Genomic DNA, 115,343 nt, shown 5'->3' with positions numbered 1-115,343 from the left:
GGAAGATCAACTGGAAGCTGCCCACCGCCTGGTCGGACATCGACCCGAGCGTCTGCACATCGCCGAACGTCAGATCGTCGAATCTGGCTTCGCTGCCGACGTAACCGTCCTGCCGATACTCGGAGACGCGGATCTTGTTCGCGAGAGTGGACGGCGGCGTGAGCGTCGGTCCGGTGTCGGTGTCCGAGGTGGGAATCGTCGCGGCGATTATCTGTCCGGACACTCGGTCGTCGGCCGACACACCCATCGAGACCTGGGCGCGCAGGCACCCGGTCAACAGGGGAGCGAGGAGCAACGCCAGGGTGAGCGCGGACAGAAGTCGGCGATGGTTGCGGGACCTGCTTTCACGGGTTGTCGACTGCACAGCGACATCGTGCCAGACAGTGCGCGTAGAGCTGTCGGTGGCGCTCAGACAGAGGCGGAGCCGGCGCGTCGGCGAAAGACGATCAGCGAACGAAGGACAGGTATCCCGATCACTCCCATCACGACAAACCCGTATATGGCCGAGTAGTGCATCTCTCCGCCGGAGAGGAGGACGGCGTGTGCGAAGGCGGACCCGAGCCAGGTCCACATGAACAACACGATGGGGACGGTATCGGATCCGGTCCCAGCGTGCGCGGCAGTTTCCGTAGCGGTGGATTCGATCGTGGTTCGCGACAGCAGGCGGGTGGCTGCCTCGATGATCGACGCCATGAGGAGCGAAACCAGAAACCAGCCGAGGTAGTTGCTCATCGGTATCGACGGGATGCCGGGCAAACCGGGGATGGGTGTCGTCCATGTCCAGTGGCCGTCGGTGACCATCTGCGTGTCGAGATACAGGTCCCAGCCCACCATCGACACCGCGGTGAGGGCAATGCGCCGCACGGACATGTTCATCGGCGACCTCTGTCTGCGTTGCAGAAGGAAAGTCACCGTGCACCAGATCGGATAGAAGCCCGCGGTCCAGGCAAACGGAATGACGGCGGGAATGCCGAAGACCTCGGGTCCGAGGCGTCCGGTGGAATAAAAGTAGCTGCCGAACGGGAAGCCGGTCGCTGTACCGATTATCTCGGAGGCGAGGCCGAGGCCGGCAGTGCCGCAGGCCATCACCGCAGCCCACCAAGGTCCCCGGGTCAGCACGGCGTGGGTGACGGCAGTTGCCGCCAAGAATCCGACGACGGCCACGGTGACCATATCTCGGGTACTTCCGCTCACGAGCGGATACACGATCTGTGCTCCGATCGCCCCCGCAGCGAGTGCTATCACTAGTTTGTTCATCGGCGTCGGGCACCGATCCATCGACGGAATCGCCCTGCGCCGGCGTCGGCGAGAGCCAACCTCGCGGCGTTGCGGCCACTCGCGGCCATCACGCCACCGCCGGGATGTGTCGAAGCGCCGGTGAGATACAAGCCGGGCGCGCCGGGAACGCGGTGCTGCGACAACTGCGGGATGGGGCGCCACATCATCATCTGGTCCAAGGACATCTCCACGTGCATGATGTTGCCTCCGACCATTCCCAGTTCCCGTTCGATATCGGCCGGTGACTGTACGTGGCGGTGCAGAATCGAACGTTGGAAACCCGGGGCAGCGGCTTCCACCTGGTCGACGATGCGGTCGGCCTCGATTTCGGCCAGATCGGTCGGGTCCACCCTGTCGGAGCTGTTTCGCCATTGCCGGCCGCCGGTCAGAGTGTGTGGCTGCCACTGCGACCACAGTGAGATCTGATGCTCACCCTCCGGGGCCACGCTGGGATCGATCGAAGTGAAGGACATGGCTAGGACAGCCGGCGTGGTGGGTAGCTCGCCGGTGAGCGCACACGCATGCGCCATCCGCAGGTGGGCTCGATCTCGGACAAGCAGTTGCAGCCCGGCCGTCGCGGACAGCGTCGACGGTGCATTCGGGTACTGGGGGAGGGCATCGGTGGCGAGGCGGACAGCCATTCCGATGCCGGGCCCGACCCGAATGCCGCGCCGCCATGTGTCGATCTGGCGTGGGTTGTGCCCACCTGCCTCCAGAAGTTTCAGTGTGGTCAGGATGTGGCAGCCAGCGACGACCATCCTGCTGCGCACGGTTCGACCGGATGCGGTACGTGTCGTCCACGCCTGTTCCGATGGGGTCAGCGCTTCGACCGCGTCGCCCGCGGTGACGCGTCCACCGCGGGATCGAAGTCTGGAGGCGAGAGCATCGGTCAGCACGCCGCTGCCACCGATGGCCCGCCCCGGCGGCAGCGTATGCATGAGAGCGGCGAATCCGACCATCGGTGCGGTCCCTGGTTCGGACATCGGGGGACCGGACTGCGCCCCGAACCATGCCAGAGCAGCCTTCAGGCGCTCGGAGGAGAACGTCTCGTCCAGCAGTGCATCACCGCTGGTGATGAATTCTCGCGACAGTGCGCTACCACCGCTCGGGGCATCCAATCCCCAGAACGACCGGAGCAGATTGGGGCCGGTGGGCGCCCCGGAGAAGGCCCGCATTGTTCGGACGCTTCTCGGTCCCCACTTGTCGACGAATTTTCGGTACGCGCGTGCGTCCTGCGACCCGCACGCCTGCGCTATGGACGAGCACGTCGCGTCCAGATCGCGTCGAAACACCAGCGGCGGTTCGTCGGTTCCCGGCGTACCCGGTGCGAACGCCCACGGATCGCACTCGACGTAGCGCAATCCGTGTTCGGCCAGTTCCAATTCCTCGATCACTCCGGTGTGCCGGATCATGATGTGGGCCGAAGAACCTCGATCCACCTGGTGACCCGGAAAGCGTTCGATCGAGGACACCCCGCCGCCGATGATCGTGTCCCTTTCCAGTACTTCCACCGATAACCCTGCGTCAGCGAGATAGCAGGCCGAGGTAAGGGCGTTGTGGCCAGATCCCACAACTACGGCGTCGATCACCACTCCAGGCTATAGGTCTTCCGCGACCGGTCGGTTGTGGTGTTGGAAGGGCGCCGGAGTTGGAACGGCAGGCGCTATTCGAACGGCAGGACGCGGCCGAGCACTGCGAAGGGGCGACGGTCACCGGCGAACGTGAAGTCGCGGAGGACATCCTCGAAACCGAGCCGACGGTAGAGTCGCCAAGCTCGGTTGTCCTCACCGGCGACCTCGGGAGTGGACAGCAGCACGTTTTTTTCCGTGCGTCCGGCCAGCAGTCGGCGCGTCAGGGCGCTGCCGAGGCCATGCCCCTGAGCGTCCGGTCGGACGTGCAACTCGGTGAGCTCGAAGTAGTCGGACAGAACTGCGTCGATGTACTCGTTGCTCTTTCCCGAACGACGCAGGCCGTCGCGGACCTGCTGATTCCACCATTGGTGGGGCGCTCCACGATATCCGTAGGCGATCGCCACGAGAGGGCTCTCGGGTGTGGGCAGGACTGCGCCGACACCGCGCCAGCCTGGCCGAAGGACGTGCTCGGACCACATCGGCGCGCGGTGGTACTCGGTGCCCTGCGGGTAGCCCATCGCCTCGACGTAGATCGACAGTGCTTCAGGCAGTCTTCGGCGGATTTCCTGGGCTGACAGGTCGACCAGGTGGGGGGTCGGTTCCGCTTCGGTGGCGACTGTTCTCAACCTTTCCTTGACTACTTGTCGGTGGGCGCAGCTATATTGAATATGTCGAACGGATGTTCGATGTCGGCGATCCGGCGAAGTCTCGAGGGAAGCGAGGGTTCGCCGGGTTCCGACCTTAGAGCGTCGTCGAGGGCCGGGCGTGGCGAAAACGCGGTCGACAACGGCGAATCGATCGGGAGGGGTTCGAGTATGGCAACACAAGGTCTCCGCGCCGGAGTTCGTCCGCCGGTGTCGCCGCGCGCCAGGCTGCTTCTCGGTCGAGCGGATGCGTTCTTGTCCGGTTCGATAGGCGCAGCTACGGCATCGGACCAGTTTCTCGACTGCTACACCGCTGCGTTGCGTGGGGCCGCTGCAGTGATCGAGGCCGCGCCGATCTCGACGGCACGGGCGCGTTCTCGGAATGCGTGGGTGTTGTTGACCAAGGCAGCGCCCGAACTGGAAGCGTGGGCGGAGTACTTCTCCGGCTACTCGGCAACACGGGCAGCGGTTCTCGCAGGATTGTCGAGGTCGATCGACCTCGACATGGCTGACGATTTCTATCGCCAGGTGGGGCGGTTCCTGCACGTGGTCGAGGAATATATCGGGGCGGATTCCCGCCTCGACCCTGTCGGCGCCCATCCGCGCTCGATGACCGCGTGAGAGGGCGCATTACACCGAAAACGGAGCGGTAACGTGGTCGAAGCGTCGCCCTCGGGCCGGATCGCGGACCGAATCCGGTGGCGGTCCGGACCTCAGCGCAGGGACTCTTCGAACATTCTCAGGAACACATCGACCGAGTAGGTGGTAAGCGGGCGATTCTGCTCGTATTATCAACGGTAGGTAGCCGCCAAGGTCAGCTTCCCGTCGTTTCGCACCCGAAATGACTTTCAATATCTGTGCAGGGGGAGGTACCGTGCCACTCTCCGAGCACGAGCAGCGCATGCTCGATCAGATCGAGAGCGCTCTCTACGCCGAGGATCCCAAGTTCGCCTCTCACGTGAGAAGCGGCCGTATGCGTACGGCGACGAGCAAGCGGCGCTTTCAAGCGATCGCGCTGTTCGTATTGGGGCTTGTTCTTCTCGTTTCCGGTGTGGCTATTCCATTCCAGCCCGGCGGGTTCCCGGTGATCAGTCTTGTCGGATTCGCGTTCATGTTCGGCGCCGGGGTTCTGTATCTGCTCGGTGGCCCCCGCGGCGGTTCGTCTGCCTCGGAGGAGGACGCGGCGTCGGGCGAAAGCTCGGGCACTGCGGCCGCAGGTCCTGGGAAACGCAGCAGTTCGGGACAAAAGTCGAAGCCGGGCCGCAAGGGCGGCAGTTTCACTTCGCGAATGGAAGATCGGTTCCGGCGGCGGTTCGAACAGGAGTGAACTCGATGAGCGGTGACGGGGTCCGAAGGACTACGGCACCACTCGTCATCACATGAAACGTGCGCTCGTCCCCCAAAGGTCGAGCGTCACTACAAGTTTGATCGTCACTATTCTGATTGTCGAAGCGGCGTCTACCACACGGTAGGCGCCGCTTTTGCATGCGCTGGCCGAATTCCCGCAAGTCACTGATCGGGCTCGTGCCGGCTGAGGTTCCCCACTCTCACCCACTCGATCGGCGGTGGCCACGCCGATCCCCACTTCCCCCCACCGATTTTGCATACCGACTTGCAGCGAGCGGCATCCTGGCTTTTACCTGGGGTTTTGCACCTCGACTGCGGTCCGATGCCCTTCGCTGGTTCGCGGCGGTGCGCATGTCGCAGAATTCTTCCCCACTGTCTTCCACGCGCTCGAGCTGGAGTTTTGTGATGATTGTTCGGAAAGAGTGCGCTGGCGGGATTGTATGTGGGGGAAAGTGGGGTAAAGTGGTGGAAGCGAAGAGAGTGGGAGGTGTCGAGTGTTCCTCGGTACCTACACGCCCAAGCTCGACGACAAAGGCCGGTTGACGCTGCCGGCGAAGTTCCGCGAAGCGCTGGAGGGTGGGTTGATGGTGAGCAAAGGTCAGGACCACAGCCTCGCCATCTACACCCAGGACGCCTTCGCGGAAAAGGTGCGGAAACTGACCGAGGCCTCGCGCTCCAACCCGGTTGCTCGCTCGTACATACGGCAGCTCGGCGCGGGCACCGACGAGCAGAAGCTCGACGGCCAGGGGCGAATCACCCTGAGGGCGGACCACCGCCAGTACGCAAACCTCGAGCGCAACGTCGTGGTGAACGGATCCATCGAGTTCATCGAGGTCTGGAACGAAGAGGCGTGGGCTCGTTACTCGGCCGAGAGTGAGCAGAGTTTCTCGGATGCGTTCGACGAATCGCTGGAAGGCATCGTGTAGCCGCCCGGATCAACAAGCCGAGTGCCGCGAGGCCTCTGCCCGATCAGAACCCTGACGTTCTTCCCCAACGCCAGGTTTCGCAGATCAGGACCCTGACGTTCTTCCCCAACGCCAGGTTTCGCAGATCAGGACCCTGACGTTCTTCCCCAACGCCAGGTTCCTATCGGACAGGGACCTCGCGGCATTCGCCCCCATCATCGATCTATGTGAGCACCGCACGAGGGTGTTCACAAGCAAGACCGGGAGGAAACATTGTGGAAGGCGACACGAACTCGCCCGACCCGGAGATCGCTCCCGAGCTAGTCGGAACGTCGAAGGCGTTCGAACCCGAACATATTCCAGTTCGACTGGGCCGGGCAGATGAGCTTCTCGGACCTGCACTGACTGCAGTTGCGGCGCGAGGTGAGTCGCCGGTCATGATCGACGCGACACTCGGTCTCGGCGGTCATTCGGAGCATTTCCTTCGTACCTATCCGACACTCCAGTTGATCGGACTCGATCGCGATCCGGATGCACTCCGGCTCGCGAGCAAGCGTCTCGCCGGTTTCTCCGATCGGACGACGTTCGTGCACACCACCTACGACGGAATCGGCGCTGCGTTGGAAGAGTCGGGGTTGCCGGAACGTGACGCGGTGCATGCGATCCTGTTCGATCTCGGCGTTTCCTCCATGCAACTCGACGAAGCCGAACGTGGATTTGCGTACTCGGTGGATGCTCCGCTGGACATGCGCATGAATCCCACCGTGGGTATCACCGCGGCGGACGTTCTCAATACTTATTCGCACGGTGAGATCGCGCGCGTCCTGAGCACTTACGGCGAGGAGCGGTTTGCGGGCCGGATAGCCTCCGCGGTCGTTCGACAGCGCGAAGCGAAGCCATTCACCACCAGTGCCGCGCTTGTCGAACTGCTCTACGCGTCGATCCCTGCTGCCACTCGACGAACGGGTGGCCATCCCGCCAAACGAACGTTTCAGGCGTTGCGGATAGAGGTCAACGGTGAGCTGGACTCGCTGAAGCGGGCAGTCCCGGCAGGTCTCGACGCGCTCGCGGTCGGGGGTCGGGTGGTGTTCATGTCGTACCAATCGCTCGAGGATCGCGTGGTCAAGAGGGAGCTGGCGCCGCGCGTCAAATCGACGAGCCCCGAGGGGCTTCCCGTTGAGCTTCCGGGTATGGGGCCTGAGTTTCGTCTGCTCACCAGAGGTGCCGAGCGCGCCTCTGACCAAGAAATCGAAGAGAACCCGCGTTCGGCGCCAGTACGTCTGCGCGCGGCGGAGCGGATTGCGAGGAAATCGGTATGACTGTCACCGCGGGTACGGCTCCGGCGAAGCGTCGGCGACGGTCGAAGGCATCGGAACCCGAAACTGGGCGTTCCGGAGCGGCTCTCCGCGCATACGAGAGGCGTCAGCAGCGGGCCAGCGCTCGCGGGTTGGGTGCCGGAAATCCGGCGGAGCGTGGATCTCTGACTGCATCCGCGATCACTGCCCGAATTCCTTTCGTGGCGCTGATCATCGGATTGCTTTCGCTGGGACTGGGTCTGACCCTTCTGCTCACGACCCGTTCTGCGGGTGACTCGTACATGCTCAGTGACGCGAAGGCCTACAACCAGAGTCTCGTCCAGGAACGTGCGTCGCTGCAGCGGGACGTCGAGCTTGCGGATTCCGCGCCCGAGCTGGCCCGAAAAGCCGCAGAGCAGGGCATGATTCCTGCCCTCGACACCGCGCGCCTTCTCGTCGCGGAGGACGGCTCGGTCCAGGTGATCGGTACGCCACAGCCTGCGCAGGGCGCGCCCGTGGCCCCGTTGGATCCCCCGTCGGAGGTGGCTGCAGCGAACTCGGATCGATCGACGGGATCGTCCGAATCCGGTTCTGCCGGCAGCTCGAGCAACTCCCTGCCTGCGCGTGCCGCTACCTCGGCAGCCGACTCCGTCCCGCGTGCCAGTTCGGTCCCACCAGTCACACGCGCCACGCCGAACACATCGAATGCCGCTGGAACCGCAGCCCTCGGTGAACAATTGGTTCCCATGAGCATCCCGTCGGCGAGTCCTTCGGGTAGTCGGCAGTGACCAGGCCGTCCACCGGAAGACCTCGCCGTAAGCCGCTGTCGCGGAATGCATCCGACGATCAGGGATACGGCGTCCCGCGTCGTCGAGCCGAATCGTCTCGACGTCCGGGAGCCCCCGCCGGTCGACCGCGCGCGGGATCCGATACACGCTTCGATGCGTCGTCCTTCGCTTTTCGAAGCGGGTTCGGCCGCATCGCCATGTTCGGTGTACTGGCCGTGGTGGCCCTGCAGTTGGTTTGGATCATGGGAGTCGACGGGCACCGACTCTCCGCCGAGGCGGCCTCGCAACGAACCACGACGCTCGTCGATCCGGCGACTCGAGGCTCGATCATGGACCGCAACGGCAATCCCATCGCATTCACGATGGAAGCGAAAGCGCTGACCTTCCAGCCTGTCCGGGTTCGCCGTGAACTGGACGAGGCGCGCGCGAAGGATCCGACGAACCCCTCCACGCAAGACCGACTCGATGCGATCGCGGCCGGGATACACGATGAACTGGGCGATCTCGCACCCGAGGACGTCATTCTCGACAAACTCGAAAGCGACGACACCTTCACCTATCTGGTGCGCGGAGTGGATGCGACCATCGCTACGCGGATCAGCGAAGAATTCGAAGAAGTCGGTCTCGAACGACAGGACATTCGCGAGTACCCCGGTGGGTCCCTCGCTGCCAATCTGGTGGGAGCAACCGGCTGGGACGGTCACGGACTCTTGGGGCTCGAAGACTCTCTGGACTCGACGTTGGCCGGAACCGATGGGTCACAGACCTACGATCGCGGGTCCGACGGCGCTGTCATCCCAGGTAGCTGGCGGGACAAGCAAACGGCCGTCAACGGTTCCGGTGTCGAACTGACCATCGACGCCGACCTGCAGTACTACGTGCAGCAGCAAGTTCAGCTCGCCAAAGATCTGTCGGGAGCAAGGAACGCTTCGGCAGTCGTGCAGGATGCGAGAACCGGTGAGGTTCTTGCGATGTCCAACGACAACACGTTCAACCCCGGTATCGGTGTCGGAAACAACGACCGAAGCAAAGAGATGGGCAACCTCGCTGTCTCCACACCCTTCGAGCCCGGCTCGGTCAACAAGATCATCACTGCAGCGGCGGCGATCGAGTACGGACTGACAACACCCGAAGAGGTACTGCAAGTTCCCGGCAACATCTTCATGTCGGGTGTTTCGGTGAAGGATGCGTGGGAGCACGGCCTCGCGCCCTACACCACGACCGGCGTGTTCGGTAAGTCCTCGAACGTCGGCACCCTGATGCTTGCCGAGCGCGTCGGTGAGGATCGCTTCGCGGACATGCTGGCTCGTTTCGGTCTCGGACAGAGAACGGACGTCGGCCTACCCGGAGAGAGCGCGGGAAGCGTGCCGAATCGCGATCAGTGGTCGGGTGGCACGTTCGCGAACCTCCCCATCGGGCAGGGCCTGTCGATGACCCTGCTGCAGATGACTGCGATGTATCAGGCGATTGCCAACGACGGAGTACGCATCCCGCCGCGCATCGTCGATGCCACGGTCGACCCGGACGGAAACCGGACAGAGACCGAACAGCCTGAGGGTGTCCATGTCGTCAGTCCGGAGACGGCGTCGACCGTCCGGCAGATGTTTCGATCGGTCACCCAGGACGACAACGGCAACCAGCGAGGTACCGGCGTCGCAGCGGGCGTCGAGGGCTACCAGATCAGCGGCAAGACAGGCACCGCCCAGCAGGTGGATCCCAATTGTGGCTGCTACTCGAACTCGGACTACTGGATCACCTTCGCTGGTATTGCACCTGCGGACGATCCGCGCTACGTGATCGGAATCATGCTCGATGCTCCAACGCGGAGCGCCGATGGTTCCGGAGGGCAGTCGGCCGCGCCGTTGTTCCACAACATCGCCAGCTGGATGCTCGAACGCGACAGCGTGCCGTTCTCTGCAGACCCCGGTCCGAAGCTGGTTCTGCAAGCCGATTGAGCGTGATCGACCTCTCGGCCCATGGGTCGGGGGGCTGGGGGACCGGCACCCGCCGGTAACCTGACCCTTCGGTCCTCGTGCTCGGTTTCGAAATGTCGCTTTCCTCGACCTTTCGTTTCGGCCCGAGCGCAACCACCGTCTCAATGTCCCGCGCCAGCAGTTCAGCAGAAAGGAGCACAGTGTCTGTGCCAGCCGAGCCACAGCCTGCTCCGACCCCGTCCCGACCCTCGAACCCCCCGCACACCACTGTCGAGGAGATCGCCGCCGCTGCGGACGCCACCGTCGTGCCGGCCGCAGACGGACAACATCGAATGGTGACCGGTGTAGACTTACGTGCCCAATCCATCCTCGACGGCGATCTTTTCGCTGCCTTGGCCGGATCGACTGCCCACGGGGCATCCTTCGCCGGTGACGCGATCGAGCGCGGAGCTGTCGCGATCTTCACCGATTCGGCGGGCCTCGAGATCCTGCAGCGACAGTTCCCCGTTCTACCGGTACCGGTGCTCGTGCACGACCGCCCGCGTACCGTGCTCGGCGATATGTCGGCACTCGTCTACGGACGACCCTCGGAAAAGATGACCGTGATCGGGATCACCGGTACATCGGGCAAAACGACGACGGCGTACCTGCTCGAAGCGGCCTTGACTGCCGCGGGCCGCCGCACCGGATTGATCGGCACGATCGAAACCAAGATTGCGGGCGCTCGCGTACCCAGCGCCCTGACAACACCGGAAGCGCCGCAGCTACACGCCTTGTTCGCATTGATGCTCGAACGTGGCCTCGACACCGTCGTGATGGAAGTTTCGAGTCACGCACTCTCACTCGGACGAGTGGACGGAACCGTGTTTTCGGTCGCTGCCTTCACCAACCTCTCGCAGGATCATCTCGACTTTCACGGCACCCTCGAGGACTACTTCCTCGCCAAGAGTCGACTGTTCACAGCGGATTCGCGTGTGCGATCCCAGTCGGCGTGCGTCTGTGTCGATGACGACTGGGGCCGCCGCATGGCCGACGTCGCCGCCTCGGGGGGATCCGATGTGATCACCGTGTCGGTGACCGGCAGTGCCGACTGGACTGTCGCCGATTGGGCGCCGGATCCCAGCGGCGCCCAGACCTTCACCCTGCTCGGCCCCGGCGGATGCCGTCACCACGCGTCGATACGGCTGCCGGGACGCTACAACGTCGCCAACGCGGTGCTCGCTGCCGCGATCTGCGCGGTAGCTGGCGCGGACGTTCAACGGGCGGTGGCCGGAATGAAGGAGGTCGACGTACCGGGACGAGTGCAGCGCATCTCCCGGGGTCAGAATTTCCTGGCAGTGGTCGACTACGCCCACAAACCCGCCGCAGTCGAGGCAGTTATCGAAACCTTGCGCAAGCAGACCACCGGCAGAGTCGCCGTCGTGCTCGGAGCCGGGGGAAACCGCGACACCACGAAACGAGCGCCGATGGGCGCAGCCGGTGCCAGAGGCGCTGATCTGCTGGTCATCACCGACGACAACCCGCGCTCGGAGGATCCGACGGCCATCCGGGAGGCTGTACTGCTCGGCGCCATGTCACTCGCTCCCGAGGAGCGCGGAGAAGTGAGGAACGTCGAGGGCCGCGCGAACGCCATTTCCGAGGCCGTGCGGTGGGCGCAGGACGGCGACGTCGTTCTCGTCGCAGGTAAAGGGCACGAGACAGGGCAGGAGATCGGCGGCGTGAAGTATCCGTTCGACGACCGTGTCGTGCTGGCAGACGCCATCGATCGAAAGATCGGCCAACAAGCAGGAGCGACCTCGTGAAAGCCATGACCATCGAGCAGATCGCCGACATCGTCGGCGGGAAGCTCCACGATGTCGACGACCCGTCCCGCGTCGTCGACGGCGCCGTCGAATTCGATTCACGCAGAGTTGCTCCCGGGGGGCTCTTTCTCGCGCTGCCTGGCGCTCGCGTGGACGGACACGACCATGCGGTCGCCGCGGTGAATGCGGGTGCGGTGGCAGTGTTGGCTGCTCGTCCGCTCGGTGTGCCGAGTATCGTGGTCGACCCGATCCCGCACGATGGCCGAGCAATGGCTCTCGAACACGACGCCGACGGGTCGGGCGCAGCGGTGCTGACCGCGCTCAGCGCGTTGGCCCGTGCCTCGGTGACGGAGCTGACAGCCACCTCGGGGCTCACCGTCGTCGGCGTCACCGGATCATCCGGCAAGACCTCGACCAAGGACCTGCTGGCATCGGTCCTTCGCCCGCTGGGCACAGTCGTCGCGCCGCCCGGATCGTTCAACAACGAACTCGGCCATCCGTGGACCGCGCTGCGCGCGGACGAGGAGTCCGATTTTCTCGTTCTCGAGCTGTCGGCGCGCGGTGTCGGTCACGTGGCCTCGCTGGCGCACGCGGCCCCGCCCCGCATCGGTGTCGTTCTCAACGTGGGTACGGCTCACCTCGGTGAGTTCGGATCGAGAGATCGGATCGCTCTGGCGAAGGGTGAGCTGGTCGAGTCGCTCCCCAGCGAGGCAGACGGGGGAGTAGCGGTGCTCAATGCCGACGATCGCCTCGTCCTCGAGATGAAATCTCGGACCTCGGCACGCGTGGTGACTGTCGGGCACTCCGCCGATGCGGACATTCGTGCCGAGAACGTGGTGCTGGACGACCATGCGCGTGCACGTTTCACCCTGGTGACCCCGGTCGGCCGCACCGAGATCGAGCTGGCCGTGCACGGTGAACACCAAGTCGGTAACGCACTGGCCGCGGCAGCAGTGGCGCTCGAATGCGGCGCCGAACTCAGCCAGATAGCTGACGCGCTCGCCGGCTCGGCTGCGGCCTCGGCCCGACGCATGGATGTGCGCACTCGCGCCGATGGGGTCACCATCGTCAACGACTCCTACAATGCCAATCCGGATTCGATGCGGGCTGCGCTCAAGGCGTTGGTGTCGATGTCGAGGTCCGGAGGTGGCCCGCCCAGACGTACCTGGGCGGTGCTGGGCGAGATGGGTGAGCTGGGACCGGATTCGGTGGTCGAGCACGACGCGATCGGACGGCTCGCGGTGCGTCTGGACGTCAGTCGGCTGATCATCGTGGAGTCCGGAAGGCCGACACGGGCAATGCACCAGGGGGCGGTGATGGAGGGGTCCTGGGGTGAGGAGTCGATGCTCGTCCCGGACCACGCAGCAGCAGTCGCGGTGCTCGAGGCCGAGTTGGAGCCCGGTGACATCGTGCTGGTCAAAGCATCTCAGTCGGTCGCACTGTGGTCGGTTGCCGATGCGCTCGTACAGAACACCGCTGCGGATGGGGAGAAGGACATCATGACACCGGAGGAATCGCAGTGAGACAGATCCTCTTCGCTGGAGGTATTGCGCTCGCAGTCGCGATTCTGCTGACGCCGGTGCTGATCAAAGCGTTCTCGAAGCAGGGCTTCGGCCAGGAGATCCGAGTCGAGGGCCCGGCCAGTCACCAGTCGAAACGCGGCACCCCGACCATGGGCGGCGTCGCCATACTCGCCGGCCTGTGGGCCGGCTACTGGGGCTCGCACCTCATCGGCGTCGGCTACGACGCGGACGGTCCATCGGCGTCGGCTCTCCTCGTGCTCGGGTTGACCACGGTGCTGGGGCTCGTCGGGTTTCTCGACGATTTCATCAAGATCCGCAAGCAGCGCAACCTCGGACTGAACAAGACCGCGAAGCTGGTTGGGCAACTCGTCGCAGCCGTTCTGTTCGGAATACTCGCCCTGCAGTTCAAGGGTGAGAACGGACTCACCCCGGCCAGTCAGCAGCTCTCCTACGTCCGCGATATCGCGACCATCAGCCTGGGTCCCATCGTGTTCATCGTCTGGTGCTACTTCCTGGTGACCGCCTGGTCCAATGCGGTCAACCTCACGGACGGCCTCGACGGCCTCGCGGCGGGCTCGATGACATTGGTGCTCGGTGCCTACACCGTCATCACGTTCTGGCAGTACCGGCAGGCATGTTCCACCAACCCCGGACCGGGTTGCTACGACGTACGCGATCCGTTGGACCTCGCACTCATTTGTGCTGCAGCGGCCGGTGCCTGTATCGGCTTCCTTTGGTGGAACGCCGCCCCGGCGAAGATATTCATGGGCGACACCGGTTCGCTCGCACTCGGTGGGTTGATCGCCGGTCTGTCCATCGTGACCCGGACCGAGCTCATCATGGTTGTCATCGCAGCGCTGTTCGTGGCCGAGGCGGCCTCCGTCGTGATCCAGGTTGCGGTATTCCGAACCAGCAGGCGTCGTGTCTTCCGGATGGCTCCGTTCCATCACCACTTCGAACTCGGTGGCTGGGCAGAAACCACGGTGATAATTCGATTCTGGTTGTTGGCCGCAATCGCGTCGGCGGTGGGTCTCGCGCTGTTCTACAGCGAGTATCTCGCCGCGGTCGGCGGCTAGGCCGCTGTGTCCGAAGATGCTGTGTCCGAAGATGCTGTGTCCGAGGGTCTGGACTGGTTGAAGGGTGAGACCGTCCTCGTGGCCGGCGGGCGGATATCGGGCCTCGCGGCAGTGGTGCCGCTGCGCGAGCTCGGCGCCGAGGTCGTGGTCACCGACTCCGACCCGGATGCGATCGAAGCCGCGCGCTCGGTCGGTGCGGCGGGAGTGCGCCAGGATGAGCTCCTCGCCGACGAAGCGATGCTCGACCGGATCGCACTGGTGGTGACCAGTCCCGGATTTCGGCCTGACGCGCCCGTGCTCGCCGCAGCCGCGCAGCGCGGGATACCGATCTGGGGTGATGTCGAGCTGGCCTGGAGGGTCGACCGCGCGGCTATCTACGGGCCACCGGCGAAATGGTTGGTGGTGACCGGAACCAACGGAAAGACAACGACGACATCGATGCTCGCGTCGATCCTGTCGTCCGCAGGTCTGCCCAGTGCCGCGTGCGGCAACATCGGTCTTCCCATCCTGGACGCACTGCGCGCCACGCCGCACCCGACGGTGCTTGCGGTGGAACTCTCCTCCTTCCAACTTTTCTGGGCGCCTTCGGTGAAACCGGATGCGGGGGTCGTTCTCAACATCGCTGAGGATCATCTGGACTGGCACGGCGGAATGGACGGCTACACCTTGTCGAAAGCTCGCGCGCTGACCGGGGCTGTCGCGGTTGTCGGTCTCGACGATGCCCGAGCAGCCGCGTTGGCGAGGACGTCGCCGGCGAATAAGGTCGTCGGTTTTCGCCTGGCGGAGCCGAGCCGCGAAGAACTGGGAATACGCGACGGATACCTGATCGACGACGCGTTCGGTGCTGCGCAGCGACTGCTGCACACAGATGAGATCGTGCCTCAGGGCCCGGCCGGGTTCATGGACGCGCTCGCCGCTGCCGCACTCGCCCGTTCCATCGGGATCTCCGCCGAGCATGTCGCCACCGGACTACAGACGTACAGCGTGGGCCCGCACCGCGCCGCGGTGGTCGCAACGGTTGCCGCGGTGACGTTCGTCGACGACTCCAAGGCCACGAATCCGCATGCGGCGCGGTCGTCGCTGCTCGCCTACGAACGGGTCGTCTGGATAGCAGGAGGACTGTTGAAGGGCGCGTCCGTCGACGAACTCGTCGCCGAGATCGCCCCGCGGCTCGTAGCTGCCGTGGTGATCGGGCGGGACGGGGCGCAGATCGCGGAGGCTTTGGCGCGACACGCGCCGAATGTTCCGGTCGTGACGTTCCCGCCGGGAGACGATACGGGTGTGACTCATGTGGCGGAAGATGCGGATGTAGTGATGCGAGCCGTCGTGCGAGAGGCCGCGTCTCGCGCACAGCCGGGAGATACCGTGCTTCTCGCGCCCGCCGCAGCGTCCCTGGACATGTTCGTCGATTACGGGCACCGAGGCCGAAGCTTCGCCGAGGCGGTCCTCGCGCTCGACGGCGCCGAGATCGGGCGCGCCGGCGGGCACTCCTCGTGAAAGGGACCGGCGAGCGGAAGTCACCTTCGCCGCGCACCAGAATCGGCCTGTGGCTGGAACGGCCGCTGGCATCGTTTCACCTGATCGTGACCGTCGCAGCCTTGCTGACGATCCTCGGGCTGGTCATGGTTCTCTCGTCCTCGGCCCCCGAGGCCTACGCGGCGGACGGCTCCGCGTACTCGCTCTTCACACAGCAGTTGATCGGTGTCGGTCTCGGCGTAGTCGGCTTCTACATCGCGCTGCGGATGTCGGTTCGCATGCTGCGCAAACTGTCTTTCCCGCTGTTCTGCATGTCCGTCGTGATGCTGATGATGGTGCTGATTCCTGGCGTCGGCTCCGAGGGTGCGGACGGCGCTCGTCGCTGGTTCAACGTCGCCGGAGTCTCGTTCCAGCCTTCCGAGCTGGCGAAGGTGACACTCGTCCTGTGGGGCGCACACCTGTTGGCCTCGCGGCGCAGCGAGCACGCCAGTCTGAAATCGCTGCTGATTCCACTCGTCCCGGCCGCGCTGCTCATGGCCGGACTGATCGTCCTGCAGCCCAACCTGAGCACCGCGATCGCCATCGGGATCATTCTGGTTGCGTTGCTTTGGTTCGCTGGCCTCCAAGCTCGGTTGTTCGCAATCCTGGTCGGAGGTGGTCTCGCTGCCGCAACGGTGTTGGCCTTCACGGCCGGGTATCGATCGAACCGAATCAAGGCATGGCTCAACCCCGGAGACGATCCACAGGGACTTGGATACCAGTCCAATCAGGCCAGGTTCTCCCTCGCGGACGGTGGATTGTTCGGCGTCGGACCTGGCCAGAGCCGGGCCAAATGGAGCTATCTACCCAACGCGCACAACGACTTCATCTTCGCGATAATCGGCGAGGAACTCGGCTTCATCGGTTGTATGGCCGTGCTCGGTCTGTTCGCCCTCTTCGTCTACACCGGTCTGCGTATCGCGGCGCGTTCGGTCGATCCATTCCTGCGCCTTCTCGCGGCCGGCGCAACGACATGGATTTTCGCACAGGCAATGATCAACATCGGGTATGTCGTCGGACTACTGCCGGTCACCGGACTGCAGCTCCCGCTGGTGTCCTACGGTGGATCGTCTACGGCGATCACACTGCTCATGTTCGGAGTGATCGCCAATGCTGCGCGGCACGAGCCCGAGGCAATCGCGGCGCTGCATGCGGGCCACCAGTCTCGACTCGACCGGGTGCTACGCCTGCCGATGCCCGCCTCCTACTCACCACTGCGGGCAGCCGCGGCCCGCTCTCGCTCGACGCGCCCCGCTCTCGGGGCCGCCGAACGCCGCCGATCCGAAGCGCGAGAGGCAGCACCGCGACCACGCGGTGGTCGCGATATGGCCGAAGTCGGTGGCAGAGCGGGCAGAGAGCGTCAGCCCGTCCCAGGTCGAAGGCGCGCGGACCCCGGTGTTCGCGGCCGCGGGCAACCCGCCAATGGGCGCAGGCACCCCGATGGGCGAGGATATCGAGGGTGAATGCTCCAACTGAACCGTTGTCGGTCGTCCTGGCAGGTGGCGGCACCGCCGGGCACATCGAACCCGCGATGGCTGTAGCCGACGCTCTCCGTGCGCTCGATGCCGACGTGCGTATCACCGCACTCGGTACCCAGCGTGGCCTCGAAACGACGCTGGTCCCTGCTCGTGGATACCGCCTCGAACTGATACCTCCGGTACCGCTGCCCCGCAAGCCCACGCTGGATCTGCTGCGGTTGCCCGCTCGGGTCGTCCGGTCCGTGCGGCGGACCAGGGCCGTGCTCGACGCTACCGACGCGGATGTGCTGGTCGGCTTCGGTGGTTACGTTGCCCTACCCGCCTATCTGGCTGCACGCGGCGGTCTGGGTCGCCGGCGAGCAGTTCCCATCGTGGTCCACGAGGCGAATGCCAGCGCAGGAATCGCCAACAAAGTCGGCGCGCGGCTGGCTCGGCGCGTCCTGGCAGCAGTCCCGGGTAGCGGGGTCAAGGCCCGCGGTTCCGACGAGGCGGAGATCGTCGGCATTCCGGTGCGCCCCACCATCACCGGACTGGATCGCGCCGCAACCCGCGAACAGGCGCGCGAGCATTTCGGCCTTCCGTCTCACGGACCGGTACTGCTCGTCTTCGGGGGCTCGCAGGGTGCGAGGTCACTCAACGAAGCCGTCGCAGGCGCAGCTACGGAGCTCGCCGAGGCCGGCATCTCCGTTCTGCACGCACACGGCCCGAAGAACACCGTGGACGTCGCGGTGAACGAATCCGCCGTTGTCGATGGCAGGCCCGCCGCGCGGTACGTTGCCGTCCCCTACCTGACTCGTATGGACCTGGCGTACGCCGCCGCAGACTTGGCGATCTGTCGATCGGGTGCGATGACGGTCGCCGAGGTCTCGGCGACCGGTCTGCCCGCGATCTATGTTCCTCTTCCACACGGAAACGGCGAGCAGGAACTCAACGCCCGGCCGATCGTCGAGTCCGGAGGCGGCATACTTCTCGCGGACAGTGCGTTGACCTCACGCTATGTGGCGGAGAAGATCGTCGAGTTGATCACCGACTCGGCGGCGCTGACACGGATGTCCGCTGGAGCATCGAGTGCAGGTCATCGTGACGCAGCCACGACCGTCGCGCGCATCGTGCTCGATGTGGCGTCGAGACACAGAAGCGAGGCCCTGGCGCAGTGACGAGTGAGTCGAAGTGACAAGTGAAGGGACGGACATGTCCGAGCTTCCCGCAGAGCTGACGCGGGTGCACATGGTAGGCATCGGTGGTGCCGGGATGTCCGGCATCGCGCGCATCCTGCTCGCCCGTGGGGGCCAGGTTTCCGGATCCGATGCCAAGGACAGCAGGGCGGTGCTCGCGCTGCGGGCCAGAGGTGCGCAAGTGCGGGTGGGACACGATGCATCTGCGCTCGATCTTCTCCCCGGCGGCCCGACGGTGGTCGTCACGACCCACGCGGCGATACCGAAGACCAACCCCGAGTTGGTCGAGGCGCGTCGGCGCGGCATACCCGTGGTGCTACGGCCAACAGTGCTGTCTTCGCTGATGGAGGGCTACCGCACCCTGCTGGTTTCCGGTACGCACGGCAAGACGTCCACCACGTCCATGCTGATCGTCGCGTTGCAGCACTGCGGTTTCGATCCGTCGTTCGCGGTAGGCGGTGAGCTCAACGAGGCCGGCACCAACGCGCATCACGGCAGCGGCGAGGTTTTCGTCGCCGAGGCCGACGAGAGTGACGGTTCGCTGCTCCAATACACACCGAACGTCGTGATCGTGACGAACATCGAAGCCGACCATCTCGATTACTTCGGCACCACCGAGGCCTATGTTCAGGTTTTCGACGACTTCGTCGCTCTGCTCGGTCCCGGCGGCGTGCTGGTCGCCTGCATGGACGACCCGGGCTCAGCAGCACTGGCGCATCGAGTGCAGGCGCGTGCGCTACCCGGTGTACGAGTTCTCGGTTACGGATCGGCCGACACCGAGACCGGTGACGTCGAGATGGCCGTTCGGTTGCTGCAATGGGAGCCAGAGGACGTCGGCGGGGTAGCGCAGCTGATGATTCAGGGAGAGGACGCGCCGCGAACGTTGCGGCTCGGCGTCCCCGGGCGGCACACCGCGCTCAACGCCCTGGCCGCGTTCACCGCCGGCATCCAGGCCGGTGCCGAGCCGTCGCACATGCTGGCTGGACTGGCCGGATTCGGCGGCGTGCACCGTCGGTTCCAGCTGCGCGGACGCGAGCACGGTGTGCGGGTGTTCGACGATTACGCCCACCACCCGACCGAAGTGCGTGCCGTCCTGAACGCCGCCCAGCAACTCGTCGCCGGCGTTGGAAAGGACGTACCGGATTCCGCGCCCCGCGGCAAAGTAGTCGTGGTGTTTCAGCCGCACTTGTACTCACGAACCGAAACGTTCGCGGACGAGTTCGGCGAGGCGCTGAGCATCGCCGACGAGGTGGTCGTGCTGGACGTGTTCGGCGCGCGCGAGGAACCGCTGCCCGGCGTGACCGGTGCATTGGTGGCATCGGCGGTGACGAAGCCTGTCAACTATCAACCCGATCTCTCGCTCGTAGCCAAGCAAGTCGCAGCCCTGAGCGCACCCGGGGACGTGGTGATCACGATGGGGGCGGGTGACGTCACGATGCTCGCCGGTCCGATTCTCGACGCACTTCGGTCCAAGACCGATTTCGGGAACGGGACCGGCCGGGCCACGACGTGACGTCCAGGCGGGAGCGGTCGGGACGTCCGAGCACGGACGCCTCGACAGTCCCTGGTTCGGAACCCTCGGAGCGCGATGATCGGCGTCGGGCCCGTGATGAGGAACGTCGCCGCGTATCGCGGTCTCGGCGCAAGGCTGTGATGATTGCGGTCGCCGTGCTCGCCCTCGTTTCGGGGGGTGTGGCCGCGGTCTATTTCACCCCACTGCTCTCGGTCCGGGCGATCGAAGTGAACGGCGCCGAGTCGGTAGCCGAGGAGCAGGTGATTGCCGAGCTCGGAGTGACGCTGGGGGAGAGGCTCGTCCGCGTCGACGCCGGTGCGGCGGCGCAGCGGGTCGCAACGATCCCCGCACTGGCATCGGTGCGTGTACAGCGGGTCTACCCCTCGACGGTCAAGGTCACCGTCACCGAACGCGTTCCCGTCGTCTTCGTCGATCAATCGGACGGCACGCACCTGTTGGATTCCAGTGCAGTCGATTTCGCGATTGCTCCGCCGCCGCCGGGCCTGCCGCGGTTGGTGACCGAGAGCCCCGGCGTCGGCGACGGTTCGACCGAGGTCGCGTTGGCGATACTCGACTCGATGTCACCGGCGTTGCGCGCTCTGGTCGTGGAAGTGCGTGCGAGTTCCGTTTCGGACGTGTCTCTTTTGCTGAACGACGGACGCACTGTCATCTGGGGGGATGGGAGCAAGGCGGAACGCAAATCCGCTGTCGCTCTTGCCCTGCTGTCGCAGCCGGGACAGATCATCGACGTGTCGAGTCCGGATCTCCCCACCACCAAGTAGCACTTTTCACCGGATCGGCATCGGCCGGTGATGCAACTTCTGAAATTGTTTCCGTGTCCTCGGCGCGCCTAGTGGCGGATCGAGGTCCCGGTGAATAGCGTTCCGAACGTCGAGTACTTGACATAACTCTGAGCCTGTGGTTTAGGTTGAGGGTTTGGCTCGAGGCTCGGGACATCAGAACACAACCACGGAAGGCGAGAGCCAATGACGCCCCCGCACAACTACCTCGCCGTAATCAAGGTCGTCGGCATCGGCGGCGGCGGCGTTAACGCGGTCAACCGCATGATCGAACAGGGACTCAAGGGAGTCGAGTTCATCGCGGTCAACACCGACGCCCAGGCACTGCTGATGAGTGACGCCGACGTCAAGCTGGACGTCGGTCGAGAACTCACACGTGGGCTCGGCGCCGGCGCCGACCCCGAGGTCGGCAGGAGAGCGGCCGACGACCACAAAGACGAGATCGAAGAGGTGCTCAAAGGTGCCGACATGGTCTTCGTCACCGCAGGTGAAGGTGGCGGCACGGGCACGGGTGGTGCGCCAGTGGTGGCCAACATCGCCCGCAAGCTCGGTGCACTGACCGTCGGCGTCGTCACGCGGCCGTTCTCGTTCGAGGGCAAACGACGTGGCGGACAGGCTGATACCGGCATCCAGCAACTTCGCGAATCCTGCGACACACTCATCGTGATCCCCAACGATCGCCTCCTGCAGCTCGGTGACGCAGCGGTCAGCTTGATGGATGCTTTCCGCAGCGCGGACGAGGTTCTTCTCAACGGCGTGCAGGGCATCACCGATCTCATCACCACCCCGGGTCTGATCAACGTCGACTTCGCAGACGTGAAGGGCGTGATGTCGGGCGCCGGCAGCGCCCTGATGGGCATCGGCTCCTCGCGTGGGGAAGGCCGGGCCATCAAGGCCGCTGAATCGGCGATCAACTCACCACTCCTCGAAGCCTCGATGGAAGGGGCCCGTGGAGTACTCCTGTCCATAGCCGGCGGCTCCGATCTCGGACTGTTCGAGATCAACGAGGCGGCCTCGCTGGTGCAGGAAGCTGCGCACATCGATGCGAACATCATCTTCGGAACCGTCATCGACGATTCGCTCGGCGACGAAGTGCGAGTGACCGTCATTGCCGCCGGATTCGACGGGGGCACACCTACTCGCCGACCCGTCGAAGCGTCCACATCGTCCACTCGCAGTCCGATCGGCTCGGCGCGCTCCGGCGAGGTGGCCTCCTCGCGTTCGTCCGAACCGGTCGAGTCGGGCGCGGTCTTCCGTGACTCCGTCGGAGGTGGAAACGGCAGTACGCTTCCGCCTCTACCGTCCTCCAGTTCCAATGGCGGGTCGAGCAGTCAGTCCGGTTCGGGCCGCCGCGTCCCGGTTGCCGACGACGACGGTGAAGACGACGTGGACGTGCCATCGTTCATGCGTCGGTAGATCCACGGTGCCGCAAGAGTCATTCAGGATTCGTCGGGTCACCACCTCCCGTGCGGGGGGTGTGTCGGCCCCGCCGTTCGACAGTTTCAATCTCGGCGACCACGTCGGAGACGAACCGTCGGCGGTCGCCGCCAACCGTGCCCGACTGGGTCGTGAGCTAGGTCTCGGCGCCGACCGTCTGGTGTGGATGGAACAGGTCCATGGCCGGTCGGTGACCGTGGTGGACGGCCCTCAGTCGGATCCGATCCCCGTCACCGACGCGGTGGTGACCACCACACGGAACTTGGGGTTGGTCGTGCTTACGGCAGATTGCGTACCTCTGCTGCTGTCCGACGAGGATGCGGGAGTCATCGCTGCCGTGCACGCCGGCCGAGTCGGGGCACGTATCGGCATCGTCACCCGGGTTCTCGACGCCATGGTGGAGCAGGGCGCCGAACTGAGCCGTATCGGGGCCTTCATGGGACCGGCGGCGAGTGGGCGTCAGTACGAGGTGCCCGCCGCGATGCAGGCCGATGTCGAACGCCACCTGCCCGGTAGCGCCACCACAACCGTCAGGAAGACCCCTGGCCTCGATATTCGAGCGGGGATCAGGAAGCAACTTCTCGATGCGGGAATCGCTGGTGTCGCCATGGATCCGCGCTGCACCATCGAGGATCGCACGCTGTTCAGTCATCGACGATCCGCCCCGACCGGCCGAATGGCGAGCGTCATCTGGATGGAAAGTGGACCTGCTTGACTGGGCTCATGACTACACCCTCGGACAGGTCGCACCAGATCGAGACCGCGCTGGAGTCCGTCCGCGCGCGACTGCGCGCAGCGTGCACGTCGGCTGGTCGCGGCAGCAACGAAGTCCGACTGCTTCCGGTGACGAAGTTCTTTCCCGCCAGCGATGTCGAGATTCTCTGGGAGCTCGGTTGCCGAGAGTTCGGCGAATCCCGCGAACAGGAAGCGTCGGCGAAAGCGGACGAGCTGGCCGAGGTATTCGCCACCGCACCGGCCCGATGGCACATGATCGGTCACCTGCAACGCAATAAGGCAAGGTCGGTCGCCCGCTGGGCTACGTCGATTCATTCCGTCGACAGTGCGCGACTTGTGGACGCGCTGGCGAAAGCGGTCGGCAAGGCGATCGGCGACGGCGACAGGTCAGCACCTCTGGACGTGCTGGTGCAGGTGAGTCTCGACGGAGATGTTCATCGTGGGGGAGTCGAGCGCGGGGATCTCGACGAGTTGACCGACCGCGTGGCCTCGGCAGCAAACCTGAGATTGTCCGGGTTGATGGCAGTGCCGCCGATCGAGGCCGATCCCGACGCCGCTTTCGCGGATTTGGCCGAGCTGCATCAGCGATTGTTGACGCAGCACCCCGGTGCGAGTGAGTTGTCGGCCGGCATGACCTCCGATCTCGAAGCTGCAGTGCGACACGGATCGACGTGCGTGCGTGTCGGTACCGCAATACTCGGTTCACGGCCGATAACCTCGCCAGTACAGGCCGAAAACCACATCAGTAACAACTGACACAGCGCTCGACGAGTGGCAGTGTTGCTGACACTCAGGCCACGTTGACACCCGCCACGGAAGGCAAGATCGATGAGCACCCTGCACAAGTTCAAGGCGTACTTCGGCATGGTTCCGCTCGCGGACTACGAAGACGACTACCTCGACGAACCGGACTCTCATCGATCCTCGCGTGGCCGCGATCCGTACGGCGATCTCGACGACCGGCGTGATCGTGAATTCGTCAAGCCGTCGTTCTCCTCCCGTCGGCCGACCCGTGACGACCTCGACGACGTCGATGGCGAGTACGACGACTACGAGGCGCCTCGATCTGCGCCGACGCTTGCGCCGATCGGCCGAACCTCGCGCTCGACATCGGGCGGAGGGCGCGGTGCGGCCACCCGTGGGAACCTCGCCGTGGACACGCGCATGGATCCGGAGCGGAGCCTGCGTAGTGATTCGATGGTGCGCGCCGAGTCGCGCCGAAGCCCGGTCACCGACGACGGCAGCGCTCTGTCGAAGATCACCACCCTGCGCCCGCGTGACTACAGCGAGGCGCGGACCATCGGCGAACGTTTCCGTGACGGCACGCCGGTCATCATGGACCTCGTCGAGATGAGCAACGCCGACGCCAAGCGTCTGGTGGATTTCGCAGCGGGTCTCGCGTTTGCGCTCAGGGGATCGTTCGACAAGGTCGCAACCAAGGTTTTCCTGCTCTCTCCCGCGGATATCGACGTCTCGCCCCAGGAACGTCGGCGTATCGCCGAGACGGGCTTCTACAGCCAGTAGAGCGCTCCGCTCCTCTCAGCATGACCGTCTGACCTGCTCGCTTTGATCGAGCCGTTGTTTTCGGGCAGAGTATGACGTGTGGCCTTGTTCGCGGTTGTCTACTTCATACTTTTCATATTCTGGCTGCTTCTCATCGGCCGCATCATCATCGAATTCATCAGGTCGTTTGCGCGTGACTGGCAGCCTTCCGGCTTCGTGGTGATCGTTCTCGAAGCGATTTTCACTGTGACGGATCCGCCGGTGAAACTCCTGCGCCGACTGATTCCGCCGGTCAATCTGGGCGGTGTTCGGCTGGATCTTTCGATCATGGTGCTGCTGTTCGGAGTGTTCATTCTCATGACGATCGTGCGGACATTGGCGTCGTGAATATCGCACTATCGCAGTAAGACTTCGTCGGGCGCGCGCGACCAGCGCGACCGATGTGACAGAATGGACGCCAGTTACAGTTTGATTGTTCCGGCTAGTGCGGAATGGGATAAAACTGAATGCTTGCTCTACCGCCTCAAGACGCGTGAAGGGATCCTTCCATGCCGCTGACTCCAGCCGATGTGCACAATGTCGCGTTCAGCAAGCCGCCTATCGGTAAGCGTGGCTACAACGAAGACGAGGTAGATGCTTTCCTCGACCTCGTCGAGCAAGAGTTGTCGCGACTCATCGAAGAGAACGCCGACCTGCGCCAGCGCGTGGGAGAGCTCGACCAGGAACTGGCTGATGCCAAGAGTTCCAGGGGCAGCGCAGCGCAGTCCGCGCCGGTCCAGTCGAAGGCCCCCGAGCCTGCGCGTCCCGTCGAGCCACCGAAGCCTGCTCCCGTGGTCGCCCCTGCCGCAGCTCCGGTTGCCGCGGCGCAGAGTGGCGACTCCAACATGCAGGCTGCGAAGATCCTCGGCCTCGCCCAGGAAATGGCCGACCGCCTCACCAGCGACGCCAAGACCGAGTCCGAGCAGTTGCTCGGAAATGCGCGCACCAACGCGGAGCGTCTGGTCACGGATGCTCGGACGCGCTCCGAAGCGATGGTCTCCGACGCCCGTCAGAAGTCCGAGTCGCTCGTCACGGACGCGCAGACCCGTTCCGAGACGCAGCTGCGCCAGGCCAAGGAAAAGGCAGATGCCCTGCAGGCCGATGCCGAGCGTAAGCACACCGAAATCATGGCGACGATCAACGAGCAGCGTTCGGTCCTCGAGGGTCGTATCGAGCAGCTCAAGACGTTCGAGCGCGAGTACCGTGTTCGGCTCAAGTCCTACCTGGAGTCGCAGCTCGAGGAGCTCGAGAACCGTTCGTCGGCACTCCCGGTGGACAATGGTTCCGACAGCTTCAACCAGGACAATCAGTCGTCCGGATACAGCCAGTCCTATGCCAAGGGAAACAACTGACTCTCGTCTGTTCCTGGCTCGGCGCGTGACGGCCCGTCCTGGATCCGACGACAGCCGTGAGGCTCGTCCGGAGCGAGGAATGCTGTGCTGGTTCTGACCTTGTGTGCGGCCGGAATCGGCTTTGCGTTGCTGGTGGTCGCGTTGACTACCGGTTCCGTAGTATGGGCGTGGGCATGTATCGCGGTCTGTATCGTCGGCGCTGTGCTGTTACTGGTCGGCGCACTGACCGGGCGTAGCAACCCTCCTGAGCAGTAGAACGGGGGGCGCGTCGTACTATCGACGCAAAGAGCTTTTCAGGCGTTGATCCGGCCATCACCGGGGAGTCTTCGGAAGAACGGCCCCTTTTCTGTGGGGCTCAGTAGAACCGAACGGGTCGGCCCGTCACAGCCTGTGCGAGTGGCGGCAGGTTCATCGATCGATGAACCTGCCGCAAACGGGGTGGTACCGCGGTACTGACGTCCACACGTCGGTCATCGTCCCCGTGCCGAACGACATCGCCGATTCGCATGCGGATCGGACGGCACGGAAGCGAGCATCATGTCCCAACAAGACGCACAGTCCCAGGCCGGCGCTCAGTTCCAGGAGACTGCGGCTTTTCCCGTCGGAGACCGGTACCCACGTGTCGACATCTCGGGCACCAAGGCCGGCAGCGTGTCGTTCCCCGAGTTGGAGCAGAAAGTGCTTCGAGCGTGGGCGGACGACGAGACGTTCCAAGCGAGTATCGACAACCGCGCTGATGCCGAGGAGTTCGTCTTCTACGACGGTCCGCCTTTCGCCAACGGCCTCCCGCACTACGGTCACCTACTGACCGGATACGTCAAGGACCTCATCCCGCGGTTTCAGACCATGCGCGGCAAGAAGGTCGAACGGCGGTTCGGGTGGGACTGCCATGGCTTGCCCGCCGAACTCGAAGCGGAGAAGCAGCTCGGCATCAAGGACAAGTCCGAGATCGACGAGATGGGTCTCGCCAAGTTCAATGCCTACTGCAAGCAGTCCGTGTTGCAGTACACGGACGAATGGCGCGACTACGTCACCCGTCAGGCCCGGTGGGTCGATTTCGACAACGACTACAAGACTCTCGACGTCGACTTCATGGAGTCCGTCATGTGGGCCTTCAAGTCGTTGTACGACAAGGGTCTGATCTACCAGGGCTACCGGGTTCTTCCGTACAGCTGGTACGAGCAAACTCCGCTTTCCAACCAGGAGACACGTCTCGACGACGCGTACAAGATGCGTCAGGATCCTGCCGTCACCGTCACGATGCCGCTGTCTGCGCCGGGATCGCCGCTCGATGGTGCATCGGCGCTCATCTGGACCACCACTCCCTGGACTCTCCCATCGAACCTGGCGATCGCGGTTCACCCCGAGATCCGCTACCTCCAGGTGCGCGGAAGCGACGGCGAACGTTACGTCTTAGCTGCTGAGCGGCTCGCGCACTACGCGCGCGAGCTCGGTGAGGAACCGGAGCTGCTGTCCGAGCACACCGGTGCCGAGCTCGTCGGCCTCACGTACACACCTCCGTTCGACTTCTTCCTCGGTCACGAAAATGCCCACCGGGTCCTCCAAGCCGACTACGTCACCACCGATTCCGGAACCGGGATCGTGCACCTCGCGCCGGCGTTCGGCGAGGAGGACATGGACGTGGCAACGGCGCACGGCATCGAGGTGGTACAGCCGCTCGATCCGGGCGGGAAGTTCACTTCTCTGGTGCCGCCGTACGAGGGCTTGATGGTCTTCGACGCCAATCCCGTCATCATCAAGGACCTGAAGGCGGCGGGTCGACTGCTGCGTCACGAGACCATCGAGCACTCGTATCCGCACAGCTGGCGGAGCGGTGAGCCGCTGATCTACATGGCTGTGCCCTCGTGGTTCGTTGCTGTCACGAAGTTCCGCGACCGGATGGTGGAACTCAACCAGGAGATCACCTGGGTTCCCGAGCACATCAAGGACGGACAGTTCGGCAAGTGGCTCGAAGGTGCGCGTGACTGGAATATCAGTCGAAACCGATACTGGGGCAGCCCGATCCCGGTGTGGGTATCCGATGATCCCGAGTACCCGCGACTCGACGTGTACGGCAGCCTCGACGAACTCGAACGCGACTTCGGTGTGCGCCCGGATGACCTGCATCGTCCGTACATCGACGATCTGACCCGGCCCAACCCGGACGATCCGACCGGCAAGTCGACGATGCGGCGCGTACCCGAGGTTCTCGACTGCTGGTTCGAGTCCGGGTCCATGCCGTATGCCCAGGTGCATTTCCCGTTCGAGAACGAAGAATGGTTCAACGGGGCGAGTGAAGCGACGGGGGATCGACACGGTCACAATCCGGGCGATTTCATCGTCGAGTACAACGGTCAGACGCGCGGTTGGTTCTACACGCTGCATGTGCTGGCGACTGCGCTGTTCGACCGTCCCGCGTTCAAGACGGTTGCCGCGCACGGCATCGTGCTGGGCGAAGACGGCCAGAAGATGAGCAAGTCCAAGGGCAACTACCCGGATGTGAAGGAGGTGTTCGACCGAGACGGCAGTGATGCGATGCGCTGGTTCCTCATGTCCTCGCCGATTCTTCGCGGCGGAAACCTCATCGTGACCGAGCAGGGTATCCGTGAGGGCGTGCGTCAGGCGTTGTTGCCCATCTGGAACGCCTGGAGCTTTCTGCAGCTCTACGCCGGCAAACCGGGGCAGTGGCGAACCGACTCGCCGAACGTGCTCGACCGGTACGTGCTCGCCAAGCTTGCTGCAACTCGCGACGCCATCACCGAGGCGCTCGAGAAGACGGACATCGCCGGCGCGTGCGACGAGCTGCGGACGTTCTGTGACGCGCTCACCAATTGGTATGTCCGACGGTCTCGTTCGCGGTTCTGGGCCGAGGACGCCGACGCCATCGACACTCTGCACACGGTGCTCGAAGTGCTGACCCGCATCTCCGCTCCGATGCTGCCACTGGTCAGCGAAGTCGTTTGGCGCGGCTTGACCGGCGGACGATCGGTGCATCTGACGGATTGGCCGTCGAGCACGGATCTGCCGTCGGATCCCGAACTCGTCAGTGCGATGGACGAGGTGCGGACGGTGTGCTCGACGGTGCTGGGTCTGCGCAAGGCGCAGAACCTTCGAGTGCGACTGCCGTTGCCCGAGGTCACCGTCGCTGCGGAGGATGCGGAACGTCTGCGTCCGTACGCCGACATCATCGCGGACGAGGTCAACGTCAAGAAGGTCGATCTCACCGAGGATGTAGCGGTTCACGGGAAGTTCGAGCTCGTCGTCAACGCTCGTGCTGCCGGTCCTCGAATCGGCAAGGACGTGCAGAAGGTGATCAAGGCAGTCAAGGCGGGTGACTGGAACGAGGATGCTGTGGGCGTCGTCCACGCTGCGGGCATCGAATTGCTGCCCGCCGAGTACACCCGCAAACTTGTTGCGGCCGAGCCTGATTCGACTGCTGCGTTGCCCGGAAATGCAGGACTGGTGGTGCTCGATTCGCGGATCACCGAGGAGCTGGAAGCCGAAGGGTGGGCGAAGGACCGTATCCGCGAGCTTCAGGACGCCCGCCGGAGCATGGGCCTGGACGTGTCCGACCGGATCGACATCGTCATCGAGGTGCCCGAGAACCGGCGGACGTGGCTCGACACCCATCGTGGCCTCATTTCGGGCGAAGTCCTCGCCCTGACTCTGGTCGACGGTGATGTCACCGAGGGCGGCGTTGCCGGCTCCGGTGCGCTGGACCTGGGGGAGGGCGTGCGCGCTCGGATCACGCGGGCGAAGTGACGTTGCGCCGGCCGCTGGAGGAGACCGTCCGCAAGCTTCTCTCGGAGGCTCGTGACGGAGTTGTGCCGATCGTCCCGGTCGGTGAACCCGTGTTGCGGACGCCGGCGGTCGGGCGCGTCGATCAGCTCGAACAGCGCACTCTGGAACGACTCGTCGAGGTGATGCGCGCGACGATGCACGACGCGCCCGGCGTCGGATTGGCCGCCCCTCAGATCGGAATCCCGTTGCGGCTGGCGGTGATCGAGGATACGTACGAGGTGGCCGAGGAAGTAGCACGCGAACGTGAGCGCACTCCGCTGCCGTTTCGGGTCTTGGTCGATCCGCAGTACACCCACATCGGTGCAGGGCGCCGATCCTTCTACGAGGGATGTCTCAGCGTTCCCGGGTACCAGGCCGTGGTCTCGCGCAGCGCAGTCGTCCGGCTGCGCTGCCAGGACCTCGACGGTGGTCGAATCGACGAGACCATCGAGGGTTGGCCGGCGCGCATCGTCGCGCACGAAACCGATCACCTGGACGGCACGCTGTATATCGACAGGGCCGAGGTGAGGTCGCTGGCCGCCAACGACGTGTACGCGGAGATGTGGGCGGACCCGTCGCCGCGCCGGGCCGCCGAAGTGCTCGACTTCCACCTCGACGCGGCCGAGAACGACACCGGCACCGCATGATCGCGGCGAAGAGTATTTTTCGATCGTGACCGAATCCCGCGGTAGGCGATGGGTGCTGCACCTCGACATGGACGCGTTCTTCGCGTCCGTGGAGCAGTTGACCCGTCCCACGCTGAGGGGACGGCCGGTGTTGGTGGGCGGCGCCGGGGGCCGCGGTGTCGTCGCCGGATGCAGCTACGAGGCGCGGGTGTTCGGCGCGCGCTCGGCGATGCCCATGCATCAGGCGCGCAGGCTGGTGGGCGCCTCGGCTGTGGTGCTCCCGCCGCGGGGTGCCCTCTATCAAGCGCTCAGCCGTCGAGTGTTCGAGGGCCTGCGCGGCAGGATGCCTGTACTCGAACAGTTGTCCATGGACGAGGCATTCGGGGAGCCACCGGAACTGGTCGGTGCCACGGCGTCCGAGGTCGCCGAATTCTGCGAGATGCTTCGCAACCTGGTTCAGGAGCAGACCGGGCTCGTCGCTTCCATCGGCGCGGGTTCCGGTAAGCAGATCGCGAAGATTGCCTCCGGTCTCGCGAAACCCGCCGGTGTCACGGTGGTCACGCCCGAGGAACAAACGGAGCTGATGGCAGCCCTGCCAGTCCGCACACTGTGGGGTATCGGACCCGTAGCCGAGGACAAGTTGCGCCGACTCGGAATCGACACGATCGGCAAATTCGTCGCGACACCGGAGTCCGAAGCGGCGTCGATTCTGGGCGCTACCGTGGGGCCGAGTCTGCACAAGCTGGCGCGGGGGATCGACGATCGCGCCGTCGCCGAGCGAGGCGAGGCCAAACAGGTCAGTGCGGAAACGACATTTGCGCACGACATCGTCACACTTGCTCAGTTGCGCACCGCCGTCGACAGAAGCGCCGAGGCTGCGCACGAGCGGTTGCGCAAGGACGGACGCGGTGCGCGAACGATCGTGTTGAAACTTCGGAAATCGGACATGAGCGTCATCACGCGTTCTCTCACCCTTCCCTACGCAACCGTCGACCTGCAGACGATCGTTGCGACGGCTCAGCGTCAAGTGCTCGATCCGGTCGAGCTGGGACCCGTTCGCCTCGTAGGAGTCAGTCTGGCCGGGTTATCGTCGGTGCGGCAGGGATCGTTGTTTCCGGAGCTCGAGTACGACTCCCCGAACTCGGTGGGGGAGGCCGTCGCGGTGGGGGAGGCTACTGCGACGCCGGCGCTCGATGTCGATCGTGAAGGCACCTTGGTCGGTGAGGGCGGTGAGGGCGGATCGAGCTGGCACCCGGGCATGGATGTACGGCATCCTGAATATGGACACGGATGGATTCAGGGGGCAGGTCACTCCGTGGTGACAGTTCGATTCGAAACTCGGTCCTCTGGGCCAGGGCGGGCACGTACCTTTGCGGACGGGGACGACATGCTGGTCGTGGCGGATGCGCTCGGTAGTTTGGAGTAGCCCGTTCTTACCGGCGGGTAGGGTTGGTACTTCACGCCCGAGTTCTCGGGTGGCATAGTGGAGCGGCCCGAGACGAACGAATATCGGACGATCTCCGTTGTCACCGGTGACCGAGTAGAACAGATGAAGGGACAGAGCACTTGAAGCTTCGTAACACCCGAAAGACCATGGTTGCCGGCGTCGCTATTGCCGCAGCGCTGACGATGACCGCTTGCGGATCGGACGAGGGCGACAACGACGCCGACGCCACGACGACGGCGGCGGCACCGACTTCGGAAGCCGCTCCGGTCGAGCCCTCGGGCGATTACCCGCCGGTGCCCAGCGCGGAGGAGCTCAACGGCGAACTGTTGCGCGGGCTCGACCCGGCCGTTCCGGTCGAGGAGAAGGCACTGCTGATCCAGGGTGCCGAAGAGGATCCTGAGCTGATCAACCAGGTTGCTGCCGCGGCGGTCCAGAACGGTGCTCAGATCGAGATCACCAGTGTCGACGATCTTGGTGACGGCACTCTGAACGCCGGTGCGACCTTGACCATCAACGGTCAGGCCAACCCGGGCAGCTTCACTTTCGTTGCCGAGGACGGCGTATGGAAGTTGTCGCGAGAGAACGCTTGTGGTCTGGTTCAGGTCGCAGGGCTGACCTCGCCCGCATGCCCGCCTGCTGCCTAGTCTCCACACACTGATGCCGGTGTGCTCTCCCACTCGAGGCGAGTACACCGGCATTGTGCTGTGACGGGCCTGTGCTGTGACGGTCATTGTGCTGTGACGGGCTGGGTCAGACGCCGGTGTTCGCGCCGCGGATCTTTTCGGCGGCGGTCTTCGCCAGGTCTGTGACGGCCGCGGGATCGGCGCCTTCCTGGCTGGTTACGACCAACTGCATCACCGTGCGGTCCACCACGGCCACCACTGCTTCGGAGACTAGGCTGAATCCCTCGCTCGTCGTGGTGAGCCGAACCGACGCGGACGCGTCGCCGATCGTTTCCTGATCTCGGGGTTCGAGTCGGTAGTCGACGGCGAAACCGTCGGCGTCGGTACCGGTGTAGGTGGCGCACCCGGCGAACGTCTCTTGCACGGCGCCGAACACCTGAGCGGCTTCGTCGTCGAGATAACTGGCGGCGTCCTCGTCGATCGAGGAGAAGTTCGGCCCGGAGTAGCGGACCACGGCATCGGAGGATGCATCCGCACGCTGTTCCGAGATCGGTGCGAGCACGTTCGCGCACTCGTCGGGATCGGTGCCGGATCGGTCCGGTGAGTCGTAATCGGGTGCCGGATCGAGCCCGAGATCGCGGACCGGATCGGGAATCGCTGCGTACCCGGCGGGGAGCTCCTGTGCCGCCAGCATCGACGACTCGAGCACTATCGGATCGGTGATAGTCGATCCCAGCAGTGGGTCCGGCGCGACACTCTGCGGGCCGAATCCACCTCCGGCCGGTACGGACGTGTCGGCGTCCGGAGCTTCGCTTTCGGGAGACCCACAGGCGACCAGACCGGCGACCGCGACCACAGAGGCGAACGCAGAGACAAACGCGGGGGCGACCGCACGTGCGCGCCTCACGGGGTGCTCCACCGGAGTGTGTCGCTGATGTCCTGCCGCAACACCGTCGTCCCCTCGGGGTCGCTGTACTGCTGCTCACCCGCGACGGTGACTTCGCCGGACACAGGTAGCGATCGACCCAGGTCGAACTCGAGCGTGCCGGTACCGGACATCGTGTATGTATCGATCGCCAATTGGCCTGCATCGTCGGGCAGTTCCAGCGTCGCCGACTCGGGCGTCTGATCGATGCGCAGATCGATGGTCAGGCGGTCGCCGTCTCGCTCTCGTAGCGTGGCCGTAGTTGTCTGATTGAGCGTCAACCCGCTGACGACCTGCTGCTCTGTGGTCCAGACAGCGCCCACTCCGACGTCCTCGGACGGGAAAGAGATCGAACGGTACACGGCTTGATTGAGCGCCTGTTCTATCGCGGCCCGGGCAGCATCCTCGGCGTCGGCATTCGGCGAGATACTCAGGGCGGTGACGGCGCCGGTGTCGGTGACCGTCAGCCCCGCTTCGGATCCTTCGGCGACGGCAAGGGCCTCGGTCAGCCGCTGGTCCGCGGACATAGGTGTCCCGATGCGGAGTCTGATCTCACCGCCTGCGTCGGACTCCGGTGCCTGGGCGGTCAACGGCAGGGTGATTTCAGGGGTGGAGAAGTCCTGTGCCGCCTGGTCGTCGATCTGCTGGGAGACAGTCGAGCTCGTCGTCAACACCACCGACTGCTCTCCGGCCGGCTCGTAGGTCAGGGAACTGCGGGGTTCTGCTCCAGGGTCGACCAACTCGATCGTCACCGGGGTGACCGGAAGAGATATCGCCGACGGTGACGTGGACACGTCGGTGTCCGTCGGCGCATCGTCCTCGGCGGTACCGCACCCTGCCAGCAGAAGAGCCGCGGCCGTGGCGGCGGCAAGCGCACGCAGACGCTGTGTCGAAGTTTCGGAAATCGAGATCACGGCCACCAGGCTACGTATGCCGCTCCCGCCGCGAACACACGCGATGCCGGCCGCCGGAGGTCCTGTTGGCGGCGCCATCGCGATGATGCGACATGATAGAGGTGTGAGTGATGACCGCCCGACCGATTCGACCAGCCATGAAACCGATGAACAAAGCCTGGATTCTGCCCTGAACTCCGGTGACGAATCAGCGACGCCCGTCGAAACGCCGCCGGACGGTAGCGAGCCCGCCGCGGCTTCTGTGGCTACCGCGGCGCCGAAGCCGCTCAGAACTTCCATGCTGGTGACGATCGCCCTCGTCGTCCTCGCGTTGGATCTGGTCACCAAGATCGCGGCAGTGCGGTGGATTCAACCGGGCAATCCCGTCGAGATCATCGGCGATGTCGTCACTCTTCGACTGGTACGCAACCCCGGGGCGGCGTTCTCGATGGCAACCGGGATGACGTGGCTTCTCACCATCGTCGCGGTGTGCGTGGTCATCGCTGTCATTCGGATCGGGCGGACACTGCGTTCGCCGCTGTGGGCCCTCGGCCTCGGCCTCGTTCTCGGTGGCGCGCTGGGCAACTTGATCGATCGTTTCTTCCGCGCGCCGGGTCCGCTGCAAGGCCACGTCGTCGACTTCGTTTCGGTGGGGTGGTGGCCGGTGTTCAACGTCGCCGACTCGTCGATCGTGTGTGGTGCCATCATGCTCGTGGTGCTGACGCTCTTCGGGTTCGAACCCAACGGCGAGCGTGTGCGGTCCACCAAGGACGATGCCGATACGAAGTCGGCGGGTCGAGAATGAGGGAATCACGATCGATGCCGGTGCCGGACGGCCTCGACGGCATGAGAGTGGATGCGGGAGTGTCGCGGCTTCTCGGTCTCTCGCGAACCGTCGCGGCGACTCTGGCAGAGGAAGGCTCGGTGCACGTCGACGGCTCGGCTGTAGGCAAGTCCGATCGATTGTCGGCGGCAACCTGGCTCGAGGTGCAACTGCCCGAACCAGCACGCGAACTGAGCATCGAAGCCGAACCCGTCGAGGGCATGGAGATTCTCTACGCGGACGACGACATCGTTGCCGTGGACAAGCCCGTCGGTGTCGCGGCACACGCCAGCGTCGGATGGACCGGCCCAACCGTCATCGGGGGCCTGGCTGCAGCGGGTTTCCGAATCTCGACTTCGGGTGCACACGAGCGTCAGGGGATCGTGCATCGTCTGGATGTGGGTACGTCCGGGGTGATGGTCGTCGCGACCTCCGAGCGTGCGTACACGTTGCTCAAGCGAGCGTTCAAGCAGCGGACGATCGAGAAGCGCTATCACGCTCTCGTGCAGGGGCACCCGGATCCGAGTAGCGGAACCATCGATGCGCCCATCGCTCGGCACGGTAGCAACGACTGGAAGTTCGCGGTGCGCGCAGATGGCAAGGAGAGTGTCACTCACTACGACACCATCGAGGCTTTTCAGGCGGCGAGCCTGCTGGATGTGCACCTCGAGACCGGACGTACGCACCAGATCCGCGTGCACTTTTCGGCGTTGCGGCATCCGTGCTGCGGTGATCTGACGTACGGGGCGGATCCGCGTCTTGCGGAAAGGCTCGGCCTCGAACGACAGTGGTTGCATGCGAAATCGCTGGCATTCGCACACCCGTCCGATGGCCGGTGGGTGGAAATCGAAAGCAAGTACCCCGCGGATCTGGAGCACGCGCTCGAGGTACTCCGGAAGGCGTGATGCGCAGCAGGGGAGCCTCCGGTGCGCTCGGCGGCGTGGTTGCCGCTGCTGCCGTGATCGGGGCACTCGCCGTGATCGGGCACCTGAATCCGGTGCGGCAATTGGGTGTGAGCACCGACCGGCTCGGCCCGGACAGCGGTGAGCCGGTGGCCGACTACCTGGCCCGCGCCGAGGAGAGTCGCGATACCGACAGCACCGAACCTCGATGGGGCTCGGTGTCGTTCGATCGCGAACTCACTGCCGAACAGGCCTATGCCGTCGCCGACGGGATTCGCATCTCGCAGGTGTTGGTGCGTGTTCCGCTCGATCGTGTGCAGACTCCGATACTCACCGTCGGAGTGTCGGGCAGCGCACGGTCGGTACTGAATTCGACCGTGCGTGCAGCGAGCCAGGTGCAGGGATCGTTCGGGGTGGGGGACCGGGAGGCGCAGATCGCCGCGGTGTCGCAGCAACGTCTGCTCGACGGGTGCGCGTGCGTGGTGACGGTGGTGGTGCGCGGGACTGCGGCCGAGTTGACCGAGGTGGCCGACCGGGCTGACGTGCGGGCGGTGCAGGCGCTTCCACCGGATGTAGTGTCCGGAAAGTTTGCGGTGGAGCCGCTCCTCCCGGAGTACGTCGATGTCGTCGCGCCGCTACCCGACGACGGCGACGTTCCCTCGCGCTGAGAATGCTGCACAGTTCCGGTGGCACCGGGGCCCGCCGGAGTGCATAGTTGCTGCAGTTCATCGGCTGCCGGAGGGGCACGTGAAGAGAATCGGTGCGGTAGTGGTTCTGCTGATACTCTCCGCCGCCGGTCTACTGTGGCCCGTGATCGTGGCGTCGATACCCGCGTCGTCGTCGGCAGCGTCCGATCCGGTGTCGATCGTCGACTACTCCGCGCGCTACGACATTCAGGTCGACGGGCATCTGAGCGCCGTGGAGACCATCACCGCGCAGTTTCCTTCGGGTAGGCACGGCATCTTCAGATACTGGGACGTCACGAACCCGACCGACAGTGGTGCTCGGCAGATCCCCACCGTGTCGTCGGTCACGCTGGACGGCCGCGACGTTCCGGTCGAGTACAGCACGGAGTCTGCCGAACGCTATGTCGTGGCGAAGATCGGAGACCCGAATTCCTATGTTTCGCAGGGTGTTCACGTGTACGAGATCTCGTACACCGTCGAAGGTGTCATCGATCCTCCTTCGGCCGGTGCAGGTGATTTTGCCACCGTGGTCGGTGACGCTTCGGCCTCGGCGCAGTCGGTCTTCTACTGGAACGTCGTCGCCCCGGGCTGGGAGATGCCGATTCGGCAGGCGAACGTAGTCGTGACACTTCCCGCTCCGTCCGGTCGGGTCGAATGTTCGGCGGACGACCGGAACGCACAGCCCTGCGCGGTCGGTGGAGAGGGCACCGATGTGGTGACGATTGCGGCGTCGGACCTCGATCCCCGACAGCCGGTCACCGTACGAATCGGGATGAATCTCCCCGCACCTGCGCGCGACATCCTGCCCTGGTCGTCGTCGTTCGACAAGGTTCTGGGGCGCTCGCCCGCGGTCGCCACCCTGGTCGGGCTGCTCGGCCTCATCGGCCTGGCTGCCGGGTGGGTGTGGGCGCGAGCTGCGCACGAGCCGGAACCTGGGTTCCCGGTGATGTACGCGCCGCCGGAGGGGATCGGACCGGTACAGGCGAACTGGATCCACAGCGAGAGCTTCGGGTCGACAACGCTGTCGAGTTCGTTCTTGCACATGGCCCAGCAGGGGGTCGTCACGCTCCGACAGCAGGGCACCGAGGATTGGCGGATAGTCGGCAACGACGACGGCCCTGGCTGGAGCCGCATGGATCGTGTCACCGTGGCACTGGGAGCCTGCCTCGGTGTCACGCGACGCGGCGCTGGGTTCTCGGCCGACGGTTCGGTGTCGGCCGGCAAGACACTGAGTTCCGCCAAGGCACTGACCGAGGCCGAGTGCAAGGCGTGGGGCCGCGACGAACACCTGGTCGTGTCCTCGAAGTTCGAGTACCTCGGGGCCTGCCTCGTCGTGCTGGCCTTCGTACTCGCGATCGTCGGCTTCGTCGGATGGCTGGCACCGACGATGGCGGGAGTGCCGTTCGCGGCGTTCGTCATCGGCGGACGAGCGCTCACGCGTCCGGGAACCGGAACGCGCAGGACGGCACGCGGACGCGAAGTATGGTCCCGTACAGGCGGATTCCGCCGCCTGCTGTCCACCCCGTCCAGCGTCGACAGGTTCGACTTCTCGGCGCGTGCGGACATGTACACCGCGTTCGTCCCCTATGCCGTCGGTTTCGGGGTCGCGGAGCAATGGGCGAAGAAGTTCCGCGACGCGACGGGCACCGAGCCGCCGACGCCGACGTGGTATCCGGTCACCGCGGGAACCTCGCACGGCTTCCTCGGATCGGGGACCTCGTTCGACAGTTTCGACTCGGCGTTGTCGTCGTCGATCAGTTCCTACGAGGCGACGCAGTCCTCGTCCTCGTCCTCGTCGGGTGGTGGCGGTGGTGGTGGTGGCGGTGGTGGTGGTGGCTCCTGGTGACACGGCAACGATCTGCAGCGAAAGGTGGGTAACTCCATGGTTGTGACAGCAGTGGTGATTCTTGTGGTGGCGGTAGTGGCGGTCGGCGCGCTGTTCGTCGTCGGCTTCAACAAGCTCAGATCTGCTGATGTATCCGCTCAGGAAGCGCTCGGCGGCATCGATGTGCAGCTCACGCGTCGGGCAGACCTGATCCCGAATCTGGTGACGACCGTGAAGGGATATGCCGCCCACGAGAAATCTGTTCTCGAGGCGGTGACGGCAGCGCGAACGAGCGTGTCGAAGGCCACGGCATCGGGCACGGTCGGGGAGAAGGCCGCCGCCGATGCGCAGCTGGACAAGGCCGTGATCGACGTCCTCGCGGTGGCCGAGAACTATCCGGACCTGAAGGCGTCCGCCAATTTCCTCGATCTACAGCGGCAACTGGCGGACACCGAGAACCAACTCTCCTTCGCCCGCCAGTACTACAACGATGCGGTCGCAACGCTGAACAAGCTTGTCGTGACGATCCCGTGGCTACTGTTCGCCGGCATCGCGGGGGTGCGCGAGCGGGAGTTTTACCGAGCAGCGTCCGATCAGCAGCAGGGACCGCCGCCGATTTCGTTCTGAAGCAGAGGATCGGTCTCTTCCGTCACACCTGTCACGTCCTCCCAGGACACACCGTCAGCGTGAAAATTCTGTCGGTCGGACCGCTTACAGTGGGTACGTTCGCGGCTCGTATTTCGACAACGCACGACCTTCAGGAGAGAACCTTCGTGGCCGACTCGTTCGTTCATTTGCACAACCACACCGAGTACTCGATGCTCGACGGGGCCGCCAAGATCGCGCCTATGTTCGCAGAGGCCGCGCGCCTCGAGATGACGGCAGTCGGAATGACCGACCACGGCAACATGTACGGCGCGAGCGAGTTCTACAACGAGGCCAAGAAGGCCGGAATCAAACCGATCATCGGTATCGAGGCGTACATCGCTCCCGAGTCGCGATTCAACAAGAAGCGTGTGTTGTGGGGCGATCGCAGCCAGAAGTCGGACGACGTATCCGGTAGTGGCGCGTACACGCACATGACGATGGTCGCCGAGAACGCAACCGGAGTACGGAACCTTTTCAAGCTGTCCTCGCTGGCCTCGATCGAGGGTCAGCTGGGCAAGTGGGCGCGCATGGACGAGGAGATCATCGCGAAGCACGCCGAAGGAATTATCGCGACCACCGGGTGCCCGTCGGGTGAGGTACAGACGCGGCTGCGTCTCGGCCAGGATCGGGAGGCCCTCGAAGCGGCAGCCAAGTGGCAGGAGATCTGGGGCCCGGAGAACTTCTTCCTCGAACTGATGGACCACGGACTGTCGATCGAGCGGCGCGTGCGCGAAGGGCTGATCGACATCGGCAAGAAGCTGTCGATCCCGCCTCTAGCCACGAACGACTGCCACTATGTCACCAAGGATGCAGCGGAAAACCACGAAGCGCTGCTCTGCATTCAGACCGGCAAGACCCTGAGTGACCCGACCCGCTTCAAATTCGACGGCGACGGCTACTACCTCAAGTCCGCAGCAGAGATGCGGGCGCTGTGGGATGACGAGGTGCCCGGCGCGTGCGACAGCACGCTGCTCATCGCCGAGCGTGTCCAGCCGTACGACGAGGTGTGGGCGCACCGCGATCGCATGCCCGTCTTCCCTGTCCCCGAAGGCGACACCCAGGGTTCTTTCCTGACCAAAGAGGTCGACCGTGGCCTCGAATGGCGATTCCCCGACGGTGTTCCACAGGAATACCGTGATCGCGCCAAGTATGAGATCTCCGTCATTCTCGAGATGGGTTTCCCCGCGTACTTCCTCGTCGTCGGCGACCTCATCGCGTACGCACGTTCGGTCGGTATCCGCGTCGGACCGGGTCGTGGATCGGCAGCAGGCTCACTCGTCGCGTACGCGATGGGTATCACCAACATCGACCCGCTTCCGCACGGCCTGCTCTTCGAGCGATTTCTCAACCCCGAGCGTGTGTCTATGCCCGATATCGACATCGACTTCGATGATCGTCGCCGCGGCGAGATGGTGCGGTACGCCACCGAGAAGTGGGGCAGCGATCGCGTCGCACAGGTCATCACGTTCGGCACCATCAAGACCAAGGCTGCGATCAAGGACTCGGCGCGAGTCCAGTTCGGGCAGCCGGGATTCGCGATCGCCGACCAGATCACCAAGGCTCTGCCGCCGCCGATCATGGCCAAGGACATCTCGGTGGCCGGGATCACCGATCCGGCCAACGAGCGGTACAAGGAAGCGACCGAGGTCCGAGCGCTCATCGACTCGAACCCCGACGTCGCCACCATCTACAAGACCGCGCGCGGACTCGAGGGCCTCATCCGCAACGCCGGCGTGCACGCCTGCGCGGTCATCATGTCCTCGGAGCCGCTGACCGACGCCATTCCGGTGTGGAAGCGCGCCCAGGACGGCGCGATCATCACCGGCTGGGACTACCCGTCGTGCGAGGCGATCGGCCTGCTCAAGATGGACTTCCTCGGTCTGCGCAACCTGACGGTCATCGGTGACGCGATCGACAACATCAAGAGCAACCGGGGGATCGAGGTCGATCTCGACACTCTCGGTCTCGACGATCCAGCGACGTACGAATTGTTGGCGCGTGGTGACACGCTCGGTGTGTTCCAGCTCGACGGCAGCGCTATGCGAGACCTGCTGCGCAGGATGCAACCCACAGGCTTCGAGGACATCGTCGCCGTTCTGGCGCTGTACCGCCCGGGGCCGATGGGCATGAACGCGCACAACGACTATGCCGACCGCAAGAATGGTCGTCAAGACGTCAAGCCGATTCACCCCGAGCTCGAGGAACCGCTCGCCGAGATCCTGAAGGACACGTACGGCCTGATCGTGTATCAGGAGCAGATCATGCAGATCGCGCAGAAGGTCGCCGGATACTCGCTCGGTCAGGCCGATATCTTGCGCCGCGCCATGGGTAAGAAGAAGCTCTCGGTGCTGGAGGAGGCATACGCCGGTTTCCGCGAGGGGATGCTCGCCAACAGCTTCTCGGAACCTGCGATCAAGGCGTTGTGGGACACGATTCTCCCGTTCGCCGGTTACGCGTTCAACAAGTCGCACGCAGCTGGATACGGGTTGGTGTCCTACTGGACCGGTTACCTCAAGGCCAACTATCCCGGCGAATACATGGCGGGTCTGCTCACCAGCGTCGGCGACGACAAGGACAAGTCGGCCATCTATCTGGCCGACTGCCGCAAGCTCGGCATCACCGTTCTGCCACCGGACGTCAACGAATCCGAGCTCAACTTCGCCTCGGTCGGCAAGGACATTCGCTTCGGTCTGGGCGCGGTCCGCAACGTGGGCACCAATGTGGTGGCGTCGATCATCAGGGCACGCGAGGAGAAGTCGAAGTACACGGACTTCTCCGACTACCTGAACAAGATCGATGCGACCGCCTGCAGCAAGAAGGTCACCGAGTCGCTGATCAAGTCCGGAGCGTTCGACTCGCTCGAGCATCCTCGCAAGGGCTTGATGCTCATCCACGCCGACGCGATCGACTCGGTGATGGGGACGAAGAAGGCCGAGGCGATCGGTCAGTTCGATCTCTTCGGTGGTGAGGACGCCGACGAGTCGATTTCGGCGGTATTCAATGTCCGCGTCCCCGAAGAGGAATGGGAATCCAAGCATCGGTTGGCGCTCGAGCGCGAGATGCTCGGTCTCTACGTCTCGGGTCACCCGCTGCTCGGCGTCGAGCACATGCTCGCGGCGCAATCCGATACCAACATCCCCGCGATCCTCGAAGGTGATGTCAAGGACGGCACCCAGGTCACTATCGGCGGCATCCTGGCCTCGGTGAATCGCCGCGTCAACAAGAACGGTTTGACGTGGGCGTCGGCGCAGCTCGAGGACCTCGTCGGCGGAATCGAGGTGTTGTTCTTCCCGCAGGCTTATTCGGTGTTCGGGGCGGACGTCACCGAGGACTCCGTGGTGCTGGTGAAGGGGCGCGTGTCGGTCCGCGACGACCGAACATCACTGATCGCGAACGATCTTGCGGTTCCGGACCTGTCGGCAGTGGGCGTCGCGAAACCGCTGGCGGTCAGCCTGCCGACGCGGTTGTGCACAGCGGACAAGGTCGGTGCCCTCAAGAAGGTGCTGATGAGTCATCCGGGAACGTCGGATGTGCACCTACGGTTGGTGAGCGGTGACAAGGTCACAGCCATGAAGCTCGACGACAGCTTGCGGGTCACTCCCACCTCAGCGCTGATGGGTGACCTCAAAGCGTTGCTCGGTCCAGGCTGCCTCGCCGGCTGACGGTCTCGCGTCCGAACGGGCTCGCTTTCGAATGCCGACGCCGGGTCAGTCGCGTGAGCGGCGCTCGAGGAGAAGTAGCGACCACCAGGCGAGAACGGTCGTCGCGGCGCTGGTGAGAACCGCTATCTGTAGCGACGTCGTCAGCGCTAGTGTGCCGACGAAGATCGCAATTCCGAGTACGAGTGCCTCGACCTTGTACACCGGCCACGCGATACCCGCGATGTCGACCGTGTTCGGACGCCGATGCTGACGAGTCGATGTGCTCGGGACTACGTACGTCATCCGATCTCTCCGTTCGGCGATGCTGTCTACCCGCATCAGGGTATACGTAATGCAGGATTCGGTCCACCGAACTTTCTGCTGCCCCCTCTTTTTTCGCACTTTTTTTCGCACTTTTTTCGGCATGAATGGTCCCTTGTAACCGTCTAGCCGTTGTGATGGTCCATTCATGCGGGCGCGGGGCGGACACATGCGGGCGCGGGGCGGACACATGCGGGCGCGGGGCAGGGTTTGTCTGGCGCTGGCGGGGTACAGGAGTGTTGACTGGATGTCATGCCACTTACAGGAGAATATGAACCGAGCACGATGGATTGGGCGCGCAAGCAGGCCGAGCTTCTCGAACGTTCCGGCGGCACCGAGGGAACGACGCTCAACGGTATGCCGGTTGTCTTGATGACGACCAAGGGCAACAAGACCGGCAAGCTTCGTAAGACACCGTTGATGCGGGTCGAACACGACGGGGAGTACGCCGTGGTCGCCTCGCTGGGCGGCGCGCCGAAGCATCCGGTCTGGTACTACAACGTCAAAGCCGAACCTCTGGTGGAGCTCCAGGACGGTCCGGACAAGGCCGATTACCTTGCCCGCGAGGTGAGCGGTGACGAGAAGGCAGTGTGGTGGGACCGCGCCGTGGCGGCGTATCCCGACTACGCGGACTACCAGCGCAAGACCGACCGGGAGATCCCCGTTTTCGTGCTGACCAAAGTGTGAGGAAACAATCGAGTTGAGCCCCAGAACCGTTGCAGAACAGATAGTCGCGCAGCTGATCGAAGCCGGCGTAGAACGCATCTACGGCATAGTCGGCGACAGTCTCAATCCCATCGTCGACGCGGTCCGACGCAGTGGCGGTTCGAAAGACGGGGGGATCGACTGGGTGCACGTTCGGCACGAGGAGGCAGCGGCTTTCGCGGCCTCCGCCGAGGCCCAGCTGACCGGGAAGCTGGCGGTGTGCGCGGGTTCGTGCGGCCCTGGGAATTTGCATCTGATCAACGGTCTCTACGATGCCAACCGCTCGGGAGCTCCGGTGCTGGCCATCGCCTCACACATCCCGAGCGTGCAGATCGGGTCGAGCTTCTTCCAGGAGACGCACCCAGACCGGTTGTTCGTCGAATGTTCGGTGTACACAGAACTGATCAGTACCGCCGAGCAGTCGCCGCGCGTGATCCACTCCGCGGTGCAACACGCGGTCGGCAAGTCCGGAGTTGCAGTGGTGACGCTCCCCGGTGATATTGCGGATCAGGCGGTCGCCCGGGAGGCACCCGCGTTCGTGCGCACGGGTACGCCGTCGCTCGTTCCATCGATGGCAGACGTCGAGTCGCTCGCAGTCGCTGTGAACGAGGCGAGCACGGTGGCCATTTTCGCGGGCGCGGGTGTACGTGATGCGCGGGCCGAACTACTCGAGCTGGCGGAGGTTCTGGGTGCTCCGATCGGACACTCCCTGCGCGGCAAGGAGTTCGTTCAATACGACAATCCATTCGATATCGGCATGACCGGGCTCCTGGGGTACGGCGCCGCGCACGACGGTATTCACGACGCGGATCTGCTCCTGCTCGTCGGAACCGACTTCCCGTACGACCAGTTTCTTCCGGACGAGGTTCGTACTGCACAGATCGACAGTGCAGCCGAAAATCTGGGCCGCAGAACAAGTCTCGATCTGGCCGTGCACGGTGATGCCAAGGCGACGATGGCGGCACTGCTGCACCGGGTGCACCGCAAAAACGATCGCAAATTCCTGCAGAGCACGCTTGATCGTCATAACACCCTGATGACGAAGGTAGTCGGCGCATACACCAAGCCTGTCAAGCAGCGCACCCCGATCCACCCCGAATTTGCGGCCTCGATTCTCGACGACCTTGCCGCGGAGGACGCCGTTTTCACCGCGGACACCGGTATGTGCAACGTGTGGAGCGCCCGCTACCTGAACCCCAACGGACGCCGCAGGTTCCTCTCGTCGGCGCTGCACGGCTCCATGGCCAACGCGCTCCCACACGCGATCGGCGCGCAGGTTGCACTGCCGGCACGGCAGGTCGTGTCCATGTCAGGTGACGGTGGACTGTCCATGCTGATGGGTGAGCTGGTGACCGTTGCCATGTATCGCCTGCCGGTCAAGATCGTCGTGTTCAGCAACTCGACCCTCGGGATGGTGAAACTCGAGATGCTCGTCGAAGGATTGCCCGACTTCGCCTCGACGTTCCCGCCACCGACTATGCCGCCGTGGCGTCGGCGCTGGGCATGTTCTCGGTGCGGATCGAGGATCCGTCGGATCTCGATTCGGGAATTCGTTCGGCACTAGAACACGACGGGCCAGCGCTGGTCGACATCGTGACCGATCCCAACGCACTGTCGTTGCCGCCCAACATCACCGGCGGGCAGATCAAGGGATTCGCGCTGGCGATGTCGCGAACGGTGATGAACGGAGGCGTCGGCGAGGCCGTGCAGATGGCGAAGTCGAACTTGCGGAACGTACCGCTGCCGTCGCAGTTCGAGCCTCGGGGATAGTCCCGAGTCGGTTGTCCATGGTCACTGGTGGCAGCATGGACGCGTGGTCAATACCCCTGATGTCGCACCCTCTGATGTCGTCGACAGCACTCGTTCGTTCGCGGTCACCGCGGACGACATCGACGCGGCTGCCCGTCGAATTTCCGATGTCGTGGCAGCAACACCTCTCCAGTACTGCGAGCGCTTGTCTGCCGTCACCGGCGCGCACGTCTACCTCAAGCGTGAAGATCTGCAGATCGTGCGCTCGTACAAGATCCGGGGCGCATACAACCTGATGTCGCAGCTGACTCCCAAGGAGTTGGCAGTCGGAGTGGTGACCGCCAGTGCAGGCAACCATGCGCAGGGCGTCGCCTTCGCGTGTCGATCCATGAAGGTACGCGGCCGCATCTATGTGCCCGCGAACACGCCCAAGCAGAAACGTGACCGCATACTTGTGCACGGCGGCGATTACGTCGAGCTGATCTTGACGGGGGACACCTTCGACGCGGCTGCGGCTGCTGCCGCGGACGATGCGGAACGAACCGGTGCCACCATGGTTCCGCCGTTCGACGATCGTCGCACTGTGGCCGGTCAAGGGACCATTGCTGCGGAGATAATCGAGCAATTGGGGTCGCCGCCGGACACGGTCGTCATGCCTGTGGGCGGCGGCGGATGCATCGCCGGCATCTCCACCTACCTGCGCGAGAGGTCGCCGTCGACCGCCCTGGTCGGTGTCGAGCCGTCGGGAGCGGCATCGATGACGGCTGCGCTCGTCGCCGGAGGACCGGTGACGCTGACCGATATCGACCCGTTCGTCGACGGCGCCGCTGTTCGCCGCATCGGAGACGTCCCGTTCGAGGCTTTGCGTTCGCTGGGTGCGGAGGTGGTCACGCACGCGTCACTGCCACTGGTGGCGGTGCCGACATTCCCGGGGAGAACAGCAGACTCCGGGCCGTTTCTGATGACACAGGTCGACGAAGGTGCCATCTGCACAGCAATGCTCGAGTTGTATCAGAACGAGGGTGTCATCGCCGAGCCGGCCGGTGCGCTGAGTGTGGCCGCGCTGACGCATATCTCGGTGGCGCCGGGCAGCACCGTGGTGTGTCTGATCTCCGGTGGCAACAACGACGTGTCGCGATACGGGGAAATCCTCGAACGGTCACTGGTCCACCTCGGACTCAAGCACTACTTCCTGGTGGATTTTCCGCAGGAACCGGGTGCGCTCCGTCGGTTCCTCGACGAGGTGCTGGGGCCGGAGGACGACATCACGTTGTTCGAGTACGTCAAGCGCAACAATCGCGAGACCGGCGCCGCGCTGGTGGGAATCCAGTTGGGGGTCGCGACGGGTCTCAGTGCGCTGCTCGAGCGCATGCGGACCTCTCGTCTGCGGGTGGAACAACTCGAACCGGGTTCGCCCGCCTATCGCTATCTGACCTGATCCGGTCCGAGTAGGCGTTCGACGACGCGTCGATGCAGGTCCCGGTCCACGGGCGGTAGGTCGAGCAGGGCCCCGAGATAGATACCGTCGCCCACGAGTCGAACGATCTCGGCTGAGACCGGGTCCGGTATCTCCGACCGGAGTCCCTCGTCCCACAACCGCATTACCTCGGTGACCGCGCGGTGGATCTCGCCGGGGTTTCCGTCGACGCTGCGCAGCACGGCGAGTGTCGAGCGGAAGAGCGCCGTCTCCTTGTCCGAGATGGACCCCGGTGGTTGCAGGTACCACTGGGCGACGGTTGTGCCGCCCTCTGCGGCCTGTGCGCGCTGTTGATCGGATCGCTCGCCGAGCCGTCGGACCATCGCGGCGATCATCGCGTCCTTGGTGCTGAAGTGGTAGAGCAGCCCTCCCTTGGACACCCCGGCGTTTGACGCGACGGATTCCAGCGTCACTTTGCTCAAACCGTGATCGAGGAGCATTTCCTCCAGGGCGTCGAGTATCCGATCGCGTGTGTCCGATGACATGCCGCCCACTGTACCCAATCGACTTTACCGGCTGGACGGTTTACTGCTAGCTTGGCACTGTACCGGCTGGACGGTCAGTCCCCGGATGATTCGAGGAGAAGTCAGTGAGTGAGTTGCGCATGCCCAGCGTGCAACCGGAGGCACCCCAGCAGGCGACGCCCAGGGAGTGGCTCGGCCTTGTCGTCCTGGCGTTCGCGGTGCTCCTCGTCGCGGTCGACGGCACCGTTCTGGATCTGGCGCTGCCTTTCATCAGTGCTGATCTCGCACCCACCAGCAATCAGCTGCTCTGGATCATCGACGTCTACTCGTTCGTGTTGGCCGGACTGCTCATCACGATGGGCACATTGGGCGACCGAGTCGGAAGGCGCAACCTTCTACTCATCGGTGCTGCGGGCTTCGGCATCGCATCGGTGGTCGCGGCGTTCTCGACGAGCCCGGAGATGCTGATCGGAGCCCGCGTCCTGCAGGGCGTATCGGGTGCCACGCTGATGCCGGCAACCCTCGGCCTGATCCGCACCATGTTCTCCGATCCTCGGCAGCGCGTCATGGCCATCGGAATCTGGGGTGCCATGGCCGGCGGCGGCGCGGCCGGCGGCCCCCTCGTCGGAGGTTGGTTGCTCGAACACTTCTGGTGGGGTTCGGTCTTCCTGATCAATATTCCGGTGATGATCGCGCTCATCGGCTTCGGCCCACTGGTCATACCGGAATCGAAGGACCCGTTTCCCGGAAAGTTCGATCTCGTCAGCTCAGCACTGTCGATGCTTGCGCTCGTGCCGCTCGTCTACGCCGTCAAAGAGACCGTGGCGCATGGCATGGAACCAGCAACCGTTCTCGCCGCGGTGGTCGGAATTGTCTCCGGTGTGATGTTCGTACGCAGGCAGCGACGGCTCGCCGACCCGATGATCGATCTGCGCCTGTTCGCCAACCCCGCCTTCTCGACCGCGGTGTTCACGAACTTCCTGTCGGTCTTCGCCTTGGCCGGCGTGCTGTTCTTCGGCGCGCAGTATCTGCAACTCGTACTCGGCAACAGTCCGCTGCAGGCCGGACTGCTGTTGCTGCCAGGCACTGCTGCAAGCATCGTCGCCTCGCTGCTGGCGGCATACATGGTGCGGATCGTGGCGCCGGCGACGTTGCTGGCCGGGGGACTCGCGTTTGCCGCGATCGGTGCCGCCTCGCTCTACGGACTGCGCGTCGACAGCGGTCCGGCACTGTTCATCTTCGGGTTCGTGCTCGTCGGCGCCGGGGCGGGTGTTGCGCTGACACTGACCTCCGACCTCGTCGTCGGGGCGGTCGAACCCGAACGAGCAGGGGCGGCGTCCGCAGTGTCCGAGACTGCCTACGAACTCGGCATCGCACTCGGTGTAGCGATCCTGGGCACCGTCGTCATGTCGTTCTTCCGACGGGGTCTGGACGTCGGCAGTCTCAGCAGCGAACCGGCTGCCGCGGCTCGGGAAACACTAGGCGGCGCAGGCGCTGTCGCCGAGGATCTCCCGGCCGATATCGGTGCAGCGCTGACGGACTCGGCTCACGATGCCTTCGTCACCGGTATGCACGCGGCTGCGATCGCGACAGCAGTCGTGATGGCAGCCACGGCAATCGGCGTTCTGGTGCGTCTGCGGCCCCGTCGCTGACGATCACGCGCGAGGGTCAGCGAGAACCGCGAACGAGTGACCCGGAATCTTGGTCGCCGAACCGGTTTCGTCGGAGATCGGATCGGTCCACGCCAACAGCGACGTGCCGCCGACCGGAACGGTGACCTCGTTCTCCGACAGGTTGCACACCACTCGCAGTGAACCACGGTGCAGAACGATCCACCGCTCGTCCTCGTCGTAGTCGACGGTGAGATTCTCGAGCCAGGGATCGGTGATCTCGGCGAAGCGACGCCGCAACATCAGCAAGCCCCGGTAGGTATCCAGCAGTCGTGCGTGGTCGCCTGCGGAAAGCTCGGACCAGTCGAGCTTGGATCGAGTGAAGGTGTCCGGATCCTGCGGATCGGGGATGTCCGCGCTGTCCCAGCCGTGCTCGGCGAACTCCGCTTTTCTGCCCTCGGCAGTGGCCTTGCCGAGTTCGGGTTCGGGGTGACTGGTGAAGAACTGGAACGGCGTGGACGCCCCCCACTCCTCGCCCATGAACAGCATGGGCGTGTACGGAGAGGCCAGAACCAGTGCAGCTTTGACAGCGAGTTGCCCGGGGGATAGGTAGAAACCCGGCCTGTCGCCGATCGCGCGATTGCCGACCTGATCGTGCGTGGTGGTGTACGTGACGAACGAGCTTGCCGGAATGCGCCGTGTGTCCACCGGCCGACCGTGTGTACGACCCCGGAACGACGAGTAGGTGCCTGCATGGAAGAAACCCTGGCGCAGCGTGTTCGCCAAGGCTTGGAGGGATCCGAAATCGCCGTAGTACCCCTGCCGTTCACCGGAGACCGCGGCGTGAATCGCGTGGTGGATGTCGTCGTCCCATTGGGCGTCGAGCCCGAGACCGCCTCCGGACCGGGCGGTGACGAGGGTCGGATCGTTCAGATCGCTCTCCGCGATCAAGGTCAGTGGCCGCCCCAGATGTGCTGCGAGTCTGCGGGTGTCGATGGCCAGCTCTTCGAGAAGGTGCGTCGCGGTGTGGTCGACGATGGCGTGGACGGCGTCCAGACGCAGGGCATCGATATGGAACTCGGAAAACCAGCGCAGAGCATTCTCGATCGCGTAACGCCGTACCGCGCCGGAATCGGCCTCGCAGTAGTTGATCGCCTGACCCCAGCTGTTCGCTCCCTGGGCCATGTACGGGCCGAAGCGGTCCAGATAGTTGCCGGACGGTCCCAGGTGGTTGTAGACCACGTCCAGTACGACACCGAGTCCGCGGCGGTGGCACGCGTCGACGAGGCGCTGCAACCCGTCGGGGCCGCCGTAGGCCTCGTGGACGGTGTACCAGAGGACGCCGTCGTATCCCCAGTTGTGGGTTCCGTTGAACCCGTTGACCGGCATGATTTCGACGAAGGTGACACCGAGATCGACGAGGTAGTCGAGTTTGTCCACCGCGGCGTCGAAAGTACCTTCAGGAGTGAAGGTTCCGATGTGCAACTCGTAGATGACGCCACCGGGTAGCTGTCGCCCCGTCCACGTGGAATCGGTCCACGCTCCCTCGTCGAGACGATGTACCTGAGACCGCTCGTGCACACCCTCGGGTTGTCGAGGCGACCTGGGGTCCGGCAGGACGGTGTCGTCCTCGTCCAGGACGAAACCGTACCTGCTGTCGGGCGCCGCATCGACGTCGACGTACCACCAGCCGTCGGTGCCCTGGTGCATCGGATGCAGTTCTCCGTCCAGATGCAGACGGACGGTGTTCGGCGTCGGCGCCCATACCTCGAAGCGGTGGGTCATGCGTCGTTCTCTCCTGAACTCTCCGGGTTCTCTACGGTCGGTGTGTGACGCACCAGCAGCGCCACCGGCAACGCAGCGAACAAATCGGCGGCTGCGGCCTCGCCTACGTACGTGGTGCCGGTGAGCCGGTCTGTCCACTGCCCATCGGGTAATACCACTGCCGTCGAACCCCAACCCTCGGACTCGAGCTTCAGGGAATGCCGCGTCGCCAGGGCGATGACATCGGGCGCGCCGAGTACGGGTCCACGAGCGAAGCCGATCAGGTGGGACGAGGCGTCGCCTGTTGCGCACACGGATGCGTAGGTGCCGCCGACAAAACTGTCGGGACGGTCACGCCGAAGGCGAAGTGCTGCTCTGACGACCCAGAACTTGGCGGCGCCGGTGTGATCGAGAGTCGGTGTAGCCGTAGCGGCCAGGAGTTCGCGCCGAACCGAATAGTCGACCGGCCTACGGTTGTCCGGGTCGACCAGAGAGTCCTCCCAGAGCTCGGTGCCCTGATACACATCGGGTACTCCGGGGCCGACGAGGTGCAGGAGCTTCTGCCCCAGAGCGTCGCTACGGCCGTGCGGAGCGAGACGCGAGACCAGTGCTGTCATCGAATCCGCCACCGGACCTGCCATTACCGAATCCAGCCACTCGTGCACCGCGTTCTCGAAAGCCTCGTTCACCTCGATCCAACCGGTACCGAGGCCGGCCTCACGAATTGCCTTCTCCGCGTAAGCATGGACACGCTCGCGCAGCTCGTCGTCGATCCTGCCGTCGGCGGGCCATACGCCGAACAAGTTCTGCCACAGGAACAGAGCCGTGGAGCCGTCAGGTCCGGGGACGATTGCGTGCCAGTCTGCGATGCACCGTGCCCAGAGATCGGGAGTCTGCGACAGCACGCCGATTCGTGCCCTGACGTCCTCGCCTCGCTTGGTGTCGTGCGTGGACAAGGTGGTCATCGCGGCCGGCCAACGCACCGCGCGGTCGGCGTTCGCAAGGTGGAACTGGGCAGGAGTGGAACCGAATTGTGCTGGGTCGCCGCCGACTTCTTGAAGCGAGATCAATCGGGTCGCCCGATAGAACAGGCAGTCTTCGACGCTCTTGGCTGTCACCGCGCCGCAGACCTGCTCGAACCGAACTGCCGACTCGCGGTCCGCGATCAAGGCCGCGGCGAGTGCGTCCAATCCTGGCTCCAGCGCGGGTTCCGCACCCGCAACCGCGCCGAGCACTCGTGCGGTGGTCCCGGCGAGCGGCGAGTAGTCCGCGCGGTAGTACGGCATACGCGCGAGCACAGCAACGATCGCGCGGGTGACGACGTCGGCAGATACGTCGGTGCCGGTTTCGGTTCGAACCGCTCGGGCGAGTCTGCGCACCTCCGGTGCGAGATCCCCGCTTGCGACCGATTCCTTGAGTGCCTGTTCGCTCGCGTGCAACCATTCGCCGTCGCTGCGAGTACCTGTCTGCGCGAGAGACAGGTCCCCGAGTGCGGACGCACCCGAAGGGTCGACGAACACTCCACCGAGATCGGCGAGGGCGTCGTATCCGGTCGTGCCGTCCACCGGAAGCGACTCGTCGAGGGGTTCGCCGCGCGCGAGGATCTTCTCGATCACGAGCCAGCGATCATCGCCGATGAGCTCACGCAGTTCGGTGAGATACGCGCCGGGGTCGGCGAGACCGTCCGGGTGATCCACCCGCAGACCGTCTACCAGCCCCTCGGTCATCCAACTCGCGACCTGCTTGTGCGAGGCGGCGAACACGTCGAAGTCCTCCTGCCGCAGACCGGCGAGACCGTTCACCGAGAAGAACCGGCGATATCCGACGAGTCCTGCCTTCCAGCTCACCAATCGGTAGGCCTGACGGGCGTGAACGGCGCGCGCATCGTCGACGGCTGTGCCGTCGGCGGCCGAGTCGGTTCCCGCTGCGATGGGGAAGCGGTGCTCGTAGTAGGCGAGCAAGGCCTCGTCGCCGCTTCGATCGATGAACAGTTCCGAGGCGTCCTCGTCTGAGCCGAGGACGGGCAGGGCGATCTTGCCGTCGGTGCCGTTCTCCGGCGACCAGTCGATATCGAAGAAGGTGGCGTACTCCGACGCCTGCCCCTTGCCCAGGACATCCCACCACCATACGTTCTGACGCGGATTGTCGACACCGACATGATTGGGAACGATGTCGACGATCACGCCCATGCCGCGCGCATGCAGCTCGGCGACAAGTTCGATCAGAGCCTCACGCCCACCCAGTGCAGCGGAGACCGTCGTCGGGTCCACCACGTCGTACCCGTGTGTCGACCCTTCGGCCGCCGTCAGTATCGGAGACAGATAAGCGTGGGTGACACCGAGGTCGTCGAGGTAGTCGACGATTCCGCGAGCATCGTCGAGCGTGAAGCCGTCCCCACGCAGTTGAAGTCGATATGTGCTGGAGGGGATCGGCATATGTCAGTCCGTCTTTCGTAGAACGAGCAGTGACCGAGCGGCCACCTTCACCGGTGTACCCGCTTCGATGACATTCTCACTCGCTCCCGTTCGCGCGGCTGTGTCGAGCGCAACAGTCCACTCCTTGGCGTATTCACCGTCGGGTGTCTGGAACTCGATGGTCTCGTGATGCGCGTTGAAACACAGCAGGAACGAATCGTCGAGTACTTTCTCGCCACGCTGATTGGGCTCCGGAATGCCCTCGCCGTTGAGGAACACGGTCAAGCCCTTGCCGAATCCACTGTCCCAGTCCTCAGGAGTCATCTCCTCACCCGCAGGCGTCAACCACGCGATGTCTCGTGTCTGTTCGCCGCTTCGAATCGGTAGGCCTTCGAAGAAACGACGGCGACGAAACACCGGATGTTGATTACGCAGGGCGATGGCCGCCCTGGTGAACTCGATCAAGTCCGAGTTGGTCTTGGCGAGCGACCAGTCCATCCAGGCCAGTTCGGAGTCCTGGCAGTAGACATTGTTGTTGCCCTGTTGGGTGCGCCCCATCTCATCCCCGTGCGCGATCATCGGGGTGCCCTGGCTCAGCAGCAACGTGGCCATGATGTTGCGAATCTGGCGGGCGCGCAGGTCCAGAATCTCCGGGTCGTCGGTGGGGCCCTCGACCCCGCAGTTCCACGATCGGTTGTGGCTCTCGCCGTCGTTGTTGTCCTCGCCGTTCGCCTCGTTGTGTTTGTCGTTGTACGAGACCAGATCGTTCAGAGTGAAGCCGTCGTGCGCGATGACGAAGTTGATGCTGGCGCCGGGACGTCTGCCGGTGGCCTCGTAGAGGTCGGAGGACCCGGTGAGTCTGGATGCGAATTCCCCGAGGGTGGCCGGCTCGCCGCGCCAGTAATCGCGGACTGTGTCGCGGTACTTACCGTTCCACTCGGTCCACAGGCCTGGGAAGTTGCCGACCTGGTAGCCACCCTCGCCGATGTCCCACGGCTCGGCGATGAGTTTGACCTGGCTGACGATCGGGTCCTGTTGCACCAGATCGAAGAACGCGCTGAGGCGGTCCACGTCGTGCAGTTCGCGAGCCAGGGTGGACGCGAGATCGAAGCGAAATCCGTCCACGTGCATCTCGGTCACCCAATACCGAAGCGAGTCCATGATCAGTTGCAGCGTGTGCGGGTGTCGGGCGTTGAGGCTGTTACCGGTGCCGGTGTAGTCCATGTAGTGCGCGAGGTCGCCGTCGACGAGGCGGTAGTAGGCAGCGTTGTCGATGCCCCGGAAGCTGATGGTCGGGCCCATGTGATTGCCCTCGGCGGTGTGGTTGTAGACGACGTCGAGGATCACCTCGATCCCGGCTGCGTGGAACTCCCGCACCATCGCCTTGAACTCGGTGACCGCAGCACCTGCCGTGGGATTGGAGGAGTAGTCCGCGTGCGGGGCGAGGAACCCGAACGTGTTGTAGCCCCAGTAGTTGCGGAGTCCTTGGTCGAGCAGGGTCTGATCCTGCATGAACTGATGTACCGGCATCAGTTCGATCGCCGTGATGCCCAGATTTTGCAGGTGATCGATGATCACCGGGTGCGCCAGACCTGCGTACGTGCCCCGCAGCGACTCCGGCACGTCGGGATGCGCGATGGTCATGCCTTTGACGTGCGCCTCGTAGATGACCGTCTCGTGGTACGGACGCCTCGGCGCGCGATCGGCCTGCCAGTCGAAGAACGGGTTGATGACCACCGTGGTCATCGTGTGACCGAGTGAATCGTGCTGCGGAAAATCATCGCTGGAGGTCTCGTCGTGGGCGACGGGATCGGACTCGAGGATCGTCTTGTCCGAATCTGTCAGGTCGGTGGCATCCTCGAATGGCTTGTCTGCGTCAGCTGCCTCACCCTGCGGATCCGGCGCCGAAGGTTCCGGCATGTCGAGCGAATACGAGAACAGCGAGCGGTCTCCGTCGAACGCACCCTCGAACGCTTTGCCGTACGGGTCGAGGAGCAACTTGCTCGGATCGCATCGGTGACCGTGCGACGGGTCCCACGGTCCGTGTACCCGGTAGCCGTACTTCTGGCCGGGGATCACCGATGGCAGGTAGGCGTGCCAGACGTAGCCGTCGGACTCTTCGAAACGGATGCGGGTTTCGGTTCCGTCATCGGCTATCAAGCAGAGGTCGACCGCCTCCGCGACCTCGGAGAACAGCGCGAAGTTGGTACCGGCCCCGTCGTAGGTCGCGCCCAGCGGATATGCGCTTCCCGGCCAGACTTCGACGGCGGGTGATTCGGTGGGTGCGTCCTGTGACATGAGTGCAACTTTACTGTGGCCGCCGGTACCCGGCTTACCACCAGCCGGTCGCGGCAGCTATCTGCCTACCCAGCTCGGGTGCCATCGTGCGCATGTATGTAGCGGTCAGGTGATGTTCGTCGCGGTAGATCAGCACGTTGCCCTCGATGACGCGGCAGACTGCTGTGTCGCAGAGCGCGTTCGTGAGGTCGAGTGGCAGGACGGCCGGCTGACGGAAGGATGCGGCGAGGGTCGGGTTGACCGCATCCAACGCATCGCTTCGGCGCATCCCACAGGATGTCGCGTCACCACCGTCGGCGAGGCAGTCGATAGCCCGATATGCGACGTCCTCACGGGCGAGCCACGCGTTGTCGCGTACCCCGAGGACTTCGATGCCGTAGGACGCCAGTTCGTTCCAGACGTCGATGTACCAATCTGGGGTGTAGTCACCGGGGCCTTGCTCTCTCGGGCGGCTCGACGTGGTGAACACGTAGTCCGGTCGGAGTTCCCCCATGCGATCGAGCGCCGCTCGTGACCACTCGACACACCCCGGGTATTCGTTGTCGCCGAGGAGCACCATGTGTCCTGCGGTGAGGGGGCACCCCATCTTCAGGAACGTGACAACGCGGAACCCTTGTTCGCGCCCGAGCAGGTCCACTGCGGTCAGCCAGTGTTCGGCGTGCGAGCCGCCTGCGAGGGCCACTGTTCGAGAGGCGAGGGTATCGCCGTATTCGCAGCTCAACACGTCGGTCGTCTCGAAGTCGGCGATGCACCCGTCGATCGTGCTCTGCGGGAGATCCTCCGGAGCGGAGAACAGCTCGGGGACCACCTCGGCGTCGTCGGGCACGTTGCCCTTGGTCAGTGCGAGTGCCCCCGGGTAGAGCGCGGGATCCAAGGTGGAGGTGGCCTGGAGGTCGGCCACCGACTGCCGGATGAAGTGATCCCAGCTGATGGCACCGACTACCAGCACAGCGGCGAGTACTGCCGAAACGGCTGCGATGGTTGTGGCGTGGAACGATCGGGGGGAGGCCTGCACCGGCTTTTCCAACAGCCGAACCGTGCCCATGGCGAGAAGGACCGACGCGGCGATGACGAGTGCGCCGGTGGCGAAGTCTGCCGTCGGTGCACCTGTGTAGGCGAGCGTGAAGATCAGTATCGGCCAGTGCCACAGGTACAGCGGAAACGCGATCGACCCGAGCCACAGGCTGAACCGGGTGCTGAGCAGGTGCGCCACCGCCGTGTTCGGCCCGGCGATCACCAGCGCGATCGTCGCCAGGACCGGGAGCAGCGCCCACGGGCCCGGGAACTCCTCGACCCCGCTCACCACGAAGCCGCAGGCGAGGATCGCGATCAGGCCAGCGGAAGCGAGGACTGTTCTGGACGCTCGGTTCGACCAAGACAGGTCGGCCCAGGAGCCGGAGTTGGGCGGCCGCCACGCGAACAGAGCCGCGACTGCTGCGCCCAGCAGGATCTCCCAGAGGCGCGCACCGGTGTCGTAGTAATTCCAGGACTGCAGGCGCGCCGTGCCGTCGGCGGCGTAGACGAACGACACCACTGCAATGCCCATGAAGATCACGAAGAAGATTCGCGGGTGGGGACTGAATCTGTGTCCGCCTCGTGAGCGACGGAGAACCCAGGCCAGACCGAATACGAGGAGGGTCGCCGCCAGATAGAACTGGAACTGAACAGCGACCGACCACAGGTGCTGGAGAGGGCTGACATCGGGATCGGCTGCCAGGTAGTCCTGTGACGTCGACGCCAACTCCCAGTTCACGAAGAAGAAGACACCCGAGATCAATTGGTTGCCGATATCGACCCACCGCGTCTGCGGAAGCAGGACGATAGTGGCGATCGCGACGCCGAGCAACACGATCACCAGCGGCGGTCCGAGGCGGCGCAGCACGCGTCCGAGCCGAGTGAACGGATTCAACGACCCACCGGATGCGGCCGCGCGAATCAGTGACGCCGTGAAGAAGAAACCGGTGAGGGTGAGAAACACATCGACGCCGCCGGAGACCCGACCCATCCAGACGTGAAATACCACCACGAGCGCAATTGCGACGCCGCGGAGACCGTTGAGATCCTCCCGCAACGCCGGACGCGGCTTCGTCGGTGCAACGGCGTGAGCATCTGTCTCCGCGACGCCTGCTGGTGAGTACTGGGCGTGCATAAGGGGGCTGAAGCTCCGGGGGTCGGCGATTATCGGGGTGATGTCCTGTTGGCGCGAACGATACTTTGCGTTCACCTCGGAGAACAATCGCCGACCACCGGTGGCCGGTGTGCGATCGAACACGCCTCGCGCACCGGCCCGAAGAGGCAGCCGACTGGGCTAGCTGCCTGCTACTTCGCGGCGGGGCAACTTCCAGCCCGGGCGAACGAAGTGGCAGGTGTAGCCACTCGGGTAGTTCTGCAAGTAGTCCTGGTGTTCGGGCTCGGCCTCCCAGAACGGGCCTGCTGCGGTCACCTCGGTGACGACTTTTCCGGGCCACAATCCTGACGCGTCGACGTCGGCGATGGTGTCCAGCGCCACTCGCTTCTGTTCGTCGGTGGTGAAGTAGATCGCCGAGCGGTAGCTCACTCCCACGTCGTTCCCCTGACGGTTCTTCGTCGACGGGTCGTGTATCTGGAAGAAGAACTCCAACAGGTCCCGGTACGAGATCACAGATGAGTCGAAGACGATTTCGACTGCTTCCGCGTGCGTGCCGTGGTTGCGGTATGTCGCGTTGGGGACGTCACCCCCGGAGTATCCGACGCGAGTGGACAGCACGCCCGGCTGATGCCTGATCAGCTCCTGGGCGCCCCAGAAGCAACCTCCGGCGAGGATGGCGGTCTCGGTGGTAGTGCTCACTTGATGTACTCCTTCGTCGGAACTCGCTGCGTACTCCATGGACTCGAACAGCGATGGACTCGAACAGCGCTCGATGTCGACCGTAACCCTCGGCCTGGAGGAATGCAGCGGCGCCGTCAGTAGGCTGGTAGAGACGATGCGCGAGCATCGCGGTGGCTTCGCATGTAGGGATTGGTGAATGGCATTCGGTTCTGATCGGTTCTGGAAGGTGCTCGGGCGCTCGGCGCAGAAGCGTCAGGCGCGTTCGCGTACTCAGGTGGACCGGGCGGCTGCGCATTCGGCCTGGGCGAGCGCGTTGTCCGATACGGACATCGCCACCGCGGCCAACGAGCTGCGCGTCCACACCGGCAGCGAACTCGATGTCCCGCGATACCTGGCACTCGTTCGTGAGGCATCGAGCCGTTCGCTTGGCATGACCCCGTTCGATGTGCAGCTCCTTGCCGCGCTTCGCATGCTCGAAGGCGAAGTCGTCGAGATGGCGACCGGCGAGGGCAAGACACTGGCCGGAGCCATGGCCGCCGTCGGATACGTCCTGTCTGGCCGCTCCGTGCACGTGGTGTCGATCAACGATTTTCTTGCTCGTCGAGATGCTGAATGGATGGGCCCGATGTTCGGCCTTCTCGGCATTCGGGTCGGCTCGGTGTCCGAATCCTCGACGCTCGACGAGCGTCGGGCGGCATACGGCAGCGATGTCACGTACGCCTCGGTCAACGAAGTCGGTTTCGATGTGCTTCGCGACCATCTCGTGGACGACGCCGAAGACCTGGTGACGGCGACACCCGACGTGGCATTGATCGATGAAGCAGATTCGGTGCTGGTCGACGAGGCTCTGGTGCCGCTGGTGCTGGCGGGCTCGGTCTCGACCGAGGTGCCGGCGGCGAAGGTCATCGAGACAGTTCGCCTCCTGGAAGCCGGAACGGATTTCGACACCGACACCGACGGCCGGAACGTCTTCCTCACCGACTCTGGTGCAGAGCGAGTGGAGAAGGAGTTCGGCGGAATCGACCTGTACTCCGAGGAGCACGTGGGATCGACGCTCGTGTCCGTCAACGTCGCCCTGCACGCTCAGGTGCTCGTCAGGCGAGACGTGCACTACATCGTCCGTGATGGACGGGTCCAGTTGATCAATGCCTCGCGCGGTCGCGTCGCCGAACTACAACGGTGGCCCGACGGATTGCAGGCGGCAGTGGAGACCAAAGAGGGCCTCAAACCCACCGAGACCGGTGAAATCCTCGACACCATCACTGTCCAGGCACTGATCGGCCGGTACGCAACCGTGTGTGGCATGACCGGCACGGCCCTGGCGGCCGGTGAGCAACTCAAGAAGTTCTACGGGCTCGGTGTGTCCGTCGTTCCGCCGCACCGACCCAACATTCGCCTCGACGAGCCCGATCGCGTCTACGACACCGCGGCCCACCGCAACGCCGCCATGGTGGCTCATGTGAAGGAAATCCACGAGAGCGGGCAGCCGATTCTGATCGGCACCCACGATGTGGCCGAGTCGGAGGAGGTGAATGCGTTGCTCGCGGCGGCAGGTGTGCCCGCGGTGGTTCTCAACGCCAAGAACGACGCCGAGGAAGCGGATGTGATTGCCCGAGCGGGCGTTCGAGGCGCGGTGACGGTCTCCACCCAGATCGCCGGCAGAGGTACCGACATCAAGCTCGGCGGCCCCTCCGGCGACGTCGCGGCACGCGATGAGGTGGCCGAGCTGGGTGGTCTCCTCGTGGTGGGGACGGGTCGTCACACCACCGAACGACTCGACAATCAGTTGCGGGGTCGCGCCGGTCGGCAGGGTGACCCCGGGCGGTCGGTGTTCTTCTCGAGCTGGGAGGACGAGGTCGTGACAGCGAATCTGGGTCCGAAGGACAAGCCTGGGCAACACGATGATTCGGGTCTGATCACGGCGCCGGGGGTGGCGTCGAGAATGGACCATGCCCAACGCATCGCCGAGGGGACGATGCTCGAGGTGCACTCGCGGACGTGGCGTTACAACCAGCTGACGGCGCAACACCGCAGCATCCTCGACGCACGACGGGCGACGTTTCTGGCCTCGAACGAGGCTCTCGATGTGTTGTCCGCCGCTGTCCCTGCCCGCGCGGCGACGTTGCGCGAGTCGATCTCGGAGGATGTGCTCGTGACGGCGGCGCGCCGAATCGTGCTGTTCCATCTCGATAGATCGTGGTCGGAGTACCTTGCTCACCTGGCCGATGTACGGGAGAGCATCCACCTGCGTGCGTTGGGACGCGAGAACCCGCTCGACGAGTATCACCGCATTGCCGTGGAGGCGTTCGGGGAGTTGTCGAACAAGGCGATGGAACAGGCCTGCGCGACGTTCGAATCCGCGGAGATCACCGCCGAGGGAATCGACCTCGACGAGGCAGGTCTGCAGCGTCCGACATCGACGTGGACGTACATGGTGCACGACAATCCATTTGCGGGCAATACTGCCAACAGCGCCGGTCTCGGACCGATTTTCGGCGGCAGTTAGATACGGGCGTTCTCGCCGAGTTTGTGGCGGACACCGTCGATGAACAAACCGAGACCGAAGTTGAATCGTGTTGTCGCATCGGGAGTCTCGAACAGGGGCGAAGCGTGTTCGGAGAGTGCCCCCGCGGAGTCCATCTGCATCCGCGCCTGCTCGTCGACGGTCTGGCCGAGGATGTAGTAGAGCAGGGTGTCGGCGGTCGGCTCGGCGTCGCGACGGGTGAGGCCCGCGCGAATGCACACTGCGGCGAGGCGCTCGCGAATGTTGTTGGTCACCAGCCGTGATGCGTAGGTGGCCGCGACCAGTTCTGCGCCGTCTCGGCGTGAGAGCAGTGCATTTCTGAGGCGGTGCGCGAGATCGCGCAGCCGCTCGTCCCATGTCTCACCCGAGGGTGGCGCGTCGACATCGGCGAGCAGCGCGTCTGCGATCGCGCCCAGCAAGGATTGCTTGTCCTTGAAGTGCCAGTACAGGGCGCCGGGGCCCACGTGCAGCGACGTGGCCAGTCGACGCATCGTGAGATCGCCCAGACCGTACTCGTCGAGTATCGCGATCGCGCCGTCGAGGACGTCGGCTCTGCGCAGTTGCACTCCACACTCCCTGTCGTGATCGGCTTTTGACACCGTCCGATGCCCAGCATAGCCTGAACGCCGTTCAACTTGAACGGTGTTCAATTATGCGGTGTTCAACTATCGATGGCGTATTGCCGAACCAGGAGTGTCCGTGAGCCGAGTAGCAGACCGAAACGACATCCTCGACATCGCGCGCGAGCAGGTGCTGACCGACGGGGTGGGGCTGGACCGGGCGCAGGTCAGGAGCGCGCTCGACGTACCCGACGAGCGACTGGAGGAGCTGCTCGCTCTCGCTCACGAGGTCCGAATGGCGTGGTGTGGGCCCGAAATCGAGGTCGAGGGCATCGTCAGTCTGCAGACCGGCGGTTGCCCTGAGGACTGCCATTTCTGCTCGCAGTCCGGGTTGTTCGAGTCGCCTGTGCGCGCGGTTCGACTGGACATACCGAGCCTCGTCGAAGCCGCGAAGCAGACCGCAAAATCCGGCGCGACGGAGTTCTGCATTGTCGCTGCGGTACGAGCGCCCGACGACCGCTTGCTCGACCGCGTCGCTGCTGGGATCGAGGCGATCCGCAGCGAGGTCGAGATCGACATTGCGTGCTCGCTGGGAATGCTCGACCAAGCGCAGGTCGACCGGCTCGTCGGGATGGGCGTACACCGCTACAACCACAATCTCGAAACCGCACGCTCGTACTTCCCGCAGGTGGTCACCACCCACACGTGGGAGGAGCGGCGGGACACTCTTGCGATGGTGCGCGATGCCGGCATGGAGGTCTGCTGCGGTGGAATCCTCGGCATGGGGGAGTCGCTCGATCAACGGGCCGAGTTCGCCGCCGACCTGGCCGAAGTGCAACCACACGAGGTTCCGCTCAATTTCCTCAACCCGAGGCCCGGCACGCCGTTCGGAGATCTCGACGTGCTCCCGGCTTCCGAGGCGCTCCGCGCCGTTGCTGCGTTCCGCCTTGCTCTCCCGCGCACCATTCTGCGATTCGCGGGTGGCCGCGAGCTCACCCTGGGAGACCTCGGTGCCCGGCAGGGGATGCTCGGCGGCATCAACGCGGTGATCGTCGGCAACTACCTCACCACACTCGGACGTCCAGCGGAGGCTGATCTCGACCTGCTCGACAGCCTGCGGATGCCGATCAAAGCGCTCAATTCCACCATCTAAGGTGGACTGCGTGACGAGCGACGAGCGCTACAACCCCTACACGGGACGTCCCGTGCAGCCCGGGGATGGCGACAGGCTTCCCCGAGCGGTGATGCTCGGGCTGGAACCGCCTCGATTCTGTGCGGACTGCGGACGCCGCAGGGTGGTTCAGGTATTGCCGCACGGGTGGTCGTCGACATGCTCGCGTCATGGGGCGATCGACTCGGCTGCATTCGGAGAGCGGTGACGACCATGCAGCGAAGGCGGATGGCCGGTTTGCCCATAGCGGTGTCAGTGCTCGTCGGCGCGCTGAGCGGTCTGGTGTGGTCCGTCCTGGCGCCGCCGGAGCAGGTCGTCGTAGTCGCTCCCGGTGTGGGGGCCGCTCTGACGGGCGAGAGTTTGCATCGATTCGACGCGCTTGCATTGTTCGCCTGTGGTGCGTTCGTCGCGGGAATTGTGCTGCCGGTGGCATTCTGGGCATGGACGCGAGCCCGTGGACCGATGTTGTACCTGGGCTTGCTCGTCGGTGCTGCTCTCGGTTCCGCGGCGATGCTCGCAATCGGAATTTGGATCGCCGGCCTGATCCACCCCCGCCCCGAGGACTCGGCGGTCGGGTCGGTGGTGTCGGTAGCTCCCGGGATCGGGTCCCTGCTCGTGCTTGTCGTGCAGCCGTTGATCACCTCGCTTGTCGTCGTGCTGCTGGCGGCGATGAATCCGCACGACAATCTTCGGTACACCCCGGACGAAGACGTGCCGTGCGACGAGTTGGAGAGCGCGTCCGCGAACGGCACCGAGTACGTCGAGGCCGAGCGGCCCTAGTCCGGCAGCGTTTGGTTCGGAGGGCGCAGCGCCGCGAACTCGTCGGTCACCCGCAACGACGATTCGGCGAACCGGTACAGCGCCGGCGGGCGACCTCCAGCTTTGCCCGAGGGTGACGTCCTGCCTGTGGTTTCGATCACCTTGCGCCTGCCGAGCACGCGTTGGAGGTTGGTGGCGTCGACGTGATAGCCGAGGGCTGCGGAATATATCTCGCGCAGTGTCGACATCGCGAACTCGACGGGAGCCAGAGCGAATCCGATGTTCGTGTAGGACAGCTTGGCGATCAATCGATTTCGCGCGTGCGAGACAACGGTGCCGTGATCGAACGATGCTTCGGGAAGTGACGCAACCGGGTGCCAGGCCGTGTCCGGCGGCAGCGTCGGATCCGCATAGAAGGGCACGAGACCGAGGAAGTTCGACGCGATGCGCCTGGCACCGGGAACGCGGTGGGGATCGCTGAAAATGGATAGCTGCTCGAGGTGGGCGACCTCGCGGACATCGACCTTCACTGCGAGCTGCCGATGCGCCGACGTCGAGAGGTCCTCGTCGTCCTCGAGCACGCCGCCGGGAAGTGACCAGGTTCCCTTCTCCGGGTCCTTCGCGCGCTGCCAGAGCAGTACCGCTAGTTCAGGTGCCCTACCTGCGCCGAAGCTGCGAACTTGGAAGACCGCGATGAGGACTTCGTGCACAGTGCTACGATTGCGCATGTTTTCGATTGTAAGTCGAAAACCTGCAAGAACGAAATCCGGCATCAGCGGACCGGATGATGGACGAAGGAGAACCGCCATGGCGAGCAGTGCAACCGAGCTCGAACCCCGGGGCTTGCCAGGGGATGCAGCAGCGTCGACCGAGTCGGTGTGGGCCGGGACGGCCGACATCGTCGACGGTCCAGGCGGGTACAGCGGCGTCGAGCCCACCGAGGAGTGGGCGGCAGAGATCAAACGATTGGCGCGCAAGCGCGGCGCGACACTGCTCGCGCACAATTATCAGCTGCCGGCCATTCAGGATGTCGCCGACCACGTCGGCGACTCGCTCGCGCTCTCGCGCATCGCAGCCGAGGTTCCGGAAGACGAGATCATCTTCTGTGGCGTGCACTTCATGGCCGAAACGGCCAAGATCCTCAGTCCGTCGAAGACGGTACTCATCCCCGATCAGCGGGCCGGGTGTTCGCTGGCCGATTCCATCACCGCCGAACAATTGCGCGAGTGGAAAGCCGACTTCCCGCACGCGGTCGTCGTCTCGTACGTCAACACCACTGCCGAGATCAAGGCGCTCACCGACATCTGCTGCACGTCGTCGAACGCTGTCGAGGTGGTCGAGTCGATCGACCCGAACCGAGAGATCCTGTTCCTGCCAGACCAGTTCCTCGGCGCCCACGTCAAACGGGTCACCGGACGGGAAAACCTGCACATCTGGGCCGGCGAATGCCATGTGCACGCCGGCATCAACGGAGACGAACTTGCAGCGAAGTCGCGCTCACACCCCGATGCAGAGCTCTACGTCCACCCCGAATGTGGTTGCGCAACCTCGGCTCTGTACCTCGCCGGCGAAGGGTTCGTCACCGCGGACAAGGTCAAGATCCTCTCGACCGGCGGCATGCTCGACGCGGCCCGCACCACGGGTGCCAAACAGGTGCTCGTCGCCACCGAGATCGGGATGCTGCATCAGCTGCGCCGCGCCGCCCCTGATGTCGACTTCCAAGCCGTCAACGATCGCGCGTCGTGCAGCTACATGAAGATGATCACTCCGGCCGCGCTGCTTCGCTGCCTCGTCGAGGGCAAGGACGAGGTACACGTCGACCTCGACACCGCGCATGTCGCGAGCAAGTCGGTGCAGCGCATGATCGAGATCGGAAATCCGGGCGGCGGGGAGTGAGAACACCTCGCGGGACGACCGTCTCGTGGGAAGCGTCCGCTGACCTAGTCGTGGTCGGGGCCGGCGTCGCCGGGCTCAGCGCGAGGTTGGCTGCCGCACGTCTCGGACTGCGGGTGGTGACGGTCGCCAAGGGCGGCTCGGACGGGACGGCCACCCGCTACGCGCAGGGCGGCATCGCTGTTCCCGGTGATTCTCGGACTGCGGATTCGGTCGACGCGCACGTCGCCGACACGTGCGAGGCCGGCGGTGGTTTGTGCGACGAGTCCGCCGCCCGATCGATCATCGCCGACGGCCGGCGTGCGGTCGCCACGCTCGAAACGCTCGGGGCCTACTTCGACCGCGGACCGGACGGTGCGTGGGCGCGAACACGAGAGGGTGGCCACTCGGCGCACCGAATCGTGCACGCAGGCGGCGACGCGACCGGAGCCGAGGTACAGCGCGCGCTCGACGGCTCTGTTCTGCGCGACACCCCTGTTCTGCGCGACACCCGTGTTCTGCGCGACACCTCGGCCGTTCGAGTTCTCCTCGCCGACGGTGAGGTGGCCGGACTGCTCGTAGCCTCCGCCGACGGCTACGGCGTCGTCCATGCGCCCTCGGTTCTGCTGGCCACGGGCGGATCCGGCCAGCTGTACACCTGCAGTACCAATCCGGAAGGTGCCACGGCAGACGGCATCGCGCTGGCGTTGCATGCCGGCGCAGAAGTGGCCGATCTCGAATTCGTCCAGTTTCATCCCACGGTGCTGTTCGCCGCCGGGGCCACCGGTATTCGCCCCCTCGTGAGCGAAGCCGTTCGAGGTGAAGGTGCCCATCTCGTCGACACGGACGGGGTGAGGTTCATGACGGGCATACACCCTCTCGCCGACCTCGCTCCGCGCGATGTCGTCTCGCGTGCGATCGCGGAGCAGCTGCACCGGACCGGCGCCGAACACGTGTGGCTCGACGCGCGAGCGATCCGCAACTTCCACACGCGGTTTCCCACGGTCACCGCATCGTGTCTCGCAGCCGGGATCGACCCGCTCGACGACCTGGTTCCCGTGGCACCGGCTGCGCACTACGCCTGCGGAGGTGTGGTCACCGACGTTTCGGGCCGCACCAGCGTTCCCGGTCTTCTCGCAGCCGGGGAAGTTGCGCGCACCGGTCTGCACGGCGCGAACCGGTTGGCCTCGAACAGCCTGCTCGAAGGTCTTGTCGTAGGCGAGCGTGCCGGTGTGGCCGCCGCGCAGCGACGCGGTCGCCGTATCCCCGACTTCGACATCCCCGACTTCGATGCGGCCGTGGGCCCCACCCGCAGCGTCCCCAGAGCCGCTCTGCAGCAACTGATGACCAATAGCGCCGGAGTGGTCCGGGATTCGGAGGGCCTGCAGAACGCGGCATCGGCGCTGACCTCACTGGCGTGCGAAACGCCGCCCAGCGATCACGCCCGGGAGGACGCAGCCCTGACGCTCACAGCATCGGCCCTTGTCCTCGCTGCCACACAGCGGCGCGAAAGCCGCGGCGCGCACACCCGGCGTGATTTTCCGAACCTCGACCAGAACTCGGCGCGGAGCATTCGACTGCGTCTGCGCGACGGGGTACTCGAATCCACCGCCGCCCTGACAGGAGTGACATGACCAGCAGTGAGATCACCTCGAACACTTCGGGCGCGCACGACGCTCTCCGGCAGCAGGGGTTGGACGTCGACGAGGTGCGCGCGCTGGTCGCAACAGCCCTCGACGAGGACCTCCGGTACGGATCCGATGTGACGACCACGGCAACGGTCCCCGCCGACGCGTCCTGCACGGCCGCTGTCGTCGCGCGCGAGCCCGGCACCGTCGCCGGCCTCGACATCGCACTACTCGTGCTCGACGAGGTCATCGGGGCAGGCAACTACGACATCGTCGACCGGGCGGTCGACGGCGCCCGAGTGGCTCCGGGTCAGTCGATCCTCACGGTCACCGCACCGACACGGGGACTTCTGACCGCCGAGCGAACCATGCTCAACCTGCTGTGCCACCTATCCGGCATCGCGACCACTACTGCAGCCTGGGTCGCCGAGGTCGCCGATACCGACACCAGGATTCGCGACAGTCGAAAGACGTTGCCGGGGCTGCGTTCGATCCAGAAGTACGCGGTGCGGGCGGGCGGGGGCGTCAACCATCGCATGGGGCTGGGCGACGCCGCCCTGATCAAGGACAACCATGTCGTCGCGGCCGGATCGGTGGTGGCAGCGCTGAAGGCGGTGCGCGCAGCTGCGCCCGATATCGAGTGCGAGGTGGAGGTCGACAGCCTCGAGCAGCTCGACGCTGTGCTCGCGGAGGACGTCGAGCTGGTTCTGCTGGACAACTTCGCTCTCTGGCAGACGCAGATGGCCGTACAACGCCGCGACAAGCTGTCTCCGATGACGCGCCTGGAATCCTCCGGCGGACTGACGCTCGATGTGGCACACGACTACGCGAGGACCGGAGTGGACTTCCTGGCGGTCGGTGGCCTCACACATTCGGTGCGGGCGCTCGATCTCGGGCTGGACATGTGAAGACCGGATTCGCGCGCAGTTCGGCGTGATCTTGTAGGTTGGACGGTCGATGTCCGAAATGCAGAGTGTCCGCCTCGACAGCTGGATCTGGGCGGTCCGATTGTTCAAGACCCGCTCCGCTGCTGCCGCGGCCTGCCGAGCGGGACACGTTCGGGTCAACGGGACACCTGCAAAGGCCGGCCAGCGGATCGGACCCGACGACGAGATCAGGATGCGCGTCGGCGGACTCGAGAAGATCGTCGTGGTGACGCGGATAGTCGGCAAGCGCGTCGGAGCCGGCGTTGCAGCCGAGTGCATGATCGACCGGAGCCCACCACCCCCACCGAAGGAGATCCTCGCCTCTGTGCCGCGCCGCGATCGGGGAGCCGGGCGGCCGACGAAGCGGGAGCGGCGCGAACTCGACAAGCTGCGTGGCCTGGGTACCTGACCTCCGTCAGCGATTCGGGCGTTTTCCGCGGGTAGTCGTGCGGGCCTGTTTTCCCCCGCCTGTCGTCTTTTTCGCGCCGGTGGTCTTCTTCGCGGGCGCGCCCGACTTCGGCTTCTTGGTCGGCGGTGTGCTCGACGCGGTCGGGGAGGTGCCACGCGAACTGCGCACCGATCTACCGCGGACGATTCCGAAGAACTCCTCGACGTGTGCGCTGGCGCGCCCGGTCGGCCACGCGATGGCGATCGGCGAACCAGCTACACCGTCGACCGGCCGGTAGAGGAGATCCTTGCGTGCATGCAGACGCGCGATCGACTGCGGGACGATGGCGATGCCGAGACCTGCAGCGACGTACTCGATCAGCTCCTCGTTCGAACCGGTCGGCGGCAGGGGCGCAGCCGAACCGTCGGCGACCTCGGTGGCGATCGATGCCCACTCCGGCACGATCTCCGGGGCCTGCAGCAGGTGCTCGTCGGCCAGATCGACGACACCGATGCGATCGAAGGCAGCTACCGGATGCTCCTTCGGGACCACCACCACCGGAACCTCCTCGTAGAGACCGACCACGTCGAGCCCGTCGCGTTCGATCGGCAACCGCACGAAGCCGATGTCGACGGATCCGTCGTGAATCAGCTTCAGTTGGGTCTCGACCGTGGTCGGAACGAGGTCGAGAGCGACGTCCGGGAATCGTTCGTTCCAGATTCGTGCCCACTTCGTGGGAGTGACGCCCTCAGTGAAGCCGACGGTCAGAGTGTGGGTCTGCGTCGACGCTTCTGCGGCCTGGATGCGTGCACGTTCGTCGTCTTCCGCTACGAGGATCCGCGCGGAGGAGAGCAACTCGGCGCCGCGCTCGGTCAGTTGCGTCGGCGACGCTCCGGGAACGAACAGCGAGTAGCCGAGCTGCGCCTCCATGTCGATGATGGCGCCACTGAGCTTGGTGCGCGCGATGTTCAGCGACTTGGCAGCGCGTGCGAAGTGCAGTTCCTCGGCGACAGCGACGTACCAGCGGAGGGTCTGCACGTCGAAGTTCACATGGCTCACAGTAGGCGAGGAGATGGCCGTGGCGTACTTCGGCGTCGGAGCCGGATAGGCTGTCGGGGTGAGCCCGGAGAAGAAGCAACAGCACCTCAAACCCCTGACCGCGGCGAACAAGCTCGGCATCTACCTCCCTGCAGCGCCGGAGGAGTTCCAGTCCACCCCGGTCACCCGTGCCGAACTGGACGCCCTACGTAGTGATCCGCCGCAATGGCTGTCCGATCTGCAGCGCAGCGGGCCGTTCCCCAAGGACGCCATCGCCCGCAAGCTCGGAGTGTCCATCGCCGGTCTCGCTCGCGGCGGCGTCACCGAGGCCCTCACCACGGAGCAGATCGACGCTCTGCTGGCGGACATGCCAGAGTGGTTGGTCAAGGAGCGCCGCACCCAACAGCAGGTGCGTGAGGAAGCAGAGCGAGTCAAGGCAAAGGTCGAAGCCAGGCGAACGGCGACGAACCGGCCGCAGAAGCTGCGGTAGTACCGACTCCAATCCTCACGAGCTGCCGGCGGCCGTCCCGTCGAGGTACAGCCAGCGGCCGTTCTCGCGAACGAAGCGAGATGCCTCGCGGAGAACTCCGTTGCCCTCGGGGTGTCGGTAGTACGCGCTGAACTCGACGCCACCGGTGCGATCCAGCAGGCCACCGGCCTGCACACGGTGGATGTCGAGGCGATACCACCTCTGCTCGGGGTCCAGGTCGATCCCCTCCGGCGAGGTGTCGGGATGCCAGGACGCCAGCAAGTACGCCTCGTCGGCAACTGCGAATGCACTGAATCGGGACCGCATCAGCTGTTCGGCTGTGGCGGGATTCACCTCGCCGTGCAAGATCCGCCGACAGCAGTCGTCGAATTGTTCGCCGCTCGAGCACGGGCACCGGGAGCTCATGCGCCGCCCCGCGGATTCTTCCTCACGATGAAACCTCTCGTTCAGGCTGGGCTTGCCCGTCGAACCGTGGCCAGGAACGTCGCGGCAACGAAGAACATACCCGCGAACGCTCTGTTGGTCGCCACCTGTTGACGATGTGAACGCATCAGTGTGAGGACCCGCGCCGCGAGCGATGTGTAGCCGGTCATCACCAGCAAGTCCACCGCCACCATCGTCGCAGCGATGGCCAGATACTGGGGCAGAAGTGCGTCGGCCGGGGTGAGGAACTGCGGCAGTACCGCAAGCATGAAGACGACGGCTTTGGGATTGCTGGCGTTGATGAGAAAGCCCCGCCCCAGCATCGCGATTCCGCGATCGGCAACGGGCAGTCCGTCGGCGATATCGGTGGGTGCCGCGCGCCACTGCCGAATGCCGAGGTAGGCCAGGTACGCGACGCCGAACCATTTGATCGCGGTGAACGCCAGCGCAGAGTTGGCGAGCACCGCACCCAGGCCGACTGCAACGATGGCGATCTGCAGCAACAGGCCGAGCTGCAGCCCGAAGATGTTCCAGTAGCCGCGGCGCAGACCGTAGCGCAGGCCGGTCGACATCGACGCGATCGCGCCGGCGCCGGGGGACAGGCTGATCACGACGCTCGCTCCGAGAAATGCCAGCCAAACATGCCAGTTCATGGATTCATTGAACAACGAGGGGTTGCTGTATGCCCAATGGTTTTCGCTGAATGGATCTGTCCCGATCGGGTACAAAGCAGGCATGGGTTCAATACGCAAAGTAGACATGGGCAGCCGAGTGGTTGCTCGCCAGACCGACGTCAACGCAAGCGCGGATGCACTGTTCGCCATCGTCTCCGATCCGCGCCGACATGGCGAACTCGATGGCTCCGGGACGGTCAAGGACACGGTCAAGGGCCCCGAGCGACTTGAACAGGGCGCGAAGTTCTCGGTGGGCATGAAGCAGTACGGCGTCCCATACCGCATCACGAGCACGGTCACCGATTTCCGCGACGACGACGGCTCGAAAGTCATCGAGTGGCAGCATCCACTGGGACACAGCTGGCGCTGGGAGTTCGAGGAGACGCAGCCAGGTGTGACAACAGTCACCGAAGCCTTCCGCTACGACACCGCGAAGTCGCCGAAGGCGCTCGAGCTCTTCAAAGTGCCGCAACAGAACGCGAAGGGAATCAGCAGCACTCTCGAACAGCTCGCCCTGAAGTACGCCTGAGTCGCCGCGCACGCAACCTCATCCGTCGTCTCTGGGACGTGCGGCGCTAGTCCCTGCCTCGGGCCACTATCCTGAAGGTTCGGCAGAACACCGTTGTCGAGAAGATTTCAGCTCACCGCTTTGTCGAAGGGAAAACTATGCCTGCCCGCATCGAGCTCGCCCGCGTTGATTTGCGTGGTCGAACTCCATCCACCGCCGAACTACGCGGCGCTCTCCCTCGAGGTGGAGTGGATGTCGATGCGGTGCTGCATCAGGTACGTCCGGTGGTCGACGCGGTGCGCGATCGGGGAGTGGACGCTGCCCTCGAATTCTGCGAGCAGTTCGACGGCGTAAGGCCCGATCGTGTCCGCGTTCCCGCAGCCGCCCTCGTCGAGGCGCTCGACAATCTCGATCCCGCTGTGCGTACGGCGCTCGAGGTGGCGATCGAACGAACCAGAAAGGTGCACGCGGATCAGCGTCGCACCGACTCCACCACGCAGGTCGTCCCCGGCGGGACCGTCACCGAGCGCTGGGTCCCCGTCGAGCGAGTCGGGCTTTACGTTCCCGGCGGAAATGCGGTCTATCCCTCGTCGGTGGTGATGAACGTGGTGCCCGCACAGACGGCACGTGTGGGTTCGCTCGTCGTCGCATCGCCGCCGCAGGCAGCTTTCGGGGGACTGCCGCACCCCACCATTCTGGCCGCAGCGCAATTGCTCGGTGTCGAGGAAGTATGGGCGGTCGGCGGGGGCCAGGGGATCGCCCTGCTGACCTACGGCGGCACCGACACCGATGGAACCGAGCTCGAGCCGGTCGATCTCATCACCGGACCGGGGAACATCTACGTCACCGCGGCCAAACGACTGTGCCGTTCGCTCATCGGCATCGACTCCGAGGCCGGACCCACCGAGATCGCGATTCTCGCCGATTCCACGGCCGATCCGATTCACGTCGCCGCCGACATGATCAGCCAGGCCGAGCACGATGTCATGGCCGCGAGTGTGCTGGTCACCACCAGCGAGGAACTCGCCGATGCGGTCGACCGCGCCCTCGAGGCTCAGCTGGAGTTCACCAAACACGCCGAGCGTGTGCGCACGGCCTTGTCGGGGGCGCAGTCCGGCACAGTCCTCGTCGACGACGTCGATCAGGGTCTGGCGGTGGTGGACGCCTACGCGGCCGAGCACCTGGAAATCCAAACCGAGAACGCGTCCGAGGTGGCGGCACGTGTGCGCAGTGCGGGCGCGATCTTCGTGGGGGCCTACTCTCCGGTCAGTCTGGGCGACTACTGCGCCGGTTCCAACCACGTGCTGCCGACCGCGGGGTGCGCGCGGCACTCGTCCGGGCTGAGCGTGCAGACCTTCCTGCGCGGCATCCACGTCGTGGACTACTCGGAGGCAGCGTTGAAGGACGTCGCTCCGCACGTCATTGCACTCGCCGATGCCGAGGATCTCCCCGCCCACGGCGAAGCTGTCCGGTTGCGTTTCGAGAGGCTGTCCTCATGAGCGCCGTCAGTGTTGTCGGGGGTGACACCACGCTCGCAGATCTCCCACTGCGCGAGAGCCTGCGGGGCAAGACTGCCTACGGCGCTCCGCAGCTCACGGTTCCGGTTCAGCTGAACACCAACGAGAACCCGCATCCCCCCACGCAGGCCCTCGTCGACGATGTCGCCGAGTCGGTACGCCAGGCGGCGACACAGCTGCACCGGTATCCCGACCGCGACGCCGTCGAACTGCGCACTGCGTTGGCGAAGTACCTGACCGGCCAAACCGGATTCGACGTCGATGTGTCGAACGTCTGGGCGGCCAACGGATCCAACGAAATTCTGCAGCAGCTGATGCAGGCGTTCGGTGGACCGGGGCGGACATCGCTGGGCTTCGTGCCCTCGTACTCGATGCACCCCATCATCGCCTCCGGCACGCAGACCGACTGGATCGAGGCGAACCGTCGGGCCGACTTCTCCCTGGATGTCGACGTTGCTGTCGCTGCCATCTCCGAACGCAACCCGGACGTCGTGTTCGTCACCAGCCCCAACAACCCGACCGGACACAGCATCGCTACGGGCGACCTGCGACGCATCCTCGACGTAGCACCGGGGATCGTCGTGCTGGACGAGGCGTACGCCGAGTTCTCTGCGCTACCCAGCGCGATCGGACTGATCGGGGAGTACCCGAACAAGCTCGTGGTCAGCAGGACGATGAGCAAGGCCTTCGCTTTCGCCGGTGGACGGCTCGGCTATCTCGTCGCCGCGCCCGCGGTCGTCGACGCGATGTTCCTGGTGCGTCTGCCGTACCACCTGTCCGTCGTCACCCAGGCCGCTGCCCTCGCGGCGCTGCGCCACGCCTCCGACACGCTCGGTAGCGTGGCCCACCTGTCCGCGGAGCGCGATCGAGTGTCGGCGCGCCTGACCGAACTCGGATTCGACGTCGTTCCCAGCGACGCCAACTTCGTCCTCTTCGGCAGGTTCGTGGACGCGCCGGCCACGTGGAAGCGCTACCTCGACGAGGGGGTGCTGATCCGCGACGTCGGTATCGACGGCTACCTGCGAACGACCATCGGCCTCGACTCCGAGAACGACAGGTTCCTCGACGTCAGCGCGCTCCTCGTGCGAAGCGAACTCGACACCACCAGTGCAGCGGAGACAATCTCATGACAACAGCGAACACACCGAGGATCGCGCGGATCGAACGTGCGACCAAGGAATCGGACATCACCGTCGAGTTGAATCTGGACGGCACCGGCGTCGTCGACATCTCCACCGGGGTGCCCTTCTACGACCACATGCTCACCGCGCTCGGAACACACGCTCGGTTCGACCTGACCGTGCACGCGAAGGGCGACATCGAGATCGACGCCCACCACACCGTCGAGGACACCGCGATCGTTCTGGGTCAGGCGCTCGGTCAGGCGCTTGGCGACAAGTCCGGCATCACGCGCTTCGGTGATGCGTTCATTCCGATGGACGAGACGCAGGTGCACGCATCGGTGGACGTGTCGGGTCGGCCGTATTGCGTGCACACCGGAGAACCCGACTACATGGTGCATTCCATCATCGGCGGATACCCGGGTGTCCCGTATGCCACCGTCATCAACCGACATGTCTTCGAGTCGTTGGCGATGAACGCGCGGATCGCGTTGCACGTGCGTGTTCTGTACGGCCGCGATCAGCATCACATCACCGAGGCGGAGTTCAAGGCCGTGGCCCGCGCGCTGCGGCAGGCAGTCGAATTCGACCCCCGCGTCACCGGCGTTCCGTCGACCAAGGGAAGCCTGTGAGCCAGGCTTGACCCCGCTGCTGTCCATCAGGGGACTGCCGGCAGCAATGATGATGGGCGCTGCCGCCTTCGGTGGGTGGGGGCTGCTTCTGCCTGTGGTGCCCCTTGCGATCTCGGTCGGCGGGGGTTCTGACGCGGTCGCGGGCGCGAGCACTGCGATCTTCATGGCGACGACAGTTCTGACGCAGTTGTGGGTGCCGCGATTGCTGGTGCGGCTCGGACATCGGAAGGTGTTGGCCCTCGGCTGCGCGTTTCTGGGGCTCCCGGCCGCGTTGTTCGTGCTGTCGGTGGCGGTCGTGCCTGCGCTGACGGTATCGGCGGTTCGCGGAATCGGTTTCGGCATGCTGACCGTCGCCGGTTCGGCTTTGGTGGCAGAGCTGGCACCAACCGGACAACTCGGTCGGGCCACTGGAGCGCAGGGCATTTCCATCGCGTTGTCCCAGACGGTCACCCTGCCGCTGGGTCTCGCATTGTTCGCCGTATCGCCGGCTTCGGTGTTCGTGCTCGGTGCGATCGTGCCGATGCTCGGTCTGATCGCCATTGCCTTCCTGCCCCCGATTCACCCGACCGCACCCCCGGCACGTGCGTCCGGTGAGAACTCGGCGGCAAAGCAGCTGCTGATTCCATGTCTTGCGATCGCTGCCGCGTCGGCCTCGTTCGGTGGGCTGTCGAGCCTGCTGCCCATCGCCGAAATCGGACGAGAGACGATGATCGGCATCGCGTTGGCTGTGATCAGCGGCGCGATGCTGGTGGGCCGATACGGGGCAGGTGCGATCGCGGACCGCGTCGGAGTGGGCAGGGCGCTCGCCCCAGCCCTGATTCTCGTCTCCGGGGGTGTTGCGCTGTTCGCGTTCGCGGTTGCTGGATCCAATCCCGGCTACGTGTTCTTCGGTGCAGCTGCGGTCTTCGGGCTCGGCTACGGAGCGACCCAGAACGACAGCTTGGTCATGGCTTTCCGAGCGGCGGGACCGCGGCGCTACAGTCAGGCCAGCGCGTCCTGGAACATCGGCTTCGACGCCGGAACCGGGGCAGGTGCGATGGCACTAGGCCTCGTGGTCGGCACGGTCGGTTACTCGGCGGGGTTCGTCATGGCGTCTGCGCTCGCGGTGATGATGGCGGTGGCGGTGGCGATCGCGGCCCGTACCCGGCCCGATAGACTCCGGTCATGAAATCTGTGGCGTTGCTCGATTACGGCTCGGGCAATCTGCACTCGGCGAAACGAGCGCTCGATCGCGTCGGCGCCGACGTGACCCTCACCTCCGATGCCAAGGTTGCACTGGCTGCGGACGGTCTCGTTGTGCCGGGCGTCGGTGCGTTTGCCGCCTGCATGGAGGGTCTGCTGGGAGTCAAAGGCGATCGCATCATCGGCCAACGCCTCGCCGGGGGGCGTCCTGTGCTCGGCATCTGCGTCGGAATGCAGATCATGTTCGAACGCGGCGTCGAGTTCGGTGTGGAGGCCGCCGGCTGCGGCGAGTGGCCGGGCACCGTCGAGCGACTGCAGGCGGACGTGTTGCCGCACATGGGGTGGAACACTGTGCGCGCGCCGAAGGAGAGCGTGCTCTTCGACGGGTTGGATGCCGACACGCGTTTCTACTTCGTGCATACCTACGCAACCCAGAGGTGGGAGATGGAGCCGTCCGACGTGCTCCCACCTCCGCTGCTGACGTGGGCCGATCACGGTGGTGACTTCCTTGCCGCCGTCGAGAACGGCCCGCTCTCGGCCACCCAGTTCCACCCGGAGAAGTCCGGTGACGCCGGAGCTGCTCTGTTGAAGAACTGGGTCGACTCCCTGTGACCGCAACGCTGTGACCGCAACGCTGTGACCGCCGCGCTGTGACCGCAACGCGGTGACCGATCGCGAGTTCTCGTTCGGCCGTCTGGCGGTCTTCGCACTGGGATCTGCGACGACGGTGCTGCTGCTGACGACCGTGATCGTCGCAGTGCTGGCGCCCCCGCCGGGATGGGGGCTTCTCATCGTGGCGGTCGGGATCGCCAGCGCGATCACCGCGATGGGTGTGGTGTCGACTCGAATGACGCGCCGTCTGGGCGAGACAGAGTCGGACGACACATGAGTTCGGCGCCCGCGGGCGCCGAAACACCCTGGCGGTTTCCGCAATCGTCGGTGGCAGTAGCATAAGCGCACGTGAGCCTGGTCCTATTGCCTGCTGTCGATGTCGCAGGCGGCGAAGCTGTACGTCTCGTTCAGGGAGAGGCGGGGAGTGAAACCAAATACGGATCTCCCCGTGATGCTGCACTGACTTGGCAGAACGACGGTGCCGAATGGGTGCACCTGGTCGATCTCGACGCCGCGTTCGGTCGTGGATCCAACCGCGAACTTCTTGCCGAGGTGGTCGGTGAGCTCGATGTGAAAGTCGAACTGTCCGGCGGTATCCGCGACGACGAGTCACTCCGCGCGGCGTTGGCAACCGGCTGCGCCAGGGTGAACCTCGGCACCGCTGCGCTGGAGAATCCGCAGTGGTGCTCGCAGGCCATCGGCGAGTTCGGCGATCGGGTGGCCGTCGGTCTGGACGTGCTCATCGTCGACGGGCAACCCCGCCTACGGGGACGCGGTTGGGTCAGCGACGGCGGCGATCTGTGGGAGGTGCTCGAGCGTCTCGAGCGCGATGGCTGCTCGCGGTACGTCGTCACCGACGTGACCAAGGACGGGACGCTGACCGGTCCGAACCTCGAACTTCTTGCCCAGGTGTGCGAAAAGACGGACCGGCCGGTCATCGCGTCCGGCGGTGTGTCGACCATCGACGATCTGCGGGCGATCGCCGGTCTGGTGGATGTGGGAGTGGAAGGGTCGATCGTGGGCAAGGCGCTGTACGCGGGACGGTTCACGCTGCCCGACGCGCTCGCGGCAGTGTCCGGGTAGCACGCCGAAGATGAGCCTGCCCGAGGATCCACAACGGTTGCTGGAGATCGCCGGTCGTTTGCTCGACGGTATCCACGGCCGTTTCGTCACCGGAGTCGGCGCCCCCAGTGCCGTGCAGAAGGGGCCCGACGATTTCGCGACAGCGGTTGACTTGGAACTCGAGAAGCGGCTCACTGCAGAGTTGTTCGACGAGACCGGTATCGCCGTGCACGGCGAGGAGTTCGGCGGGCCGGATTTGCACGAGGGCCCGGTGTGGGTGCTCGATCCCATCGACGGGACGTTCAACTACTCGGCCGGGTTGCCCTCGGCGGGGACACTGCTGGCACTGCTCGACGACGGGGTGCCGGTGCTGGGTTTGACGTGGCTTCCACTGGTGGGACAGCGATTCACTGCAGCACGCGGTGGGCCCGTGCGACTCAACGGTGAGGCCCTGCCGAAACTGACAGAGCGGCCTCTGTCCGACTCGATGATCGGTTTCGGAGCGTTCAACATCGCAAGCCGCGGACGGATTCCGGGGCTCTTTCGGGTGCGCATCCTCGAAGAGCTCTCGCGCGTCTCCTCCCGCCTGCGCATGCACGGCGCCACCGGTGTCGACCTCGCCTACACCGCCAACGGTGTTCTCGGCGGATGTGTTGTGTTCGGCCACCGAGCCTGGGACAACGCCGCGGGTGCACTCGCCGTGCAAGCTGCGGGCGGAGTCGTCACCGATCTGTTCGGTAATCCGTGGACCATCGACTCCGGGTCGGTTCTTGCGGGTTCACCCGGCGCGCACGAAGAACTCCTTGCGGTGATCGCCGAACTCGGCGATCCCGCCGATTTTCTGGAAGGACGTGTCCGATGACGGTGGCTGTACGTGTGATCCCGTGTCTCGACGTCGATGCCGGGCGTGTGGTCAAGGGCGTGAACTTCGAGAATCTGCGCGACGCCGGTGACCCGGTGGAGCTGGCCGCGGCCTATGACGCGCAGGGCGCCGACGAGCTGACGTTCCTCGACGTCACCGCCTCGACTTCCGACCGCGGCACGATGCTCGATGTGGTGAGCAGGACAGCCGAGCAGGTCTTCATCCCACTCACCGTCGGCGGCGGCATCCGGACTGTTGCCGATGTCGATACGTTGCTTCGCGCGGGTGCCGACAAGGTCAGCGTCAACACGGCCGCCATCGCCCGGCCCGAGTTGCTGCGTGAGCTGTCCGAGCGCTTCGGCTCGCAGTGCATCGTGTTGTCGGTCGACGCCAGAACCGTTCCCGATGGTCAGCAGGACACGCCATCAGGGTGGGAGGTCACCACGCACGGAGGTAGGCGCGGAACGGGCATCGACGCGATCGAGTGGGCGCGCCGCGGAGCTGAACTCGGTGTCGGTGAGATCCTGCTGAACTCCATGGATGCGGACGGGACCAAAGCCGGCTTCGACCTGCCCATGATCGCTGCGGTGCGTGCCGCGGTGCACGTTCCTGTGATCGCCAGCGGGGGAGCGGGAGCAGTCGAGCATTTCGCGCCGGCCGTGGGCGCGGGCGCCGACGCCGTGCTCGCTGCCAGTGTCTTCCACTTCGGAGATTTCACCATCGCCGATGTGAAGGATGCGATGCGCGCCGACGGCATCGTCGTCCGCTGAATTTCTAGGAGTAGAACGGTCTTATGAGTCTCGACCCGACGATCGCCGCACGCCTCAAACGCAACGAGGCGGGCCTGTTCAGCGCGGTCGCCCAGGAGCGCAGCTCCGGCGACGTGCTGATGGTGGCGTGGATGGACGACGAAGCGCTCGCGCGCACCCTCGAGACCCGCAAGGGAACGTACTATTCGCGGTCGCGTCAGGCGTATTGGGTGAAGGGCGAGACGTCGGGCCACACGCAGTACGTGCACGAGGTCCGGTTGGATTGCGACGGCGATACCGTCCTCCTCGTCGTCGACCAGGAGGGCGCGGCCTGTCATACAGGTCGCCACACGTGCTTCGATGCGGACGTGCTGCTGAGCTGACGTTCGGTGTCAGGCTCTGCCGGTGCCGTCCGCGATGCCCCGGTCGAGTTGCGTCAGCATGACCGAGCTGAGCTCGCTCAGGTGTGTCACCTGATCCTCGTTCAGCCCTTCGAAGAGCAGTGCCTGGACAGTGGCCACGTGCCCGGGCGCTGCGTCGATGACCTTGTCCATCCCGGCGTCGGTGAGAACGGCGAAAGACCCGCGGCCACCGGCGATGGATTCCCGGCGAACCCACCCGGCCTTCTCGAGTTTGGTGACCACGTGCGACAGCCGAGACAGCGAGGCGTTGGCGTACGTCGCCAGGTCCCTGAGCTGAATCCGCCGATCCGGATTCTCCGACAGTCCCGAGAGCACGAAGTACTCGAAGTGTGTCAGTCCCGAGTCCCGTTGCAGCTGCGTGTCGAGCGCTGCAGGCAGGCGCGTGACGATGGCAACGACCGAGCGCCACGCGGCCTGCTGGCTGTCGGTCAACCAGAGTGGTTCGGAGCTTTCCGTCGATTCGTCCACGGGGATTAGGCCGTGGAGCGGTTGCGGAGAAATTCGAGCGCGTGATCCGCATGCGCCTCGAAACGGAACTCGCTGGTGAACACTTCCAATACCGTCCGATCCACGTCGATGACGAACGTCGCCCGCTTCACCGGCGACAGCTTGCCCAGCAGTCCACGCTTGACGCCGAACTGCGTTGCCACAGCGCCACTCTCGTCGGAGAGCAATGGGTAGTCGAAGGCTTTCACATCGGCGAACTCTGCTTGCTTGTCGACGGTGTCGGTGCTGATGCCTGCGCGAGATGCGCCGGCTTCGGCGAATTCCGACGCGAGGTCACGGAAGTGGCAGGCTTCGACGGTGCATCCCGGGGTCAGCGCGCCCGGGTAGAAGAACAGCACCAGCGGCCCGTCCTGCAGGAGGCTGTCCAACGAACGGGGATTGCCGTTCTGGTCGGGCAGTTTGAAGTTCTCGACGCGGTCACCTGGTTTCATTCTCGTGAGGCTACCGCGCGCACTCGAGTGCGCACAGCACCTGGGAGGATGGGCGCATGCATGGCGAGACCACCACCAGTCCGGGTGTACCGAGCGACGTCGGCGCCGAGTCGACGACCAGTCGCGAAACGTTCACCTCGTTGGCCGCAGAGCACCGAGTCGTTCCGGTCATCCGCAAGGTCCTCGCGGACTCGGAGACACCGTTGTCCGCCTACCGGAAGCTGGGCGGTGATCGGCCCGGCACGTTCTTGCTCGAGTCGGCGGAGAACGGACGGTCATGGTCTCGGTGGTCGTTCATCGGCGCTGGAACCCCTGCGGCGTTGACCACCTCGGACGGTGAGGCGGTGTGGCGCGGAAACGTCCCCGCAGGTGTCCCGTCGGGTGGCGATCCCCTCGAGGTACTTGGCCGGACGCTCGAGTTGCTGCATTCCGAGCGGCTCCCCGGGCTGCCACCGCTGACCGGTGGCATGGTCGGTTACCTCGGCTACGACGCGGTCCGAAGAATCGAGAAGCTCCCCGAGCACGCCCAGGACGACCTGCACGTCCCCGAGATGGTCATGCTCCTCGCCACCGATCTCGCCGCCGTCGATCACCACGAGGGAGCGATCACGCTCATCGCCAATGCGGTCAACTGGGACGGCACCGACGACCGGGTCGACGAGGCCTACGACGACGCTGTCCGCCGGCTCGACCGGATGTGCGCCGATCTGGCAGCTCCTGCCCACTCCACCGTCTCGACCATGGCACGGCCCAAGCCGGAGTATCGACGACAGCGCACGTCCGAGGGATTCGGCCGAGATGTCGAACGCCTCGTCGGAGAGATCGAGGCCGGTGAGGCGTTCCAGGTGGTGCTGTCACAGCGTTTCGAGATGGACACCGAGGCAACCCCGTTGGATGTGTATCGGATGCTGCGGGCATCGAATCCGAGTCCGTACATGTACCTGATGCACGTTCCGGGTGACGACGGTGAGACCGCGTTCTCGATCGTGGGCTCGAGCCCCGAGGCGTTGGTGACGGTGGTCGACGGCGTAGCGACGACACACCCGATCGCGGGAACACGTTGGCGGGGAACGTCCGAGGAAGAGGACGTACTGCTCGAGAAGGATCTGCTGGCCGACGAGAAAGAGAACGCCGAGCACCTGATGCTGGTCGATCTCGGCCGCAACGATCTCGGCCGCGTCTGCGCTCCCGGAACCGTCCGTGTCGGGGACTATCGGCACATCGAACGCTACAGCCACGTGATGCATCTGGTGTCCACGGTGTCCGGTCGTCTCGCCGACGGCAAACAGGCGCTGGATGCGGTCAAAGCGTGCTTCCCGGCGGGCACGCTGTCGGGCGCTCCGAAGGTGCGGGCTATGGAACTGATCGACGAGCTCGAACCCACGCGGCGTGGAATCTACGGCGGCATCGTCGGGTATCTCGACTTCTCGGGCGACGCCGACACCGCGATCGCCATCCGGACGGCGTTGATGAAGGACGGAACCGCCTACGTTCAGGCGGGCGCCGGCGTCGTCGCCGATTCGGTCGCCGAATACGAGGACGCCGAGGCGCGGAACAAGGCGATGGCCGTCCTGGGAGCGGTCGCGGCAGCGGAATCGCTACGCGCCGTGGACAGTCTGTGACAGCAGAGGGACAGGCGGTGACGGAGGAGGCGCAACCGCCACGTCGGTCGAGGGTTGCCGCGATTCCGGTTGCCCTGTTGCTTGTGGCGGCGGCGTGCCTGTGGGGTAGTTCGCGGATGACGTGGATCCGGGTCGTGTCCTTCGACGGCTTGGGGGAGGCGCGATCGACGGATCTCGACGGTGGTACGTGGGCTGCGGCGACCACTCCGCTGGCGTTGGCTCTGGTGGCTGCAGTCGCGGCGTCGTTCGCAGTTCGGGGATGGGCGTCGCGCATTCTCGCGGCGCTGGTCGGCCTGGTTGCCGTTGCCGCCGCGATTCCCGCCGTCGATGCGCTCTTCGGCGAGGTATCAGCGGGCAAGGCAGCCACTCTCGCCGAGCTCCCCGGCCGGGCGGAAGTGGTTTCCACCAGTGTCTCTGCGACGCCGGCGATCCTCGCTGTGGTCGGTGCGGTGTGCGCGTTCGGTGCGGCGGTGACGTTGGCTCGGAAACCGACCACACGGAAGGTACTGTCTTCCAAGTACGACGCCCCGGCCTCGCGACGGGATGAGGTTGCCAAGCGCGCGAAGACCGCGTCGGAGCGTGCGGCCGAAAATGGAGAGGGGGAAGACTTGACCGAGCGGATGTTGTGGGATGCCCTGGATGCGGGCGAAGACCCCACCGATCGGTCCGGCCCCCGGAGTTCGGAAGACTGAAAGCGCCCACTACGCTAGGGATGGCCTCGATGAGTTTCCTCACATCAGGTCACCGATGGAAAGGACTCGGGTCACCATGACTGTTCTCGATTCGATTCTGGACGGTGTGCGCGCCGACGTTGCTGCACGCGAATCGGTGATCGATTTCACGGCCGTCAAGGCCGCGGCCGCCAAGGCGCCCGCCCCGCTCAATGCGACGGCGGCGCTGCACGAAGACGGCATCGGCGTGATCGCCGAAGTCAAACGCGCGAGCCCGTCGAAGGGTGCGCTTGCCGATATCGGCGACCCGGCAAAGTTGGCTCAGGCCTACGAGCAGGGTGGGGCGCGAATCATCAGCGTTCTCACCGAGGAGCGGCGTTTTCACGGTTCGCTCGCTGACCTCGACGCTGTTCGCAAAGCGGTGAACATACCTGTATTGCGCAAGGACTTCATTGTCGGGCCGTACCAGATCCACGAAGCTCGTGCGCACGGCGCCGACGTCATCCTGCTGATCGTCGCGGCGCTGGAGCAGGATGCGCTCGCGTCGCTGCTGGACCGAACCGAGTCGCTCGGCATGACCGCGCTGGTGGAAGTACACACCGAGGCCGAAGCCGATCGCGCGCTCGAAGCGGGCGCCAGCGTCATCGGTATCAACGCGCGCAATCTCAAGACTCTCGAAATCGACCGTGACAGTTTCGGCCGAATCGCTCCCGGGTTGCCCAGTGAGGTCATCCGAGTCGCCGAGTCGGGTGTGCGCGGTACAGCGGACCTGCTTGCGTATGCGGGCGCCGGAGCCGACGCTGTTCTCGTCGGTGAAGGCCTGGTCACCAGTGGTGATCCGCGTACAGCGGTATCGGACTTGGTGACGGCGGGCACCCATCCGTCCTGCCCCAAACCTGCTCGCTGACATAGTTCCCCAGCCGGGGTCGCCGGTTGCTGCCCCGAACGCCGATGCCGGGGGCTGTTGGGGCAGACTGGATGGGTGAGCAGCGACCTATCGACACCTCTTTCCAAAGGCGGCGATCTTCCTCGGGCGAGCCTGGGGCTGACCGACCGTAGCCCGCACGATCCCGACGTCGGCGGCCATTTCGGAGTCTACGGCGGACGTTTCGTACCGGAGGCGCTGATGGGCGTCATCGAAGAGGTCACCGCCGAGTACGACAAGGTTCGAAGCGACAGCGAGTTTCTCGCCGAGCTCGACCGGTTGCAGCGCGACTACACCGGTCGGCCGTCGCCGGTGTTCGAAGCTACGCGTCTGTCGGAGCACGCGGGTGGAGCCCGCATCCTGCTCAAGCGGGAAGATCTCAATCACACGGGTTCGCACAAGATCAACAATGTTCTCGGGCAGGTGCTGCTCGCGAAGCGAATGGGTAAAACGCGGGTCATCGCCGAAACAGGTGCCGGTCAACACGGTGTTGCCACCGCAACTGCGTGCGCATTGCTCGGACTCGAATGTGTCGTTTACATGGGCGAGGTCGACACCGAGCGTCAGGCGCTCAATGTCGCCCGCATGAGACTGCTCGGATCGTCCGTCGTCGCGGTCAAATCCGGCTCGCGCACCTTGAAGGACGCAATCAACGAAGCGCTCCGTGACTGGGTTGCACACGCCGACGACACCTACTACTGCTTCGGCACAGTGGCAGGTCCGCATCCCTTCCCGGCAATGGTCCGCGACTTTCAGCGCATCATCGGCCTGGAGGCGCGAGCGCAGGTCCTGGCCTCGACCGGTCGTCTACCTGACGCGATCGCGGCGTGCGTCGGTGGCGGATCGAATGCGATCGGAATCTTCCACGCATTCATCGACGATCCGTCCGTACGCCTCGTGGGATTCGAAGCTGCCGGCGACGGCGTCGATACCGGTCGGCACGCGGCCACCATCAGTGGGGGCTCGCCCGGCACGCTGCACGGAACGTATTCCTACCTGTTGCAGGACGAGGACGGGCAAACCGTGGAAAGTCACTCCATCTCTGCCGGTCTCGACTATCCAGGGGTCGGTCCCGAGCACTCTCACCTGCACGACATCGGTCGGGCCGAATACCGGGGTATCACCGATACCGAGGCAATGGAGGCATTCCGGCTGCTGAGCCGGACCGAGGGAATCATTCCTGCGATCGAATCCGCCCACGCCGTGGCCGGAGCATTGAAGCTGGGACAGGAGATGGGTCCGGACGCGATCATCCTCGTGAACCTCTCCGGACGTGGTGACAAAGACGTGGACACCGCCGCCGAGTGGTTCGGGCTGGTGGACGCCCGCGGCGAAGCCAAGGTCGACGACGAAAAGGGTGAGCCAGCATGACCGAACGGCGTTCCAGGCTCGCGGATACATTCGACCAGTGCCGTGCCGAAAACCGCGCTGCACTGGTCGGATATCTCCCTGCGGGGTTCCCGACCGTCCCCAAGTCCATCGAGGTGTTCGAGACTATGGTCGCGAACGGATGCGACATCGTCGAGGTCGGAATTCCCTACTCGGACCCCGTGATGGACGGCCCGACGATCCAAGCCGCAGCCGACACAGCCTTACGTGCAGGGGCGCGGGTGCGCGATGTGTTCACCGTCGTCGAGAAGGTGTCGGCCGCAGGTGGCAAGGCCGTCGTAATGACGTACTGGAATCTGGTGATGCACTACGGGGTCGACGCGTTCGCGCGCGATCTGGCTGCAGCAGGTGGGCTGGGGATCATCACGCCCGACCTCATTCCGGACGAGGCCGGCGCGTGGATCGAGGCGTCGGATGCTCACGATCTCGACCGCATCTTTCTCCTCGCCCCGTCCTCGACGGAGGAGCGAATCGCGAGCACGGTCGCGGCGAGCCGCGGCTTCGTCTACGCCGCATCGACCATGGGTGTCACCGGCGCGCGTGACGCGGTGTCCTCCGCGGCACCGGAACTGACCCAGCGGATACGCCGTCACTCGGACATTCCGGTCGGGGTCGGTCTCGGTGTCCGGTCTGGTGCACAGGCAGCCGAGATAGCACAGTACGCCGACGCGGTCATTGTCGGATCCGCGCTGGTCACCGCCGTGGACAACGGTCTGGACGCGGTCGCCGAGCTCACGAGCGAACTCGCCGAGGGTGTTCGTTCGGCTAGCCTGGCTTCGTGATCACCGGCATGTCGCCTTCGACGGCAATTCTCGCGTACATTCCAAGCCCGCCGCAGGGCGTCTGGTACATAGGGCCGATCGCATTGCGGGCCTACGCACTGTTCATCATCGCCGGTATCGTGGTCGCCGTCGTCTGGGGTGATCGGCGATGGGTCGCCCGTGGGGGAACAAAGGGCACAGTTCTCGACGTCGCGGTGTGGGCAGTGCCGTTCGGTCTGCTCGGTGGCCGTCTCTACCATGTCGCAACAGACTGGAGCACCTACTTCGGTCCTGGCGGTGATCCGGTGCAAGCTCTGGCGATCTGGAACGGCGGTCTCGGGATCTGGGGTGCGGTCGCGCTCGGTGGCGTCGGAGCCTGGATTGCATGTCGCCGACGAGGTATCCCGCTACCGGCCTTCGGTGATGCCGTAGCGCCGCCGGTCTTGCTTGCGCAAGCCATCGGTCGCCTCGGCAATTACTTCAACCAGGAACTGTACGGCCGCGAGACCACCAGGCCGTGGGGTCTCGAGATCTACCAGCGAGTCGACGACTCCGGTCGAGTCGACTCCCTGGCCGGGGTATCGACAGGTTTCGTGGACAAAGTCGTGCACCCGACGTTTCTGTACGAGATGCTGTGGAGCCTCGCTGTCGTTGTGCTGCTGGTGATCGTGGATCGTCGCTACGCCATCGGGCACGGCCGGTTGTTCGCGCTGTACGTGGCGGGCTATTGCGCCGGCCGATTCTGGGTCGAGTTGCTCCGCGACGACTACGCGACCGAGATCGCCGGCATCCGCATCAACACCTTCACTGCGGGCATCGTGTTCGTCCTCGCTGTCGTGTACATCGTGCTGGCGAAGAAGGGACGAGAGGACCCGGAAACTCTGCGGTCGAACGACGACGTCCGCGAAACCGAAGACGGTGTGGACGGCGATTCCGTGGACACCGAGGCCGTCGGGAGCAACGTAGTCAACGGCACTCCGGGAGCAGCCGACCCGGATGAAAAGTCGAAACGCAACGAGGAGCACACATGACCGAGTCAGGTGACAAGTCAGGATCCGACGATACGTCGCGGTTCGAGGACAGCTCTGGTTCCGCCAAGCCGTCGGAATCCGACCCACAAACGCGGCCCGAGTTCGGTTCCGCATTCGACTACGACGCGACCGCAGAGGCGTCGTTGTCGGCGCCGCCGGCGACCTCCGACGTCGGACCGGTCACCGGCGCTACCGGTTCCGGTTCCGGATCCGGCCCGGGTTGGGACGTGCACTCCGGAGTAGGCAACGGTCCCGGATGGGGCGAGACCCCGAGCTATCCGCCGCCCAGCGCTTCCGAGACGGCGCCGTTCTCCGACAAGGGGCAGGGCGCGGACGCCACCGATCAGACGGGACCGCAGCAGGCATCGTCGATCAGCTTCGACAAGCCCGGCCGCGATGACAGCAACCGTGACGACACCCCCGGTGGCTATGGGGGAGGGTGGACCGGTTCGGGCCAGGGCCCGGTGTACGGGCCGCCGGATCCGAATTACTCGCAGAGCGAGCAGCAGCAGCAGGGATACCCGCCTCCGGGAGCTGGCTACAGCGGTCAACAGGGCTACAGCGGTCAGCAGGGCTATGGCGGTCAGCAGGGCTATGGCGGTCAGCAGGGCTATGGCGGTCAGCAGGGCTACAGCGGCCAGCAGGGTTACGGCCCACCACCCGGGTACCCGGTGCCCGGCGGCTACCCGGGTGGGCCGTACGCAGTGGATCCGGCAGCGCCCTACGGCCGTCACCCCATGACCGGCGAACCCTACTCCGACAAGTCCAAACTGACCGGCGGCCTTCTCGGGATTCTGCTGGGTCCCTTCGGTGCAGGACGTTTCTACCTCAATCAGCCCGGAATCGCGGTCGCTCAGATCGCGGTTACCTGGCTCACGTGTGGCATCGGCGGTATCTGGCCGATCATCGACGGAATCATGATGCTCACCGGGAACATTCGCGACGAGCATGGTCGCCCCCTGCGTGACTGATCGCCCGCAACGAGGCTGTTGATTTACTGCTGCATCGGACGCTGCGGTACGCTGCAAATATTCGGCCACGTCGGCCGGATTCCTTCGCGGGCCAGAGCTGTCCCGGTAAGACCCGTTCGTTTCGAAAGTTCACTTGCGACCGTCGATTTTCGCAGGTGATCGTCAGCGGAGTCGCCGAGGACGCGTGGTGGCCCCGAATTGGTGCCGGACGATCCGTGAGCGCCTTCCTGGCCAAGAGGGAGGTGGCTGACTTGCTGTTCTCACAACTGCCTGCGAAGCAAGGCCTGTACGACCCTGCCCAGGAAAAGGACTCCTGTGGCGTCGCCATGATCGCCGACATCGCGGGGCGCCGGTCGCACGGGATCGTCGCCGACGGAGTACTCGCGCTGGAGAATCTGGAACACCGAGGCGCAGCAGGAGCCGAGCCGAACAGCGGAGACGGCGCCGGGATTCTCATCCAGTTGCCCGTCGAGTTGCTGGCCTCACTGGTCGATTTCGCGCTGCCGAGCCCAACCGACGACGGTGAGAACACTTACGCTGCGGGTATCTGTTTCCTTCCGCAAGGAGTCCGTGAGAGGTCTGCCGCCGTCGAGCGAGTAGAGTCCATCGCCGTCGAGGAGGGTCTGGAGCTACTCGGCTGGCGCACTGTGGACGTCGACCCGGACGCCGCCGATGTGGGTGTCACCGCGCTCGGATGCATGCCGCACATGTCGTATCTCTTCGTCGCTGCTCCCGAACGCGATGGGCAGCGCCCCGGCGGTCTCGAACTGGATCGTCATGTGTTCGGTTTACGCAAGCGCGCCGAACGGGTGACGCCCGAGATCGAGGCTGCCGGAACGGGCCTGTTCTTTCCGTCGCTGTCTGCTCGCACCATCGTCTACAAGGGCATGCTCACCACGATGCAGCTGCCCCTGTACTTTCCGGACTTACGAAACCCGTTGTGCAGTAGCGCGATCGCAATCGTGCACAGCCGCTTCTCGACCAATACCTTTCCATCCTGGCCGCTTGCGCATCCGCACCGCTACCTCGCCCACAACGGCGAGATCAACACCGTCAAGGGCAATCGGAATCGGATGCGAGCACGGGAGGCGATGCTGGCCAGCGACCTCATCCCGGGTGATCTGCGGCGTCTGTTCCCGATCTGCAATCCCGAGGGCTCCGACTCGGTCTCGCTCGACGAGGTTCTCGAGCTTCTGCATCTCGGTGGCCGCAGCGTGCCGCACGTGGTGATGATGATGGTGCCCGAGCCCTGGGAGAACCACCGAAGCATGGATCCGAAGGTTCAGGCGTTCTACCAGTTCCATGCCTCGATCATGGAGGCGTGGGACGGTCCTGCGTGTGTGACGTTCACCGACGGCGCCTATGTCGGTGCGGTCCTCGACCGCAACGGGCTTCGGCCGGGGCGTTGGTGGAAGACCGTCGACGGTCGAGTCATTCTCGCCAGCGAAGCGGGCGTGCTCGACGTCCCACAGGCCGAGATCGTCGCCAAGGGGCGGTTGGAGCCGGGCAAGATGTTCCTCATCGACACTGCGGCGGGCCGGATGGTTCCCGACGAAGAAATCAAGATGCAACTGGCGCTCGAACACCCATACCAGGAGTGGCTGCATGCGGGTCTGCTCGATGTCGCGAGCCTGCCCGAGCGTGCACACGTTCAGTACAACCACGATTCGGTGGTCCGCCGGCAGGTTGCGTTCGGATACACCGAGGAAGATCTGCGTGTCGTACTGACCCCGATGGCCGCATCGGGCGGCGAACCGCTCGGTTCGATGGGAAGCGACACACCCACGGCAGTGCTTTCGCAGCGCTCGCGTCAGCTCTACGACTACTTCGTCGAGCTGTTCGCACAGGTGACCAATCCGCCGCTCGATTCCATTCGCGAGGAAGTCGTCACCTCACTTGCTCGCGTGATGGGCCCGGAGCAGAACCTGCTCGAGCCCACCGCCGCTTCGTGCCGCCAGATCGTGCTTTCGCGCCCGGTGCTCGACAACGACGAGCTGAACAAGATCATTCACATCGACGAGGACGGTGAGCACCCAGGACTGTCGGCGACGGTGCTGCGCGGCCTCTACGAGGTCGAGCGCGGCGGTGAGGGTCTGGCCGAGGCCATCGAGGAACTGCGGCGCAGAGCCAGCGACGCGATCGCCTCGGGTTATCGCACCCTTGTCATCTCCGACCGAGACTCCGACCACACCTACGCACCGATTCCGTCGCTGTTGGCGACCGCGGCGGTACACCACCATCTGGTGCGCACCAAGGAACGCACCAAGGTGGCGCTGGTGGTGGAATCGGGCGACGCTCGCGAGGTTCACCATCTCGCGCTTCTCATCGGCTACGGCGCTGCGGCAGTCAACCCCTACCTCGCCATGGAATCGATCGAGGACCTCGTGGCAGAGGGAGAGCTCACCGGCGTCGAATCGACTGTTGCGGTGCGCAATTACCTGTACGGGTTGGGCAAGGGCGTGCTGAAGGTGATGTCGAAGATGGGCATCTCGACGGTGGGTTCGTACACCGGAGCGCAGGTGTTCGAAGCCATCGGTCTCGACAAAGAAGTCGTACGGGAGTACTTCAAGGGCACGGTGAGCACGCTCGGCGGCGTCGGGCTGGACGTGCTGGCCGAAGAGGTCAAGGTTCGGCACCGTCGTGCCTACCCGGAGAACCCGACCGACCGCGTGCATCGTCGACTCGACATCGGGGGCGAATACCAGTTCCGCCGTGAGGGCGAGTTGCATCTGTTCACACCGGAAACGGTGTTCCTGTTGCAGCACGCGACGCGGACCGGCCGCTACGACGTGTTCCAGAAGTACAGCAGCGAGGTCGATCGACTCACCCGCGAAGGCGGAGCGCTGCGTGGACTGTTCGGATTCAAGGACGGTGTGCGCGAGCCCGTGCCGCTGGACGAGGTCGAATCGGCGGAGGCCATCGTCACCCGGTTCAACACGGGTGCGATGAGCTACGGTTCGATCTCGGCCGAAGCCCACGAGACCATGGCTGTGGCGATGAACAGGCTTGGTGGACGCTCGAATTCGGGCGAGGGCGGTGAGGACACGGATCGGCTGTACGACGACGAGCGTCGAAGCGCGGTCAAGCAGGTCGCGAGCGGTCGTTTCGGTGTCACCAGCGACTACCTCGTCAATGCGACCGATATTCAGATCAAGATGGCGCAGGGAGCCAAACCCGGTGAGGGCGGCCAATTGCCGGGCTTCAAGGTCTACCCCTGGGTTGCGAAGACACGCCATTCCACGCCCGGAGTCGGCTTGATCTCGCCGCCACCGCATCACGACATCTATTCGATCGAGGACCTCGCGCAGCTCATTCACGATCTGAAGAACGCCAACGACAAGGCCCGGGTTCACGTCAAGCTCGTCAGCTCGGTCGGTGTCGGAACCGTCGCCACCGGCGTCAGCAAGGCTCACGCCGACGTGGTACTCATCTCCGGTTACGACGGTGGCACCGGCGCAGCGCCACTGACCTCGCTCAAACATGCCGGCGCGCCATGGGAGATCGGTCTCGCCGATGCGCAGCAGACCCTGGTGCTCAACGGTTTGCGCGACAGAATCACCGTCCAGTGCGACGGCGGGCTGCGAACGGGCCGCGACGTCATCATCGCTGCCCTCCTCGGCGCCGAGGAGTTCGGCTTCTCCACAGCACCGCTCATCGTGTCCGGCTGCATCATGATGCGCGTCTGCCACCTCGACACCTGCCCAGTGGGGGTGGCTACCCAGAATCCCGAACTGCGCAAACGATTCACCGGCAAGCCCGAGTTCGTGGAGGACTTCTTCCGATTCGTGGCCGAGGATGTGCGTCGCTATCTCGCTCAGCTGGGCTTTCGCAGTATCGACGAGGCGGTCGGCCACGCGGATGCCCTCGAGACCGCCGAAGGGGTCGCGCACTGGAAGAGCAAGGGACTGGACCTGTCTCCGATCTTCGCGATGCCCAAGGATCCACACGGCGCGCCGATGACTCAGCGTCGTCGCCTACGCGGACAGGACCATGGACTCGACCTGGCGCTGGACCGGACGCTGATTCAGCTCGCCGAGGGCGCGCTCGAAGACGCGCACCCGGTCAAGCTCGAACTGCCGGTGCGCAACGTCAACCGCACCGTCGGAACGTTGTTGGGCTCCGAGGTGACTCGCCGGTACGGGGGAGCGGGATTGCCGGATGACACGGTCCGTATCGAACTCACCGGTTCCGCGGGGCAGTCGCTCGGAGCTTTCCTACGTCCGGGCATCACCATCGATCTTGTCGGCGACGCCAACGACTATGTGGGCAAGGGTCTTTCCGGCGGTCGACTGATCGTGCGACCGTCTCCCGATGCGACGTTCGTCGCCGAGGACAACGTCATCGCCGGCAACACCATCCTCTACGGTGCGACCGCAGGAGAGGTGTTCCTTCGTGGACGTGTGGGAGAGCGCTTCGCGGTGCGCAACTCGGGCGCGACAGCGGTCAACGAAGGCGTCGGTGACCATGCGTTCGAGTACATGACGGGTGGCCGTGTGGTGGTGCTCGGGCCCACCGGGCGAAACATGGCGGCAGGGATGTCGGGCGGCATCGCCTACGTCCTCGGTTTGGACGATAGCCAGGTCAACATGGCCATGGTGTCGCTGCAGAAACCGAATCCCGACGACCTAGCGTGGCTCAAGGACACCGTCGGCGATCACCTTGCCTGGACGGGTTCGGCGGTGGCTGCGTCGCTGCTCGCCGACTGGCCGCGGCGGTCGGCATCGTTCACCAAAATCATGCCCGTCGACTACCAGCGGGTGCTGGAGGCGACATCGATGGCGCGCGCCGAAGGGCGCGACGTCGATTCTGCGATCATGGAGGCAGCACGTGGCTGATCCGCGAGGTTTTCTCGAAGTCGCACGGCAGGAGGCCGCGAAGCGGCCGGTCGCCGAGCGTGTCAAGGACTGGAACGAGGTCTACTCGCAGCAGCCCGCTTCCGAGCGTGCCGAGGATGTGTCGGTTCAGGCGCGTCGGTGCATGGACTGCGGAATCCCGTTCTGTCACTCCGGAACTGCAGGTTGCCCGCTGGGCAATCTGATTCCCGAGTGGAACGATCTCGTTCGGCGTGGCCGGTGGGATGCGGCTAGCGATCGCCTGCACGCGACCAACAACTTTCCCGAATTCACCGGCCGGGTCTGTCCTGCGCCGTGCGAGTCTGCGTGCGTGCTCTCGATTTCCGAGAGTGAGACCGGTGGCAGCGTGACCATCAAGCGCATCGAGCAGACCATCGCCGATCTGGCGTGGGATTCGGGCTCGGTCGTGCCGCAGGCGCCGACGATCAACACGGGCAAGCGCGTGGCCGTCGTCGGCTCCGGGCCGGCGGGCCTGGCTGCCGCGCAACAGCTTACCCGCGCGGGCCACGATGTGACCGTCTACGAGCGCGACGATCGGCTCGGTGGTCTGCTCCGGTACGGGATTCCTCAGTTCAAGCTCGAGAAGTCCGTGCTGGATCAGCGGTTGATGCAGATGCGCGCCGAGGGAACTCATTTCGTCACCGACTGTGAGGTGGGCGTCGATTTCACCGTCGAGCAGCTGCAGCAGACATACGACGCGGTCATCTTGGCGGTAGGGGCTCTGCGGGCGCGGGACAACACCGAGGTCGAGGGACGCGAACTCGACGGTATTCACTTGGCGATGGAGCACCTGGTGCCCTCGAACAAGGAGTGTGAGGGCGACGGTCCGACGTCCATCACAGCAAAGGACAAGCACGTCGTCATCATCGGTGGCGGTGACACCGGGGCCGATTGCCTCGGAACGGCGCATCGCCAAGGTGCGGCGTCGGTGACTCAGCTCGATTACAACCAACCGCTGCCGGACATGCGCGACGATTCGACATCGCCGTGGCCCGCGTGGCCACTGGTGCTGCGAACCTCGCCCGCGCACGCCGAGGGCGGCGTGGTCCGTCATCAGGTTGCGGTGCAACGGTTCTTGGGTGACGGCAACGGCCACGTTCGCGCGATGGTGCTGGCGGAGGTGGAGGTGCAGCGCGACGAGGACGGTCGGCGGATCATCACCCCGATCGGGGAGGAGATCGAACTTCCCTGTGACCTGGCACTGTTCGCGATCGGTTTCGAGGGTGTCGAACACGGACAGCTGCTCGATGATTACGGACTGACGCTGACACGTCGGGGCTCGCTCTCGTGCGGGACCGACTGGCAGACGAGCGCGCCCGGCGTGTTCGTCTGCGGTGACGCGCACCGCGGTGCCTCGCTCGTGGTGTGGGCTATCGCGGAGGGGCGGTCCGCCGCGCACGGCGTCGACGCCTTCCTTACCGGACGGTCGGATCTGCCGTCTCCGGTGCACCCGACGGCACTGCCGCTCGCGGTGGTCTGACTATTCTCCGGAAGCGCCGGAGTCTGAACCGATCCAGGATCGTTGAGCAGTGGCTACTCGAGGCTACTGATCGGTAGTGTGTCGTCGGACCCCTCTGCCATAGAGAAGCAGCGGGGTACCGGCTACGCTCGTGTCCGTGAGCCGACGTACTAAGATCGTTTGCACCCTTGGACCTGCGACCGCCACCAGTGAGCGCATCCGCGAACTCGTCGAGAGTGGCATGGATGTCGCCAGATTGAACTTCAGCCATGGTGACCACCCGGATCACCAGGCGAACTACGAAAGAGTCCGCGAAGCATCGAATGCCACCGGCAAAGCCGTTGGCATTCTTGCCGACCTTCAGGGACCGAAGATTCGCCTCGGACGATTCGCCGAGGGCAAGACCAATTGGGCCACCGGCGAGTCGGTGCGCATCACCGTCGACGAATGCGAGGGCACTCACGACCGTGTCTCCACCACGTACAAGGAGCTTGCTCAGGACGCCAGCGAAGGCGACCGTCTCCTCGTAGACGACGGCAAGGTCGGCCTCGTCGTTACCGGCGTCGAAGGAAACGACGTGGTGTGCCGCGTCACCGAGGGTGGTCCGGTCAGCAACAACAAGGGTCTGTCCCTGCCCGGGATGAATGTCTCCGTCCCGGCGATGTCCGGAAAGGACATCGCCGACCTCGAGTTCGCACTCGCGCTCGGAGTCGACTTCATCGCACTGTCCTTCGTTCGCTCACCGGCCGACATCGAGCTCGTGCACGCCATCATGGACCGTGTGGGGCGCCGGGTTCCGGTCATCGCCAAGCTCGAGAAGCCGGAAGCCGTCGACAACCTCGAGGCGATCGTGCTGGCCTTCGACGCGGTCATGGTTGCCCGCGGTGATCTCGGCGTGGAGCTGCCGCTCGAACAGGTGCCCCTGGTGCAGAAGCGTGCCATTCAGATTGCGCGCGCCAACGCCAAGCCGGTCATCGTCGCGACCCAGATGCTCGAATCGATGATCGAGAACTCCCGTCCCACCAGAGCCGAAGCATCCGACGTCGCGAACGCCGTGCTCGACGGCACCGACGCGGTCATGTTGTCCGGCGAGACCTCCGTGGGCAAGTACGTCATGGAAACGGTTCGAACGATGGCCCGCATCGTCGAGACCGTCGAGACCGAGGGCGACAGGGTCCCTCCTCTCCCTCATGTCCCGCGCACCAAGCGAGGCGTCATCTCCTACGCCGCGCGCGATATCGGCGAGCGTTTGAACGCGAAGGCTCTCGTCGCCTTCACGTCGTCCGGTGACACCGTACGAAGGCTCGCCCGACTGCACACATCGCTGCCACTTCTCGCCTTCACCTCCATCCCCGAGGTGCGTTCGCAGCTCGCGTTGAGCTGGGGAACCGAGACCTTCCTCGTGCCCGAGGTGGCCACCACCGATGCGATGGTGCTCGAGGTGGACAAGGCGCTGTTGCAGCTCGGTCGATACAGCAAGGGCGATCAGGTCGTGATCGTGGCCGGAGCGCCTCCCGGCACAGTAGGCTCGACCAACTTGATCCACGTGCACCGAATAGGGGAAGAGGACCGGTAAGTGAGCGATGCGGGGGGAACAGGGGCTGCCACAGTCCCGAGCGAGACGCCACGGTTGGGCGGTGCCGAGGTGAAAACGGATCTGCAGACACTTCTCGGATTGCTCGAACTCGAGGAGACCGGCGAGGACACGTTCCTGGGGGTACATCCTCGACAGGTCGGCAGTCGCACCTTCGGCGGTCAGTTGGTGGCGCAGGCGCTCATCGCCGCTGGCCGTACCGTCGCCGGGACGACCCGCGACGTACACGCGATCAACGCTCACTTCATCAGAGGTGGCGATGTCAAGAAGCCCATCGAGTATCACGTCGCCAGGCATCGCGACGGTCGTGCGTTCGCGAACCGTCAGGTCACCGCGTACCAGGACGGTCACGAGGTGTTCGTGATGCTGGCCGCGTTCCAGGATTTCGGCAAAGGGCTCGAGCACAGCGTCGAGGTGCCGGACGTGCCGTATCCCGACGCCCTCCCGCCGCTCGGGGATCACTTCGTGGGGTACGAGGATCGGCTGCAGATGTTCGTCGATGCGCTCAAGCCGATCGACATGCGCTACGCCAACGATCCCGCCTGGATCTTGCAGGGAACAGGGGAGAGGCTCAATCACAACCGCGTGTGGATGAAGGCCGATGGTGCTCTTCCCGACGACCCCATCTTTCACGCCGCCACGATGGGCTACGCCTCGGATACGACGGTGCTCGATTCCATCATCACCACCCACGGTCTGTCGTGGGGATTCGACCGCATCGTCGCGGCCACGGTCAATCACTCCATCTGGTTCCACCGACCGTTTCGGTTCGACGATTGGGCGCTGTACGCAACTGAGTCCCCGGTCGCGGCCGGTTCACGCGGGCTGGCGACCGGGCGTTTCTTCTCCATGGACGGCCTGTTGCTGGCGACCGTCGTTCAGGAGGGTCTCATCCGCCATTTCCCGAGGAAGACGGCAGGCAAGCCGGTGGAGCAGTAGCTCAGAACACCTGAGCGGCGAGCCCCTAACGATCAGGTCTCGAAACGGAACGACTGGTTCGTGTCGGCCGGTGATTTCCGCAGCATCGTCGTAGCGTGTCGAAGCATGACGAGCGTCATTGCCCCAGCTCCTGTTGGTGGGGCTAGGAGGCACGGCCGCGGCGCGGCAGCAGCAGCTGTCGCTGCTGCCGCTCTCGCGCTTGTCGCTCATCTGTACTTTCTCGGTTTTCTCACGCACTTCGGGTTGTTCGGCAATGGCGTTGACGCCGTGGTCTACCGGCACGGCGGTAGCACGGTGCTGAGTGGTGAGGACCTCTATACGTTCTCGCTGTTCGATACGAACCTTCCGTTCACGTATCCGCCGTTTGCGGCGCTTGCGTTCGTCGGGTTGGCGCTGCTGCCTGTAGCGGCGACGATCGTCGTGGTCGACGTCGTGAACGTCGTGCTCCTGTACGTTGCGGTCTTGCTCAGCTGGCGGTTGCTCGGCTACCGAGGCGGCAACACCCACGTTGTCAGTATCTGCTTGGCGATTGCGGCGTCCTGGCTCGAACCGGTGCGCATGACTCTGTGGCTCGGTCAGATCAATCTGCTGCTTCTCGTGCTGGTGCTGTGGGATCTCGGTCGTCCAGAGGGAAGCCGATTGAGGGGAGTAGGGGTAGGGCTGGCCGCAGGATTCAAGCTCACCCCGGCGTTCTTCATCGTGTACGTAGTGGCCCTGCGGCAGTGGCGCACCGCCGTCGTCGCTGCCGCGACGTTCGCGGGCACCGTGCTCCTGGGGTTCGTGGTGCTGTTCGAGCAGGCATGGTCGTACTGGACCTCAGCGCTGTTCAACTCCGACCGGATCGGTCTGCTGCAGTCACCGGCGAACCAGTCTGTGCGCGGCATGCTTGCGCGCGCGTGGCCCGACGGGTCCCCGCCGTTGCTGGTGTGGGTGATCGGCTCGCTGGCGGTCGCTTGCCTCGGCATGTGGGCCGCTGTTCTTGCGCACCGCCGCGGCGCGCGCCTGTTGTCGCTGACACTGTGCGGGTTGACAACCCCGATGGTCTCGCCCTTCTCCTGGGGGCATCACTGGGTGTGGTGTGTTCCCCTGACCGTTCTTGCTCTCGATCAGGCATGCCGTGCGTCGTGGCGGTGGCGCTGGGTGCTGCCCGTCGTGGTGATCGCCCCGTTCATTGCCTGGTACTGGACCGCCTCTGAGGGCTTCGCGGTGATCGGTACGTCCATGCTCCCGAAACCGGGAGTGATCGGGCTGCTGTGCAGCAATGCCTACCCCCTGGCATTCGTCATAGTGCTGGCCGGAGTTGTCGCAGCCGCTATTCGTGCGCGATCACTGCGCGGCGACGGCCTGCCACGCCTGCAGCTTCTGTTCGAACGTCATCGACGCGTGCGCCGGGCTCGTCGACGGCAGACGCACGAGAGTGAGGGAAGTCTGTCGAAGCGGCGCCACGTGCCTCGAGAAACTGCTCTCGGCCTTGGCGCCGTTGAAGAAGATGCGGTCGATGGCTGGGTGCGCGTCGAGGAACTCAGGAAAGTCGTTGGGCTCGATGGACGATTCGACGATCGCGGAATCCAGACTTCCGTCCCGGGTGCACAGCTTCAGCACGTCCCACACGGCGATCCCGTGGTGTAGCAGCGTCTCCGTCCGCTTCGCGTAGGGCACGGAGAGGCCGGCGCCGAACAGGACACCCATGATCGGCCAGAAGGCGTTGCGCGGATGGGCGTAGTACTCGTCCGCCTGCAGTGACGCTACTCCCGGCATCGAACCGAGGACGAGGGTGTGCGCCGAGTCGTCGGCGATCGGAGGGAAGCTGTGCACCGTGGTCATCGGTCGAGACTCTCACTGATTTCGTACATGTTGTGCGAGGCGGGGCGGGACAATGAAACCATGTTGAATCCACGCGTACTCGACAATCATGAACTCGAAGCGGAACTCGCGGCGCTACGCCGGGGTAGAGATGCGTCGATGGACGAGGGTGCGAGCGAGGCATCCGTCGCCGAGACCGACCTTCTCATCGAGCGTTTCGAGGCGGAGATTCGTGCTCGACACCAGGAGCCGACGGCAGAGGACTGACATCAGGACGCAATGGTGAACAGCACGCACGCCGCGAATGCCGCGCCCGTTCTGGCGTGGTTCCAGCGTGTCCAGCGGACAAGATAGTTCGACCAAACGTCTGCGTCCGCTTGGTTACTCGGGTCGACGGCGGCGAGCGCATCGTTGAGCGGAACGTTGATCGCGACAGTGACCAGCACACACCCGATCACGTACAACAGTGCACCTGCCACGATCAGTACTGGTGATCCACTGGCCGAGATCAGTGCGCCGACCGCCGCAGTCGACGCGGCGACCGCAGCGCCGAGGAACAGCGTCAGGAACATAGGCGAAACTATCGCGACGTTGATTCTCTGCATCGTCGTGATCGCATCCGGTGCGGAGCGAGAACTCAGCGCAGGCATCACGCTGATCGAGAACGCGAGCAGAACGCCCGCGATCGATCCGCAACCGACCGCCGCGACGGTCGTGGCGACGGAGGTGGCCCTGTCGATCACGACGGTGGGCCGACGGGAAGGAGCAGCGAGGACGCGAACTGCTCGAAGCTGGTCGAGGTGGTGTTCACGGCGGTTCGAGGGACGGGGTCGGTCAGTTCGCGACTGTTGAAGGCCCGCGCCATGTCCACGTAGTGGCGGGCGTATTCCACCGAGAACCCGACCTCGGTAAGCAGCTCGATCATGTTCTCGTACGGCAACTGGACGTAGCTCGAAGTCGCGATCGCCAGGTGCTTAGGTGTAGAGCGCCGATCACTCCCGGCGCATCGGGGCGGTCCGCACCCAGACTGCTCAACGCTACGGAGCGTACTTCACTGTTCTTCAGTGCAGCACAGACGGATTCACCGAGCCGGTCCTGGTCGTCCGAGTACTGCCCGGTGAACGGGTTGCTCGGGACCATCGCGAAAACGGCGTCGCTTCCTTCGGGTGCAGCGGTGAGCCACGTGGTGTCTGCGATGTCGCCGATGCGTACATCTGCGCCGTGTTCGACGAGATGGTCCAGCGCCCCGGCGTCACGCCCGAGGACCCGCACGCGGTGACCCGACTCGACGAGCTCCTGTGCAACCTTGCCACCTACGTGCCCAGAGGCACCGATGATGGTGATCACGATGTTGTCCTTTCGTTGTCCTGCGTCCAGCATTTCAACCATGATCAGGACTATCTATGACTATCGGTCGCAGTTTCATGCTTGTTCGTCCAGATTGTCGTACGCTCGGACCATGCGCGGACAGGACCCGTGGGCGTCCGAGGACCCACTCGGTGAAGCTCTGCATTTTCTCCGAATGACGGGTGCCTTCTACTGCCGCTCGGAGTTGTCGGAGCCTTGGGGACTGGCGATGCCGGAGATGCAGGATTGTCTCTGGTTTCATGTCGTGACCAGCGGACGATGTCGCATCGAGGTGGAGGGCACGGCGACGAGATATCTCGTCCCTGGTGAATTCGCGCTGGTGCCACACGGATTGGGCCATACAGTGTCGAGCGACACCCTGTTGAGCGACAATGAGGCGGGACGCTCGACGCCGATGGTCCACGACCTACCCCATCACTACATTTCCGATCGTTATGCGGTGCTCGAACACGGCGGCGACGGGCCATCGACGACGCTGATGTGCGGAGCAGTGCGGCTCGATCACCCGTCGGCGACGCAACTCATCTCCTCACTGCCCTCGCTGATCGTCGTCGAATCCGCCCCCGCGCCGCATCTGTCTTGGATGCACAGCACCCTTGGCCTCGTCGCCGAGGAGGCCAAGTATCTGCGCCCCGGAGGCGAAGCAGTCATCACGCGGCTGTCGGACATTCTCGTCATTCAAGCGCTCCGGTCGTGGATCGAGCATGATCCCGCTGCAAAGGTCGGATGGTTGGGCGCACTGCAGGATCCGGCCATCGGCCCCGCCTTGGCGCGGATCCACCGCCAGCCGGACAACCCGTGGACCGTGGCTTCGCTGGCCGCGGAGGTTGCGATGTCGCGTTCGGCATTCTCGGCGCGGTTCACCGCGATGGTCGGGCAGACGCCGATGCGGTATCTGGCCCAGTGGCGGATGCGAAGTGCCCAGGAACTCCTCAGATCAGGTGACATGACCGTCGCGGACATCGCAAAGCGGAGTGGCTACCTGTCCGAGGCCGCATTCGCGCGCGCGTTCAAGCGACTACTCGGTGTTTCACCTGGCAGTGTGCGCACGCGCGTCGATGCCTCGGCGATGTCGTGACACTCGGTCGCGGGAGTCAATCGAGCAGGTGGCGCAGATACGATCCGGGATCGTCGAGATAGCGGCGCCAGTGCGCGACGATCTCGAGTCGATCCCACGTGGTTCTGCGTAGTCCGTGGTCGCCGACCTCGATGATGTCTGCGCCGGGGAGCGAGGCGAGGATGGGGGAGTGCGTCGCACACACGACCTGTGAACCGGACTCGGCGAGTTCGTCCATCAGCGCCACCAGGTGCAGGCAGGCGGTGAACGACAATGCGGACTCCGGTTCGTCCAGTACATAGAAGCCGGGGTCTTGGAACATGGCTCGAAAGACCGCGAGGAAGCCTTCGCCGTGGCTCATCGACGCGGTGTCCTCTTCCCAATAACCCGGTACACCTCCGAGATTTTCGGTCATCTCGAACGCCGTTTCGGCGCGGAGGAAGAATCCCTTCTTCTGCAGCCTCGGCCCACGAAGCATTCGAGCCCCACGCGGGGTGGTCTCCAACTCGATCGCCTCGCCTAGCAGTGTCGATATCGTCTCCGACCGCGGCGGGCGTGACGCTCTGCCGCCACGGGAGTCGAGCTGAAAACCCTCGGCGACCGCCTCGACGATCGTCGACTTACCCGAGCCGTTGTCGCCGACGAGAATGGTCACCGGGGTGTCGAACTCTATACCCTCGAGGGCGAGTTGCCGTACCGCCGGCACGGTGAAAGGCCAGTCCGCGGTGAGGTTTTCGGGTCGGACGTAGGCGCGTTCGACGAACACGAATCAATCGGTCACTGGGCGATCGACATATCCCGTCACGTGCTGAGCATCGGCGCTGCACTCATAGAACACCCAGGTGGAGTCCGGGAGATCCGTAGCATCTCCGAACCGGTGGTTGACACGTTGCGCGCACAAAGTGCCTGCGCCCGTGTCGTGGCATCGAAGACTGCTGGGTATGTACATGCCTCCACTGTAGGCGCCCGAGGGGAGTCGGGGTTTTGTGCTGTGTGGCCTTGCGGAGGTTGATTGTCAATGGAGCGCTGTATTGATTAATTGCCAAAATACGCAACTGCTAACATAGCAACATACGCCTGGTGTGCACATCCGGGCTGGGAGGTGCACACCAAGCGTTCCTGCCTTGCACTGTCGGTACCGCATAACGAAAGAGCGATGTTGGGTCCCTCTGAGATGGCGTAGTCGAGCAAAGGGAGACGAGGATTGACGGCGTCCTACCGAGGTGCCTCGCTCACCAAAGGCTCCATGTGCATGGTTTCTTCCAACATCTCGGCCTGACCAGCGACGACTGTGGTCAAGATCGATCGTGCTATCGCCAGGAGTTCCGCGATGTGCGGAGAAGTGAGGGCATACGACACGGACAGGCCCTCGCGGCGAGCGGTGACCAGACCGGCTCGTTTGAGGATCGACAACTGCTGGGAAAGATTGGCCGGCTCGATCCCGACTTCGGGCAGCATCTCCGAGACCGCGTATTCGCGCGCGCTCAGTAGTTCGAGTACACGGATTCGTGCGGGATGACCCAGAGTCTTGAAGAAGTCGGCCTTCATCTGATAAAGCGGTTGACGCGAGTTGAGAGCCACATCGTTCTCCTGCACTTTGTGATCGGTGATGCTGCCGATTCCCTCAACGCTGTATATATTTGCTGCCTTCCCAACTTCGGACGGTGCAGCGATCGGAAAGCAGATACTTTCTTATCTTAGCAAGAATCTGACTCGGCAGAAGTTCATGACGATCGCGCCTGCTGCACCGACCGAGTGACCCAGCGCCGACTTGGGTGCGTAGACGGCCGCGTGATCGCCGAGTGCACTGTCGATTGCGCATGCTTCGGACAGGTCGCCGATGCCGGTCGATGTCGCGTGGGCATTGACGTGCTGCACATCCTGGGGGCTCAACCCTGCGACCTCGATAGCTCGTGTGATGGCCCGTGCCGCTTCCCAACCCTGTTCCGATGGAAACCGCCAGCCGGTTCGGATCGACAGAGGGCGAACCGGCATCGGACCACACCCGGCGGCCCAGGGTGGCTGCGAGTTGTTCACCGAACGACATTCGTCGACGTTCCACCCGTTCGAGAAGTGTTCCGGGGTCTACTTTCAGTCGGCCGCCGATTCGGACGGGGAGGTCGTGCTGTGCCAGGAACTCTGCATCGAGATGGCCGATTCCGCTCTTGCCTGCGAGCAGAGACGTCCATGTGTCGTCGAGAGTGCCGGCAAGAGACGTCGTGGCGGCCATCGCGGTGACCACGACCTCTCTGGCCTCGAGAACTCGACCTGTTCGGGGCATTGGTCGTCGCTGGCCGGGCGGGGTGTTGGCATTCATGTTCGAGGTTGTTCCTTATCGCTGGTGCACTGGCGGGGTGAGTCGTTGTACCGTTCGCGGCCTCGGCCCAACAATGTTGCCGGCGTATCCGAGTCGATTCGGTGGCAATCAATTCCTCATTGCGTCACCGCCGGTCGCGAGAATCGTGAGGGCAATTACGCCTGCTGCCGCAACCCATGTCATGTCGGTGCCGATGCAGACGAAGCTCGCTACCGCCACTGTGAACCCCGTTGCGTAGAACGCCAGAGCGGCAGCACCGTTTCCGGTATCGGCTGGCGTTCGTTCGGCCAGATTCATGACCGTTCGTACAGCGACTTCGAATACATCGAGTGCGGCACAGCCGGCGCCGACAGCAATTGCAGCTGCAAACGCAGTGGCCGACGGCGCCATTGTGAAGGTGGCGAGGCATGCCGCGACGAACAGTGCACCGGATGAGAGGGCGAGCGGCCTCGCAGTGTCCTGCTGGTGGCGTCGGGATCGAGCCTGCAGCAGCGCTGCGACGACGACCCCGCATGCGAAACCGGACGCACAAATCGATGCGAACAGCACGAAGTTCAACGCCGATTCGTACGGTGCTTCAGTGTTCGACGGCGTCGCCCCTCTGTCTCGGCTGTACTGCTCGAGGAGCAGAAAGATCCCGACAGCCTGAACCAGCCCGACTTGCACGGCCGCTGCAGCCGATTGCGTCGATGTCTGTCCGGCTCTCATTCGAGCGATCTCGCCCCTTCCTTGTTGCTCCGGGAAATGCCTCTCGGCGAGCGCTCACGGTGACGAGCCCCGCTACATCGACCAACCTACTTGCAAAATTGCGTAAGTACGTACATTATCGATGTAATGGTCCATTCAGTGACGTCAGCCGGTCGGAGGCAAAGAGCTGTGAACAGTCGCACCGATCGCGGCGACATCCCCACATCGAGTACGTCTCGTCGAGTTGCGGTGGTAGGTGTCACCCACAGCTCACGGCGATCCCCGCGAGGTCGGGTAGCCGGTGAGGTCTGGAATGCCATGGAGGACTACGCCCGGTGTCTGCAGGAGCGCACATCGCTCCGTGTGTCGCGTCTTCCGTTGATCGATTGCACCGAACCCGCGGTGGTCGACCGAATATGCAGTCTCGGCAACGACATAGGGATCGTGTTGGTGGTGGGAATGAGCCCGCAGAACTGTGCCGCGCTGGTTCGTCGTGTAGCAGACCGCGGAGGTCCGGTCGTCGTGACCGAGATCGATCTCACGACGATAGCTTTGGCTGCATCGGTGATGTCGGCCCTGGCCCGGCAGGGTGTCATCGGTCGCCGGGGGCGAGTGGTCATCGCTCACCCGGAACGGGCACCGTCGTTGGGCCCACTATTGGCCGAATGCGGAGTCGGCAGTATCACTAGCTGGAATCAGCATGATGCGCAGGACTTTTCGCTGCAACGACTGATCGCACACAACGACCTGCTCGTCGATCTGTCGTCGTTGGCTCTCGTGGACGGGGAGTCCGAGCGCACCGTGGGGATCGGTTCCGACCCCGTTGTGGACGCGTCCCTGGCCTTGCCAGGTCTGCTCGAGTCCCTCTCTCGGCACGCGAAACATCGCTTCGGTGTGCCGATTATGGCGTCGAGTGTGCAGGCGCTGGTGCTGTTGACTCCCGCCGGCCGCCTCTTGCCCGATTCGGCCGAGTCGCTCCTGACCGCCGCAGTGAGCCGTTACGTCGACAGGGCGCTCGATTCCCACACGCCCTCGTTCGCCGGATGAGGCACCACAGCGTGCGGGAAGAGGCGACCGAGCTGGAACCAACGATCACCACCGTCCATTCGAAGGAGCACCACACCATGCCCGCATCGATCAGCGTCGATCTCGGTGTCGCCCCGACCGCCCACGCCGAGTTGCTGCACTGGGTCGGTGAGATCGCCGAGCTCACCACTCCAGACCGAATCGTGTGGTGCGACGGCTCGACCGGCGAGTGGGAGCACCTGACATCGATCCTGGTGAACAAGGGGACATTCGTCGAATTGAGTGAACCGAAAAACTCGTTCCGATGCATCTCCGATCCCGAGGACGTGGCCCGCGTCGAAGACCGCACCTTCATCTGCTCGGAACGCGAATCCGACGCGGGGCCGACGAACAATTGGATGGATCCCGTCGACATGACGACGGTGTTGACCGAGGAGTTTCGCGGCGCGATGTCGGGCCGGACGATGTACATCGTCGGGTACTGCATGGGTCCTCTCGCATCCACCGATCCGAAGTTCGGCGTCGAGATCACCGATTCCGAATACGTTGCGGTGTCGATGTCAGTGATGACCCGCACCGGTGCACCGGTGTGGGAACGCATGGGTGACGATGCGTCGTTCGTCAAAGGACTACATTCCGTCGGTGCACCGCTTGCTCCGGGTCAGCAGGATGTGCCGTGGCCGTGTGATCACACCAAGTACATCAGCCATTTCCCGCAGACCCGGACCATCTGGAGTTACGGATCCGGATACGGCGGCAACGCACTGCTGGGCAAGAAATCGTTTTCGCTCCGCATCGCCTCCACGATGGCCCGAGACGAAGGCTGGCTGGCCGAGCACATGCTCATCCTCAAACTCACCTCACCGGACAATGACGTCCGATACATCGCCGCAGCGTTCCCCTCATCGTGCGGCAAGACCAACCTCGCGATGCTCGAACCGACGCTCGACGGCTGGACCGCGGAAACGATCGGCGACGACATCGCTTGGATGCGCTTCGGCGACGACGGACGGCTCTACGCCACCAACCCCGAAGCAGGCTTTTTCGGTGTTGCACCAGGTACAGGGTGGCACACGAACCCCAACGCCATGCGCACCATCGAACGTGGAAACACCATCTTCACCAACGTCGCACTCACCGACGACGACGGAGTGTGGTGGGAAGGGATGACCGACACCCCACCGGAACACGTGATCGACTGGCGCGGAAACGATTGGACACCGCGCTCGGAAACTTCGGCGGCGCACCCCAACTCGCGCTATTGCACCCCGATCGCGCAATGCCCCACCGCCGCCGCGGAATGGGACGACCCGCGTGGTGTCCCGATCTCGGCCATCTTCTTCGGTGGCCGTCGAGCGTCGACCATCCCGTTGGTCACCGAGGCGTTCGATTGGCAACACGGTGTCTTTCTCGCCTCGGTACTGTCCTCGGAAACCACTGCAGCATCGACAGGAACGGTGGGGGTGGCCCGGCGTGACCCCATGGCAATGTTGCCGTTCATCGGCTACCACGTCGGAGACTATTTTCAGCACTGGCTCGACATCGGAGCGAACGCACCTTCACCGGGGGCTCTGCCGAAGATCTTCTACGTCAACTGGTTTCGACGCGGGGATGACGGAGCCTTCCTGTGGCCGGGGTTCGGTGAGAACCTACGAGTCATCGACTGGGCGTTACGTCGTATCGACGGAGAAGCCGATGCGACAGTGTCGCCACTGGGATACGTTGCCACCCCCGACTCGCTGAACCTGACGGGGCTCGAATTGGACCGGGCGCACCTCGACACCGCGCTGGATGTACGGACAGAAGAATTGCTCGCCGAAGTAGCCCTCATCGACCATTGGTTCGCGAGGATCGGTGGCAACAAACTCCCCGACGCCCTCCGGAAGGAACTCAACTGGCTCAAGACTCGACTGTCCGGCTACCCTCATGGTCTCGTAAACGCGCCGGAACGATCCAGCCACCAGCGACGCGGCGATTCGATATGAAGCCCGGTCCGGTGAGAACTGCGCCGCAGCCCACCGCCCGAGAGATTGCTGGATACGTTTTCTTCGGCCAGCTTCCCGCGCAGTACGAAGACTGGGTGATTCATGACATCACCGGTCCCGGTGCGACACGCCGTTATGCCACACGGTTCATCGTGCCGCTTCTGCCGTTGTTGGTCGGATGCATCTTCGTGCCCGGACCGCTGGTGATTCGAGTGGGCATGGTGCTGATTCTGCTTCTGCCGTTCATCTATTTCATGATTGCTCTGAAGCCGATCTACCAACGACATCGGCTCGTCAGCCACGGGCTCGACCCTGCACTGCTGACCGCCGACAAGCAACACAAGATCGACGACGAAGCCCGCTACACCGCCCGCTACCGAGCCCCCCGCTAGCGCCGATCTGGCATTCAGGCGTATCGGGGAGATGACGCGTCAGACGGCCGATCGAGCCCCGGCAGCCGAGCACAGGTGCATCCGGTTGGTCGGAGACGATCTGCCCGGTCGAACATCCCCGAATCGGATCCGCGAATCGAACCGATCGAGGCAGAGCGCAGTGTGCCCACAGGACGGGGTGGCGCTGAGATCCGGCTCGATGATCAACGCTTCCTTCACGACCTCGGTCACAGATCGTTTCCTGCGTAGGACAGATCGAAGCTTTTGTTGGTCAACGGAAAATCGGGCACGATCGTCGCCGCGAGAGCCACCGGCAGAGCGGGCCAGGTCATGAACGAGGGATCGACGATTTTCAGGCGCGTCACGATGCCATTGCTGATTTCGACCCGATGGGCGATGGTGCCGCGCCAGCCCTCCACCAGCCCGACACCCGATACGGGATCGCGGGCAGGTGAGTGGGGACCGAAGAACAGGCCGGGTGATGCCTGCGGAATCAGCCGATTCAGCAGGTCGATCGAGTGGCTGATCTCCTCGGTCCGCACCATGAATCGAGCCATCACGTCTCCGGCGGTCTCGGTTGCGGCCGCGACACCGGCCGTATCGAGTAGAAACGGGTGGCTGCGGCGGGCGTCGACGTCGTCCCCGGATGCCCGCGAAACAGGACCCAGTGCGCCGAGGTCATGCGCTGACTGACCGGGCAGGATCGCGGTTCCGATGAATCTGTCACGCACGATACTGTTCCGCAGGGCCATGTCGGTGAACGCGATCACATCTGCTGCGATCGCTGACAGGTGTGCGAGATCAGGAAGTGTGCGTACCTGCGCGCCGCCGGGGAATATGGCACCGCGCATCAGCCGGTGGCCGGTCATGTCGGCGTTCAGCCGGAGAAGCTGTTCCCGCACTCGCATCGCGTGAGAATGCGCGATCGCAAATCCGACATCGTTGCAGAGGCCGCCGAGAGTGCCGACATGGTTGTAGATACGTTCGACCTCGAGCAGAATCGCACGCAGGATCGCTGCAGGTAGCGGAACCTGGTATTGCATCGCATCCTCGACCGCGAGGCAGTACGCGAGGCTGTGCCCGACTGCAGTGTCACCGGAGATGCGCTCCGCGAGGGGGAGCCCCTCGTCGAGAGTTCTGCCCTCGGCGAGCTTCTCGATCCCCTTGTGCGTGAACCACAAACGCACCTTGAGTTTGAGGATGGTTTCACCCACCACGGAGAACCGGAAGTGGCCGGGTTCGATGAGCCCGGCGTGTACGGGGCCCACGGGGATCTCGTACACGCCCGGCCCCGCCACGGTGACGAAAGGATAGGGCTCGCCCACCGAAGCGAAAGCCGGTGGTGGACCGGCATCGCTACGCATCGGGTACCAGCCTTGCGGCCAGTGCTGATGCCGAACGAGCCGACGGGGGAGCGGATGATGCTCTGGCGTGATGCCGTACAGGTCTCGCATTTCGCGTTCGAATCGGCCAGCAGGAAACGATGATGCGGCGAGGGTGGGAATGGCGGGGGATCTCGTACCGGTTCGCAGCACCAGCTCGAATCGCCGGTCCGGGGGTCCTGCGGTGAACAGGTACACGATCCGGAACTCGTCCGCTTCTTCGTGTGCTGCTATGAGGGCAAGCCGGAAACCTTGCTGCAACAGCGTATTCGACACCGGCTCTAGTTCCTCGTGAGTGACCGCGCGGGAGTCTCGATCAGTGAGCATGTCCGTTTCGACCTCCGGTGTGTAGTCGGTCATCGCTCGACCACCAGCTCTCCCGCAGTCATCAGCAGATCGTGCAGGGGAAACGAGAAAATCCCGAGCAGGGCCATTCCCGTCAGACCCAGCACCAACGGCGCGTTCTGCGCCCGACCGAGCATGGCTGGTGGCTGGTCACCCGGTTGGCCGGCGACACCGAAGAACATCGGGATCAGCTTCGCGGCGACGGAGATGAACAAGATCACCACTGTGGTGGCGACAACCACCGTGATCACTGCGAGTCCGGAACTGATGCCGGCGTCGAGCAGTGCGTGGAGACTGGCGAACGGGCTGAAGGGAGGGAAGCCGAGCAGAGCGGCAAGAGCGAGCGCCGATATCCCGGCAGCGGCGGGGTTCCTGCGAAGAACTCCATGCAGATCCTCGAAGGAGGTACTGCCGCCGGGAGCAGCGAGCTGGCCGGCCCCACAGAACAGAACAGCTTTAGCGAGTCCATGACCGAAAAGATGCAGCAGTACCGCGGCCACTGCGAGCGGGGTACCGATGGCGAGCCCGAACACCGCCAACGCCATGTACTGCATGCTCGTATAGGCCAACAGTCGCAGATAGTCTCGCTGCGCGATCACCATCGACACCGCGAACACCAGCGATCCCACCGCGACCACGAGGAGCAGAACACGCAGGAACCCGGTAGTCGAATCCGTTGCGACGACACGGTTCCAGCGGAGCAGCGCGTACATCGCCACCGGCAAGTAGCACCCCGATATCAATGCCGCGACCGGCCCCGGTGCTCGACTCTGAGCATCGGGCAGCCAGCTGTGCAAGGGAACCAGCCCAGCCGCCGCTCCGAAGCCGATCAGCAACAACGGCGTCGCCATTCGCACCACCCCCGGGTCCAACTGGGCGGTACGGGAGGCGAGAAAAACCCACTCCAACGATCGATGCGCTCCCGTCGACACCGCCGCAGCGGCGAGATAGACCATGACTGTCCCCAGCCCGGCCAATGCGAGGCCGATGGAGACGAGAACCAAGTATTTCCATTGCGCTTCCCATGCAGTGCGGGTGCCAGCCGAACCGATCAGAAATGTGGTGGCCACGGTCATCGCGAGCAGTGCCATCCAGAGCAACCCGAGATTGCCGGCAAGTACCGCTGCAGATGCCGACGCCAACAGCAGCGGTACCCCCGCACGGCACATATGCACATGCCGTTGGCGACCCTGGTTCGACTCCTGGTGCGCGGCAGGGTTGTCGATCATCCCCGACCAGGTGGCCACGATGGCCGCGGCACCGATGATGAGGAGCATCACTGCGGTGAGAGCGTCCGCGCGTAGTGGTCCGGTGGTCAGCGTAGAGCCGTCGGAGGTGACCACCGCGGCAACCACGCCGGTCAGCGTGATCATCACGCTCGCCCCGACTGTCGACCAACCGAGGCCTCGATGCCTCCCGACCAGGATGACGCATGCCGCGAGCATCGGAACGAGAATCGGCAGCCACAGCAGTGACGACGCTGTGATTGGGTCCAGCGGCACCCGCTCGTGGGCCGCGAGGCCGTACTCAGCCAGTACTGCCACCTCCTCACTCATCATGTTGGACGGGTCTCCATCAGTCATGTAGCTGCCGCAGCGTGTCCGGATCGGCGTCGCCGTCGAATTCGGCCCGACGATCGATGGTGCGCAGCCAGACCCACACCAGCAGGTCCAGGCTCAGCGTCATCGTCGCGATACCGGCGCTGGCGGTGACCAGCAGAGCCGTGGCAACGGTCCCGTGGACGAGGGCGAGAAACCCCAGGGTTTGAGAAATGGCCGGTCGGCGGGTGATCACAGCGAAAAATCCAATGAACACCACGGCCAGGGCGAGGGGAATCACCGTCGCTGTCTCCGCCGGGGCCGTTCTGATCATCGGACGACTGACCGCATAGGACAAGAGTGTCAACAGCACCACGACGAGCATCGAGGCGGCAACGTTGAACAGCGGCGACACCGCCGATCGTACGAGCACCCGACGCCGCAGCGCCGCGGGAAGCAGGATGGCGTTGATCGCCACGATGACCGCGGCCAACCCGTACAGGGCACCGTTCATGTCGGGTGTCGCGACCAGTACCGCAACTGCGGCCAGCGCGATCGCCTGCGCCGCCGTGAGCCGCACAATTGCCACCAGGTTGTGGCGCCATAACGTCGCAGCTGCGGTGAGCAACAACGCTCCGCATGCCAGGTCGAGCAGTTCGTTGAACATCGGCGAATTCATGGCCGCCGTCACCGAGCCAGAAAAAAGGCGGTCGACACGGCCAGAGCGCCGAACAGGAACGACACGGCAAGTAGTTCGGGAACGCGGAACAGTCGCCATTTCGCGAGGAATACCTCTGCGACGGCGATCGTGCCACCGAGTAGCGCTACTTTGATTACGAATGCGGCCACGGCGACGAGCAGTGCACTCGGCGTCGACGTCGTGGCGATACCCCACGGGATGAACAAGCTCACCCACAATCCGATCAGGGTGGTCAAACGAAGAGCGGACGCGTACTCCACTACAGCGAGCCGAGGGCCGGAGTACTCGAGCACCATCGCCTCGTGGAGCATCGTCAACTCCAGATGGCTCGATGGGTTGTCCACCGGTAATCGACCGGATTCGGCGAGTACGACGATGCCGATCGCCACAGCGGCAAACAGATTTGCCGGTGTCGCGGCGTCTGCGGGGGCAAGCGCTACCCCCTCGACCATGTCGGCCAGGTTGGAGGAATTCACCCGAGTGGACAAGGCGAATCCGGCGACGAGGATGGCAGGCTCCGCGAGTGCGGCGACCATCACTTCGCGGCTGGCACCCATTCCGCCGAATGCCGTTCCGGTATCCAAGGCCCCGAGCGCGAGCGCTACCGTGCCCAACAACAGCAGGCCCACAATCGCAAACAGATCGGCCACGCCGTCCGTGCGGGACCGGGTGGTGAGGAACGGCGAGACGGCAGCGATCACGAACACGGCCGAGAACGCGACCAGCGGAGCAATGCTGAAGACAGCGCTGCTCCCGTCGGGAGTGATCGACTCCTTACCCATCTGTTTGCGCAGATCACGCCAGGGTTGGAGCACCCCGGCACCGGCCCGGCCCTGTAGCCGGGCGGTGACCTGACGCATGAATCCGACCAGAACGGGCGCGCCGATGAGCACTACCCCGATCTGGAGTCCGATCGCAGTGAGATCGACCATCAACTCTCTGCTCACAGTGTCGCCACCACTGCGGCGAGGGCGAGTATCGTCACCACGAAGCCCACGGCCAGGTACCGGTGCAAGTCACCGTTCGAAGCCTGCTGTGCCCACCGACCCCAACGCTGTACTGCAGAGATCACCGGCGGATACAGGCGAGCCTCGATTCGGTCGGGAACTCTCTGCCGGAAACTGACGCTCTCGATCAAGTATTGCGACTCGACATACGGTGTCACATCCACATCGTGTTCAGGGCTGAGCACATCATCGAAGACACGGGTCAACGGTTCCGCGAACGCGGTCGCGGTGTACTCCATGCGGGGGCTCAGACTGCGACGCCCTGACCCCCACGGCATTGCAGGCCGGGCCGGCATACGTGTACCGGTCCATCGGACGGCGCCCGCTACCGCAATCGTCCCAGCTACAAGCGCCACTGCCACCAGCAGAGGTGACATCGAGCCGGAGATGCCGGCCAGCCGGAGGGTCACCGCGTCTCGGTCGACCGGACTGCCATCTTCGATGCTGGGCAGCACCGACATCGCCCGGACCAGCGCCTCACCGAGGAGCGCAGGAAACCACGCTAAACCGATGCACACCAGCGCCGCGGCACCCATTGCCCACCGCATACTCTCCGGACTCTCGCTCGCCTCCGCCGCGCCAGCCGTCCGGGGGCGAGCAAGGAACCCGATCCCCACCACTTTGACGAAGGTGACGACCGCAAGTCCGGTTGTCAATGCGAGCGCCGCAACCGCGAGCGGCATCGCGAGGGTGGTCACCGTATCGGTCACCTCGCCCACGCCGAGACTGTGAGTAAACCCTTGCAGCAAGAGCCATTCGGAGACAAATCCATTCCCCAGGGGCAAGGTAGCGGCCCCGAGCGCGCCCACGGCGACCATGGCGGTGGTCACCGGCATGCGGGAAGCCAGCCCTCCTAGTCGGTCGAGGTCACGTGTCCCCGTCGCTCGCATCACCGATCCCGCACCGAGGAACAGCAGCGCCTTGAACGCGCCATGATTGAGCGCGTGCAGCAGCGCCGCTACCAGAAACAGACTCGCCAGCATGCGGTTGCCGTCTGCGGCGAAGACGGCGCCGGCACCAAGACCCATCAGCATGATGCCGAGATTCTCTGTCGTCGAATAGCCCAGCAGTCGTTTGAAATCGGTGGCGACACTCGCCTGCAGAACTCCGTACACCGCTGAGAGTGTGCCCACTGCGAGCATGAGCCATCCCCACCACCGAGGACCACCGCCGAGGAGGTCGAAACCGACCCGGATGATGCCGTAGAAGCCGAGGTTGACCATCGCTGCAGACATCAGGGCCGAGACATGACTCGGAGCTTCGGCATGTGCGCGAGGAAGCCACACATGCAGCGGGACCAAACCCGCTTTCGATCCGAATCCGATGAATACCAACACGAATGCGGTCGAGCGCACGAGCGGCGGCAACGCCTCCGTGCCTTCGCGTATCGCGTCGAAGGACTCACCTCCAACACCACCGGCGAGCAACCCGAAACCCACGACGATGACCACGACCCCAGCTTGCGTCATCGCTGCGTACCACAGCGCGGCCTCGCCGACTTGCTTCCCGGCACGGTAGTTGGCCAGCACCAGCATCAGCGATGCCAGCGCCATCAACTCCCACGCAGCCAAGAACGTCGTGACGTTGGCAGCTGCCGGGACCAGCAGCATCGACGCGACAAACACCGGGAGCATGGTCTGAGCGGTGCGTGACTGCGCCCCGCATCCCGGCGGAAATACCTCCTGGTGTTCGTGATGGCCACCTGGGCCGGTGTATCCGGTGCTGTACACCCCGACTGCGGCAGCGACCGCGCCGATCAGCAGCATGAACAAACCCGAGAGAGGATCGACCTGCAGTTCGATCCCGTCGAACTGGAGCACTTGATGGACGGTCAGCGAAAAGCGCTGACTCACAACGAGAGCGGCGCAACCCGCCAGCACGCCACCGATACCGGAAACTGTGGTCAACAGGCCGACCAGAATGCGACGCACACGAGCAGGCAAGATCACAGCTGCTCCGACCGCCAACGACGCTGAGATGTAAATCATCGACATCCCGACCGCCACCGAGCTCATCGGCCGGACACTCGCCGGAGCGCTGCCACTATGGCATCGGGAGACGGTGGGCATCCTGGAATGTCGAAATCGACGGGGATGACATCTCGAACCGCCCCGATCACACCGAACCCACCCTTGAACACCCCACAGTTCAACGCGCATTCACCTAGAGCAACAACGCGTTTGGGATGAGGCATGGCATCGTACGTAACACGCAATGGGTCAGCCATATTGCGTGTGACCGGTCCTGTCACGAGGAGAATGTCCGCGTGACGCGGGGACGCCACCAATCGAATGCCATAGCGTTCGATGTCGTACACCGGTCCGAATGCTGAGGCGATCTCGATCTCGCACCCGTTGCACGAGCCGGCGTCGACGTGGCGAACCTGAATCGACCCGGTAGTCGACAAGAACGGTGTCATGGTGCCGTGCTCACCCGAGTCCCGGTGGATGGTCGTATCCGGCTCGGGCTCTGCGATCCGGCCGATTCTGCGGATCTGGCGAACGATGCTCTGTCTGCGCTTTGGCGAAGCGCCGCCCACGGCACTCATGATGCGGGCACCCAACATTCCCCGGCCTGGCTCTGGGGCTGGCACGCCGATCCGCCCATCCTCAGTGCGTAGATCGACAAGGGTTTACCTGGATCGGGTGGCCCTGATGCGGCGATGTCGCCATGGATCGCTCCTCCACGCTGCAGGGGTGGATTGCGCACCCCTGACCCGCGCGCAATCCATCGCTATATTAGCAGTTGCGTAATTTGTTAACTATTCCGCGGGTATGGCATCGAGCGCGGGGAGGGGCGAGTCCAGAATCATCTGCGTAAGACTCCGACCTCTGCGCCGGCAGTCGAGTGAGTTGCGGACCTGTCCGCGATCGACTGAATGACCACCCTGCGTCCAAACCCTCGCCGTTGGCTCCAGCGCCTCGAACTCCGGATGTTGCGCGTAGGGGACGTTAGGCCCTAGACCCCGGAATCCGCACAACGGAGCCTTGGCCTATGACCGAAACGACTCCGGAAAAGACGCCGGACATCAAGTCCACCCAACTCCAGGAGCTATCGACCGCGGTGCTCCGCGAGACCGTTCCCATGAACGAGCTGACGGAGTTCTTCGGCCGCGCCTTCGGTGCGGTGATGAGCGCGGCTGAGCAACAGCACGTCCCACTGGCCGGGCCACCGTTTGCGTTGTACCGGGGAATGCCCACCGACGTCATCGATGTCGAAGCTGGTTTTCCGGTAGCAGAACCCTTTTCCGGCGGTGTCGATGG

At 64.5% G+C, this 115,343-nt stretch carries 105 protein-coding genes and 3 pseudogenes (2 of these 108 cut by a window edge); 73 read left to right on the top strand and 35 right to left on the bottom strand.

What is annotated here, in order from left to right; genetic code table 11:
• From KVY23_RS08165 to KVY23_RS08150, 4 genes are all read right to left on the bottom strand, one after another.
• Positions 1-364, bottom strand: the 5' portion of a protein-coding gene (locus KVY23_RS08165; RefSeq protein WP_230556005.1) for a DUF3153 domain-containing protein. 335 nt of this gene lie to the left of the window's left edge; 364 of the gene's 699 nt are visible here — the first part of the coding sequence; the start codon lies at positions 362-364; its stop codon lies beyond the left edge, outside the window.
• Between the two features lie 44 nt (positions 365-408).
• The gene (locus tag KVY23_RS08160; protein ID WP_230556004.1) at positions 409-1,257 is read right to left on the bottom strand and encodes a carotenoid biosynthesis protein; all 849 of its coding nucleotides are present in this window, start codon (positions 1,255-1,257) and stop codon (positions 409-411) included.
• A complete protein-coding gene (locus KVY23_RS08155) occupies positions 1,254-2,867 on the bottom strand; it encodes an NAD(P)/FAD-dependent oxidoreductase (protein ID WP_230556003.1) in 1,614 nt (537 codons plus the stop codon). The genes KVY23_RS08160 and KVY23_RS08155 overlap by 4 nt, the downstream gene beginning before the upstream one ends.
• A gap of 74 nt (positions 2,868-2,941) precedes the next feature.
• Positions 2,942-3,535, bottom strand: coding sequence for an N-acetyltransferase (locus KVY23_RS08150; RefSeq protein WP_206509721.1), 594 nt, complete (start codon positions 3,533-3,535; stop codon positions 2,942-2,944).
• Positions 3,536-3,724: 189 nt separating this feature from the next.
• Between KVY23_RS08150 and KVY23_RS08145 the strand changes: the two genes are divergently transcribed.
• The 25 genes from KVY23_RS08145 to KVY23_RS08025 all read left to right on the top strand — a co-directional run bounded on the left by KVY23_RS08145 (position 3,725) and on the right by KVY23_RS08025 (position 32,267).
• The gene (locus KVY23_RS08145; RefSeq protein WP_075840549.1) at positions 3,725-4,174 is read left to right on the top strand and encodes an SAV_6107 family HEPN domain-containing protein; all 450 of its coding nucleotides are present in this window, start codon (positions 3,725-3,727) and stop codon (positions 4,172-4,174) included.
• Positions 4,175-4,427: 253 nt separating this feature from the next.
• Positions 4,428-4,880: a DUF3040 domain-containing protein gene (locus KVY23_RS08140; protein WP_230556002.1), complete on the top strand. Its 453-nt coding sequence runs from the start codon at positions 4,428-4,430 to the stop codon at positions 4,878-4,880.
• Between the two features lie 514 nt (positions 4,881-5,394).
• Positions 5,395-5,826 carry a division/cell wall cluster transcriptional repressor MraZ gene (gene mraZ, locus KVY23_RS08135; protein ID WP_075840552.1) on the top strand — a complete coding sequence of 144 codons (432 nt, stop codon included), beginning with the start codon at positions 5,395-5,397 and terminating at the stop codon, positions 5,824-5,826.
• Between the two features lie 287 nt (positions 5,827-6,113).
• A complete protein-coding gene (gene rsmH, locus KVY23_RS08130) occupies positions 6,114-7,124 on the top strand; it encodes a 16S rRNA (cytosine(1402)-N(4))-methyltransferase RsmH (RefSeq protein ID WP_230556076.1) in 1,011 nt (336 codons plus the stop codon).
• Positions 7,121-7,888 (top strand): hypothetical protein, encoded by a 768-nt coding sequence (locus KVY23_RS08125; RefSeq protein WP_230556001.1) that lies wholly within the window; start codon positions 7,121-7,123, stop codon positions 7,886-7,888. The genes rsmH and KVY23_RS08125 overlap by 4 nt, the downstream gene beginning before the upstream one ends.
• Before the next feature lie 35 nt (positions 7,889-7,923).
• Positions 7,924-9,843 carry a penicillin-binding protein 2 gene (locus KVY23_RS08120; protein ID WP_268994888.1) on the top strand — a complete coding sequence of 640 codons (1,920 nt, stop codon included), beginning with the start codon at positions 7,924-7,926 and terminating at the stop codon, positions 9,841-9,843.
• 143 nt (positions 9,844-9,986) lie between these two features.
• A complete protein-coding gene (locus KVY23_RS08115; RefSeq protein ID WP_371829778.1) occupies positions 9,987-11,624 on the top strand; it encodes a UDP-N-acetylmuramoyl-L-alanyl-D-glutamate--2,6-diaminopimelate ligase in 1,638 nt (545 codons plus the stop codon).
• Positions 11,625-11,629: 5 nt separating this feature from the next.
• Positions 11,630-13,147: a UDP-N-acetylmuramoyl-tripeptide--D-alanyl-D-alanine ligase gene (gene murF / locus KVY23_RS08110; protein ID WP_268994887.1), complete on the top strand. Its 1,518-nt coding sequence runs from the start codon at positions 11,630-11,632 to the stop codon at positions 13,145-13,147.
• Positions 13,144-14,223 carry a phospho-N-acetylmuramoyl-pentapeptide-transferase gene (gene mraY, locus KVY23_RS08105; protein ID WP_075840555.1) on the top strand — a complete coding sequence of 360 codons (1,080 nt, stop codon included), beginning with the start codon at positions 13,144-13,146 and terminating at the stop codon, positions 14,221-14,223. The genes murF and mraY overlap by 4 nt, the downstream gene beginning before the upstream one ends.
• 21 nt (positions 14,224-14,244) lie before the next feature.
• Complete coding sequence (murD, locus tag KVY23_RS08100; protein WP_230555997.1) at positions 14,245-15,720, top strand: UDP-N-acetylmuramoyl-L-alanine--D-glutamate ligase; 1,476 nt, start codon at positions 14,245-14,247, stop codon at positions 15,718-15,720.
• 86 nt (positions 15,721-15,806) lie between these two features.
• Positions 15,807-17,201 (top strand): putative lipid II flippase FtsW, encoded by a 1,395-nt coding sequence (gene ftsW / locus KVY23_RS08095; RefSeq protein WP_374108698.1) that lies wholly within the window; start codon positions 15,807-15,809, stop codon positions 17,199-17,201.
• Complete coding sequence (murG, locus tag KVY23_RS08090) at positions 17,198-18,373, top strand: undecaprenyldiphospho-muramoylpentapeptide beta-N-acetylglucosaminyltransferase (protein WP_230555996.1); 1,176 nt, start codon at positions 17,198-17,200, stop codon at positions 18,371-18,373. Before ftsW ends, murG begins: the two co-directional genes overlap by 4 nt.
• A 34-nt stretch (positions 18,374-18,407) precedes the next feature.
• Positions 18,408-19,904 (top strand): UDP-N-acetylmuramate--L-alanine ligase, encoded by a 1,497-nt coding sequence (gene murC, locus KVY23_RS08085; protein WP_206509727.1) that lies wholly within the window; start codon positions 18,408-18,410, stop codon positions 19,902-19,904.
• A 140-nt stretch (positions 19,905-20,044) separates the two neighbouring features.
• Entirely contained in the window at positions 20,045-20,686 is a 642-nt protein-coding gene (locus KVY23_RS08080; protein ID WP_230556075.1) for a cell division protein FtsQ/DivIB, read from the top strand.
• Positions 20,687-20,890: 204 nt separating this feature from the next.
• Positions 20,891-22,120: a cell division protein FtsZ gene (gene ftsZ, locus KVY23_RS08075; protein ID WP_230555995.1), complete on the top strand. Its 1,230-nt coding sequence runs from the start codon at positions 20,891-20,893 to the stop codon at positions 22,118-22,120.
• A gap of 7 nt (positions 22,121-22,127) precedes the next feature.
• Positions 22,128-22,856 (top strand): peptidoglycan editing factor PgeF, encoded by a 729-nt coding sequence (gene pgeF, locus KVY23_RS08070; RefSeq protein ID WP_230555994.1) that lies wholly within the window; start codon positions 22,128-22,130, stop codon positions 22,854-22,856.
• A gap of 8 nt (positions 22,857-22,864) precedes the next feature.
• Positions 22,865-23,632, top strand: coding sequence for a YggS family pyridoxal phosphate-dependent enzyme (locus KVY23_RS08065; protein WP_230555993.1), 768 nt, complete (start codon positions 22,865-22,867; stop codon positions 23,630-23,632).
• A 72-nt stretch (positions 23,633-23,704) separates the two neighbouring features.
• Positions 23,705-24,400 (top strand): cell division protein SepF, encoded by a 696-nt coding sequence (locus KVY23_RS08060; protein WP_075840561.1) that lies wholly within the window; start codon positions 23,705-23,707, stop codon positions 24,398-24,400.
• 78 nt (positions 24,401-24,478) lie between these two features.
• Positions 24,479-24,766, top strand: a complete 288-nt coding sequence (locus KVY23_RS08055) for a YggT family protein (protein ID WP_075840562.1) — start codon at positions 24,479-24,481, stop codon at positions 24,764-24,766.
• A 161-nt stretch (positions 24,767-24,927) separates the two neighbouring features.
• Complete coding sequence (locus KVY23_RS08050) at positions 24,928-25,770, top strand: DivIVA domain-containing protein (RefSeq protein WP_075840564.1); 843 nt, start codon at positions 24,928-24,930, stop codon at positions 25,768-25,770.
• An 84-nt stretch (positions 25,771-25,854) separates the two neighbouring features.
• The gene (locus KVY23_RS08045; RefSeq protein WP_230555992.1) at positions 25,855-26,025 is read left to right on the top strand and encodes a hypothetical protein; all 171 of its coding nucleotides are present in this window, start codon (positions 25,855-25,857) and stop codon (positions 26,023-26,025) included.
• A 282-nt stretch (positions 26,026-26,307) separates the two neighbouring features.
• Positions 26,308-29,532 carry an isoleucine--tRNA ligase gene (gene ileS / locus KVY23_RS08040; RefSeq protein ID WP_230555991.1) on the top strand — a complete coding sequence of 1,075 codons (3,225 nt, stop codon included), beginning with the start codon at positions 26,308-26,310 and terminating at the stop codon, positions 29,530-29,532.
• Positions 29,529-30,197, top strand: a complete 669-nt coding sequence (locus KVY23_RS08035; RefSeq protein ID WP_230555990.1) for a peptide deformylase — start codon at positions 29,529-29,531, stop codon at positions 30,195-30,197. The genes ileS and KVY23_RS08035 overlap by 4 nt, the downstream gene beginning before the upstream one ends.
• Before the next feature lie 52 nt (positions 30,198-30,249).
• Positions 30,250-31,602 (top strand): DNA polymerase IV, encoded by a 1,353-nt coding sequence (locus tag KVY23_RS08030; RefSeq protein WP_230556074.1) that lies wholly within the window; start codon positions 30,250-30,252, stop codon positions 31,600-31,602.
• A gap of 140 nt (positions 31,603-31,742) precedes the next feature.
• Positions 31,743-32,267 carry a hypothetical protein gene (locus KVY23_RS08025; protein WP_230555989.1) on the top strand — a complete coding sequence of 175 codons (525 nt, stop codon included), beginning with the start codon at positions 31,743-31,745 and terminating at the stop codon, positions 32,265-32,267.
• 106 nt (positions 32,268-32,373) lie between these two features.
• Here KVY23_RS08025 and KVY23_RS08020 read toward each other — a convergent pair whose 3' ends face one another.
• Both KVY23_RS08020 and KVY23_RS08015 read right to left on the bottom strand, forming a co-directional pair.
• Positions 32,374-33,153, bottom strand: coding sequence for a hypothetical protein (locus KVY23_RS08020; protein ID WP_230555988.1), 780 nt, complete (start codon positions 33,151-33,153; stop codon positions 32,374-32,376).
• Positions 33,150-34,076 carry a hypothetical protein gene (locus KVY23_RS08015; RefSeq protein WP_374108702.1) on the bottom strand — a complete coding sequence of 309 codons (927 nt, stop codon included), beginning with the start codon at positions 34,074-34,076 and terminating at the stop codon, positions 33,150-33,152. The genes KVY23_RS08020 and KVY23_RS08015 overlap by 4 nt, the downstream gene beginning before the upstream one ends.
• Before the next feature lie 94 nt (positions 34,077-34,170).
• Between KVY23_RS08015 and lspA the strand changes: the two genes are divergently transcribed.
• The 6 genes from lspA (at position 34,171) to dnaE (ending at position 42,610) form a co-directional block, all read left to right on the top strand.
• On the top strand, positions 34,171-34,869 hold the full coding sequence (gene lspA / locus KVY23_RS08010; RefSeq protein WP_230556073.1) for a signal peptidase II: 699 nt from the start codon (positions 34,171-34,173) through the stop codon (positions 34,867-34,869).
• Positions 34,866-35,792, top strand: coding sequence for an RluA family pseudouridine synthase (locus tag KVY23_RS08005; protein WP_075840567.1), 927 nt, complete (start codon positions 34,866-34,868; stop codon positions 35,790-35,792). Before lspA ends, KVY23_RS08005 begins: the two co-directional genes overlap by 4 nt.
• Positions 35,792-36,457: a hypothetical protein gene (locus tag KVY23_RS08000; RefSeq protein WP_230555986.1), complete on the top strand. Its 666-nt coding sequence runs from the start codon at positions 35,792-35,794 to the stop codon at positions 36,455-36,457. Before KVY23_RS08005 ends, KVY23_RS08000 begins: the two co-directional genes overlap by 1 nt.
• 79 nt (positions 36,458-36,536) lie before the next feature.
• A complete protein-coding gene (locus KVY23_RS07995; RefSeq protein ID WP_230555985.1) occupies positions 36,537-38,321 on the top strand; it encodes a DUF2207 domain-containing protein in 1,785 nt (594 codons plus the stop codon).
• 36 nt (positions 38,322-38,357) lie between these two features.
• Complete coding sequence (locus KVY23_RS07990) at positions 38,358-38,927, top strand: LemA family protein (RefSeq protein ID WP_230555984.1); 570 nt, start codon at positions 38,358-38,360, stop codon at positions 38,925-38,927.
• A gap of 146 nt (positions 38,928-39,073) precedes the next feature.
• Positions 39,074-42,610, top strand: coding sequence for a DNA polymerase III subunit alpha (gene dnaE / locus KVY23_RS07985; RefSeq protein WP_230555983.1), 3,537 nt, complete (start codon positions 39,074-39,076; stop codon positions 42,608-42,610).
• Between the two features lie 45 nt (positions 42,611-42,655).
• On the opposite strand, the gene KVY23_RS07980 is transcribed toward dnaE, so the two are convergent.
• Positions 42,656-42,892 carry a hypothetical protein gene (locus tag KVY23_RS07980; RefSeq protein WP_075840700.1) on the bottom strand — a complete coding sequence of 79 codons (237 nt, stop codon included), beginning with the start codon at positions 42,890-42,892 and terminating at the stop codon, positions 42,656-42,658.
• Positions 42,893-43,162: 270 nt separating this feature from the next.
• On the opposite strand from KVY23_RS07980, the gene KVY23_RS07975 reads away from it, so the two are divergent.
• From KVY23_RS07975 to ilvA, 3 genes and pseudogenes are all read left to right on the top strand, one after another.
• On the top strand, positions 43,163-43,597 hold the full coding sequence (locus KVY23_RS07975) for a nitroreductase family deazaflavin-dependent oxidoreductase (protein ID WP_230555982.1): 435 nt from the start codon (positions 43,163-43,165) through the stop codon (positions 43,595-43,597).
• A gap of 13 nt (positions 43,598-43,610) precedes the next feature.
• Positions 43,611-45,385 (top strand): annotated as a pseudogene (locus tag KVY23_RS07970) (pyruvate dehydrogenase).
• 43 nt (positions 45,386-45,428) lie between these two features.
• Positions 45,429-46,802 (top strand): threonine ammonia-lyase IlvA, encoded by a 1,374-nt coding sequence (gene ilvA, locus KVY23_RS07965; RefSeq protein ID WP_206509740.1) that lies wholly within the window; start codon positions 45,429-45,431, stop codon positions 46,800-46,802.
• Here ilvA and KVY23_RS07960 read toward each other — a convergent pair.
• A complete protein-coding gene (locus KVY23_RS07960) occupies positions 46,790-47,326 on the bottom strand; it encodes a TetR/AcrR family transcriptional regulator (RefSeq protein ID WP_230555981.1) in 537 nt (178 codons plus the stop codon). The two genes, ilvA and KVY23_RS07960, sit on opposite strands and share 13 nt — an antisense overlap.
• A gap of 119 nt (positions 47,327-47,445) precedes the next feature.
• Between KVY23_RS07960 and KVY23_RS07955 the strand changes: the two genes are divergently transcribed.
• Positions 47,446-48,957, top strand: a complete 1,512-nt coding sequence (locus KVY23_RS07955) for an MFS transporter (protein WP_230556072.1) — start codon at positions 47,446-47,448, stop codon at positions 48,955-48,957.
• 3 nt (positions 48,958-48,960) lie between these two features.
• On the opposite strand, the gene treZ is transcribed toward KVY23_RS07955, so the two are convergent.
• From treZ to msrA, 5 genes are read right to left on the bottom strand one after another with little or no spacing between them, the layout of a single operon-like run.
• The gene (treZ, locus tag KVY23_RS07950) at positions 48,961-50,700 is read right to left on the bottom strand and encodes a malto-oligosyltrehalose trehalohydrolase (protein ID WP_230555980.1); all 1,740 of its coding nucleotides are present in this window, start codon (positions 50,698-50,700) and stop codon (positions 48,961-48,963) included.
• Positions 50,697-53,114, bottom strand: coding sequence for a malto-oligosyltrehalose synthase (gene treY, locus KVY23_RS07945; protein WP_230555979.1), 2,418 nt, complete (start codon positions 53,112-53,114; stop codon positions 50,697-50,699). Before treY ends, treZ begins: the two co-directional genes overlap by 4 nt.
• Before the next feature lie 3 nt (positions 53,115-53,117).
• Positions 53,118-55,391, bottom strand: a complete 2,274-nt coding sequence (gene glgX, locus KVY23_RS07940; protein WP_230555978.1) for a glycogen debranching protein GlgX — start codon at positions 55,389-55,391, stop codon at positions 53,118-53,120.
• Between the two features lie 34 nt (positions 55,392-55,425).
• Positions 55,426-57,663, bottom strand: a complete 2,238-nt coding sequence (locus tag KVY23_RS07935) for an acyltransferase family protein (protein ID WP_230555977.1) — start codon at positions 57,661-57,663, stop codon at positions 55,426-55,428.
• Between the two features lie 36 nt (positions 57,664-57,699).
• Positions 57,700-58,257, bottom strand: coding sequence for a peptide-methionine (S)-S-oxide reductase MsrA (msrA, locus tag KVY23_RS07930; RefSeq protein WP_206509744.1), 558 nt, complete (start codon positions 58,255-58,257; stop codon positions 57,700-57,702).
• A gap of 139 nt (positions 58,258-58,396) precedes the next feature.
• Between msrA and secA2 the strand changes: the two genes are divergently transcribed.
• Positions 58,397-60,706, top strand: coding sequence for an accessory Sec system translocase SecA2 (gene secA2, locus KVY23_RS07925; RefSeq protein WP_230555975.1), 2,310 nt, complete (start codon positions 58,397-58,399; stop codon positions 60,704-60,706).
• Here the strand turns inward: secA2 and KVY23_RS07920 are convergent.
• Complete coding sequence (locus tag KVY23_RS07920) at positions 60,703-61,290, bottom strand: TetR/AcrR family transcriptional regulator C-terminal domain-containing protein (RefSeq protein WP_206509746.1); 588 nt, start codon at positions 61,288-61,290, stop codon at positions 60,703-60,705. The genes secA2 and KVY23_RS07920 overlap by 4 nt on opposite strands.
• A 133-nt stretch (positions 61,291-61,423) precedes the next feature.
• On the opposite strand from KVY23_RS07920, the gene bioB reads away from it, so the two are divergent.
• From bioB to KVY23_RS07905, 3 genes are read left to right on the top strand one after another with little or no spacing between them, the layout of a single operon-like run.
• Entirely contained in the window at positions 61,424-62,437 is a 1,014-nt protein-coding gene (gene bioB, locus KVY23_RS07915; protein ID WP_075840702.1) for a biotin synthase BioB, read from the top strand.
• Between the two features lie 10 nt (positions 62,438-62,447).
• The gene (locus KVY23_RS07910; protein WP_075840703.1) at positions 62,448-62,663 is read left to right on the top strand and encodes a hypothetical protein; all 216 of its coding nucleotides are present in this window, start codon (positions 62,448-62,450) and stop codon (positions 62,661-62,663) included.
• Between the two features lie 20 nt (positions 62,664-62,683).
• Positions 62,684-63,235 (top strand): DUF2567 domain-containing protein, encoded by a 552-nt coding sequence (locus tag KVY23_RS07905; protein WP_230555974.1) that lies wholly within the window; start codon positions 62,684-62,686, stop codon positions 63,233-63,235.
• Here KVY23_RS07905 and KVY23_RS07900 read toward each other — a convergent pair.
• Entirely contained in the window at positions 63,232-63,942 is a 711-nt protein-coding gene (locus KVY23_RS07900) for an NUDIX domain-containing protein (RefSeq protein WP_230555973.1), read from the bottom strand. The two genes, KVY23_RS07905 and KVY23_RS07900, sit on opposite strands and share 4 nt — an antisense overlap.
• Positions 63,943-64,021: 79 nt before the next feature.
• Here KVY23_RS07900 and nadA point away from each other — a divergent pair, with 79 nt between their 5' ends.
• Genes nadA through KVY23_RS07880 form a run of 4 tightly spaced genes read left to right on the top strand, consistent with a single transcriptional unit; the run spans position 64,022 to position 68,049 of the window.
• Positions 64,022-65,110, top strand: a complete 1,089-nt coding sequence (gene nadA, locus KVY23_RS07895; RefSeq protein ID WP_230555972.1) for a quinolinate synthase NadA — start codon at positions 64,022-64,024, stop codon at positions 65,108-65,110.
• Positions 65,107-66,720: an L-aspartate oxidase gene (locus tag KVY23_RS07890; RefSeq protein WP_230555971.1), complete on the top strand. Its 1,614-nt coding sequence runs from the start codon at positions 65,107-65,109 to the stop codon at positions 66,718-66,720. The genes nadA and KVY23_RS07890 overlap by 4 nt, the downstream gene beginning before the upstream one ends.
• Complete coding sequence (gene nadC / locus KVY23_RS07885; protein ID WP_230555970.1) at positions 66,717-67,622, top strand: carboxylating nicotinate-nucleotide diphosphorylase; 906 nt, start codon at positions 66,717-66,719, stop codon at positions 67,620-67,622. Before KVY23_RS07890 ends, nadC begins: the two co-directional genes overlap by 4 nt.
• Before the next feature lie 49 nt (positions 67,623-67,671).
• On the top strand, positions 67,672-68,049 hold the full coding sequence (locus KVY23_RS07880; protein WP_075840582.1) for an RNA-binding S4 domain-containing protein: 378 nt from the start codon (positions 67,672-67,674) through the stop codon (positions 68,047-68,049).
• 6 nt (positions 68,050-68,055) lie between these two features.
• On the opposite strand, the gene KVY23_RS07875 is transcribed toward KVY23_RS07880, so the two are convergent.
• Positions 68,056-69,078, bottom strand: a complete 1,023-nt coding sequence (locus tag KVY23_RS07875; protein ID WP_230555969.1) for a LysR family transcriptional regulator — start codon at positions 69,076-69,078, stop codon at positions 68,056-68,058.
• Between the two features lie 67 nt (positions 69,079-69,145).
• Here KVY23_RS07875 and KVY23_RS07870 point away from each other — a divergent pair, with 67 nt between their 5' ends.
• A complete protein-coding gene (locus tag KVY23_RS07870) occupies positions 69,146-69,556 on the top strand; it encodes a DUF5997 family protein (RefSeq protein WP_075840583.1) in 411 nt (136 codons plus the stop codon).
• Positions 69,557-69,571: 15 nt separating this feature from the next.
• On the opposite strand, the gene KVY23_RS07865 is transcribed toward KVY23_RS07870, so the two are convergent.
• Both KVY23_RS07865 and KVY23_RS07860 read right to left on the bottom strand, forming a co-directional pair.
• A complete protein-coding gene (locus KVY23_RS07865) occupies positions 69,572-69,961 on the bottom strand; it encodes a YchJ family protein (protein ID WP_230555968.1) in 390 nt (129 codons plus the stop codon).
• A gap of 41 nt (positions 69,962-70,002) precedes the next feature.
• Positions 70,003-70,632, bottom strand: coding sequence for a LysE family transporter (locus KVY23_RS07860; protein ID WP_230555967.1), 630 nt, complete (start codon positions 70,630-70,632; stop codon positions 70,003-70,005).
• 82 nt (positions 70,633-70,714) lie between these two features.
• On the opposite strand from KVY23_RS07860, the gene KVY23_RS07855 reads away from it, so the two are divergent.
• From KVY23_RS07855 to hisI, 11 genes are all read left to right on the top strand, one after another.
• Positions 70,715-71,182, top strand: coding sequence for an SRPBCC family protein (locus KVY23_RS07855; protein ID WP_206511377.1), 468 nt, complete (start codon positions 70,715-70,717; stop codon positions 71,180-71,182).
• Between the two features lie 137 nt (positions 71,183-71,319).
• Positions 71,320-72,660: a histidinol dehydrogenase gene (hisD, locus tag KVY23_RS07850; RefSeq protein ID WP_075840586.1), complete on the top strand. Its 1,341-nt coding sequence runs from the start codon at positions 71,320-71,322 to the stop codon at positions 72,658-72,660.
• Complete coding sequence (locus KVY23_RS07845; RefSeq protein WP_075840588.1) at positions 72,657-73,808, top strand: histidinol-phosphate transaminase; 1,152 nt, start codon at positions 72,657-72,659, stop codon at positions 73,806-73,808. Before hisD ends, KVY23_RS07845 begins: the two co-directional genes overlap by 4 nt.
• The gene (gene hisB / locus KVY23_RS07840; RefSeq protein ID WP_206511378.1) at positions 73,805-74,431 is read left to right on the top strand and encodes an imidazoleglycerol-phosphate dehydratase HisB; all 627 of its coding nucleotides are present in this window, start codon (positions 73,805-73,807) and stop codon (positions 74,429-74,431) included. The genes KVY23_RS07845 and hisB overlap by 4 nt, the downstream gene beginning before the upstream one ends.
• 46 nt (positions 74,432-74,477) lie before the next feature.
• A complete protein-coding gene (locus tag KVY23_RS07835; RefSeq protein ID WP_206511509.1) occupies positions 74,478-75,599 on the top strand; it encodes an MFS transporter in 1,122 nt (373 codons plus the stop codon).
• On the top strand, positions 75,596-76,225 hold the full coding sequence (hisH, locus tag KVY23_RS07830) for an imidazole glycerol phosphate synthase subunit HisH (protein ID WP_075840589.1): 630 nt from the start codon (positions 75,596-75,598) through the stop codon (positions 76,223-76,225). The genes KVY23_RS07835 and hisH overlap by 4 nt, the downstream gene beginning before the upstream one ends.
• A 52-nt stretch (positions 76,226-76,277) precedes the next feature.
• Positions 76,278-76,502: a hypothetical protein gene (locus KVY23_RS07825; RefSeq protein WP_075840590.1), complete on the top strand. Its 225-nt coding sequence runs from the start codon at positions 76,278-76,280 to the stop codon at positions 76,500-76,502.
• A 71-nt stretch (positions 76,503-76,573) separates the two neighbouring features.
• On the top strand, positions 76,574-77,308 hold the full coding sequence (gene priA, locus KVY23_RS07820; RefSeq protein WP_075840592.1) for a bifunctional 1-(5-phosphoribosyl)-5-((5-phosphoribosylamino)methylideneamino)imidazole-4-carboxamide isomerase/phosphoribosylanthranilate isomerase PriA: 735 nt from the start codon (positions 76,574-76,576) through the stop codon (positions 77,306-77,308).
• Positions 77,309-77,318: 10 nt separating this feature from the next.
• On the top strand, positions 77,319-78,149 hold the full coding sequence (locus KVY23_RS07815; RefSeq protein WP_206511379.1) for an inositol monophosphatase: 831 nt from the start codon (positions 77,319-77,321) through the stop codon (positions 78,147-78,149).
• Positions 78,146-78,919 (top strand): imidazole glycerol phosphate synthase subunit HisF, encoded by a 774-nt coding sequence (gene hisF / locus KVY23_RS07810; protein WP_206511380.1) that lies wholly within the window; start codon positions 78,146-78,148, stop codon positions 78,917-78,919. The genes KVY23_RS07815 and hisF overlap by 4 nt, the downstream gene beginning before the upstream one ends.
• Positions 78,920-78,942: 23 nt before the next feature.
• Positions 78,943-79,281 carry a phosphoribosyl-AMP cyclohydrolase gene (gene hisI / locus KVY23_RS07805; RefSeq protein WP_075840593.1) on the top strand — a complete coding sequence of 113 codons (339 nt, stop codon included), beginning with the start codon at positions 78,943-78,945 and terminating at the stop codon, positions 79,279-79,281.
• A 9-nt stretch (positions 79,282-79,290) separates the two neighbouring features.
• Here hisI and KVY23_RS07800 read toward each other — a convergent pair whose 3' ends face one another.
• Complete coding sequence (locus KVY23_RS07800; RefSeq protein WP_206511381.1) at positions 79,291-79,788, bottom strand: MarR family winged helix-turn-helix transcriptional regulator; 498 nt, start codon at positions 79,786-79,788, stop codon at positions 79,291-79,293.
• A 5-nt stretch (positions 79,789-79,793) separates the two neighbouring features.
• Positions 79,794-80,258 (bottom strand): peroxiredoxin, encoded by a 465-nt coding sequence (locus tag KVY23_RS07795; protein ID WP_230555966.1) that lies wholly within the window; start codon positions 80,256-80,258, stop codon positions 79,794-79,796.
• A 56-nt stretch (positions 80,259-80,314) separates the two neighbouring features.
• On the opposite strand from KVY23_RS07795, the gene KVY23_RS07790 reads away from it, so the two are divergent.
• From KVY23_RS07790 to KVY23_RS07735, 12 genes and pseudogenes are all read left to right on the top strand, one after another.
• Positions 80,315-81,880: an anthranilate synthase component I gene (locus tag KVY23_RS07790; RefSeq protein ID WP_230555965.1), complete on the top strand. Its 1,566-nt coding sequence runs from the start codon at positions 80,315-80,317 to the stop codon at positions 81,878-81,880.
• The gene (locus KVY23_RS07785; protein WP_374108697.1) at positions 81,877-82,572 is read left to right on the top strand and encodes a TIGR02234 family membrane protein; all 696 of its coding nucleotides are present in this window, start codon (positions 81,877-81,879) and stop codon (positions 82,570-82,572) included. The genes KVY23_RS07790 and KVY23_RS07785 overlap by 4 nt, the downstream gene beginning before the upstream one ends.
• A gap of 76 nt (positions 82,573-82,648) precedes the next feature.
• Positions 82,649-83,458 carry an indole-3-glycerol phosphate synthase TrpC gene (gene trpC, locus KVY23_RS07780; RefSeq protein WP_075840708.1) on the top strand — a complete coding sequence of 270 codons (810 nt, stop codon included), beginning with the start codon at positions 82,649-82,651 and terminating at the stop codon, positions 83,456-83,458.
• A gap of 75 nt (positions 83,459-83,533) precedes the next feature.
• Entirely contained in the window at positions 83,534-84,847 is a 1,314-nt protein-coding gene (gene trpB / locus KVY23_RS07775) for a tryptophan synthase subunit beta (protein WP_230555964.1), read from the top strand.
• Positions 84,844-85,647, top strand: a complete 804-nt coding sequence (gene trpA / locus KVY23_RS07770) for a tryptophan synthase subunit alpha (RefSeq protein WP_230555963.1) — start codon at positions 84,844-84,846, stop codon at positions 85,645-85,647. Before trpB ends, trpA begins: the two co-directional genes overlap by 4 nt.
• A gap of 8 nt (positions 85,648-85,655) precedes the next feature.
• Positions 85,656-86,657 carry a prolipoprotein diacylglyceryl transferase gene (gene lgt / locus KVY23_RS07765; protein WP_230556071.1) on the top strand — a complete coding sequence of 334 codons (1,002 nt, stop codon included), beginning with the start codon at positions 85,656-85,658 and terminating at the stop codon, positions 86,655-86,657.
• Positions 86,654-87,628, top strand: a complete 975-nt coding sequence (locus KVY23_RS07760; protein WP_230555962.1) for a TM2 domain-containing protein — start codon at positions 86,654-86,656, stop codon at positions 87,626-87,628. Before lgt ends, KVY23_RS07760 begins: the two co-directional genes overlap by 4 nt.
• Positions 87,629-87,879: 251 nt before the next feature.
• Positions 87,880-92,463, top strand: coding sequence for a glutamate synthase large subunit (gene gltB, locus KVY23_RS07755; protein ID WP_230556070.1), 4,584 nt, complete (start codon positions 87,880-87,882; stop codon positions 92,461-92,463).
• Positions 92,456-93,961, top strand: a complete 1,506-nt coding sequence (locus tag KVY23_RS07750) for a glutamate synthase subunit beta (RefSeq protein ID WP_075840597.1) — start codon at positions 92,456-92,458, stop codon at positions 93,959-93,961. The genes gltB and KVY23_RS07750 overlap by 8 nt, the downstream gene beginning before the upstream one ends.
• Before the next feature lie 136 nt (positions 93,962-94,097).
• Entirely contained in the window at positions 94,098-95,516 is a 1,419-nt protein-coding gene (gene pyk / locus KVY23_RS07745) for a pyruvate kinase (protein WP_230555961.1), read from the top strand.
• A 54-nt stretch (positions 95,517-95,570) separates the two neighbouring features.
• A complete protein-coding gene (locus KVY23_RS07740) occupies positions 95,571-96,473 on the top strand; it encodes an acyl-CoA thioesterase II (protein WP_206511513.1) in 903 nt (300 codons plus the stop codon).
• A gap of 105 nt (positions 96,474-96,578) precedes the next feature.
• Positions 96,579-97,511, top strand: a pseudogene (locus tag KVY23_RS07735) (glycosyltransferase 87 family protein); the annotation flags it as partial.
• Between the two features lie 288 nt (positions 97,512-97,799).
• On the opposite strand, the gene KVY23_RS07730 reads toward KVY23_RS07735, so the two are convergent.
• A complete protein-coding gene (locus KVY23_RS07730; RefSeq protein ID WP_308070567.1) occupies positions 97,800-98,231 on the bottom strand; it encodes a DNA-deoxyinosine glycosylase in 432 nt (143 codons plus the stop codon).
• Positions 98,232-98,357: 126 nt separating this feature from the next.
• Here KVY23_RS07730 and KVY23_RS07725 point away from each other — a divergent pair, with 126 nt between their 5' ends.
• Positions 98,358-98,543: a hypothetical protein gene (locus tag KVY23_RS07725; protein WP_139318270.1), complete on the top strand. Its 186-nt coding sequence runs from the start codon at positions 98,358-98,360 to the stop codon at positions 98,541-98,543.
• A 2-nt stretch (positions 98,544-98,545) separates the two neighbouring features.
• Here KVY23_RS07725 and KVY23_RS07720 read toward each other — a convergent pair whose 3' ends face one another.
• From KVY23_RS07720 to KVY23_RS07710, 3 genes are read right to left on the bottom strand one after another with little or no spacing between them, the layout of a single operon-like run.
• On the bottom strand, positions 98,546-99,019 hold the full coding sequence (locus tag KVY23_RS07720) for a DUF1772 domain-containing protein (RefSeq protein WP_230555959.1): 474 nt from the start codon (positions 99,017-99,019) through the stop codon (positions 98,546-98,548).
• Positions 99,016-99,201: a hypothetical protein gene (locus tag KVY23_RS07715; RefSeq protein WP_230555958.1), complete on the bottom strand. Its 186-nt coding sequence runs from the start codon at positions 99,199-99,201 to the stop codon at positions 99,016-99,018. Before KVY23_RS07715 ends, KVY23_RS07720 begins: the two co-directional genes overlap by 4 nt.
• A complete protein-coding gene (locus KVY23_RS07710; protein ID WP_230555957.1) occupies positions 99,198-99,665 on the bottom strand; it encodes an SDR family oxidoreductase in 468 nt (155 codons plus the stop codon). Before KVY23_RS07710 ends, KVY23_RS07715 begins: the two co-directional genes overlap by 4 nt.
• A gap of 70 nt (positions 99,666-99,735) precedes the next feature.
• Here KVY23_RS07710 and KVY23_RS07705 point away from each other — a divergent pair, with 70 nt between their 5' ends.
• Positions 99,736-100,722 carry an AraC family transcriptional regulator gene (locus KVY23_RS07705; RefSeq protein WP_230555956.1) on the top strand — a complete coding sequence of 329 codons (987 nt, stop codon included), beginning with the start codon at positions 99,736-99,738 and terminating at the stop codon, positions 100,720-100,722.
• Between the two features lie 16 nt (positions 100,723-100,738).
• Here KVY23_RS07705 and KVY23_RS07700 read toward each other — a convergent pair whose 3' ends face one another.
• From KVY23_RS07700 to KVY23_RS07685, 4 genes and pseudogenes are all read right to left on the bottom strand, one after another.
• A complete protein-coding gene (locus KVY23_RS07700; RefSeq protein ID WP_230555955.1) occupies positions 100,739-101,467 on the bottom strand; it encodes an AAA family ATPase in 729 nt (242 codons plus the stop codon).
• 449 nt (positions 101,468-101,916) lie between these two features.
• Positions 101,917-102,249 carry a helix-turn-helix transcriptional regulator gene (locus tag KVY23_RS07695; RefSeq protein ID WP_075840710.1) on the bottom strand — a complete coding sequence of 111 codons (333 nt, stop codon included), beginning with the start codon at positions 102,247-102,249 and terminating at the stop codon, positions 101,917-101,919.
• 183 nt (positions 102,250-102,432) lie between these two features.
• Positions 102,433-102,982 (bottom strand): annotated as a pseudogene (locus KVY23_RS07690) (beta-ketoacyl synthase N-terminal-like domain-containing protein); the annotation flags it as partial.
• A gap of 144 nt (positions 102,983-103,126) precedes the next feature.
• Positions 103,127-103,726 (bottom strand): hypothetical protein, encoded by a 600-nt coding sequence (locus tag KVY23_RS07685; RefSeq protein ID WP_230555954.1) that lies wholly within the window; start codon positions 103,724-103,726, stop codon positions 103,127-103,129.
• Positions 103,727-103,894: 168 nt separating this feature from the next.
• Between KVY23_RS07685 and KVY23_RS07680 the strand changes: the two genes are divergently transcribed.
• The 3 genes from KVY23_RS07680 (at position 103,895) to KVY23_RS07670 (ending at position 107,108) form a co-directional block, all read left to right on the top strand.
• Positions 103,895-104,752, top strand: coding sequence for a hypothetical protein (locus tag KVY23_RS07680; RefSeq protein WP_139318273.1), 858 nt, complete (start codon positions 103,895-103,897; stop codon positions 104,750-104,752).
• Between the two features lie 77 nt (positions 104,753-104,829).
• Positions 104,830-106,716, top strand: coding sequence for a phosphoenolpyruvate carboxykinase (GTP) (locus tag KVY23_RS07675; protein WP_230555953.1), 1,887 nt, complete (start codon positions 104,830-104,832; stop codon positions 106,714-106,716).
• Positions 106,713-107,108, top strand: coding sequence for a DUF5313 family protein (locus KVY23_RS07670; protein WP_230555952.1), 396 nt, complete (start codon positions 106,713-106,715; stop codon positions 107,106-107,108). Before KVY23_RS07675 ends, KVY23_RS07670 begins: the two co-directional genes overlap by 4 nt.
• A 39-nt stretch (positions 107,109-107,147) precedes the next feature.
• On the opposite strand, the gene KVY23_RS07665 is transcribed toward KVY23_RS07670, so the two are convergent.
• Genes KVY23_RS07665 through KVY23_RS07635 form a run of 7 tightly spaced genes read right to left on the bottom strand, consistent with a single transcriptional unit; the run spans position 107,148 to position 114,628 of the window.
• Positions 107,148-107,339, bottom strand: coding sequence for a hypothetical protein (locus tag KVY23_RS07665; RefSeq protein ID WP_230555951.1), 192 nt, complete (start codon positions 107,337-107,339; stop codon positions 107,148-107,150).
• Positions 107,336-108,850, bottom strand: coding sequence for an NADH-quinone oxidoreductase subunit C (locus KVY23_RS07660; RefSeq protein WP_230555950.1), 1,515 nt, complete (start codon positions 108,848-108,850; stop codon positions 107,336-107,338). Before KVY23_RS07660 ends, KVY23_RS07665 begins: the two co-directional genes overlap by 4 nt.
• The gene (locus KVY23_RS07655) at positions 108,847-110,418 is read right to left on the bottom strand and encodes a proton-conducting transporter membrane subunit (RefSeq protein WP_230555949.1); all 1,572 of its coding nucleotides are present in this window, start codon (positions 110,416-110,418) and stop codon (positions 108,847-108,849) included. The genes KVY23_RS07660 and KVY23_RS07655 overlap by 4 nt, the downstream gene beginning before the upstream one ends.
• Positions 110,411-111,052, bottom strand: coding sequence for a hypothetical protein (locus tag KVY23_RS07650; protein WP_230555948.1), 642 nt, complete (start codon positions 111,050-111,052; stop codon positions 110,411-110,413). The genes KVY23_RS07655 and KVY23_RS07650 overlap by 8 nt, the downstream gene beginning before the upstream one ends.
• 8 nt (positions 111,053-111,060) lie before the next feature.
• Entirely contained in the window at positions 111,061-112,005 is a 945-nt protein-coding gene (locus KVY23_RS07645) for a respiratory chain complex I subunit 1 family protein (protein WP_230556069.1), read from the bottom strand.
• A gap of 11 nt (positions 112,006-112,016) precedes the next feature.
• On the bottom strand, positions 112,017-114,095 hold the full coding sequence (locus KVY23_RS07640; protein WP_230555947.1) for a proton-conducting transporter membrane subunit: 2,079 nt from the start codon (positions 114,093-114,095) through the stop codon (positions 112,017-112,019).
• The gene (locus tag KVY23_RS07635) at positions 114,092-114,628 is read right to left on the bottom strand and encodes an NADH-quinone oxidoreductase subunit B family protein (RefSeq protein ID WP_230555946.1); all 537 of its coding nucleotides are present in this window, start codon (positions 114,626-114,628) and stop codon (positions 114,092-114,094) included. Before KVY23_RS07635 ends, KVY23_RS07640 begins: the two co-directional genes overlap by 4 nt.
• A gap of 446 nt (positions 114,629-115,074) precedes the next feature.
• On the opposite strand from KVY23_RS07635, the gene KVY23_RS07630 reads away from it, so the two are divergent.
• Positions 115,075-115,343 carry the 5' portion of a GyrI-like domain-containing protein gene (locus tag KVY23_RS07630; RefSeq protein WP_230555945.1) on the top strand. The gene runs 220 nt beyond the window's last position, so only the first 269 of its 489 coding nucleotides appear in the window; the start codon lies at positions 115,075-115,077; the stop codon falls past the right edge of the window.

The sequence above is a fragment of the Rhodococcus sp. I2R genome (genome assembly GCF_020889545.1).
Taxonomy (GTDB): domain Bacteria; phylum Actinomycetota; class Actinomycetes; order Mycobacteriales; family Mycobacteriaceae; genus Rhodococcoides.
This window is presented reverse-complemented; position numbering and strand designations above follow the sequence as displayed.

Bases quoted from the DNA above. Each gene is read 5' to 3' on its own strand.
- KVY23_RS07905 (WP_230555974.1), top strand. From the start codon at position 62,684: ATGGCCGGTTTGCCCATAGCGGTGTCAGTGCTCGTCGGCGCGCTGAGC.
- murF (WP_268994887.1), top strand. From the start codon at position 11,630: ATGACCATCGAGCAGATCGCCGACATCGTCGGCGGGAAGCTCCACGAT.
- KVY23_RS07710 (WP_230555957.1), bottom strand. From the start codon at position 99,665: ATGGTTGAAATGCTGGACGCAGGACAACGAAAGGACAACATCGTGATC.
- KVY23_RS08160 (WP_230556004.1), bottom strand. From the start codon at position 1,257: ATGAACAAACTAGTGATAGCACTCGCTGCGGGGGCGATCGGAGCACAG.
- hisB (WP_206511378.1), top strand. From the start codon at position 73,805: ATGACAACAGCGAACACACCGAGGATCGCGCGGATCGAACGTGCGACC.
- KVY23_RS08115 (WP_371829778.1), top strand. From the start codon at position 9,987: ATGTCCCGCGCCAGCAGTTCAGCAGAAAGGAGCACAGTGTCTGTGCCA.
- treZ (WP_230555980.1), bottom strand. From the start codon at position 50,700: ATGACCCACCGCTTCGAGGTATGGGCGCCGACGCCGAACACCGTCCGT.
- KVY23_RS07900 (WP_230555973.1), bottom strand. From the start codon at position 63,942: ATGCGCAATCGTAGCACTGTGCACGAAGTCCTCATCGCGGTCTTCCAA.
- treY (WP_230555979.1), bottom strand. From the start codon at position 53,114: ATGCCGATCCCCTCCAGCACATATCGACTTCAACTGCGTGGGGACGGC.
- KVY23_RS07955 (WP_230556072.1), top strand. From the start codon at position 47,446: ATGCCCAGCGTGCAACCGGAGGCACCCCAGCAGGCGACGCCCAGGGAG.
- KVY23_RS07760 (WP_230555962.1), top strand. From the start codon at position 86,654: ATGACCGAGTCAGGTGACAAGTCAGGATCCGACGATACGTCGCGGTTC.
- KVY23_RS07790 (WP_230555965.1), top strand. From the start codon at position 80,315: ATGCATGGCGAGACCACCACCAGTCCGGGTGTACCGAGCGACGTCGGC.
- nadA (WP_230555972.1), top strand. From the start codon at position 64,022: ATGGCGAGCAGTGCAACCGAGCTCGAACCCCGGGGCTTGCCAGGGGAT.
- KVY23_RS08060 (WP_075840561.1), top strand. From the start codon at position 23,705: ATGAGCACCCTGCACAAGTTCAAGGCGTACTTCGGCATGGTTCCGCTC.
- glgX (WP_230555978.1), bottom strand. From the start codon at position 55,391: ATGTCACAGGACGCACCCACCGAATCACCCGCCGTCGAAGTCTGGCCG.
- KVY23_RS08065 (WP_230555993.1), top strand. From the start codon at position 22,865: ATGACTACACCCTCGGACAGGTCGCACCAGATCGAGACCGCGCTGGAG.
- KVY23_RS07715 (WP_230555958.1), bottom strand. From the start codon at position 99,201: ATGATCGAGCTGCTTACCGAGGTCGGGTTCTCGGTGGAATACGCCCGC.
- KVY23_RS08000 (WP_230555986.1), top strand. From the start codon at position 35,792: ATGCGCAGCAGGGGAGCCTCCGGTGCGCTCGGCGGCGTGGTTGCCGCT.
- KVY23_RS07880 (WP_075840582.1), top strand. From the start codon at position 67,672: ATGTCCGAAATGCAGAGTGTCCGCCTCGACAGCTGGATCTGGGCGGTC.
- KVY23_RS07960 (WP_230555981.1), bottom strand. From the start codon at position 47,326: ATGTCATCGGACACACGCGATCGGATACTCGACGCCCTGGAGGAAATG.
- KVY23_RS07865 (WP_230555968.1), bottom strand. From the start codon at position 69,961: ATGAGCTCCCGGTGCCCGTGCTCGAGCGGCGAACAATTCGACGACTGC.
- KVY23_RS07725 (WP_139318270.1), top strand. From the start codon at position 98,358: ATGTTGAATCCACGCGTACTCGACAATCATGAACTCGAAGCGGAACTC.
- ileS (WP_230555991.1), top strand. From the start codon at position 26,308: ATGTCCCAACAAGACGCACAGTCCCAGGCCGGCGCTCAGTTCCAGGAG.
- murC (WP_206509727.1), top strand. From the start codon at position 18,408: ATGTCCGAGCTTCCCGCAGAGCTGACGCGGGTGCACATGGTAGGCATC.
- KVY23_RS07685 (WP_230555954.1), bottom strand. From the start codon at position 103,726: ATGAGAGCCGGACAGACATCGACGCAATCGGCTGCAGCGGCCGTGCAA.
- hisF (WP_206511380.1), top strand. From the start codon at position 78,146: ATGACGGTGGCTGTACGTGTGATCCCGTGTCTCGACGTCGATGCCGGG.
- KVY23_RS07975 (WP_230555982.1), top strand. From the start codon at position 43,163: ATGCCACTTACAGGAGAATATGAACCGAGCACGATGGATTGGGCGCGC.
- KVY23_RS07695 (WP_075840710.1), bottom strand. From the start codon at position 102,249: ATGAAGGCCGACTTCTTCAAGACTCTGGGTCATCCCGCACGAATCCGT.
- KVY23_RS07855 (WP_206511377.1), top strand. From the start codon at position 70,715: ATGGGTTCAATACGCAAAGTAGACATGGGCAGCCGAGTGGTTGCTCGC.
- trpC (WP_075840708.1), top strand. From the start codon at position 82,649: ATGACTGTTCTCGATTCGATTCTGGACGGTGTGCGCGCCGACGTTGCT.
- KVY23_RS08050 (WP_075840564.1), top strand. From the start codon at position 24,928: ATGCCGCTGACTCCAGCCGATGTGCACAATGTCGCGTTCAGCAAGCCG.
- KVY23_RS07660 (WP_230555950.1), bottom strand. From the start codon at position 108,850: ATGACCGACTACACACCGGAGGTCGAAACGGACATGCTCACTGATCGA.
- KVY23_RS07635 (WP_230555946.1), bottom strand. From the start codon at position 114,628: ATGAGTGCCGTGGGCGGCGCTTCGCCAAAGCGCAGACAGAGCATCGTT.
- trpA (WP_230555963.1), top strand. From the start codon at position 84,844: ATGACCGAACGGCGTTCCAGGCTCGCGGATACATTCGACCAGTGCCGT.
- secA2 (WP_230555975.1), top strand. From the start codon at position 58,397: ATGGCATTCGGTTCTGATCGGTTCTGGAAGGTGCTCGGGCGCTCGGCG.
- KVY23_RS07650 (WP_230555948.1), bottom strand. From the start codon at position 111,052: ATGAATTCGCCGATGTTCAACGAACTGCTCGACCTGGCATGCGGAGCG.
- KVY23_RS07845 (WP_075840588.1), top strand. From the start codon at position 72,657: ATGAGCGCCGTCAGTGTTGTCGGGGGTGACACCACGCTCGCAGATCTC.
- KVY23_RS07990 (WP_230555984.1), top strand. From the start codon at position 38,358: ATGGTTGTGACAGCAGTGGTGATTCTTGTGGTGGCGGTAGTGGCGGTC.
- KVY23_RS07795 (WP_230555966.1), bottom strand. From the start codon at position 80,258: ATGAAACCAGGTGACCGCGTCGAGAACTTCAAACTGCCCGACCAGAAC.
- KVY23_RS08125 (WP_230556001.1), top strand. From the start codon at position 7,121: ATGACTGTCACCGCGGGTACGGCTCCGGCGAAGCGTCGGCGACGGTCG.
- KVY23_RS07670 (WP_230555952.1), top strand. From the start codon at position 106,713: ATGAAGCCCGGTCCGGTGAGAACTGCGCCGCAGCCCACCGCCCGAGAG.
- hisD (WP_075840586.1), top strand. From the start codon at position 71,320: ATGCCTGCCCGCATCGAGCTCGCCCGCGTTGATTTGCGTGGTCGAACT.
- KVY23_RS07675 (WP_230555953.1), top strand. From the start codon at position 104,830: ATGCCCGCATCGATCAGCGTCGATCTCGGTGTCGCCCCGACCGCCCAC.
- lspA (WP_230556073.1), top strand. From the start codon at position 34,171: ATGCGACATGATAGAGGTGTGAGTGATGACCGCCCGACCGATTCGACC.
- KVY23_RS07815 (WP_206511379.1), top strand. From the start codon at position 77,319: ATGAGCCTGCCCGAGGATCCACAACGGTTGCTGGAGATCGCCGGTCGT.
- ftsZ (WP_230555995.1), top strand. From the start codon at position 20,891: ATGACGCCCCCGCACAACTACCTCGCCGTAATCAAGGTCGTCGGCATC.
- KVY23_RS07730 (WP_308070567.1), bottom strand. From the start codon at position 98,231: ATGCCGGGAGTAGCGTCACTGCAGGCGGACGAGTACTACGCCCATCCG.
- KVY23_RS08005 (WP_075840567.1), top strand. From the start codon at position 34,866: ATGAGGGAATCACGATCGATGCCGGTGCCGGACGGCCTCGACGGCATG.
- KVY23_RS07655 (WP_230555949.1), bottom strand. From the start codon at position 110,418: ATGACTGATGGAGACCCGTCCAACATGATGAGTGAGGAGGTGGCAGTA.
- hisI (WP_075840593.1), top strand. From the start codon at position 78,943: ATGAGTCTCGACCCGACGATCGCCGCACGCCTCAAACGCAACGAGGCG.
- KVY23_RS07860 (WP_230555967.1), bottom strand. From the start codon at position 70,632: ATGAACTGGCATGTTTGGCTGGCATTTCTCGGAGCGAGCGTCGTGATC.
- KVY23_RS08080 (WP_230556075.1), top strand. From the start codon at position 20,045: ATGATTGCGGTCGCCGTGCTCGCCCTCGTTTCGGGGGGTGTGGCCGCG.
- msrA (WP_206509744.1), bottom strand. From the start codon at position 58,257: ATGGAGTACGCAGCGAGTTCCGACGAAGGAGTACATCAAGTGAGCACT.
- KVY23_RS07835 (WP_206511509.1), top strand. From the start codon at position 74,478: ATGATGATGGGCGCTGCCGCCTTCGGTGGGTGGGGGCTGCTTCTGCCT.
- KVY23_RS07640 (WP_230555947.1), bottom strand. From the start codon at position 114,095: ATGAGCTCGGTGGCGGTCGGGATGTCGATGATTTACATCTCAGCGTCG.
- KVY23_RS08145 (WP_075840549.1), top strand. From the start codon at position 3,725: ATGGCAACACAAGGTCTCCGCGCCGGAGTTCGTCCGCCGGTGTCGCCG.
- nadC (WP_230555970.1), top strand. From the start codon at position 66,717: ATGACCAGCAGTGAGATCACCTCGAACACTTCGGGCGCGCACGACGCT.
- KVY23_RS07645 (WP_230556069.1), bottom strand. From the start codon at position 112,005: ATGGTCGATCTCACTGCGATCGGACTCCAGATCGGGGTAGTGCTCATC.
- KVY23_RS07980 (WP_075840700.1), bottom strand. From the start codon at position 42,892: ATGACGTACGTAGTCCCGAGCACATCGACTCGTCAGCATCGGCGTCCG.
- hisH (WP_075840589.1), top strand. From the start codon at position 75,596: ATGAAATCTGTGGCGTTGCTCGATTACGGCTCGGGCAATCTGCACTCG.
- lgt (WP_230556071.1), top strand. From the start codon at position 85,656: ATGTCGCCTTCGACGGCAATTCTCGCGTACATTCCAAGCCCGCCGCAG.
- KVY23_RS07705 (WP_230555956.1), top strand. From the start codon at position 99,736: ATGCGCGGACAGGACCCGTGGGCGTCCGAGGACCCACTCGGTGAAGCT.